The sequence below is a fragment of the Streptomyces sp. NBC_00316 genome, assembly GCF_036158715.1.
In the GTDB taxonomy this organism is placed as follows: Bacteria; Actinomycetota; Actinomycetes; order Streptomycetales; family Streptomycetaceae; genus Streptomyces.
Window position 1 is genome coordinate 4,873,888 of record NZ_CP108023.1, and the last position, 115,343, is coordinate 4,989,230.

General features: G+C 69.3%; 99 protein-coding genes, 2 tRNA genes and 9 pseudogenes (2 of these 110 only partly in view). 80 read left to right on the top strand and 30 right to left on the bottom strand.

From position 1 onward, the window contains the following. The 3 genes in view from OG878_RS21650 to ygfZ are tightly spaced (at most 46 nt apart) and all read left to right on the top strand, a layout consistent with a single transcriptional unit that may run on beyond the window. Window positions 1-287, top strand: the 3' portion of a protein-coding gene (locus tag OG878_RS21650; protein ID WP_328888310.1) for an FABP family protein. Its footprint begins 286 nt before the window's first position; the window shows 287 of its 573 coding nt (coding positions 287-573); the start codon falls outside the window, past its left edge; its stop codon occupies window positions 285-287. Between the two features lie 46 nt (window positions 288-333). Further along, entirely contained in the window at window positions 334-795 is a 462-nt protein-coding gene (locus OG878_RS21655; protein ID WP_328888311.1) for a Fur family transcriptional regulator, read from the top strand. Window positions 796-816: 21 nt separating this feature from the next. After that, window positions 817-1,782 (top strand): CAF17-like 4Fe-4S cluster assembly/insertion protein YgfZ, encoded by a 966-nt coding sequence (gene ygfZ / locus OG878_RS21660; protein WP_328888312.1) that lies wholly within the window; start codon window positions 817-819, stop codon window positions 1,780-1,782. Window positions 1,783-1,809: 27 nt separating this feature from the next. On the opposite strand, the gene dtd is transcribed toward ygfZ, so the two are convergent. Continuing rightward, the gene (gene dtd, locus OG878_RS21665; RefSeq protein WP_328888313.1) at window positions 1,810-2,259 is read right to left on the bottom strand and encodes a D-aminoacyl-tRNA deacylase; all 450 of its coding nucleotides are present in this window, start codon (window positions 2,257-2,259) and stop codon (window positions 1,810-1,812) included. A gap of 116 nt (window positions 2,260-2,375) precedes the next feature. Between dtd and OG878_RS21670 the strand changes: the two genes are divergently transcribed. From OG878_RS21670 to OG878_RS21700, 7 genes are all read left to right on the top strand, one after another. Beyond that, window positions 2,376-3,011, top strand: coding sequence for an RsiG family protein (locus OG878_RS21670; protein ID WP_328888314.1), 636 nt, complete (start codon window positions 2,376-2,378; stop codon window positions 3,009-3,011). 47 nt (window positions 3,012-3,058) lie between these two features. After that, complete coding sequence (locus tag OG878_RS21675) at window positions 3,059-4,051, top strand: asparaginase (protein ID WP_328888315.1); 993 nt, start codon at window positions 3,059-3,061, stop codon at window positions 4,049-4,051. Between the two features lie 101 nt (window positions 4,052-4,152). Next, on the top strand, window positions 4,153-5,403 hold the full coding sequence (locus OG878_RS21680) for a GNAT family N-acetyltransferase (protein ID WP_328888316.1): 1,251 nt from the start codon (window positions 4,153-4,155) through the stop codon (window positions 5,401-5,403). 62 nt (window positions 5,404-5,465) lie between these two features. After that, the gene (locus OG878_RS21685; protein ID WP_328888317.1) at window positions 5,466-6,416 is read left to right on the top strand and encodes a winged helix-turn-helix domain-containing protein; all 951 of its coding nucleotides are present in this window, start codon (window positions 5,466-5,468) and stop codon (window positions 6,414-6,416) included. Between the two features lie 102 nt (window positions 6,417-6,518). Beyond that, window positions 6,519-8,966 carry an AAA family ATPase gene (locus OG878_RS21690; protein WP_443049140.1) on the top strand — a complete coding sequence of 816 codons (2,448 nt, stop codon included), beginning with the start codon at window positions 6,519-6,521 and terminating at the stop codon, window positions 8,964-8,966. Window positions 8,967-9,031: 65 nt separating this feature from the next. Next, window positions 9,032-10,051: an aminoglycoside phosphotransferase family protein gene (locus OG878_RS21695; protein ID WP_328888319.1), complete on the top strand. Its 1,020-nt coding sequence runs from the start codon at window positions 9,032-9,034 to the stop codon at window positions 10,049-10,051. Between the two features lie 165 nt (window positions 10,052-10,216). Beyond that, the gene (locus OG878_RS21700; RefSeq protein WP_328888320.1) at window positions 10,217-10,450 is read left to right on the top strand and encodes a hypothetical protein; all 234 of its coding nucleotides are present in this window, start codon (window positions 10,217-10,219) and stop codon (window positions 10,448-10,450) included. Between the two features lie 58 nt (window positions 10,451-10,508). Here OG878_RS21700 and OG878_RS21705 read toward each other — a convergent pair whose 3' ends face one another. Further along, a complete protein-coding gene (locus OG878_RS21705) occupies window positions 10,509-11,492 on the bottom strand; it encodes a zinc-binding dehydrogenase (RefSeq protein WP_328888321.1) in 984 nt (327 codons plus the stop codon). Window positions 11,493-11,591: 99 nt separating this feature from the next. Here OG878_RS21705 and OG878_RS21710 point away from each other — a divergent pair, with 99 nt between their 5' ends. The 6 genes and pseudogenes from OG878_RS21710 to OG878_RS21735 all read left to right on the top strand — a co-directional run. Further along, complete coding sequence (locus OG878_RS21710) at window positions 11,592-12,248, top strand: TetR/AcrR family transcriptional regulator (RefSeq protein WP_328888322.1); 657 nt, start codon at window positions 11,592-11,594, stop codon at window positions 12,246-12,248. Between the two features lie 246 nt (window positions 12,249-12,494). Further along, the gene (locus OG878_RS21715) at window positions 12,495-13,175 is read left to right on the top strand and encodes a DUF899 family protein (RefSeq protein WP_328888323.1); all 681 of its coding nucleotides are present in this window, start codon (window positions 12,495-12,497) and stop codon (window positions 13,173-13,175) included. Window positions 13,176-13,463: 288 nt separating this feature from the next. Then, window positions 13,464-13,874 (top strand): GntR family transcriptional regulator, encoded by a 411-nt coding sequence (locus OG878_RS21720; RefSeq protein ID WP_328888324.1) that lies wholly within the window; start codon window positions 13,464-13,466, stop codon window positions 13,872-13,874. Further along, entirely contained in the window at window positions 13,861-14,742 is an 882-nt protein-coding gene (locus OG878_RS21725; protein WP_328888325.1) for an ABC transporter ATP-binding protein, read from the top strand. Before OG878_RS21720 ends, OG878_RS21725 begins: the two co-directional genes overlap by 14 nt. Then, window positions 14,739-15,677 (top strand): hypothetical protein, encoded by a 939-nt coding sequence (locus tag OG878_RS21730; protein ID WP_328888326.1) that lies wholly within the window; start codon window positions 14,739-14,741, stop codon window positions 15,675-15,677. The genes OG878_RS21725 and OG878_RS21730 overlap by 4 nt, the downstream gene beginning before the upstream one ends. A gap of 35 nt (window positions 15,678-15,712) precedes the next feature. After that, a pseudogene (locus OG878_RS21735) lies at window positions 15,713-16,264 on the top strand (LacI family transcriptional regulator); the annotation flags it as partial. A gap of 142 nt (window positions 16,265-16,406) precedes the next feature. Here the strand turns inward: OG878_RS21735 and OG878_RS21740 are convergent. After that, a pseudogene (locus OG878_RS21740) lies at window positions 16,407-16,535 on the bottom strand (IS5/IS1182 family transposase); the annotation flags it as partial. 204 nt (window positions 16,536-16,739) lie between these two features. Between OG878_RS21740 and OG878_RS21745 the strand changes: the two are divergent. After that, window positions 16,740-18,332, top strand: a complete 1,593-nt coding sequence (locus OG878_RS21745) for an FAD-binding oxidoreductase (protein ID WP_328888327.1) — start codon at window positions 16,740-16,742, stop codon at window positions 18,330-18,332. A 283-nt stretch (window positions 18,333-18,615) separates the two neighbouring features. Here OG878_RS21745 and OG878_RS21750 read toward each other — a convergent pair. Then, window positions 18,616-18,960: pseudogene (locus tag OG878_RS21750) on the bottom strand (YdcF family protein); the annotation flags it as partial. Between the two features lie 66 nt (window positions 18,961-19,026). Between OG878_RS21750 and OG878_RS21755 the strand changes: the two are divergent. After that, complete coding sequence (locus OG878_RS21755) at window positions 19,027-19,338, top strand: transposase (protein WP_390838786.1); 312 nt, start codon at window positions 19,027-19,029, stop codon at window positions 19,336-19,338. Continuing rightward, window positions 19,335-20,207, top strand: coding sequence for an IS3 family transposase (locus OG878_RS21760; RefSeq protein ID WP_328888328.1), 873 nt, complete (start codon window positions 19,335-19,337; stop codon window positions 20,205-20,207). Before OG878_RS21755 ends, OG878_RS21760 begins: the two co-directional genes overlap by 4 nt. A 40-nt stretch (window positions 20,208-20,247) precedes the next feature. On the opposite strand, the pseudogene OG878_RS21765 reads toward OG878_RS21760, so the two are convergent. Together OG878_RS21765 and OG878_RS21770 are read right to left on the bottom strand one after the other, a co-directional pair. Further along, a pseudogene (locus tag OG878_RS21765) lies at window positions 20,248-20,556 on the bottom strand (YdcF family protein); the annotation flags it as partial. Continuing rightward, window positions 20,553-21,125 (bottom strand): annotated as a pseudogene (locus OG878_RS21770) (UTRA domain-containing protein); the annotation flags it as partial. The pseudogenes OG878_RS21770 and OG878_RS21765, both read right to left, overlap by 4 nt. Between OG878_RS21770 and OG878_RS21775 the strand changes: the two are divergent. The 4 genes and pseudogenes from OG878_RS21775 to OG878_RS21790 all read left to right on the top strand — a co-directional run. After that, window positions 21,123-22,128 (top strand): annotated as a pseudogene (locus tag OG878_RS21775) (LacI family DNA-binding transcriptional regulator); the annotation flags it as partial. The pseudogenes OG878_RS21770 and OG878_RS21775 overlap by 3 nt on opposite strands. A 694-nt stretch (window positions 22,129-22,822) precedes the next feature. After that, complete coding sequence (locus OG878_RS21780; protein ID WP_328888329.1) at window positions 22,823-26,227, top strand: helicase-related protein; 3,405 nt, start codon at window positions 22,823-22,825, stop codon at window positions 26,225-26,227. A gap of 80 nt (window positions 26,228-26,307) precedes the next feature. Then, window positions 26,308-29,163 carry a DUF1156 domain-containing protein gene (locus OG878_RS21785; protein ID WP_328888330.1) on the top strand — a complete coding sequence of 952 codons (2,856 nt, stop codon included), beginning with the start codon at window positions 26,308-26,310 and terminating at the stop codon, window positions 29,161-29,163. Then, window positions 29,163-32,576 carry a Swt1 family HEPN domain-containing protein gene (locus tag OG878_RS21790; RefSeq protein ID WP_328888331.1) on the top strand — a complete coding sequence of 1,138 codons (3,414 nt, stop codon included), beginning with the start codon at window positions 29,163-29,165 and terminating at the stop codon, window positions 32,574-32,576. The genes OG878_RS21785 and OG878_RS21790 overlap by 1 nt, the downstream gene beginning before the upstream one ends. Before the next feature lie 232 nt (window positions 32,577-32,808). On the opposite strand, the gene mobF is transcribed toward OG878_RS21790, so the two are convergent. Continuing rightward, complete coding sequence (mobF, locus tag OG878_RS21795; RefSeq protein WP_328888332.1) at window positions 32,809-34,386, bottom strand: MobF family relaxase; 1,578 nt, start codon at window positions 34,384-34,386, stop codon at window positions 32,809-32,811. A gap of 244 nt (window positions 34,387-34,630) precedes the next feature. Here mobF and OG878_RS21800 point away from each other — a divergent pair, with 244 nt between their 5' ends. The 4 genes from OG878_RS21800 to OG878_RS21815 all read left to right on the top strand — a co-directional run bounded on the left by OG878_RS21800 (window position 34,631) and on the right by OG878_RS21815 (window position 36,644). Beyond that, on the top strand, window positions 34,631-34,945 hold the full coding sequence (locus OG878_RS21800; RefSeq protein ID WP_328888333.1) for a hypothetical protein: 315 nt from the start codon (window positions 34,631-34,633) through the stop codon (window positions 34,943-34,945). Next, on the top strand, window positions 34,942-35,139 hold the full coding sequence (locus tag OG878_RS21805; RefSeq protein WP_328888334.1) for a hypothetical protein: 198 nt from the start codon (window positions 34,942-34,944) through the stop codon (window positions 35,137-35,139). The genes OG878_RS21800 and OG878_RS21805 overlap by 4 nt, the downstream gene beginning before the upstream one ends. A 153-nt stretch (window positions 35,140-35,292) precedes the next feature. Next, window positions 35,293-35,745 (top strand): GntR family transcriptional regulator, encoded by a 453-nt coding sequence (locus OG878_RS21810; protein ID WP_328891325.1) that lies wholly within the window; start codon window positions 35,293-35,295, stop codon window positions 35,743-35,745. Further along, a complete protein-coding gene (locus OG878_RS21815) occupies window positions 35,742-36,644 on the top strand; it encodes a phosphotransferase enzyme family protein (protein ID WP_328888335.1) in 903 nt (300 codons plus the stop codon). The genes OG878_RS21810 and OG878_RS21815 overlap by 4 nt, the downstream gene beginning before the upstream one ends. Here OG878_RS21815 and OG878_RS21820 read toward each other — a convergent pair. Then, entirely contained in the window at window positions 36,641-38,023 is a 1,383-nt protein-coding gene (locus OG878_RS21820; protein WP_328888336.1) for a hypothetical protein, read from the bottom strand. The genes OG878_RS21815 and OG878_RS21820 overlap by 4 nt on opposite strands. A 677-nt stretch (window positions 38,024-38,700) precedes the next feature. Here OG878_RS21820 and OG878_RS21825 point away from each other — a divergent pair. The 17 genes from OG878_RS21825 to OG878_RS21905 all read left to right on the top strand — a co-directional run bounded on the left by OG878_RS21825 (window position 38,701) and on the right by OG878_RS21905 (window position 51,963). Next, complete coding sequence (locus tag OG878_RS21825) at window positions 38,701-39,072, top strand: hypothetical protein (RefSeq protein WP_328888337.1); 372 nt, start codon at window positions 38,701-38,703, stop codon at window positions 39,070-39,072. A 97-nt stretch (window positions 39,073-39,169) separates the two neighbouring features. Then, window positions 39,170-39,469, top strand: coding sequence for a hypothetical protein (locus tag OG878_RS21830; RefSeq protein ID WP_328888338.1), 300 nt, complete (start codon window positions 39,170-39,172; stop codon window positions 39,467-39,469). A gap of 68 nt (window positions 39,470-39,537) precedes the next feature. Then, the gene (locus OG878_RS21835) at window positions 39,538-40,122 is read left to right on the top strand and encodes a GGDEF domain-containing protein (RefSeq protein WP_328888339.1); all 585 of its coding nucleotides are present in this window, start codon (window positions 39,538-39,540) and stop codon (window positions 40,120-40,122) included. Further along, window positions 40,119-41,153, top strand: a complete 1,035-nt coding sequence (locus OG878_RS21840; protein WP_443049141.1) for a DUF2637 domain-containing protein — start codon at window positions 40,119-40,121, stop codon at window positions 41,151-41,153. The genes OG878_RS21835 and OG878_RS21840 overlap by 4 nt, the downstream gene beginning before the upstream one ends. After that, a complete protein-coding gene (locus OG878_RS21845) occupies window positions 41,150-41,494 on the top strand; it encodes a hypothetical protein (RefSeq protein WP_328888340.1) in 345 nt (114 codons plus the stop codon). The genes OG878_RS21840 and OG878_RS21845 overlap by 4 nt, the downstream gene beginning before the upstream one ends. Then, window positions 41,491-41,661 (top strand): hypothetical protein, encoded by a 171-nt coding sequence (locus OG878_RS21850; RefSeq protein WP_328888341.1) that lies wholly within the window; start codon window positions 41,491-41,493, stop codon window positions 41,659-41,661. Before OG878_RS21845 ends, OG878_RS21850 begins: the two co-directional genes overlap by 4 nt. 244 nt (window positions 41,662-41,905) lie before the next feature. Continuing rightward, entirely contained in the window at window positions 41,906-44,158 is a 2,253-nt protein-coding gene (locus OG878_RS21855; protein WP_328888342.1) for a cell division protein FtsK, read from the top strand. A gap of 141 nt (window positions 44,159-44,299) precedes the next feature. Beyond that, on the top strand, window positions 44,300-44,551 hold the full coding sequence (locus OG878_RS21860) for a hypothetical protein (protein ID WP_328888343.1): 252 nt from the start codon (window positions 44,300-44,302) through the stop codon (window positions 44,549-44,551). Between the two features lie 25 nt (window positions 44,552-44,576). Continuing rightward, complete coding sequence (locus tag OG878_RS21865) at window positions 44,577-44,765, top strand: hypothetical protein (protein ID WP_328888344.1); 189 nt, start codon at window positions 44,577-44,579, stop codon at window positions 44,763-44,765. A 10-nt stretch (window positions 44,766-44,775) separates the two neighbouring features. Beyond that, complete coding sequence (locus OG878_RS21870) at window positions 44,776-45,384, top strand: hypothetical protein (RefSeq protein WP_328888345.1); 609 nt, start codon at window positions 44,776-44,778, stop codon at window positions 45,382-45,384. Window positions 45,385-45,749: 365 nt separating this feature from the next. After that, entirely contained in the window at window positions 45,750-45,923 is a 174-nt protein-coding gene (locus tag OG878_RS21875) for a hypothetical protein (protein WP_328888346.1), read from the top strand. Between the two features lie 271 nt (window positions 45,924-46,194). Further along, the gene (locus OG878_RS21880) at window positions 46,195-46,473 is read left to right on the top strand and encodes a hypothetical protein (RefSeq protein ID WP_328888347.1); all 279 of its coding nucleotides are present in this window, start codon (window positions 46,195-46,197) and stop codon (window positions 46,471-46,473) included. A gap of 109 nt (window positions 46,474-46,582) precedes the next feature. Then, window positions 46,583-47,056: a single-stranded DNA-binding protein gene (locus OG878_RS21885; RefSeq protein WP_328888348.1), complete on the top strand. Its 474-nt coding sequence runs from the start codon at window positions 46,583-46,585 to the stop codon at window positions 47,054-47,056. Window positions 47,057-47,152: 96 nt separating this feature from the next. Further along, window positions 47,153-48,052, top strand: coding sequence for a bifunctional DNA primase/polymerase (locus OG878_RS21890; protein WP_328888349.1), 900 nt, complete (start codon window positions 47,153-47,155; stop codon window positions 48,050-48,052). A 126-nt stretch (window positions 48,053-48,178) separates the two neighbouring features. Further along, entirely contained in the window at window positions 48,179-49,717 is a 1,539-nt protein-coding gene (locus OG878_RS21895; RefSeq protein WP_328888350.1) for a YfjI family protein, read from the top strand. Window positions 49,718-50,069: 352 nt separating this feature from the next. Continuing rightward, a complete protein-coding gene (locus tag OG878_RS21900; RefSeq protein ID WP_328888351.1) occupies window positions 50,070-50,429 on the top strand; it encodes a helix-turn-helix domain-containing protein in 360 nt (119 codons plus the stop codon). A 22-nt stretch (window positions 50,430-50,451) separates the two neighbouring features. Then, window positions 50,452-51,963 carry a LacI family DNA-binding transcriptional regulator gene (locus OG878_RS21905; protein WP_328888352.1) on the top strand — a complete coding sequence of 504 codons (1,512 nt, stop codon included), beginning with the start codon at window positions 50,452-50,454 and terminating at the stop codon, window positions 51,961-51,963. A gap of 297 nt (window positions 51,964-52,260) precedes the next feature. Here the strand turns inward: OG878_RS21905 and OG878_RS21910 are convergent, their stop codons facing one another. Both OG878_RS21910 and OG878_RS21915 read right to left on the bottom strand, forming a co-directional pair. Next, the gene (locus OG878_RS21910) at window positions 52,261-53,550 is read right to left on the bottom strand and encodes a hypothetical protein (RefSeq protein ID WP_328888353.1); all 1,290 of its coding nucleotides are present in this window, start codon (window positions 53,548-53,550) and stop codon (window positions 52,261-52,263) included. Window positions 53,551-53,808: 258 nt separating this feature from the next. Then, window positions 53,809-54,015: a hypothetical protein gene (locus OG878_RS21915; RefSeq protein ID WP_328891539.1), complete on the bottom strand. Its 207-nt coding sequence runs from the start codon at window positions 54,013-54,015 to the stop codon at window positions 53,809-53,811. 84 nt (window positions 54,016-54,099) lie between these two features. On the opposite strand from OG878_RS21915, the pseudogene OG878_RS21920 reads away from it, so the two are divergent. Further along, window positions 54,100-54,258 (top strand): annotated as a pseudogene (locus OG878_RS21920) (LLM class flavin-dependent oxidoreductase); the annotation flags it as partial. Window positions 54,259-54,335: 77 nt separating this feature from the next. Here the strand turns inward: OG878_RS21920 and OG878_RS21925 are convergent. Next, window positions 54,336-54,728 (bottom strand): SCO5389 family protein, encoded by a 393-nt coding sequence (locus OG878_RS21925; protein WP_030971516.1) that lies wholly within the window; start codon window positions 54,726-54,728, stop codon window positions 54,336-54,338. Window positions 54,729-54,996: 268 nt separating this feature from the next. Here OG878_RS21925 and nucS point away from each other — a divergent pair. Then, a pseudogene (gene nucS / locus OG878_RS21930) lies at window positions 54,997-55,545 on the top strand (endonuclease NucS); the annotation flags it as partial. A gap of 263 nt (window positions 55,546-55,808) precedes the next feature. Further along, entirely contained in the window at window positions 55,809-56,039 is a 231-nt protein-coding gene (locus OG878_RS21935) for a bifunctional DNA primase/polymerase (protein WP_328888354.1), read from the top strand. A gap of 223 nt (window positions 56,040-56,262) precedes the next feature. On the opposite strand, the gene OG878_RS21940 is transcribed toward OG878_RS21935, so the two are convergent. After that, window positions 56,263-56,336 (bottom strand) — tRNA-Pro (locus OG878_RS21940). 110 nt (window positions 56,337-56,446) lie between these two features. Then, window positions 56,447-57,385, bottom strand: coding sequence for a metallophosphoesterase (locus OG878_RS21945; protein ID WP_328888355.1), 939 nt, complete (start codon window positions 57,383-57,385; stop codon window positions 56,447-56,449). Between the two features lie 79 nt (window positions 57,386-57,464). On the opposite strand from OG878_RS21945, the gene OG878_RS21950 reads away from it, so the two are divergent. Continuing rightward, window positions 57,465-57,929, top strand: coding sequence for a GatB/YqeY domain-containing protein (locus tag OG878_RS21950; RefSeq protein ID WP_328888356.1), 465 nt, complete (start codon window positions 57,465-57,467; stop codon window positions 57,927-57,929). A gap of 95 nt (window positions 57,930-58,024) precedes the next feature. On the opposite strand, the gene OG878_RS21955 is transcribed toward OG878_RS21950, so the two are convergent. Further along, window positions 58,025-60,268, bottom strand: a complete 2,244-nt coding sequence (locus tag OG878_RS21955; protein WP_328888357.1) for a transglycosylase domain-containing protein — start codon at window positions 60,266-60,268, stop codon at window positions 58,025-58,027. Window positions 60,269-60,665: 397 nt separating this feature from the next. Here OG878_RS21955 and OG878_RS21960 point away from each other — a divergent pair, with 397 nt between their 5' ends. Beyond that, the gene (locus OG878_RS21960) at window positions 60,666-61,016 is read left to right on the top strand and encodes a WhiB family transcriptional regulator (RefSeq protein ID WP_030925100.1); all 351 of its coding nucleotides are present in this window, start codon (window positions 60,666-60,668) and stop codon (window positions 61,014-61,016) included. Between the two features lie 30 nt (window positions 61,017-61,046). On the opposite strand, the gene OG878_RS21965 is transcribed toward OG878_RS21960, so the two are convergent. Next, the gene (locus tag OG878_RS21965; RefSeq protein WP_328888358.1) at window positions 61,047-62,510 is read right to left on the bottom strand and encodes an ArsA family ATPase; all 1,464 of its coding nucleotides are present in this window, start codon (window positions 62,508-62,510) and stop codon (window positions 61,047-61,049) included. Further along, window positions 62,507-63,493 (bottom strand): ArsA family ATPase, encoded by a 987-nt coding sequence (locus OG878_RS21970; RefSeq protein WP_328888359.1) that lies wholly within the window; start codon window positions 63,491-63,493, stop codon window positions 62,507-62,509. The genes OG878_RS21965 and OG878_RS21970 overlap by 4 nt, the downstream gene beginning before the upstream one ends. A gap of 71 nt (window positions 63,494-63,564) precedes the next feature. Between OG878_RS21970 and OG878_RS21975 the strand changes: the two genes are divergently transcribed. From OG878_RS21975 to OG878_RS21990, 4 genes are all read left to right on the top strand, one after another. Then, complete coding sequence (locus OG878_RS21975) at window positions 63,565-63,723, top strand: DUF4177 domain-containing protein (protein ID WP_003967454.1); 159 nt, start codon at window positions 63,565-63,567, stop codon at window positions 63,721-63,723. Then, window positions 63,723-64,193, top strand: coding sequence for a RidA family protein (locus tag OG878_RS21980; RefSeq protein ID WP_328888360.1), 471 nt, complete (start codon window positions 63,723-63,725; stop codon window positions 64,191-64,193). Before OG878_RS21975 ends, OG878_RS21980 begins: the two co-directional genes overlap by 1 nt. A gap of 178 nt (window positions 64,194-64,371) precedes the next feature. Continuing rightward, window positions 64,372-65,262 carry an NUDIX hydrolase gene (locus OG878_RS21985; RefSeq protein ID WP_328888361.1) on the top strand — a complete coding sequence of 297 codons (891 nt, stop codon included), beginning with the start codon at window positions 64,372-64,374 and terminating at the stop codon, window positions 65,260-65,262. Next, a complete protein-coding gene (locus OG878_RS21990) occupies window positions 65,259-66,089 on the top strand; it encodes an MBL fold metallo-hydrolase (RefSeq protein WP_328888362.1) in 831 nt (276 codons plus the stop codon). Before OG878_RS21985 ends, OG878_RS21990 begins: the two co-directional genes overlap by 4 nt. Before the next feature lie 107 nt (window positions 66,090-66,196). Here OG878_RS21990 and OG878_RS21995 read toward each other — a convergent pair whose 3' ends face one another. Continuing rightward, the gene (locus OG878_RS21995) at window positions 66,197-66,871 is read right to left on the bottom strand and encodes a Crp/Fnr family transcriptional regulator (RefSeq protein WP_030972192.1); all 675 of its coding nucleotides are present in this window, start codon (window positions 66,869-66,871) and stop codon (window positions 66,197-66,199) included. 304 nt (window positions 66,872-67,175) lie between these two features. On the opposite strand from OG878_RS21995, the gene nth reads away from it, so the two are divergent. From nth to OG878_RS22010, 3 genes are all read left to right on the top strand, one after another. Then, window positions 67,176-68,009, top strand: coding sequence for an endonuclease III (gene nth, locus OG878_RS22000; RefSeq protein ID WP_443049142.1), 834 nt, complete (start codon window positions 67,176-67,178; stop codon window positions 68,007-68,009). Between the two features lie 216 nt (window positions 68,010-68,225). Continuing rightward, window positions 68,226-69,038 carry an NUDIX hydrolase gene (locus tag OG878_RS22005; RefSeq protein WP_443049264.1) on the top strand — a complete coding sequence of 271 codons (813 nt, stop codon included), beginning with the start codon at window positions 68,226-68,228 and terminating at the stop codon, window positions 69,036-69,038. Window positions 69,039-69,129: 91 nt separating this feature from the next. Next, a complete protein-coding gene (locus OG878_RS22010; protein WP_328888365.1) occupies window positions 69,130-70,335 on the top strand; it encodes a MarP family serine protease in 1,206 nt (401 codons plus the stop codon). 75 nt (window positions 70,336-70,410) lie between these two features. On the opposite strand, the gene OG878_RS22015 is transcribed toward OG878_RS22010, so the two are convergent. From OG878_RS22015 to OG878_RS22045, 7 genes are all read right to left on the bottom strand, one after another. Beyond that, entirely contained in the window at window positions 70,411-70,611 is a 201-nt protein-coding gene (locus OG878_RS22015; RefSeq protein ID WP_328888366.1) for a hypothetical protein, read from the bottom strand. Window positions 70,612-70,785: 174 nt separating this feature from the next. Continuing rightward, complete coding sequence (locus tag OG878_RS22020; RefSeq protein ID WP_328888367.1) at window positions 70,786-71,760, bottom strand: alpha/beta fold hydrolase; 975 nt, start codon at window positions 71,758-71,760, stop codon at window positions 70,786-70,788. Further along, a complete protein-coding gene (locus tag OG878_RS22025) occupies window positions 71,757-72,296 on the bottom strand; it encodes a phage holin family protein (protein WP_328888368.1) in 540 nt (179 codons plus the stop codon). Before OG878_RS22025 ends, OG878_RS22020 begins: the two co-directional genes overlap by 4 nt. A gap of 45 nt (window positions 72,297-72,341) precedes the next feature. Further along, complete coding sequence (gene nhaA / locus OG878_RS22030) at window positions 72,342-73,748, bottom strand: Na+/H+ antiporter NhaA (protein WP_328888369.1); 1,407 nt, start codon at window positions 73,746-73,748, stop codon at window positions 72,342-72,344. Between the two features lie 271 nt (window positions 73,749-74,019). After that, complete coding sequence (acs, locus tag OG878_RS22035) at window positions 74,020-76,017, bottom strand: acetate--CoA ligase (protein WP_328888370.1); 1,998 nt, start codon at window positions 76,015-76,017, stop codon at window positions 74,020-74,022. 113 nt (window positions 76,018-76,130) lie between these two features. Next, window positions 76,131-78,917 carry a SulP family inorganic anion transporter gene (locus OG878_RS22040; protein ID WP_328888371.1) on the bottom strand — a complete coding sequence of 929 codons (2,787 nt, stop codon included), beginning with the start codon at window positions 78,915-78,917 and terminating at the stop codon, window positions 76,131-76,133. 896 nt (window positions 78,918-79,813) lie between these two features. Further along, a complete protein-coding gene (locus OG878_RS22045) occupies window positions 79,814-80,809 on the bottom strand; it encodes an ATP-binding protein (RefSeq protein ID WP_328888372.1) in 996 nt (331 codons plus the stop codon). A gap of 102 nt (window positions 80,810-80,911) precedes the next feature. Here OG878_RS22045 and OG878_RS22050 point away from each other — a divergent pair, with 102 nt between their 5' ends. After that, a complete protein-coding gene (locus OG878_RS22050) occupies window positions 80,912-81,736 on the top strand; it encodes an oxidoreductase (RefSeq protein ID WP_328888373.1) in 825 nt (274 codons plus the stop codon). Window positions 81,737-82,363: 627 nt separating this feature from the next. Here the strand turns inward: OG878_RS22050 and OG878_RS22055 are convergent. Beyond that, complete coding sequence (locus tag OG878_RS22055) at window positions 82,364-83,203, bottom strand: HAD family hydrolase (RefSeq protein WP_328888374.1); 840 nt, start codon at window positions 83,201-83,203, stop codon at window positions 82,364-82,366. Window positions 83,204-83,704: 501 nt separating this feature from the next. Between OG878_RS22055 and ssd the strand changes: the two genes are divergently transcribed. The 7 genes from ssd (at window position 83,705) to OG878_RS22090 (ending at window position 88,778) form a co-directional block, all read left to right on the top strand. Further along, a complete protein-coding gene (ssd, locus tag OG878_RS22060) occupies window positions 83,705-84,820 on the top strand; it encodes a septum site-determining protein Ssd (RefSeq protein WP_328888375.1) in 1,116 nt (371 codons plus the stop codon). Next, on the top strand, window positions 84,817-85,965 hold the full coding sequence (locus OG878_RS22065) for a TadA family conjugal transfer-associated ATPase (protein ID WP_328888376.1): 1,149 nt from the start codon (window positions 84,817-84,819) through the stop codon (window positions 85,963-85,965). The genes ssd and OG878_RS22065 overlap by 4 nt, the downstream gene beginning before the upstream one ends. Next, a complete protein-coding gene (locus OG878_RS22070) occupies window positions 85,962-86,855 on the top strand; it encodes a type II secretion system F family protein (RefSeq protein ID WP_328888377.1) in 894 nt (297 codons plus the stop codon). Before OG878_RS22065 ends, OG878_RS22070 begins: the two co-directional genes overlap by 4 nt. After that, window positions 86,852-87,655 carry a type II secretion system F family protein gene (locus tag OG878_RS22075; protein ID WP_328888378.1) on the top strand — a complete coding sequence of 268 codons (804 nt, stop codon included), beginning with the start codon at window positions 86,852-86,854 and terminating at the stop codon, window positions 87,653-87,655. The genes OG878_RS22070 and OG878_RS22075 overlap by 4 nt, the downstream gene beginning before the upstream one ends. 58 nt (window positions 87,656-87,713) lie before the next feature. Then, window positions 87,714-87,914 carry a DUF4244 domain-containing protein gene (locus OG878_RS22080; RefSeq protein ID WP_328888379.1) on the top strand — a complete coding sequence of 67 codons (201 nt, stop codon included), beginning with the start codon at window positions 87,714-87,716 and terminating at the stop codon, window positions 87,912-87,914. After that, window positions 87,901-88,347 (top strand): TadE family type IV pilus minor pilin, encoded by a 447-nt coding sequence (locus OG878_RS22085; protein ID WP_443049143.1) that lies wholly within the window; start codon window positions 87,901-87,903, stop codon window positions 88,345-88,347. Before OG878_RS22080 ends, OG878_RS22085 begins: the two co-directional genes overlap by 14 nt. Before the next feature lie 98 nt (window positions 88,348-88,445). Continuing rightward, window positions 88,446-88,778 (top strand): Rv3654c family TadE-like protein, encoded by a 333-nt coding sequence (locus OG878_RS22090; protein ID WP_443049144.1) that lies wholly within the window; start codon window positions 88,446-88,448, stop codon window positions 88,776-88,778. Here OG878_RS22090 and OG878_RS22095 read toward each other — a convergent pair. After that, window positions 88,729-91,269 carry a DEAD/DEAH box helicase gene (locus OG878_RS22095; RefSeq protein ID WP_328888380.1) on the bottom strand — a complete coding sequence of 847 codons (2,541 nt, stop codon included), beginning with the start codon at window positions 91,267-91,269 and terminating at the stop codon, window positions 88,729-88,731. The genes OG878_RS22090 and OG878_RS22095 overlap by 50 nt on opposite strands. 78 nt (window positions 91,270-91,347) lie before the next feature. Here OG878_RS22095 and OG878_RS22100 point away from each other — a divergent pair, with 78 nt between their 5' ends. The 13 genes from OG878_RS22100 (at window position 91,348) to OG878_RS22160 (ending at window position 111,490) form a co-directional block, all read left to right on the top strand. Further along, window positions 91,348-91,701: an STAS domain-containing protein gene (locus OG878_RS22100; protein ID WP_003967428.1), complete on the top strand. Its 354-nt coding sequence runs from the start codon at window positions 91,348-91,350 to the stop codon at window positions 91,699-91,701. Window positions 91,702-92,022: 321 nt separating this feature from the next. Beyond that, on the top strand, window positions 92,023-92,496 hold the full coding sequence (locus tag OG878_RS22105; protein ID WP_328888381.1) for an ATP-binding protein: 474 nt from the start codon (window positions 92,023-92,025) through the stop codon (window positions 92,494-92,496). A gap of 285 nt (window positions 92,497-92,781) precedes the next feature. Next, window positions 92,782-95,226: a sodium-translocating pyrophosphatase gene (locus OG878_RS22110; protein WP_328888382.1), complete on the top strand. Its 2,445-nt coding sequence runs from the start codon at window positions 92,782-92,784 to the stop codon at window positions 95,224-95,226. 312 nt (window positions 95,227-95,538) lie between these two features. Further along, window positions 95,539-96,168 (top strand): small secreted protein, encoded by a 630-nt coding sequence (locus OG878_RS22115; RefSeq protein WP_328888383.1) that lies wholly within the window; start codon window positions 95,539-95,541, stop codon window positions 96,166-96,168. Between the two features lie 83 nt (window positions 96,169-96,251). Continuing rightward, on the top strand, window positions 96,252-97,760 hold the full coding sequence (locus tag OG878_RS22120) for a class I SAM-dependent methyltransferase (protein WP_328888384.1): 1,509 nt from the start codon (window positions 96,252-96,254) through the stop codon (window positions 97,758-97,760). Between the two features lie 966 nt (window positions 97,761-98,726). Further along, window positions 98,727-98,924 (top strand): hypothetical protein, encoded by a 198-nt coding sequence (locus tag OG878_RS22125; protein ID WP_328888385.1) that lies wholly within the window; start codon window positions 98,727-98,729, stop codon window positions 98,922-98,924. A gap of 323 nt (window positions 98,925-99,247) precedes the next feature. Beyond that, window positions 99,248-102,112, top strand: a complete 2,865-nt coding sequence (gene topA, locus OG878_RS22130) for a type I DNA topoisomerase (RefSeq protein WP_328888386.1) — start codon at window positions 99,248-99,250, stop codon at window positions 102,110-102,112. A gap of 269 nt (window positions 102,113-102,381) precedes the next feature. Continuing rightward, the gene (tmk, locus tag OG878_RS22135) at window positions 102,382-105,552 is read left to right on the top strand and encodes a dTMP kinase (protein ID WP_328888387.1); all 3,171 of its coding nucleotides are present in this window, start codon (window positions 102,382-102,384) and stop codon (window positions 105,550-105,552) included. Window positions 105,553-105,763: 211 nt separating this feature from the next. Continuing rightward, window positions 105,764-106,969, top strand: coding sequence for a DNA polymerase III subunit delta' (locus OG878_RS22140; protein ID WP_328888388.1), 1,206 nt, complete (start codon window positions 105,764-105,766; stop codon window positions 106,967-106,969). Window positions 106,970-107,087: 118 nt separating this feature from the next. Continuing rightward, a complete protein-coding gene (locus tag OG878_RS22145; RefSeq protein WP_328888389.1) occupies window positions 107,088-108,617 on the top strand; it encodes an alpha/beta hydrolase in 1,530 nt (509 codons plus the stop codon). 126 nt (window positions 108,618-108,743) lie between these two features. Then, window positions 108,744-108,817 (top strand) — tRNA-Thr (locus OG878_RS22150). Window positions 108,818-109,687: 870 nt separating this feature from the next. Beyond that, a complete protein-coding gene (locus OG878_RS22155; protein ID WP_328888390.1) occupies window positions 109,688-110,197 on the top strand; it encodes a SigE family RNA polymerase sigma factor in 510 nt (169 codons plus the stop codon). 51 nt (window positions 110,198-110,248) lie between these two features. After that, window positions 110,249-111,490: a hypothetical protein gene (locus OG878_RS22160; RefSeq protein ID WP_328888391.1), complete on the top strand. Its 1,242-nt coding sequence runs from the start codon at window positions 110,249-110,251 to the stop codon at window positions 111,488-111,490. A gap of 173 nt (window positions 111,491-111,663) precedes the next feature. Here the strand turns inward: OG878_RS22160 and OG878_RS22165 are convergent, their stop codons facing one another. The 3 genes from OG878_RS22165 to OG878_RS22175 form a co-directional block, all read right to left on the bottom strand. Continuing rightward, window positions 111,664-112,095, bottom strand: coding sequence for a PPOX class F420-dependent oxidoreductase (locus OG878_RS22165; protein WP_328888392.1), 432 nt, complete (start codon window positions 112,093-112,095; stop codon window positions 111,664-111,666). A gap of 194 nt (window positions 112,096-112,289) precedes the next feature. Then, window positions 112,290-112,784 (bottom strand): nucleotidyltransferase domain-containing protein, encoded by a 495-nt coding sequence (locus OG878_RS22170; protein WP_328888393.1) that lies wholly within the window; start codon window positions 112,782-112,784, stop codon window positions 112,290-112,292. 152 nt (window positions 112,785-112,936) lie between these two features. Next, on the bottom strand, window positions 112,937-113,617 hold the full coding sequence (locus OG878_RS22175; protein WP_328888394.1) for a phosphotransferase: 681 nt from the start codon (window positions 113,615-113,617) through the stop codon (window positions 112,937-112,939). Here OG878_RS22175 and OG878_RS22180 point away from each other — a divergent pair. From OG878_RS22180 to OG878_RS22190, 3 genes and pseudogenes are all read left to right on the top strand, one after another. Continuing rightward, window positions 113,616-113,774: pseudogene (locus OG878_RS22180) on the top strand (hypothetical protein); the annotation flags it as partial. The gene OG878_RS22175 and the pseudogene OG878_RS22180 sit on opposite strands and share 2 nt — an antisense overlap. A 191-nt stretch (window positions 113,775-113,965) precedes the next feature. Next, the gene (locus tag OG878_RS42325; RefSeq protein ID WP_443049294.1) at window positions 113,966-114,109 is read left to right on the top strand and encodes a hypothetical protein; all 144 of its coding nucleotides are present in this window, start codon (window positions 113,966-113,968) and stop codon (window positions 114,107-114,109) included. A gap of 281 nt (window positions 114,110-114,390) precedes the next feature. Continuing rightward, window positions 114,391-114,687 (top strand): hypothetical protein, encoded by a 297-nt coding sequence (locus tag OG878_RS22190; RefSeq protein ID WP_328888395.1) that lies wholly within the window; start codon window positions 114,391-114,393, stop codon window positions 114,685-114,687. 6 nt (window positions 114,688-114,693) lie between these two features. Here the strand turns inward: OG878_RS22190 and OG878_RS22195 are convergent, their stop codons facing one another. Then, window positions 114,694-115,343 carry the final stretch of a bifunctional 3'-5' exonuclease/DNA polymerase gene (locus OG878_RS22195; protein ID WP_328888396.1) on the bottom strand. 1,045 nt of this gene lie beyond the right edge of the window, so 650 of the gene's 1,695 nt are visible here — the last part of the coding sequence; the start codon falls outside the window, past its right edge — the gene reads right to left on this strand; the stop codon is at window positions 114,694-114,696.

The window sequence follows — 115,343 nt, forward strand, 5'->3', positions numbered from 1 at the left end:
TCATCGAGATCTGGTACGGCGAGCTCGCCCACCAGAAGCCGCAGATCGACCTGGTCACCGACGCGGTGGCCCGGACGGCGGCCTCCGGCCCCTACAACGGCGGCAAGCGGCTCTACGGCTATGTGAACAGCGACCTGATGTGGGTCGGCGAGAAGGCCACCCCCGAGGTGGAGCTGCGCCCCTACATGTCGGCGCATCTGAAGAAGGTCGTCACCCCCGAAGAGGTCGAGGCGATGGCGAAGAGCCTCGGCGACCTGCCGGACGACGGCATCGCGTTCTTCAAATAGACGCGCGACCCCCGGGCGGGTGCTCGTCCGGTCCTACACTGGGCCTGTGGTGAGCACCGACTGGAAGAGCGACCTTCGGCAGCGCGGCTACCGGCTGACGCCGCAGCGGCAGCTTGTCCTCGAAGCGGTCGACAAGCTGGAACACGCGACACCGGACGACATCCTGTGCGAGGTCCGCAGGACGGCGTCCGGGGTGAACATCTCCACCGTCTACCGGACCCTGGAGCTCCTGGAGGAGCTGGAGCTGGTCAGCCACGCCCATCTGGGACACGGTGCACCGACGTACCACCTGGCCGACCGCCACCACCACATCCATCTGGTCTGCCGGGACTGCACGAACGTCATCGAGGCCGATGTCGCTGTCGTCGACGAGTTCACCACGAAGCTGCGGGACACGTTCGGGTTCGAGACCGACATGAAGCACTTCGCGATCTTCGGCCGCTGCGCCGACTGCACGGCGAAGGCGGCCGCGGCCGGGGCGGGGCGGACTCCCGGTTCCGAGCAGTAAATCGAGTCGTACGCTGGTCGCATGAAGAGCCCTCTGCTGTCCCTGCCCGGCGCCGTCCCCGCCGAAGGCCGCGACGAAGGCGTCGCCGCGCACTACGGCGACCTGTTCCGCGAGCAGCGCGCCCTCGCCGACGGCACCGGCCTCGTCGACCTCTCGCACCGCGGCGTCATCACCGTCACCGGAAGCGACCGGCTGGCCTGGCTGCACCTGCTGCTCACCCAGCACGTCAGTGAACTCGCCCCCGGACAGGCCACCGAGGCGCTGATCCTCTCCGCGCACGGGCACATCGAACACGCCCTCTATCTCGTCGACGACGGCGAGACGGTGTGGGCGCACGTCGAGCCGGGCACCCAGGGCGAACTGATCGCCTATCTGGAGTCGATGAAGTTCTTCTACCGGGTCGAAGTCGCCGACCGGACCGAGGACTTCGCCGTCGTGCACCTGCCGGCCGGCTCCATCGAGGAGGTGCCGGAAGGCGTCACCGTGCTGGAGGCGCCGCACGGCCGGGACCTGTTCCTGCCGCGCGCCGATCTGGAGAAGTTCGCCGCCGAGCACGGCCCGGTGGCCGGCGTTCTGGCGTACGAGGCGCTGCGCGTCGAGGCGCACCGTCCGCGGCTCGGCTTCGAGACCGACCACCGCACCATCCCGCACGAGCTGGGCTGGATCGGCACCGCCGTCCATCTCCACAAGGGCTGCTACCGCGGTCAGGAGACCGTCGCCCGGGTGCAGAACCTGGGGAAGCCGCCGCGCCGGCTGGTCTTCCTGCACCTGGACGGCAGCGATGTGCTGCTGCCCGGGCACGGCACGCCGGTGCGGCTCGCCTCGGACGGGGCGGAGGGCCGGCAGCTCGGCTTCATCACCACGTCCGCCCGCCACCACGAGCTGGGCCCGATCGCACTGGCCCTGGTCAAGCGGAACGTGGCGGTGGACGCGGAACTGCTCGCGGGTGACACGGCGGCGGCCCAGGAGACGGTCGTCGAGCCGTAGGCCCTGCCGTCGAGCCGCCGGTCCGGCTCAGACCTCGACGAGCACGGTGAACGGGCCATGGTTCGTGAGCGAGACCCGCATGTCCGCTCCGAACCGGCCCGTCTCCACATGCGCCCCCAGCGCCCGCAGCTGCGCCACCACCTCGTCGACCAGCGGTTCGGCGATCTCGCCGGGCGCTGCCGCGTTCCAGGTGGGCCTGCGGCCCTTCCGGGCGTCCCCGTAGAGAGTGAACTGCGAAATCACCAGAAGCGGGGCATTCACGTCGGAGCAGGACTTCTCGCCCTCGAGGATGCGGACCGACCAGAGCTTGCGGGCGAGCTGAGCCGCTTTCTCCACGGTGTCCCCATGGGTGACTCCGACCAGCACACACAATCCCTCGCCGACGATTTCGCCCACCACCGCGGGCCCGCTCCCGTCGCCCGCGCCGTCGGCCACCGTGACGCTCGCGCCGTCCACCCGCTGTATCACTGCACGCATACAGACCAACCTATCTTGGGCTGAACGGGTACAGAGCACCTGCGTAGTCACCGTGCGGAGTGGCACCATGCACGGAGGCGGTGTGCCGACGCACCGGTCGAGGGGATGGACTGAGCATGAGTACATATGGAGCCGGGCAGCCACCCGGCACTGTACCGATCACGCTGGTCACCACCAGTACCAGCACCAGTACCACCAGTACCGGCGCCGTCACCATGCGCCCACCCGTGCAGCGGACCGGACCGGGCCTCGACGACGGACTGCCGGGGCAGCCGCCGCCCGACCTCGGCACCCTGCGGCTGCCCGAGCTGCGCACCCTGCGCCGCGACTCGCAGCGCGACGAGGCCGACCTCAGCTACGTGCGCCGCCTGGTGCAGGGCCGCGTCGACATCCTGCGCGCCGAGCTGGCCCGCCGCCGTGACCCCGAGACGCCGGTCGTCGACCGGCTCTCGGAGATCCTCGCCGACACCCCGTCCCGGCATCGCTCCTCCGCCCGGCATGTCACGCTCACCACACCGCGGAGCGACGAATTCCGCCGGCTGGCGGCCGAGACGCTCGCCGAGGTCGAGCTCTCGGACCTCGACGCCCGCACGGACGAGGAGCTGCACGCCGCGATGGGGCGGTTCGTCCGCTACGAACAGCAGGTGTCCCGCCGCCGTCACCAGCTGCAACGGACCGCTGACGATTGCAGCGCCGAGATCGCCCGCAGGTACCGTGATGGGGAAGCACAAGTAGACGACCTGCTCACCTGAAGCGATCCTTCCGGGGCGGGTCCCGCCCCGCCCCGGAAGGCCGCGCCATGACCTCCACACCCCTCATATCCCCGGCGTCTCCTGCCCGCCCGGCTCTTCCGGATCTCCCCGTTCTGGCCGAGGTCGTGCGGTCCGGCTTCGTGGAGGGCCACCACCGCGGCTCGCTGGTCGTGCTGGCCGCCGACGGCAGCGTGGAGCTGGCCATGGGAGACCCGGCCGCGCCGGTCTTCCCGCGTTCCTCCAACAAGCCCATGCAGGCCGCCGCCGTGCTGCGGGCCGGGCTCGACCTCTTTGGGGAGCGGCTGGCGCTGGCGGCCGCGAGCCACTCGGGCGAGGTGTTCCATCTCGATCTCGTACGCAAGATGCTCGCCGAGCACGGACTGACGCCCGACGATCTGCAGACCCCGGCCGATCTGCCGCTGGACCCGGCGGAGGCGGAGACGTATCTCGCCGCGGGCCAGGTCCGTGAGCGGATCACCATGAACTGCTCCGGCAAGCACGCCGCCATGCTCGCGGTGTGCGCACTCAACGGCTGGGACCGGGCGAGCTACCTGGACCCGGCGCACCCGCTCCAGCAGCTGGTCCACCAGGTGGTCGAGGAGGCGGCGGGCGAACCCGTCGCGGCGGTCGGTACGGACGGCTGCGGGGCTCCGCTGATGGCGATCAGCCTGGTGGGTCTGGCGCGGGCGTTCCGCTCGTTCGTGCTGGCCGAGGAGGGCACCGCGGAGCGCCGGGTGGCGGACGCGATGCGTGCCCACCCCGAGTACGTCGCGGGCACCCGGCGGCCCGACACCTGGCTGATGCGCGAAGTGCCGGGCGCGCTGTCCAAGATGGGCGCGGAGGCGGTCCAGGCGGTGGCGCTGCCGGACGGCCGGGCACTGGCGTTCAAGATCGCCGACGGTGGGGGACGGGCGCTCGGGCCGGTGCTGGCCAGGGCGCTGGGGCTGCTCGGTGTCGACGCCCCGGTGGCGGACCGGATCGGACGGGCGCCCCTGCTGGGCGGCAGCGCGGAGGTGGGCGGGATCAGGGCGGCGTTCTGACCGGACCGTTCGGTCCGTCCGGCTGCTGCCCACGGGGAGCGCACCGTCCAGCCCCCATATTCGGGCGACATTCTCCGCGCCGTGTGCCTAGCGTGGGGCGCATGACCCTTGAGATCCGTACCGTCACCGCGTCGGAATTCCCCGACTGGCTGCGCGCCGTGAACACCGGTTTCCTGCGCCCGCCGACGGTGACGGACACCGAGGTGGCGAGCCGTCTCCCGCACAACGACCTGTCCCGGGTGCAGGGGGTGTTCGACGACGGCCGGTGCGTGGCGTCGTTCCGGTCGTTCGCGCAGGAGCTGACGGTCGTCGGCGGTGCCACGGTGCCGTCCGACGCGGTCACCAACGTCACGGTGTCGCCCACGCACCGCCGCCGTGGGCTGCTCGGCCGGATGATGGCCACGGACCTGGCGGCGGCGAAGGAGCGCGGCGACGTGGTGGCCACGCTGATCGCCGCCGAGTACCCGATCTACGGGCGGTACGGGTTCGGCCCGGCCGCCTGGACCACCGAGTGGGAGATCGACGTCCCCCGGGCCGGCCTGGACCTTCACCGGCCGAGCCCGTCCACGGCGGACGGCGGCCGCATCGACCTGGTGGACGTGGCGGAGGTTCGCAAGACCGGCCCTGCCCTGCACGAGCGGCTGCGGGCCCGGCAGCACGGGGTGGTCAGCCGCAACGACCGCTGGTGGCAGCTGAGCACCGGCGCGGACGTGCCCGTACCGGGCTCCTGGACCGAACCGTTCCACGCGGTGTACCGCACCGCGGACGGCGAGGTGGACGGCCTGCTCGTCTACCGTGCCGACGACAACTGGGGCGACGCGAAACAGCCGTTGAACCGGGCGACCGTCCTCGGCCTGATCGCCGAGACCCCGGCGGCCGAACGGGCGCTGTGGCACTTCGTCTGCTCGATCGACTGGATCACCACGGTCCGCTCCGGCCACCGTGCCCCCGACGACCTGCTCCCCCTTCTCCTCCCGGACCCCCGGGCGGCCCGCATCGTGACGCAGGCGGACTGGTTGTGGGTGCGTGTCCTGGACGTCGTACGAGCCCTGGAGGCCCGCACCTACGCGGTCCCGGCCACCCTGACCCTGGACATCCACGACCCGGCAGGTCTCGCCGGCGGCCGCTTCCGCCTGGACGTCTCCCCGACGGGCGCCTCGTGCACCCCGACGACGCAGAGCGCGGATCTCGCTCTGGACATAAGGGAGTTGGGAACGCTGTACCTCGGCGACGAATCGGTGCTGCGGCTGACGGCCCTGGGCCGCATCGAGGAGCGCACACCGGGCGCGGCGGCGGTGGCGGACGGGGTGTTCCGGGCGGCGCGGCGGGCGTGGTGCCCGGATGTGTTCTGAGACGGCGGCTGACCTCTAGGCTCCATCTCCCGTCGCCTGCAAGGAAATTGTATGGTCCAGAAGTGACGAGTCATGGACCTGTATCGGGTGGCGGCGCGCATCAGTACAAGCGGATCGCAGATTGGTTATTGAAAGGGATCAACAGCGAGGAGTGGCGGCCCGGTGACCGGTTGCCGACGCATGAGCAGCTGGCCGACCGTTTCGATGTCTCGCGTGCGACGGTCAAGGAAGCGCTCAAGCTGCTCAGCAGCAAGGGGCTGATCGTCACCTGGCAGGGCAGCGGGACGTTCGTCAGTGAAGGGTCGACGTCGGGTGTCGTCCCGCAGCAGAACAGCCCCGTCATCGAGAGCGGGGACGATGACGGCGACGACGTGTGGGCGGTCGTCTCGGAGCACGTCCCTCCGGTGCTGCTGAAGCCCTACCTGGAAGAGGCGTTCGAGGCCACGCAGGTGACGCTCGATGTCTTCTCGATGACCACGGAGTCGCTGGCGGCCCGGGTGTCGGACCAGAAGAACCGCATCATGACCGGGGAGATCAAGCCACCCCGCAGTATTACGGCCCGGCTGATGCTCCCCGACTGCGACTTCCCGCACCTTGCCATCCCCCGGCGGATCGACGGATCGGACGATCCGCAGGTGCGGCGGCGGCTGAAGGGAATCCTGCAGAGCCACGCGACGATGCTCCGCGAGGCCCTGTTCGAGCTCCGCTACCAGGGGTTCGTGCCCGAGGTCGATGTCGAGGTGCGGTTGGTGCCGTTCGCGCCGCAGATGAAGCTGTACGTTCTGAACCGCCGGCTGGCGCTGCAGGGCTTCTACGTGACCGAAGAAGGCACCATCCCGCTCCCTCCAGACCGTGAGGAAGTCGCGATCTACGACGTCTACGGCACGGGGGCCACCCTGTTTCCGTATCGCGCCTCGGCCGAATCCACACCCGATCAAGCCGGCATTGTGCGCACGCTTCAGGCATTTTTTGACTCGGCGTGGAACACTCTGGCGACGCGCGCCGACTTCTGAACGATTGAACAGCGGAGACAAGGTCACCTCCCGCGGCGGATGTTTAATCCCGCTGCGGGTATGACGAGTTCGGGTTGATGAGTCGGATCGCGGGGGGATGGAATGCCGGTGCCACGAGGGGTTCGTATCGCAGGCGGACGTCGGCCGTTCGTCAATCGGACGGATCTCCTGGACAGGTTCCGTCGCGAATTGATGCGCTCGTCGGAGGAGCCGCGTCTGCTCAACGTGCACGGACTCCCTGGGGTGGGCAAGTCGCGCCTGCTGAAGGAGTGGAAGCGTGAGGCGGATGCGCGTGGAAGAACGGCCTTGCTGGATCTGCGCCTGCCAGGGAGCCATCAAGTCGAGTCGGCGCTGGCGCAGTTGCGCGCCGAGTTCGGATCGCAGGGAGTGAAGTTCGACAGGTTTGACATCGCGTACACCGCGTTCTGGCAGAAGATCCATCCACATCAGGTGCTGCGCCGCTCAGGGGACCTCTTCGGCCCCCATGGCGACGCGGCAACGCGGATCCTCGAAGGTGCGTCCGGCGCCAGTGTCATCGGTGCGATTGCCGCCGGTATTCGCTTGTCCTTTCAGGGCTTCGCGGCGATCAAGAAGAACAAGCTGGTCAAGGCGGACCCCGACCTGGGATCCTTGGAGGACATGCTCACGGCCGACCTGCTTGACACGGTCACACGAATGTTCGTGCAGGACCTGGCCGACGCCAGCACGGCAGAGCCGTACGTCCTCTTCGTCGACAGCTACGACGTGCTGAGCGTGGTGCACGGAGAAGCGGGCAGTACCTTCCAGGATGCCTGGCTGCGCGACCTCCTCGAACAATTGAGGCGCGGCCTGGTCGTTCTGGCCGGTCGGGAACCGGTCCGGTGGCAGGAATGGGCCGGGCAGATGGACTACTGCGTAGTGCACCCTCTGGAGAGCAGGTATTGCGAGGAGTTGTTGTCTAACGCCGGCGTGCAGGACACAGTGCGCCAGGCAATCATCACTCGGGCCAGTCGGGGCATTCCCTTCTATCTTGAACTCGCGGTCGATACCCCCGAGCGGGCAGCTGGTGAGCGGGAAGTTGCGCAGGACCGGATCAAGGACCGGTTCCTCGACCATGTCCCAGTGGACCAGCGGAGGATTCTTCAGCACCTCGGGCTGGCCAGGCTCTTCAACCGCTCCATGTTCATGAGATTCGTGAAGGACGACACTCTCTGGGACGAGCTGACCGAGTACTCTTTCGTGCAGTGCATCTCAGGGGACTGGTATCAGCTGCACCAATTGATGGTGGACGCGTTGCAGGCCCAATGGAAGCTCGAACGGCAGAGGCCCGCCCACGAGGTGCTCCAGCGCTTCTGGGAGGACTACGCGGAGTCCCCGGACATACGGCATCGGGCCGATACGGTCATCGGCGTCGCTCCGTTGCAGGAAGCCGTCTACCACGGTCTGCGGGCGGGCCAGATGAGTGCAGCGATGGCTCTGAGCCATGCGGACCGCACGAAAGCGGCGTTCGGCAGCCAGTCGGTGAACGGCATCATCACCGACATCAGGGCATATCTTGACCAAGTGGCTATCGGTTCCGGTCATGACCCTGAGCTCGAAAGCGTTGCCCGATGCCTTGCTGCCGAGGACCACGTACTGCGTGGCAGGGGACGTGAGGCGCAACGGGAACTCGTAGGCCAGAATCCCGACCTCACCGCTCCGTTGGGAGCGCGGCTCGGTCTCGCCGCGGCGCACGCACACAGACTGATGGGTGAGAGTCTGGCGGCCCGTGACACGTTTGAACAGCTGTGGACCGGGCCCGAGGAGGCTGTCAGAGGGCTGGCGGGCTTTGCGCTCGCGGACATCACCATGTGCGCTGGCGATTTCCCCGGGGCCTTCGCGTTGGCCGGAGAGGTGTCGGAGCGCTCGGGGCCCGGTGAGGGGGTGCGGCGCGCTGAACTCAAGCGGCTGATGCATCTCGCCCACCGTTTCCTTCTGGACTTTCCCTCGGCGTGGGCACTGCTGGACGAGGCGAAAGCCCTCTTTCTGGAGAGTGGCTCCATTCACGGTCTGGCAGACATTCAGACCAACAGGGCGGAGCTGCTTGCACTCACCGATCCCGCGGCTGCGGTGGCTGCCGCTGACGCCGCGCTGGAGACGCAACGGAGGCTGGGCGCCGGGCACGAGGTCGGTAAGGCCCTGACCGCGAGGGCCATCGCTGAGACCCGTCTGGGGCATCTCCGCGAGGCCGCCGAATCATTCACCGCTGCCGCACAGACTCTGGAAACGGTCGGATACCGGTCCGGCAGGGCGCGAGCGGAATTGTTCCATGCCTTCCTCCACCTGCGGACGGGCGACCAGGATCGGGCTGTCCGGAGCCTGCGCCAGGCAGCGGAGAAACTTGAGACGGCCGGCGTCTACCCCTTTCTCTCAGTCATTGCCCACAAAGTCACCGAGCGTATCGGTCGTCCCGATGAGTTCTTGGCGGCGATTCGCCTACGGGCGAGGCGTTTGGTCGTACCGCTGGATTCGGTGGAAAGGTACGAACGTCGGATGGACGAACTGATTGACAGTCTGCTGCCGCCCGAATGACGGCGGAGCACGCCTTCGTGCCCCTGGTTCGGGGGCCAGGGTATCGACCGGCTTGAGGAGTTCGCATGGACCGCAACACTCCGGACTTCATGGCATTTTTCGACGCCGCTATGCGTCCAGGATCCGATGCCCGGGGTTTCTATCATCGGAATGTGCGAGTGACGGTAGGACCAGATTCCTTCATGGTGCGGGTGCCCATGGAGGAGTCAGAAGTCATGGACCTGTCCATCTGGGCCGAGCACGACATTCTTTCGGTGCTGCACCCGCATCTGACACATGCGCCACGACTGCTGCATGTGCACCATGACCCGTACTTCCAGGTTCAGGAATTCATCGAAGGTGAGCGGGTCGAAGACCTACACCCGTATGGTGCAAGTATTCCGGCGAGAATCATCGACGATATCGTGGTGCTCTTCTCGGAGTTGCTGTCATTCCCGGAGAGCAGGATTCCGGCTCTTCCTGCGGACTGGCCGGCCGACGGCGACTCGGAGGGTTTCGGTGCCGTCCTCCTTCGGCTCGGTCGGTCCCTGCGGGAGGACCACGGGAAGGAAGCGCCCCGCTTGTTCGAGACGCTGGGGATTCCGGAGGACCCGTTTCTCCCGCTGGAGGACGGCCTGAAGGACCTCACCTCCAGGCCGTTCCGGCTGCTGCATGGAGACATTCACCGTGGAAACCTGATCAGGGGGGCTCAAGAGACGTTCTTCCTGGACTGGCAGCTCGCTCTATGGGGTGATCCTGTCTATGACCTGGCCGATCACGTGCACAAGATGGGCTACACCCCCGACAGCGAACAGCGGTGCATCAGAGGCTGGTTGAGCGTGGCTCCCGGAGAATGTCGGAGACGCTGGAGCGAAGATCTGAAGTTCTATCTTGCCTACGAGCGAGTGAAGTCGTCCGTCGTCGACACGGTGCGCTGGGCGCGTCGTATTGCGCAGGCACCCACCGGGTCTCCGGCTCGGCACACGGCCGTTCAGGAGCTCACCGCAAAGATCAACCGGGCCAGGCCCTACTGGTCGCAGGGGGACTCCGGCGTGCTGGCCGCGGATCGGGTGGCTTCGGCTGTGACGGAGTTCCATCAGGCATAGGGGTGGCTGCGGAGGCCCCCTGGGATCCGTACGACAGTGGTCCTGTCCGGCCCCTGCGCGTAACTGCGTAAGTGGTACTGGGATGGGTTCCAAGAGCGAAACGCCGTACGAGCGATGAGGTCTCCGTAATTCTCCTGGTCAGCGGTTCGTACGGAATGCGGCGCGATGGGCGATCTCGCCGCCGTCGTGGCGGCTCGTGGCGTCCCGGCGCAGGAGGTGATGGACGAATATGCCCGCACTCTGGACCGGCTCGTCGACCCGGTACGGCATCCGTCGCTCTGCTGGCTCCGGGAGTCCGGGCGGCTGGGGACGCCGGACGAGCCCGACCATGACTTCAGGTTCGGGCTCGAACGGGTACTGGACGGGGTCGAGGCCCTGGCGCGGGGGGCGTCGGCCTGAGGGGACGCCTGCCGCCGTCCGGGCCGGACGGCAAGGGGCGGCGTGGGGAGGCCCGTCGTCAGACTTCCGTGCTCAGCAGCACCTTGCCCAGCAGCCCGCGTTCCTCGATCGCCGTGTGCGCGTCGGCCGCCTGTGACAGTGGGTAGACGTGGCCGATCACCGGACGCAGCCGGCCGGCCGCCGCCTCGGCCAGCGTGTGAGCGGCCAGGCGTACGTACTCCGCGTCCGTCAGCTGTACGTCCCCGATGCCGCGCAGCGTGATGCCGCGCCGCGCCGCCTCCTGCGGGTCGACCGGGGCGAAGCCGCCCGTCGGCGCCCCGTGGGCGGAGAAGCGGCCGCCGTCGGAGGTCAGGGCGAAGGCGGCCGCGCCCATTGCGCCGCCCACGCCGTCCAGGACCACGTCGGCCGGACCGCCCGCCGCTGCCAGGGCCGTGCGGGCCCGCTCCACCCACTCCGCGTCCGAGCCGTCGATCACGTCGTCGGCGCCCAGTTCCCGTACGAGCGCCGTCTTCCGTTCGCCGCGTGCCACGGCGACGACATGTGCGCCGGCCGCGTGCATCAGCTGGACGAGGAGGGTGCCCATGCCGCCGGAGGCGCCGAGGAGCAGTACGCGTTCGCCGGGTCCGGGGGCGGTCGCCTCCATCAGCGCGGCGGCCGTCACCCCGTCGTGGGCCAGGGCGGCGGCCTCGCGCAGCCCGAGTCCGTCCGGTACCGGTACCAGGTGGTCGACGGAGGTCACCGCCCGCTCGGCGTAGCCGCCGGTGAAGCCGACGGAGGCGATGACCCGGCGGCCGGCCCATCCCGCGTCGACGCCCTCACCCGCCGTATGCACCGTTCCGGCGACCCCGCCGCCCGGCACGTACGGGGGCCGGACCGGGAAGTAGGCACTGAACGCACCCGACCGGATCTGGGTCTCCACGAAGAGCGTGTCAACGTGACTCACGTCGATCACCACCTCGCCGGGGCCCGCGACCGGATCGGGCAGCTCGGCCGGAACCAGTACCTCCGGACCGCCCAGCTCCCTGACCAGCGCCACACGCATGCGGATCACACTCCTCCGTCAGTGGGCGGCCGACCCGTCCGGCGCCCCTGCGGCCACCCTCGGACGTCAAGTCCGGTTGAGGTCAAGGGCGTACCCTTCATGGTCATGAGCGGAGAGAAGACCGGTCCCGGGACGGTGACGCGGCAGCCGATCAGCCTGCGTGAGCGGAAGAAGCAGCTGACGTACGAGGCGGTCTCCGATGCCGCGATCGCGATGTTCCTGGAGCGGGGCTTCGACAAGGTCTCGGTGGCGGAGGTGGCGGCCGCCGCCGACATCTCCAAGCCGACGCTGTTCCGGTACTTCCCGTCCAAGGAGGACCTGGCGCTGCACCGGTTCGCCGACCACGAGGACGAGGCCGCCCGGGTGGTCGCGGCCCGCGCGGAGGGCGAATCACCACTCGATGCCCTGCGCCGCCATTTCCTGGACGGCCTGGAGCGCCGCGACCCGGTGACCGGGCTCTGTGATCATCCGCAGGTGCTGGCGTTCCACCGGATGCTGTACGGGACACCGTCCCTGGTGGCCCGCCTGTACGGGTACCAGAGCCGCTCGGAGGCCGCGCTCGCCCGCGCACTGGGGGACGGGGTACGGGAGCGGCTGGCGGCCGGCCAGATCATTGCGGTGCAGCGGATCCTGGCGATGGAGAACTGGCGGCGCATCGATGCCGGGGCGAGCGCGGACCAGGTGTACGAGGGCGCGGTGCGGGCGGCCGAACTCGCGTTCGTCCAGATGAGGTCGGGGCTGGAAAGAGAACAGTAGGAACGGTGGCCGCCCGGCTCGGGCGGGGCCGTCGCCACCGGGACGCAGCGCCTCTTCGGCGGCCTTCCGCACCCGGTGCCGGGTGATGCCTCTGCGTCGGCTGTGCCACCGCGCGAGGGCGGTCCGGGGGCTCCAGCTCGATGCGCGGGCGCCGCCTGGCGGGCTCTCGTACGTCAGCAGACAATGATGGCGGGAGATGGTGGCCACCAGGCAGCGGCTACGCCGGTCGTCGTCCGGGAGGTAGCGATGCGTCAGACCAATCTCACCGGGGAGCCGGCCGATTACGTCAGCGCCCGCGAGGAGCTGCGCCAGGCCGAGGTCGAGCTGATGCGCCACCGCGAACGCGTCGCCGACCTGCGTCGACGGCTGCCGCCGGGCCCCGTCGTCGACGACTACGTGTTCGAGGAGGGACCTGCCGACCTTCAGGCCGGTGACGCGCCGGTGAAGACCGTGCGACTGAGTGAACTGTTCACCGGGCCCGGCCGTGACCTGGTCGTCTACCACTTCATGTACGGCAAGCAGCAGACCGATCCGTGCCCCATGTGCACGATGTGGATCGACGGGTTCAACGGCATCGCCCACCACGTCGTGCGGAACGTCGACCTCGCAGTCGTCGCCGCGGCCGACCTGCCCGTACTCCGTGCGCACGCCCGGATCCGGCAGTGGCCGAACCTGCGCCTGCTCAGCGCCGGGTCCAACACCTTCAAATACGACCTCGGCAGCGAGGACGCCGAGGGCAACCAGGACTCGACGGTGTCGGTGTTCACCCGCGACGACGACGGGTCGGTGCGCCACTTCTACTCGGCGCACCCCCGGATGGCCGACGACATCGACCAGCGGGGCATCGACCTGCTCAGCCCGGTGTGGCACATCCTCGACCTCACACCCCGAGGCCGGGGCGACTGGTTCCCCGCACTCGGTTACTGACTCGGCCTTCGCGTCCGGCGCAGCGTTCGACGCCGGACGCGAAGACCGAACCGAAACACCTCCGCCCCCATCGCTGCCCACCCGTGCCGACGGCCGGCCCGCTCACCCCACAGCTGCACCGATCGGCTCGGCCCGCTTCCCGGCGGGGCTGTCCAGGGTCCGGTCGACACACCCGGGCGCAGCGGCGTACCCGACAGTCGCACGCCGGTGACCTGCGCGGGATTGACCCGTACAAGAGCCGTCGTGCATCATTCCATTACTTGAGTGATGGAATGAGGGGCGGGCGCGGTGGCGGAGTTCGCCTTCCGGATCGACCGGCGCAGCGGCGTGGCCAGTTACCTGCAGATCGTGCAGCAGGTGCAGCAGGCGTTGCGGCTGGGCCTGCTGGCGCAGGGCGACCGGCTGCCCACGGCGCAGGCCGTCGTCGAGGCGACCGCGCTCAACCCCAACACCGTCCTCAAGGCCTACCGCGAACTGGAGTCCCAGGGCCTGGTCGAGTCCCGGCGCAGGCACGGGACGTTCGTGACCGGCACCCTCGGCTCGCCCGCGGTCGCCGACTCGCCCTGGCGGGACGAGCTGGCCGCGACGGCCGCCCGTGCCCGCGGCGACGGACTCGAACGCGACGACCTGGCAGCCCTGTTCACGGCCGTGCTTGACGATCTCTACCCCAGTGAGGACCCGACCGATGCCCAGCAGTGACACACCCGCGATAGCCGCCCGCGGCCTCGGCAAGCGGTACCGCCGCCGCGGCCCGGAGGCGCTCGGCGACTGCACCTTCGAGATCCCCGCAGGCAGCGTCTGCGCCCTGGTCGGCGCGAACGGCGCGGGCAAGTCGACGCTGCTGGAGCTGACAGCCGGGATCGAACAGCCCGCCTGCGGCGCGGTCGAGGTCTTCGGTGAGCCCGCGTACGGCGGCAACCCCCGCATCGCCTACCTCGCCCAGGACCGCCCGCTCAACCGCTACAGCACCGTCGGCGGGGTGCTGCACTTCGGCGCGCGCACCAACCCCGGCAGCTGGGACGCCGAACTCGCCGAGCGCGCCGTCGACCTGGGCCGCATCCGCCCGGACGACCACATCCGCGACCTGTCCGGCGGCCAGCGCACCCGCGTCGCCCTTGCCCTGGCCCTGGGCAAGGGGGCCGACCTGCTGCTGCTCGACGAGCCCATGGCCGACCTGGATGTGCTGGCCCGTCAGGAACTGATGGGCCTGCTCATGTCCCACACCGCCGCCACCGGCTGCACCGTGGTCATGTCCTCGCACATCATCTCGGAGCTGGCCGACGCCTGCGACCACCTGCTGCTGCTGGACCGCGGCCAGGTCCAGCTCTGCGGGGACATCGACGAGCTGACCGCCGCCCACGCGGTGGTCACCCTGTCCGGCGGCCCGGAGCAGCTGGCCGCGCACGCCGTGGTCGAGACCCGCCCGGCCGGGCGCGGTACCAGCGCGCTGATCCGCCCGTCCGGACCACTGCCCGCCGCCTGGGACGTCCGCGAGCCGTCCCTGGAGGAACTGGTCCTCGCGCACCTCGCCACCCGCGCACGTCACCACCAGGAGCACGCAGCATGAGCACCACCGCCGTCAACCTCGTCAAGCGGACCCCCTCGTACCGCCGGCCGGCGGGCCGCCGGCCGATCGCCCGGCTGGCGGCGCGGCAGCTGCGGTGGCTCGCACTGGTGCTGCTCCTGCCGGTCGGGGAGGTCGCCGCGACCCTGCTCCACCGCTACAGCGAGTGGAGCGAAGCCGAGGCGGTGCGCGCCCGCCTCGGCAACACCGCCTACCACTTCACCGACGTGCCCTACAACGCGCACACCCTGACCGAGCGCCTGTTCGCCGACGGCCAGTCCGTGGCCTTCGTCCCGGCGCTGTGCGCGGCGGCGCTCACCGCGATCCTCACCGCGCGCGAATGGGAGTCCCGCCGGGTGGCGGTGACGCTCACCCAGTCCGTCTCCCCGGTGCGCTGGTTCGGCATCCACTGGGGCGTCCAGGCGGCCCTGACCCTCGTGCTGACGATGCCGCTGGTCGTGCTCTATTACCTCAACGCGGCCCACGCCTACCACAAGGACCTGTTGGTGCACGGCGCGTACCAGGCCACTCTGTACTTCACCATCGGCCCGGTCACCCTGGCCTATGTCCTGCTCGGCGTCGCCGCCGGAGCCTTCGTCGGTACGGCCATGCGCCGCACCCTGCCCGCGCTGCTGGCGGCCCCGGCCCTGCTCTGGCTGCTGGTGGCGCTCCTGGTCCGCAGTCGCCTGGCCGCCCTCCTCGACTACCCGGTCTTCTCCGAGACCCACGGCTACCACCCCGGCGGCGTCCTCGGCCTGCAGTTCTTCCACCTTCTCCCACAGGACATCTACCTGGTGAACTCGCTCACCCCCGGCGACTACTGGCCCTACCAACTCGCCCAGACCGCCGTGGTCCTGGCTCTGACCGCGGCGCTCGCCTACGGCGCACTGCGGATCGTGCGCCGACGCACCGGGCGTGCCGGAGCCCGTATCCGGTAGTGCTCCGCCCCGTCTCCGGGCATCCGCTCGCGGGTGGTTCGGCTCGGGGCGCCGGTGAAAACGATGAGCGGCATCAAGCCGCGCCGGTACAGGTCGGCCGTTCGACGGGCACAGCGTCCGACGTCCTCGACCGGCCCGACGTCGTGGCCGAGGCGACCGAGACCCGCGTCCGGGAGGCCATCGACGCTCTCGGCTTCGCGTGCGGCGGGGGCGCTGTCGACCGGGCTGCGCACTGGCGGAGGAACGGGTTCGCCACGTGGCTGTTCACACCGGCCGCTTCGGGCCGGTACCCGAAGAAGGCACCGCAGGAGGCACGACCTGTGCCGCTCCTGGGCGAGCCCTGACCAGGCGTTCCGGCGCGGGGGAGAGGCGTCGCAGGCCGGACGGATGCGGGCTGGATGCCGATCGCGAAGGGGCCGACTCCTCATGGACTGCGGCACACGCACACAACGCGCATGGAGGAGCTGCGCACCCCACCGAAGCCGATGGGCGAGCGCGTGGGCCACATGGAGGGATCGGTCCGGGCCCGCTACATCACTCGGCAGATGCGCGATGGCCTGATGGCCGGGCTCACCGCGGAGTGGCAATAGCTGGGCCTCATCATGCACCTGACGACCGCAGCGGCCCTCCGCGAGTACCGCCGGGTGACGATCCGCGCTCGGATAGCGGGCTTCGCCCGCGGTGGCCGCGCCACACCGCCTCCCATGGCAGACGTGACCGGTGGGTGCTCGGCCTGCGCCGCCGCCGGCCGCGGCGGGACCGGATCGGCGGTATGCCTTGCCCCAGCGGGATCAAAGCCTGGCTGTCGTGCAGGTTGGCGCCGGAGAGCCCGACGGACAGGGGCAGACCGTTCCGCTCTGTGATCAAGGGGATGTTCGGCCTTGATGGGCGGGCAACGGCCCTGGGTGTGTGTCTGAGCTGTTTGGCAGTGCGTCCCTCGTCCTTTCGTGTGGTGGGTCTGGCGAGTGGGCGGTCGACGGGGATGGCACCGGTCGACGAGCAGTGAACTGGCCGATGGGATCGCAGGAGGAACCTGCGACAGCTGCGTGAGGGTAGGTCACTGTGATCGACAGGCGGGACGTGCTGCGGGCAGGTGTGCTGGGCAGCGTGGGTGGGGCGCTGGGGCTGCAGGCACCGGAGAGTGCGGCTGCGGCAGCTGAGGCAGCAGGACCAGTTGGCGCTCGGGACTGGAAGCGGTTGGCTGCTGCGCTGTCCCCTGGGGCTACCCTCTACCGGCCGCATGGCTCCGTATACCCGTCGCTGGCCTTGCCGTACAACCACAGGTACGCCGGAATTCGGCCTGCCGGCATCGTTGTCTGCGCAACTACCGAGGACGTGTCTGAAGCGATCCGCTGGGCTCGCGCGGTAGGGCTGCCCGCCGTACCGCGCTCTGGGCTGGGACACAACTACGCCGGGTATTCGACCACCACGGGCCTGCTGCTGAATATGGCCCGCATGAAGAGCATCGTCTCCACTCCGAAGCCGGGCGGTGCCCACCCTCGGGTCTACGGGCCGATGAAGGTTGTGCACGACGCCGGTACCGTCACCGTAGGGGCCGGCGTCACCAATGGCGACCTGCATCCGCTGTTGGAGGACCATGGCATGTTCGTGCCGACCGGTCGTTGCCCCAGCGTCGGGGTCGCAGGGCTGGTGCTTGGCGGCGGTATCGGCTTCAGCGACAAGATGTTCGGCCTGACCTGCGACCGGCTCGTTGCCACGACCGTCGTGCTCGCCGACGGACGCACGGTCAAGGCCAGCAAGGATGCGCACCCCGACTTGTTCTGGGGCTGCCGCGGCGGAGCCGGCAACAACTTCGGTGTCAACACTTCGTTCACCTTCCAGTACGAGCAGTTCGAGGGCACCGTGGGCTTCTACCAGCTCCGCTGGAGCCTGGACTCCGTACTGCCGGTGATCGCCGCCGCGCAGCACATTGCCCAGGACACCGTGGGCGACAGGCGGTTCCATCTGCGTCTGGGCATCGGTACCAACGGGATGACCAGGACACAGATCCATGCGAACGCCAACGTCAACGCCATCGGCCAGTACTACGGCACTGTCCAGGAACTGCGTGCCATCCTCGACCCGCTACTCGAGATCGGCACGACCGAGGAACGCGCCCGCAACAGCGCGTCCGTTCGTCAGGTCACGCCCGGTGAGGCGAGCGTACTGCTGAGCGCCACCACACCGATCGAACGCTTTGCCACCAAATCGGCGATCCTGGACTCCCGCACTCTCTTGACCGATCAGCAGGTCAGCGCGGCAGCCGAGCGCCTGCTGGACTGGCCTGGCAGCGGCAACGAGGACGGAGCCGGGTTCGCCATGTTCGCCCTCGGCGGTGAGATCAACCAGGTACCGCCGAACGCGACCGCGTTCGTACACCGAAACGACCTCTTCGTCTTCGCCGCCGAGACCTCGTGGGCCGACTACGACCACCCCGGCGTCGCCGAAGCCAACCTCCACTGGCTCACGCAGTTCTACGACGACATCTTCCCCGACAAGTCGCCCGAAGGCGCGTACCAGAACTTCCCCGACCCGACACTGAAGAACTGGCGGCAGGCCTACTACGGCACGAACTACCCCCGTCTGGTCAACGTGAAGCGGAAATACGACCCGGCCGGCTTCTTCAACTACCCGCAAGCGATCGGCACGCGTTGAGCCCGATCGGCGGGGTTTCCTATCAGATGGGGTCGTCCGGCCGTCGGCAAGCCGCTCGACGCTGCGAACGTCCGCCGTGCCTTGGGCCACCTGAACGCTGACTTGTGGATGGGGGCCGGTGTCGGCATCGCAGCGGCACACGCCCCCTACGAGCGGTGGTACTACCGGCGGAAGACGCGCCGTTGAGGCGGCGCGCGCCAGCGCCGTGCGCGGGTCTTGATGATGCCGAGTAACTCTCACCGAACCGTGTCATTTACTGCGTGCGTGGTGGCCGCGAGTTCAGTCACGAGGTCGGTACGAGACGGCTCGTGAATCCCTCACTGCAAAGGCGGTCGTAGGCCGCGGCCACAGGCTCAGGAATCTCCTGACGGATCATGAACCCTTGCTCCGGGTAAATGAGCAGGCGCTGCTGGGCCCCGACGAGCATGTCCAGGACGAGTCGCGGGTCCTGAATAGAGTCCACGTACTCTGCGAGCGTCATCGGAGCGGACGCGCTGACGATCTCGACTTCCGGCCAGAGCTTGCGCGCGGTCGCGTGGGCCCTCCGTTCCTCGTACGGCTTACTGACGAGCAGGACGGACGAGACGTCGACCCCGCGTTCCACAAGCAGCGAGCGCGAAAAGCGGATGGTTGGGCTTGATCCGCTTTGACGGACATTCGAGATCAGGGGTTCAGCCCCGGGAGGATGTCCATCATGGAGAGCATGGGGAAGAAGAAGCCTCGCCGCCCTCGTCGTTCGTTTACGCCGGAGTTCAAGGCCGAGATCGTCGGGCTGTGCCGACGGGGTGACCGCTCGGTCGGGCAGGTCGCCAAGGACTTCGAGCTGACCGAGACCGCGGTGCGGGACTGGGTCAAGCAGGCCGAGGTCGATGCGGGCGAGCGCAACGGGCTGACCAGCAGTGAGCGCGAGGAACTGGCCGCGTTGCGGCGGGAGAACCGTCGGCTGCGCGAGGATGTCGACGTACTCAAGCGGGCCACAGCTTTCTTCGCGAAGGAGACCCGGTGACGGTGCACCCGTTCATCGAGGCGGAGAAGCAGGCAGGTCACAGCGTCGAACGGGCGTGTGAGCTGATGAAGGTCTCCCGGACCGCCTTCTATGCCCGTCGCTCCGGCCTGCCTGGCCCCCGTGCAGTGCGGGATGCCGAGCTGACCAAGCAGATTGTCGAGGTCCATGCGAAATCGCGCGGAACCTATGGGGCCCCGCGCGTGCACGCCGTGCTCATGCGCGAGGGTGCCCGGTGCGGTCGCCGTCGTGTCGCACGACTGATGCAGGCCGCAGGACTGCAGGGCCGGCACCGCAGACGACGGCATTTGACCACGATCCCTGATCCCAGGGCTGCCTTCCGTCCCGACCTCATCGTCCGGGACTTCCAGCCCGACCGCACCGGGCTCGATGCCCGCTGGTGCGGCGACATCACGTATGTCCCGACCGAGGAGGGCTGGCTCTATCTGGCCACGGTCATCGACATCGCCTCCCGGCGCGTGGTCGGCTGGGCAACCGCCGATCACCTGCGAACCGAGCTGGTGGCCGACGCGCTGACAGACGCCTGCCGGCAGCGTCGCCCCACCCATCCCGTGATCTTCCATTCGGATCGCGGCTGCCAGTACACCAGTCAGCAATTCGCCTCGCTGGCAAGCGAGTTCGGGATTCGACTGTCGGTCGGCCGCACCGGTCAGTGCTGGGACAACGCGCTCGCCGAGTCGTTCTTCTCGACCATCAAACGCGAACTGCTCGGCACCTCCGCCTGGCCCAGCCGGGCCGCCGCCCGCACCGCGATCTTCGATTTCATCGAGGGCTGGTACAACTTGCACCGATTGCACAGCAGCCTCGGCTACCTCAGCCCCGCCGAGTACGAGACCGCACTCGCAGCCTGACCACCACACCAATGGTGTCCGTCAAAGCGGAGGAAGCTCAGTTCTCGCCGGTGTTCCGCGCGTTCGGTTCGACGAGTACGGCGTCTGTCGGTACGCCCAGCTCAAGTGCCCGCTCCCGGTAGTGCTCTGCCTCGCCCCGGGGCATTCGCTCACACGTGGTGCGACTCGTGGCGCCCGTGAAGACGATGAGCGGCATCATTCCGCGCCAGTACAGGTCGACCGTCACATCAGCCACACCCAAGTCGTGGCTGCCTAGTCCGATGCCCACTGAGCAGGGCCGCGGCTCGTGGTGCATCTGCTGGAAATCCCAGAGCCGTTGAGCATCGGACCACGCTTGTGCCGAGATCACTGGGCCGCCTCACGCGACGAGTCGGGGACCTTGAAGTCGTACGCCCACGCGAAGCGGCTTGCCGCATGGACACCGACGGCGAACTCAACGACCGTGCCATCGGCGGTGTACGTGGTGCGATGAAGTTCCACGACCCACTCCCCTGACGACAGCTGGAGCAATGCCGCCTCCTCGGGCGACGCGACCCTCGTGAACAACTCCTCGCGCATGTGGTCGATCTCGTACCCCGCGTCATACAGCACACGGAAGCCACCGCCCCGGCCGGCAGGCCCTGGCGCTGGGTCGACGATCCGCGTCCCCTCGACATGCTCGGGCCGGTAGTAGCTCGTAAGGGTGCGGGTCGGCTGATCCCCCTCCTTCACGAGCCGAGCCCGCGCGTGCACATCGGAGCCCTCTGGTAGTCCGTGAGCCGCCGCGACCAGGGGCGTCGCCGTTACACGGCTGACGCTTTGTGTCTGCTCGCCACGCTTGTACGCCCGCCCCGACGCGACGCGGTCGGCGATGAACGCAACCTCACCGCTGTCCCGCCACTTCGCCTTGTCGTACCGGGCGATACCGATCCGCTCGACCGCGGCCCGGAGAAAGTGGTTACGGACCCACTCGGCATCCTTCTCGTCGCTGAGCGTGCCTCGCTTCTGTCCGGTCGCGATGACGAGTTCGTGGCTGGAATCACTAAGGGCTACACCGGCATGCGCTGGGGCGAACTAGTGGGGCTGGAGACCGAGTTCCTCCGGCCGGCCGCTCTGCGCGTGGAGTGGCAGCTCTACGAGCTCGACTCGGGACAGTTCGAGCGCTGTCCTCCCAAGGACGACAGCTATCGCACCATTGATCTCCCGCCCTGGCTTGCTCGCCTGTTGTCCGGGCATGTCGCTCGTACACGACCAATCGCCTGCCCCTGCCATGGCAAGACACATGTCTTCAGAGGGCAGGGAATCTCCCGCACCGGAGAGACGGGAGCCAAGGTGGTGGATGTGGCCCGGCGGGCCGGCGTCTCCACGGGCACAGCGTCCGACGTCCTCGACCGGCCCGACGCCGTGGCCGAGGCGACCGAGACCCGCGTCCGGGAGGCCATCGACGCTCTCGGCTTCGCGTGCGGCGGGGGTGCCGTCGGCCGGGCTGCGCACTGGCGGAGGAACGGGTTCGCCACGTGGCTGTTCACACCGGCCGCTTCGGGCCGGTACCCGAAGAAGGCACCGCAGGAGGCACGACCTGTGCCGCTCCTGGGCGAGCCCTGACCAGGCGTTCCGGCGCGGGGGAGAGGCGCCGCAGGCCGGACGGATGCGGGCTGGATGCCGATCGCGAAGGGGCCGACTCCTCATGGACTGCGGCACACGCACACAACGCGCATGGAGGAGCTGCGCACCCCACCGAAGCCGATGGGCGAGCGCATGGGCCACATGGGACGGATCGGTCCGGGCCCGCTACATCACTCGGCAGATGCGCGACTGCCTGAAGATGGGACTGACTGCGGAGCGGGAGGGGGCGCTCGACGCTCGGCTCGCGATGTGCCCCACGTCCTCGGTGAATGCGCTCAACGATCTTCTGCAGGAACGTCTGAAAACGCGGCGGTAGGCGCCGCCCGGGAGAGAAATCCCAAGATCTTCTCCCGGAGTTCTCCCGGAACGGCCCCATAACAGATCAGGGCCACCTACTCGCAAGAGTAAGTGGCCCTGACCTGGTGTTTCAGCTGTCGGGGTGGCGGGATTTGAACCCACGACCTCTTCGTCCCGAATAACGTGCGGAAAGATCGTTGACCAGGATCGTTTGGTGCCTGTGCAGGTCAGAGCGTTGGTGTGCGTTGGTTTCCGGGGGAGCCATACGGCAGGGTTTTCTTGATCCACTCCCCGTTCACTCCCCGGGGCAGAGGCCCGTGCCGCGCCCGGCCCGCTCCGGAGTTCGTTCACTGAGGTCTCCATGAGGCAGGAGCGGCTGTGTCTCCTCCGCGTGGGCCTTGGGTGGCGGCCATGCGTCTGAGTTGGCCTGGGGGTGGCTGTCAGTCCGCGGCACTGGCTTCCGGATCCTGATCATCGTCAGGATGTGAAATTTCTATGGAGAAAATGGTTGAATGCTACGTGTAACCTGCCTGACACTGTTCGTCAGTGATGCTGGACACGCGTGACTGCGTCCTCGAGGAAGCGCCGACTTCCAAGGCGGTCGGCGTCGAGGTCTCTCGGCGTCTGGTTGTGGGGGGAAGGATCCTATGCGCGCCGATGAGGTCCAGCCTGGGGTTCGTCTGACTGGTCTGGTCTCGGGGGCGGTTACTGTTGTGGCTGCCACGCCGATCGGTGACGCTCTGCAAGTCACGATCCGCGACGACCTCGGCCAGTTGTCTGATCAGGTCTTCTTTCCCGACGACATCGCCACACTCCGCTCTGAGGCCCCGAAGTCGCGGTGGTCGTTCGATGCCGACCCCGGCCAGTTCCGTCTGGCCTCGGAGGCGCTGCGTATGCAACACGCAGGACTATCGGACCCGATGCTGGCGGTGGAGACCAGTGACATCGACCCGCTGCCCCACCAAATCCGCGCCGTCTACGGCTCCATGCTGGCCCAGACCGGCTCCCTGCGCTTTCTGCTCGCGGACGATCCGGGCGCCGGTAAGACGATCATGGCTGGCCTGTACCTCAAGGAGCTGCTGCTGCGCGGCGACGTGCAGCGTTGTCTGATCGTTGCCCCGGGCGGGCTGGTCGAGCAGTGGCAGGCCGAACTCGCGGAGAAGTTCGGGATCGAGATGGCGATCTTGACACGCGACCTCGCTGAGGCGGACCGTGACGGCGACCCGTTCCGGCACAACCCGATGCTGATCGCGCGCATGGACCAGCTAGCCCGCAACGAGGAGTGGCAGTCCATACTCGCCGAGTCGGAATGGGACCTCATCGTCGTGGACGAGGCCCACCGCATGAGCGCCTCCTGGTTCGGAAACGAACTCAAGCGCACCCGCCGCTACGAACTGGGCCAGCTGCTCGGCAAAATCACCCGTCACTTCCTGCTCATGACCGCGACACCGCACTCCGGGTCGGAAGCCAACTTTCAGACCTTCCTCGCCCTGCTGGACCCCGACCGGTACGACGGCCAGTACCGCCAGGGCGTGCACTCCACCGACACCACCGGACTGATGCGCCGGATGATCAAAGAGGACCTGCTTACCTTCGAGGGCAAGCCGCTCTTCCCCGAGCGGGTGGCTGAGACCGTCGAGTACACCCTCTCCCCGCAGGAGATGCTCCTGTACGAAGAGGTCACCGAGTACGTACGCACGGAGATGAACAGGGCCGAGCAGGCCGACGGCAAGCGGCGCACGGTCGGCTTCGCGCTCACGGTCATGCAGCGGCGTCTCGCATCCAGTCCTGAGGCGATCTACCAGTCGATCCGGCGCCGCATCGCCCGGCTGCGCACCCACCGAGAGCAGACGCTGGCGGGCCCGTTCATTCCCTCGTCCGAGACGCTGTCGTTCGACCCAGACGACTTCGAATCCGACGAGCTGGGAGCCGCAGAGCTGGAGCAGCTGGAGAGCGAGGTCCTGGACGCCGCTACCGCCGCGCGCACCGCAGCCGAGCTGGACGCCGAGCTCGCGGTCCTGGCACGTCTGGAGGAGATCGCCCAGCAGGTGCGTGCCGCGGGTGAGGACCGCAAGTGGCAGGAGTTGCGTTCCCTCGTCCTCAAGGCCCGCGAGGATGGCCTGAGCGGCGCCCACCACACCCCGCGCAAGATCATCATCTTCACCGAGCACCGCGACACCCTCGACTACCTCGCAGGCCGCATCACCACCCTGCTGGGCGGCGATGGGGATGCCGTGCGCACGATCCACGGCGGCACCGCGCGCCAGGCGCGTCGGGAGGTCCGCACCAAGTTCACCAACGACCCGCGCTGCCACGTCCTGATCGCCACCGATGCCGCCGGCGAAGGACTGAACCTTCAGGCCGCGCACCTGATGGTCAACTACGACCTCCCCTGGAACCCCAACCGGATCGAGCAGCGCTTCGGGCGTATTCACCGCATCGGCCAGCGCGAGGTCTGCCGACTGTGGAACCTCGTGGCCTCCCAGACCAGAGAAGGTCAGGTCTTCCAGCGCCTGCTGACCAAGATCGAGCAGCAGCGCCGCGCCTACGGCGGCAAGGTCTTCGACGTTCTGGGGGAGAACGCTTTCGCGGACGAGCCGCTGCGCGACCTGCTCATGCGAGCCATCCGCTACGGCGAGCAGCCCGAGGTCCGGGCCTACCTGGACCAGGTCATCGACAAGTCTGTGGCCGTCGGGCTGCAGGAGCTGATCAAGGAACGTGCCCTGGCCACCCCGGACATCGGGCTGGAAGAGCTGGCCGAGCTGCGTCGGCAGATGGACGAGGCCCGCGCCCGGCGCATGCAGCCCCACTTCGTGCAGGCGTTCGTCATGGAGTCCCTGCGTGCCCTGGGCGGGCGGGCATCCAAGCGGGAGAAGGACCGGTTCGAGCTGACCCAAGTGCCCGCTGTCCTGCGCGAAGGTCGGCGCACAGTCAGTCCGCGCTACGCACGCATCACCTTCGAGCCCTCGGCCGTGGTGATACCCGGCCGACCGGACGCCGAGCTCGTAGCGCCCGGTCATCCGCTGATGGACGCGATCATCACCGAGATCCTGAACAGGTATGGCGACGCCCTGACCCGCGGAGCCACCTTCCTGGATCGGAGCATCACCACCCCCCAGCTCGTGTTCGCCCTCCTGGAGGAGCTCTCGGACGGGCGGGGCACCGCGATCAGCAAGAGGTTCGAGTACGTCTCCGTGTTGCCGGACGGAACCGCACAGCCGGCAGGCCCCGCCCCGTACCTCGACCTGTCCCTGCCCGCAGGTCTGAACCTTGAGCAGCACACCGCACTGGCCCTTGCCGTCAACTCCGAGCTCTCCACCGCTTGGCTAGCCGAAGGCGTGGAGAAGATCGCCCAGAACTGGGCGATCCAGCACGGTCTCCCCGAGCACCGCGCCGACGTTGCCTCTCGCGTCGTCCCGGCCGTCGAGCGCACACGCAAACTTGTACGTCAGCGGCTGCTGGCGCAGATGAACTACTGGGACGGCGAGTCGATCAAGCTCACCGAGGCGCAAGCGGCCGGCAAGAAGATCCGCCTGTCGCCGGCCACCGCACGTGACCGCGCCCGATCACTGGAGGCCCGGCTCGATTACCGTCAAGGCGAGCTCGACCTCGAAACCCAGGTCAACGTGCACCCGCCACAGATCATCAGCGCCGCCCTCGTCCTGCCCGCCACGGTCATCCCGGGGGCCGTCGGCGAACAGCCGACACCTGGCAGCTTCGCTCTGGACACCACCGTCACCGAGCGTCGGGCCGTCGATGCCGTACTGGCTGCCGAACGCCGGCTCGGTCGGGAACCTGAGGAGATGGCGCACTCCAACAAGGGCTTCGATATCCGTTCCCTCAAGCCCGACGGCCACCTGGTCTTCATCGAGGTGAAGGGGCGAGTGCTGGGCGCTGACAACTTCACCGTCACCACCAGCGAGGTCGGCTACGCCAAGAACGCCGAGCCCGACTACCGGCTCGCCCTGGTCGCCGTCGACCCTGACACCCCCGACGGCTCCAACGACCAGGTCCGCTACGTGCTCAACCCCTTCGCTGACCTCGTCCTAGACAAGTACGTCGACGACCTGCGCCGCAGGTGGAAGGCCGAGTGGGAGCGCGGTGTAGAGCCTCTCTGACGCACAAGATCCACACGCTTTCATCCGCTCGACTGCCACCCGAGGCACGGTTCGAGCGCCTCGGAATCTAAATTGAGTAGGTGAACACCGCAGTGCAGCCCGGAACGCCGTCAGGTTCTGTCCCTCGACGCAAGCTCATCGAGGTCTCCCTCCCGCTGGAGGACATCAACGCCGAGTCGGCCCGCGAGAAGTCGATCCGACACGGACATCCCTCCACGCTGCACCTGTGGTGGGCCCGCCGCCCCCTGGCAGCGGCGCGGGCAGTGCTGTTCGCCCAGCTCGTCGACGACCCGTCTTCGCATCCCGAGCTGTTCCCCACAGAGGAGGAACAGAAGAAGGAGCGCGAGCGCCTGCACGGGATCATCCGACGGCTGGTGGCCTGGGAGAACATCAACGACGAGGGCCTGTATCGAGAAGCCCGCGAGGAAATCCTCAAGAGCACGGGAGGGAATCCGCCAGCAATCCTGGACCCATTCGCGGGTGGCGGAACAATCCCATTGGAGGCCCAGCGCCTGGGCTTGGAGGCTCACGCCAGCGACCTCAACCCGGTGCCTGTACTGATCAACAAGGCCCTCATCGAGATCCCGCCGAAGTTCGCGGGGCAGCCACCCGTCTTCCCGGGGGCTGCGGAGAGTCGGTTGGGGCCTTGGCCCCGCGCCACAGGCCTGGCGGAGGACGTTCGTCGGTACGGTGCGTGGATGCGCGACCGCGCTCAGGAGCGTATTGGCCACCTTTACCCACAGGCAACTGTTCCCGTCATCGGGCTCGACGGGCAACCAACGGGGAGATCGGTAAAGGCCACCGCAATCGCATGGGTTTGGGCGCGTACCGTCATTTGCCCGAACCCTGCGTGCGGTATTCGGATGCCCTTGATGGGTTCATGGTGGCTCGGCAAGAAGAAAGGCATGGAGGCCTATGCGGTCCCTGTTTTGACCGATGATTACGCCTCACCCGGAGGTCGACGTGTCGATTTCCGGATCGAACACGACGTTGCGATTGCCCCCGGCAACACGGATAGTGGGACGGTTGGCCGCAAGGGTGCACACTGCGTAGGGTGCGGCAGTGCTGTTGAACTCAAGTACATTCGATCCGAGGGGCGCGCAAAGCGCATTGGTCAGCAGCTGGTTGCTGTAGTCGCAGAAAAGGATCGGCGTCGCATCTACGTCCAGCCTGATGCTGTTCATATTGATGCGGCAAGAATAGAACGCCCGGAGGAGATTCCGCATGGGGAGTTGGGGCACTATCCGCGCGACATCAAGGCCCCGATCTATGGAATGACGGATTTTGCAGACCTTTTCACCAATCGGCAACTTGTCGCGCTTACCACATTTGGCGACCTCATCCGTGAAGCTCGAGAGCGGCTTATCTCCGACGGTGTTGCGTCTGGGGGTAGTCGCGGAGTCCCGCTTAGTGATGGCGGCACGGGCGTTGAAGCCTATGCAGATGCGGTGGCCACGTATCTCGCTTTCGCCCTTAGTAAGCTTGCCGCGCGTAATAACACCATGTGCACTTGGGAAGCTCGAATGAATCGGCTTCGTGGATCGTTCCAGCGGCAGGCAATCCCGATGACTTGGGATTTCGCCGAAGCGCCGCCACTTGAAGAATACGGCGGCGGATTCACTGCCGTACTCGCCTCCGAAGCCGAGGTTCTTGACGGCATGTCTGCCGTGCGAGTCGCTGGGGCGGCGCGGCAGGCGGATGCCGCTAGTCGTGCGTACGACAACCTCCTTATCTCAACCGACCCTCCGTATTACGACAACATTGGATACTCGGATCTTTCCGACTTCTTCTACGTCTGGCTCCGACGGTCTCTCCGGAGTGTTCATTCAAACCTCTTCGGGACGATGCTCGTTCCTAAGGCGGAGGAGCTCGTAGCCAATCCGTACCGGCATGGAGGGAAGGAGGAAGCGGAGGCCTTTTTCGAGAAGGGGTTCGAGCACGTCTTCTCGCGTGCGCGCCAGTCGGCATCTCATGAATACCCCATCTCCGTCTTCTATGCGTTTAAGCAGGCGGAGCTAGAAAAGGAGGGGGTTGCGAGCACAGGGTGGTCTACGTTCCTGGATGGCATGATTCGCTCCGGTTGGACCATCACTGCAACTTGGCCCGTGCGATCCGAACTTCCAAACCGCATGATGTCCGTCGGTATGAATGCACTTGCTTCATCTATTGTGCTGGCTTTGAGACCCCGAGAGCAGGAAGCGTCTGCGACCGATCGCACCGGTTTCCTTATCGCTCTACATGATGAGCTGGAAGCTGCCCTTCCTAAGATTCGCGAGGGTGCGATCGCTCCGGCGGACCTACGGCAGACGATCCTGGGGCCGGGGATGGCGGTGTTCTCTCGTTTCTCCCGCGTGCTGGAGGACGACGGTTCCGCGATGTCCGTGAAGACCGCGCTAGCACTGATCAATCAGACCTTCGACTCCCTGCAGAACGAGCACGACGCCGAGCTCGACGCCGACACCCGGTTCTGTCTGGACTGGTTCCGTTCATATGGCTGGGACACACGCCCCTACGGTGACGCCGAGTCGCTGGCCGTGCCGTTGGGCCTGTCTGTGGACGGGATCGCCCGAGGTGGAACCCTCACTTCCGGCGCTGGCAAGGTCGCGCTGATCAAGCCGCAGGACCTCGACCCCCGGTGGCATCCGGCTCACGACGACCGGCTGTCGCTGTGGGAGGTCACCTGCCACCTGGCGCGTGCGTACGCGACCGAGGGGCGCGAGGAGGCCGCCAGGCTCATGGCCGAGATCAAGGGGAGGGTGGAACTGGACGAGGTCAACCGCCTGGCCACGCGCTTGTACGAGCTGATGGAGTCTCAGGACTCCTCGACCGCCGGCCTGTTCAATGGGCTCGGTGGTGCGTGGGCCGATGTCTCCGCGACGTCGACCACGATTCGCCCGGCCGCTGTGGCCGAGATGCTCTTTGGGGAGGAGATCTGATGGCGCTGGCGAACAATGAGAAGGTACTGCGCAGCTTCGACCAGCTACTGGAGGGCATGCGGCCGTGGGTCGACATGCGTATGTCCGCCCAGGCTCCGGCCGGCAAGGACTGGATCGAACTGATCGCCGCTGAGGACGTGGCGAAGTTCGGCACAGCCAAGACGTACTCGCGGGACGACGTACGGTTCCTGCTGCGCATCGTTACGGAGAGATGGAAGGTCTTCGAGAAGGACCTTTCGCGCCCGCAGTCCGCGTTGGCCTCGGAGCTGCGGGAGACTGCGAACGCGGCTCACCACGGGCAGAAGTTCTCCTCGGACGATACCTACCGCGCTCTGGACACGATCGAGCGCCTGCTGACGGTGATCGGTGCCGGCGACGAGGCCGACGCTGTCGCGAAGATGCGCATGGAGCACCAGCGGGAGGTCTTCGAGAAGCAGACCCGCAACCGGCTGATGCGTGAGGCGCAGGCGGTGAAGGTGGCCGGGATGCAGGCTGGTACTGCGATCAAGCCGTGGCGTGAGGTCATCCGGCCGCACGCTGACGTGATCCGTGGGCAGTTCTCCGCCGCGGAGTTCGCTGCCGATCTGTACGCCGTGGCCCATGGGCACACCGCGGCGCCAGAGTATCTGAACCCGGCTGAGTTCTTCTCTCGTACCTATCTCACCAGCGGTCTGTCCGACCTGCTGACCCGTGCGCTCAAGCGTCTCTCCGGGGACGCCGGGGCGAGCCCGGTGATAAATCTGCAGACCCAGTTCGGTGGCGGTAAGACGCACTCGATGCTCGCTCTGTATCACCTGTTCTCCGAGGGGCTGGCCACAAGCGCGCTGTCGCAGGCCGTGCAGGACGTTGTGCATGCCTCCTTCCCCACGGCCGAGGGCGACCCGCTGAGGTCGTTGGACGTGAAGCGGGTCACGTTGGTGGGCACGAAGCTCTCCCCGAGCCAGCCGATCGTCAAGGACGACGGCACGCAGGTGCGCACGATTTGGGGGGAGCTGGCTTGGCAGCTCGGAGGTCGCAAGGCGTTCGACCGTGTCTCGATGGCGGATTTGACCGGTACTGATCCCGGCGACGCGCTGGACGCCGTCGTGCGCGACGTCGTCGCCGGCGGCAAGAGCGTGCTGGTCCTGATCGACGAGTGGGTGGCCTACGCCCGCCAGCTCGTGGGGCGCGACGACCTGCCCGGCGGATCCTTCGCCACGCAGCAAACCTTCGCCCAGCACCTGACCGAGATGGCCAAGTCCATCCCGGGCGTCATGCTCGTGGTCTCTATCCCCGCCTCCGATTCTCTCGACAACGGAGGCGGCGGCTCGGCGCTGGAGGTGGGTGGCCCCAACGGGCACGTCGCTCTGGAGACCCTGCAGCACACCATCGGCCGCAATGCCGACGACTGGCGGCCAGCCAACAACATCGAGTCCTTCGAGATTGTGCGCCGGCGCCTGTTCGAAGAACCCGATGCCGTGGCCCTGGCGGACATCTCCGCCGTGGCCAAGCAATACGTGAAGTACTACCAGGAGAACACCGGGTTCTTCCCGCGTGAGACGACCACCGGCGAGTACGAGCAGCGCATCCGGGCGGCGTACCCGATCCATCCCGAGCTGTTCGACCGGCTCTACGAGGACTGGTCGACGCTGCCGAAGTTCCAGCGGACCCGCGGTGTGCTGCGTCTGATGAGCGTGGTCATCAACTCGTTGTGGGCCGCTGGTGACACCACGCCGCTCATCACTCCCGGCGCGGTGCCCGTCCACGACACCCAGGTCTTCAGCGAGATCACCAAGTATCTCGATGACAACTGGAAGCCGGTGGTGGACAAGGACGTCGACGGCGAGGGGGCCACCCCGGTTCAGATTGACCGTGAGCGTCCGTCGTTCGGGCAGCGAGCGCTCACCAGGCGTGTCGCCCGGTCGGTGTTCATCGCGACCGTCCCGACATTGCGCTCGGCGCACAAGGGCGTGGACATCCAGCAACTCCGCCTGGGCACTGCGGTTCCCGGCGACGTCATCAATCACATCGGTGACGCCCGTGCCCTGCTGGGCCAGCGTGCCACGTACTTCTACGAAGACGGCGACCGTTCCTGGTACGACCTGGCGGCTTCGGTCTCCCGAGTGGCAGCCGACCGGGCAGCCGGCTACAGCGAGGCCGACGTGCACGCCACGATCGTCGAACGCCTCAGGGCCACAGGGAAGGCGCCCAAGGCGTCCTTCGGTGCTGTGCATGCTGCGCCTCTCGACACCGGGGACATCCCCGATTCCGAGGTTCTCAAGCTCGTGGTTATGCACCCGAGGTTTACCTGGGGCAAGGATGCCTCCACCGCCACGGACTTCGCCGAGCGTCTCCTGCGGGAGGCCGGTACCGGGCAGAGGCAGCGGCGCAACATGCTGGTCATGGTCGCCGCCGATCGCGAAACCTACCCCGAGCTCGACGGAGTGGTACGCGAGTACCGAGCCTGGCAGTCCATCGCCGACGAGGCCGAGGAGCTCGAGCTCAGCGCCCAGCAGCGCAAGCAGTCCGTCACCCGCGCCCGCCAGCTGGACGCGGCCGTCGACGACCGCGTCCGCGCCGCCTTCACCGCAGCGCTGATCCCGACCGAGCAGCCCGGCCAGAAGCCGACCATCTCCTTCACCCGTGTCGCCAAGGACGGTGGTTCCCTCGCCGAGCGCGTCACCGCGGCGCTCAAGGCCAAGGGCTGGATCACCCCGGTGCTCGGGGCCACGCTCGTGCGCATGGCTCTCGAAGGCGCCCTGGCCAACGCCTGGGGCAAGGGGCACGTGAGGTTCGGCGACCTGTGGTCCTGGTACACGCAGTACCCCTACCTCAAGCGCCTGCCCAACCGGCAGGTACTCGAACAGGCCGTGCTCGGCGCCGCCGACGTCCTCCTCTGGCAACAGGACGCCTTCGCCCTCGCCGATGGCTACGACGAGGCCACCGACGAGTACCAGAACATCTGGATTCACGGTGACAAGCCCGATCCCGGTTTCGTGACCGACGGCACGCTCCTCGTCCAGCCGGCACGAGCGGTCGCCCAGCGCGCACGCGTCGTCGCCACCCCGCCGAGCGAACCGGTCTCCCTGTCGGACGGCAGCAACAGCGGTGAAGCGGTCGTCCCGTCCTCCGGACCCCGCCCCGCCACACCTCCCCCGGGAGTCGGCCCCCAGCCTCCGACGCCGCCGGCCAAGCAGGCCACCCGCAGGTTCTGGGGCGTCAAGTCCCTCAACCCCAACCGCCCCGCCGCCGACTTCGCCAACATCCAGCAGGAAGTCCTCGCGCACCTCGAGGCCGCCGACGGCGTCCAGCTCGAGGTCCGCATCGAAATCACCGCAACCACGACCGAAGGATTCACTGAACAGCAGGTACGCACCGTCCGAGAGAACGCCGCCCAGCTGAAGTTCGAAGACAGCGGCTTCGAAGACAACTGAGCCTGCTCCGACGATCCGCGCTACACATCGTTCTCCTCAGAGTCGTGACGGTGAGTCTGGGAGGCGGTGAAGAGTTGTCGATAGCCTGCCGCCCTCGACATCATCGATGAGCCTGACAGGCTGACGCTACGTACTGGTGTGGGGAGGCCCATGGGTCTCCCCACAGCTTTGGGTCCGAAGCACAGGGCGAGTTCCGGCCAGTCGTGCCGCATCCGACCTGCTCTGGCATCTGTCACGACGGCCGCAGACTTCGCGTCGGCGATTCAGGTTCACTGTGTCGTGGGCGGGCGCTCGGCGGAGCGGGCTGGAGCACCATGTCACCTATGCGGGCTCTGTGGAGGTCAGCCTGCCGCAGCTCAGCTTGCCGCTCAAGGCCAGCGATCCGTACGCGTTGCTCCTTGGTGAGTCGGGATACCTGGACCGCCGCTGAGCCTGGCGGCGTCGGATCCCATGTCCCGGTGTACGTCACGTAATCGGTGACTCGCGGGGCTTTGCCGTCGCCCCCGTGCTGGTTGATGTCGCGGCAGTACGTGTGCACGGCCTGGTGCGCGATGCGTTCGGCCATGTCCGGCTCGGTGCGCTCCCCAAGCGATGTCTGGGCGACGTGCCGGCGGGCCTCGGCGAGCAGGTGCCGGTACCGGAACACTCCGTGGTGCACGTAGACCGTCTTGGCGACGTCGCGGGCCGCGCAGCTGACATCGAGCACAGCTCGGATCCGGGCCCGGATCATGGAGGCGGCCCGGCGGGCCAGCTCCAAGAGCCAGTCGATGACGTCGGCCCCGAAGAGCGCCAGTGCTTCGGTCCGCCACCGTGCCCGGAGGACCGGCAGGGGAACGATCTCCTTCTTTGGTGGCCTCTCCTCTTGCGCGGCCCGAGCCATGAGCCGGGAGCGAAGCCGCGGGCCCGGCTCACGGCCGGTCCTGGCCCGGTGGGCGTCCACGAGCTTCCCGAGGCGCCGCATCGTGGCCTCGTTGCGGGTCGACGTCCAGTCGATGAGCTCATCCGGCACTCCCGCGATCTCCATCACGGGCCGCTTGCCCGGGGTCGCGATACGCGGGCGAGTAGCCAGCCCCAGCGCGGCGCAGACCTCTTCGAGTACGAGCTGGTTGTACAGCGCCCCCGCCGCTACCGCGTTCTCCAACAGCACCCGGCCATGCAGATGCGCCCACTTGCCGTCCTCGCGCTGCACCTTGACCGAGATCACGACGTGGTCATGGAGCAACGGCTTCTGATCCCGGCTGTCGAAGTGCCGGAACCTCGCGGCGACCACCCCCGGCCTTGCGGGCTTGCGGACCTTGCTCCCGGCCCCGGAGCGCACGATCAGGGCGTGGCCCTCCAACCACTCCACCGTCTTGGTCAGAGCCACGACGTGCGCTCGGTCGATGATGCCGGGGACCGCCCCGGTGCCGAACGCCCACAGCAGCGTCACCGAGGCCGGGGGACGGAAGACGCAGTCCCAGGCGACGACCGACCCACCCTTGCCCGTCTTCGAGCGCAGCGAGTACCCGAGCTTCACCGCACGCAGCACCTCGGCAGGGCCCGCGCCGACGGCGCTCAGCTCGGCCGCGATCCTGTCCGCTTCAGGGTGGAGGCCCTCCCCGAAGAGGCTCCGCATCTGCGCTTCAGTCACCGCTCCGGCGACGCCGAGGGCGGGCAAGGCCCTCCCTATCCACTCGCCTGCGGGTACTCCTACTTCGTCCTGGGTGTCACTCAGGGACTTGTTCCGCCCCTTCCGCTGGCCGTCACCGACCACCACCTGACGGAGGTAGTAGCGGTACGCCGACCCCGGGCTGATTCGCTTGATCGTCATCATGCGATCCAGCTCAGCAGGCTCCCACCTGCGGAGATAGAGGAAACCTCGCCGCCTCCCGCCGGGCGGTAAACAATCTTGCTGAGTTCCCGCACGGTGGGAGAACAACCCGCCGAACACAGTCCTGCGGCAGGAGAGGCAAAGCTCCGGTACCCAGCACCGCCACCCACGACAACCCATGACACGAGGACAGGGAGCGCAATACCGTGGAGCAGGAACAGACCGCTCAGCCTCGGAGGGCACGATGAGCACCCAGCCGTGGACGATCGACAGCATCGCGCACGCCCTGCCGCACCCCGAGCTGCGCCAGAACTTCCTCCGTGAGGTCCACCTCACCCCCCGCACCGACCTCGAAGCGGTCTTGGACCGCTGGGAGCGCTTCGTGACCCGCTGGACGGAGGACGAGGCCCCGAAGGTCGAGCGGATCCGCTCGTACTACCGCGAGCACGGGACCCTGCCGCCCGAGTACGACACCCCTCGGGCCGAGGAAGCCCAACAGTCCTTCGAGGACTGGCGCACCCGCATGCGTGCCAAGCAGTCCGGAAGCGACGCGGCGTGAGCTGGTCCTGGCGCATCGGACCCCACGACTTCGACACCATCGCAGCCCTTCCGCTAGAGGCTCACGGACCGCTCCGCGAGGCGCTCGATGCGCTGGAGCTGGACCCGTACGGCGCCTCCGAGCCGTACGGGGTGGACGACGGCGTGACCCGGGAGGCTCGCTTCGGCGCCGTCGGCATCCTGGCCTTCTGGTGAACTCCAAAGAGCTGCGGCTGACGCCCCTGCGTCACGTGGGCTGGCTAGAGCTCAAGGCCCTCTACCCGTCCGCCCGGGTATGACCACCATGCGAAGCTGGGACGGAATCCCCAGCGATTCGTCACGCACTGACCGATGAAGGGAAGGGCCCCGGTGCCGCAGGCCAGTCCGCGAGACACGTACTTGCAGGTCTCCGAGTCTCTGCGCGAGAAGATCAGGAAGGGCGAGATCACGGAACGGCTGCCGTCCCAGGCCAAGCTCATCATGGAGTACTCGGTGAGCCGCAGCACGATCGAGCGCGCACTGGGTGCCCTCAAGGCCGCGGGCGTGGTCGAGTCAGTGCAGGGCGCGGGCTGGTACGTGGCCGGCACAGGGGACCGCCGCCCTCTGGTAGAGCAGGTGACCGACCTTCTGCGCCTCAAGGACGTCAAGGTCGGCGACCGCTTCCCCACCGAGAAGGAGCTGTGCGGACAGTTTGGCGCCTCACGCTCAGCGGTTCGTTCCGCCATCGCGGAATTGGAAGGCAAGGGCCTCATCGGCAAGGTGGCGCCCCGAGGCCGCGAGGTGCGTGCGCTGCCCTCGGTCAAGGAAGGTGCGGACGCGTGACGACCAGCGAGCGCACCATATTCGACGCCGCGTCCGCTGAGGGCATCCTGCGCGAGGCCTGTTCCATCGCTGATGTGACGCCGGGCCACATCGAGATGCTGCGGTTCGGTGATCACGCGGTCTTCCGAGTTGACGGCGGGCAGATCGTGGCCCGAGTCGGTCGAAGCCCGGATCGGCTGCCGTCCGTACAGCGTGAGGTAGCCGTGGCCAAGTGGTTGGCTGGCGAGCAATACCCTGCGGCTCGACTGGCCACGAACGCGGAACAACCCGTGGTCGTCGAAGGTCACCCAGTGACTTTCTGGCAGGGCCTGGCCAATGGCGACACGTATGCCAGCACCCGCGAGATGGGCGAACTTCTGCGGAGGCTCCATGACTTGGAGCCTCCGTCCTTCTCTCTCCCCGAGCTCCGCCCCTTCGACAGGGTTGAGAAACGATTGGCTCGCGCCGAGATCTCCACAGAATCGCAGACGTACCTGTCTTCCCGGGCCCGCGAGCTGCAAGCCGAATTCGCGGACCTGCGGTTCGTGCTGCCGCCGGGGCATGTACACGGAGACTTCAACGTCGGCAACGTGCTCCGCGATGGTTTCTCACGGCCGAAGGTCATCGACCTCGACGGCTTCATGGTCGGACCGCGCGAGTGGGACCTGATGCAGACGGCGATGTACTACGACAGCTTTGGCTGGCACACGGAGAGCGAGTACCAGGACTTTGCGGACGGATACGGCTTCGATGTCCGCAAGTGGTCCGGCTATCCGGTTCTTCGCAGCGTGCGCGAGCTGTTGATGGTCACGTGGCTGTCGCAGAACGCGGCCACGAATCCTGATGCCGCACGTGAGGTCGAGAAGCGCGTGGAGAGTTTGCGCTCAGGTGGTTCCCGGCGGGGCTGGGCGCCCTTCTAGGCCGCCGCGCCCACCTGGCGCCAGAGACGAAGGCCGCGGGCCTGTTCCGTGAAGTCACGGAACTCTGCCGCTTGCTTCATGCCGTCTGTGACGCGCCCCTGGAACTCCCGTACGTACTGCAAGCAGCGGGCCGACTTCAGTCCCTCGCCGAGTTTGAGTGCACCAAGGGCGATCTCGAATCCACGTCCTATCTCGCCTTGGTTGATGTACGACTCGGCCTGCACCATCGTGGCGAAGAAGTCGCTCCTGTTGTTCAGGCCATCGTTGAAGATGGAGCCGGCGCCCCGTTCGGTCGCTTGCACCGAGCGTCCAAGGTCGCGGAAGCAGTGCCCGAACTCTGCCGCCAACTCCACCTCGTCGAAGTACGCGATGTAGGCCGGATCGCTGTCGGCCGTCCGAAGACTCAACTGCCGTTCGGCTTCAACAAGGGCCGTATCGCATCCCTGGGCATCGCCGAGGCGGGCGAGGGCCCGGGCTTCCATCGCGCGGAACTGCGCTGCCAGAGTCGGTGTGAGGCTGGCAGCCGGACCGGTGTACGCGGCCCGCGCGAGCGTCGCCGCCTCCCGAAATCGGCCGACGAACGTGGCCTGATGGCTCATCGCGGACAGGATGCTCCCGCCAAGCAGCCGGTCGCCGGCCGCTTGGGTCATGCGCAGGCCCTGAATGAAGTACCGCTGAGCAATGCCGTGCAACCCGCTGTCGTACGACATCCAACCGGCGAGGAGAAGCGCCTCGGCCACCGTCGAGTGGAGCGCCTTGCCCACCGCGTCCGAGTAGCGACCGTTCAGCATGGGGCGGACGTCCGTGTGCAGGTACTGGATCAGGGCCTTCCTGGCATGCCCTCCGCCGAACTTTCCGTCAAGCACGCTGAACGCGTCAGCGGTTGAGCGGACCATGTCCACGTCGACGGCCCCCACTGCCCGTGCGCCCTTTCGTGAGAGCTCACCATCTGATGGGGCGACAAGCCATCGGAGTGACGCCGCGTTCCACGCGTCGGAGTCTGGAAGAGCTCGTACGAGGGGCTCGGCTTCGGCGAGGTCTGCGCGCCAGAGGTCCGTCACCGTCGTTGTGACGATCTCGGGGCGGTCTGCGAAATCAAGGCCGAGATCGGGCTGTATCGCGGACACGGCGGCAGAGCCCATGCCGATGTCGTCGATGGTCAGACGCCTGCCGAGCTTGCGGCCGATGGCATCAGCAATGAACTTCGGCCTCTCCCCTCGCGGGATCGAGCCGTCGAGCCACCTCGTCACGTAGGTGTGATCGCAGGTCACGGTCTCGCCGAAGCGGGACGCCGAGGCAATCACCGCGCGCGCCAGCGACTTGCGAGTGAAACCGGCCTCTTCAATGAGCGCGGCCAGTCTGGCGTTCCGGTCTGCCATCGCTCCCCCAGGGAACAGCCGAAGTTCCAGTTTGACTCACCGTCACTCTACGCAGGTCAGGCCTGGTGTGCAGGGGGTTCACACAGTGGAGTGCACGACTGCACCCCCAAGTGCACGCTCCTGAAGTCCGTTCCCCTTGGCGATAGTTGAGTCATCGCCACACGGCAGGTCGCCGGTTCCGAGTTCGAAATCCAGAGCGGTTGACGACGCGGAATCGATCTGCCAACTTGAGTGGTAGGTCATACACACCACGCACTTTGTGTATGCCGCTCCATGCAGAAGGCGGGGACGCTGCAATCCCGCTGAAGGCCAGGGGACAGGGCTTCGGCCCGACTGGCGAGGTGGCCCGGTGACCGCGAGCAACGGCCGGAGAGTGGGGACTAGGTCCCCCTTGCAGTGCAAAACACCTGTTCGGCGATCTAAGGGAGTGGCAGTGAAGCAACGACAGCGATGGGCGCGGCCGTGATCGACCGGCACGGCGGCGCCGCACCTTTCCCGGCCCGTGAGCGCGACAGCGCTCGGCGGGCGACCGGTCACCTCTCACGGCATCGCGGCGGCTAACGCCGCGGCCGGTTGCCTCCTCCGTCCGTCCGGGAGCCCTTTGGGGCGTCGCGTACGGGCGGGGTTGAGGGGAGCCGGAGCCCCGGTATCCAACGACTCTTCGAGGGGGAACTTCCGTGCTGCTCACCATTGGTGACGTCGTCCGCATCCGCGCCGACAAGGAGCTCGGCAGCGTGGCCGGTGTCGCCGCGCACCGGGCCGCCGGCAGCGTCGTCGACGTCCAGATGAACGGACGCGTGCTGCGCACCGTTCGGCCACAGGAGTTTGAGTCGTCGCCCCGCGGCTTCCGGCCCATGATCAAGGCCCGGGCGCTCATCAGGCTGCTGTTCATCGGGCTCGGCTTCGGTGCCGCAGTCATGAACGGCATGTATGTCCACGGCCTCGGCGCGAGCTTGGCCGTGACCGTGTTCGTCACCGTCACGTCGGTGACCACGGTCAGCGGCGGTCTGATCAACCTCTTCAACCGGCCCCGCCGGTTCCGCGTCTGACCCTCGTTTCTTCCCCGGGGCGGCGGCCCTCCCGTGCAAAGGACATCGCCGCCGCTCCGGGTCTCCCCGTCCCGCTTGAGATCAGGAGAGCGCTCCCATGAAGTCTTTCATCGCAGGTCACCAGGTCGTCACCCTCGACGACTTCCTTGAACTGGCCCTGGGCACCCCGCTGGAGCTGTGGCTCGGGGTGGAGGGCGAGAGCGAGATGGAGTGCGCGGCCCGTTTGGACGCGGCCCGCGACATCCTCGCCGACGACCCGAGCCTGTTCGACACCGTGACCCGCCTTGCCGTGGAGACGATCGAGGTCCAGGCCCCGGCGCTGCTGAACGTCATCCCGCTCACGCCGCCGCCCGCCCGTCGCCGTCGCGGCTCGCGCCCGTCGGGGGTGGCGGCATGAGCCACACCCTGACAGCGCTGGCCGCAGCGCTTCCGCTCACCGCCGGTTGGTCTGTGCACAGCCTGTGGATGCGCCGCCGGATCGAGGCTGCCCGCTGGGATCCGCTGACCGGTCTGCTGACCCGCGACAGCTTCACTGAGCGCGCCGGCCGTGCCGTGGCCCGGGGGCAGAGCGCGGTTTACCTGGTCGACCTGGACAGGTTCAAGCAGATCAATGACACCCACGGCCATGCCGCCGGGGATGCGGTCCTGACCGTGACGTCCGAGCGGCTGAGGAGCTGGGGCCTGGTCAACAACCGGATCGTGGGCCGGTTCGGCGGAGATGAGTTCGTTGCCGCAACCCGGGTCCGCGACCGCGCGGAGCTGGAGCGGCTGTGCGACGGGCTGGTCCGGTCGCTGACGCGGCCCGTCCCGTTCGAAGGCCGCCTGTTGCAGGTGGGCGCCTCGGTCGGCGCGGTCGCGGTCTATGCCAGTGAAGCGCCGGATCTGTCGGCGCTGCTGCGCCGGGCTGATGAGGCGATGTACGTCGCCAAGGAGGCGGGCGGCGGCCACTTCGTCACCGAAGGCATCACCCCGATCCGGGCGACGGTCAACGGCCGTCGCGCCGGCCGACGCGGCACGCACGGCGCCGGACCGGAAGGGAGCACCGTGTGAACACGGTCGATGGGGCCCCGCCGCTGAAGCGGGGCGAGATGGGCTTGATGGGTGTCGGCGCGCTGGCCGCCGCCGGGGTCGGTGCGCTGGGTCTGGCGTCGTCGTTCGACGCGGTGTCGTCGGCGGCTGAACGGTGGGGCTTTGGTCAGCCGTGGATGCTGCCGGTCGGCATCGATGCGGCGATTCCCGCGTTCACCGTGGCCAACCTGCTGCTGATCCGGATGAACATGCCGCTCGCCTGGGCGCGGTTCGTCCCGTGGATTCTCACGGGCGTGACGTGCTGGCTGAACGTCGCGGCTGGGCACAGTCTGTCGGCGAAGCTCGCGCACGGCACGATGCCGCTGCTGTGGGTGGTGTTCTCCGAGATCGCCGCGCACATCTACGCGGTGCGGATCGGCGCCGCCACGGGCACGCGGATGGAGAAGATCCGTCGCTCGCGGTGGCTGCTTGCTCCGGTGTCGACGTTCGCGCTGTGGCGTCGGATGACGCTGTGGGAGATCACCTCCTACAGCGAGGCACTACAGCGGGAACAGCAGCGGCAGTTGGCCCGCGCGGAGCTCCGCGAGGAGCACGGCCGCCAGTGGCGCCGCCGCACCCCGCACCGCACCCGCGTGCTGCTGAAGATGGGCGACCTCACCCCCGGCGCGCCGCGACCCGAGGCCAAAGCGCAGCCGGAACCGGAGACGGAGCCCGTTCCGACGCCCGAGGAGCCGCAGCCGTCCACGGGGCGGGAGCGCAAGCCGCGGGCCCCGCGCAAGAACGTGAAGCCGAAGCCGTCGCGCAGCCCGGAGGAACTGCTCGCCGAGGCCCGCACGGTCACGGACGACTGGACAGATGCGGAGCTGACTGCGGACGCGATCCGCCGCGACGTGCACACGTCCCAGGCCAACGCCCGGATGCTGCGCGACGCGCTGAAGGCGGAGCGCTCCGCGGCAGCCCGCTTCCGCCCCGAACCGTCCACCGACGACCAGCACGACAGCAACGACGCCGCCCAGTCCGAGAGCGACAAGGAAGAGGGAGAAGCAGCATGAGCGCCGAGAGCCTGCACCGACTGGAGCCCGCCCTTCGCATCCTCGCTCAGATGGCCGGACCGTTCGGCTCTCTGCCCACCACGGACGTTGCGGTCCACACCACGTACCGCCCTGATGAGTTCGGCGCCGTGATCGTGATCAGCCTCCACGACGGGCTGACCGACTTCGAGGCGTGGCGCGAAGCCCTGGAGATCGCCCCCGACGACGTGGCGCTTTCCCTGCTGCCCACGGCCGCATCGCTGCGTGCGGAGACGGAGTGGGGCGGAGTGTGGATCGAGGTCCACGGCTACGGGCCGCTTCCCGAGACCGCACCCGAATCCGCCAAGACGGTTGCCGCATGACGTCCGAACCGCTCGTTGCGACGGGACTGTTCCGCGGGGTGATGGCTGCGGCCGGCGGGCGCTGCCAGTGCGAGGGCGAGTGCGGCCAGCCACATGCCAAGAGCGACGGGCGCTGCCCGCGCGAGCACGACCACTACGCGGCAAACACGGCGGCCCGGTCCGGCTGATGGCCGCCGCGGCCGACCCGCTGACCCCCGACCGCGGGGCGGCGGCTCTCCCCGCGAGCGACCTGCGGGCGTGGTGCCCCCAGTGCTTCACGGCAGCCCGCCGTGTAGCCCAGCACCGCGAAGCGTCTCCGACGGCTGATCAGTGCGGTCTGTTCGACCTGTAGCAGAGCGGGGCCCGGTCACGACCGGCCAAGGACAGCGGCCGGGCCCCACCGAATCTCCCAATTTCTGGAAGGAAGCGTCAGTGAATCACGACGACGAGAACGACTTCTTCAACCGACTGGAAGCCGACATGTCCGCCGACTCAGGCGGAGAGGTAGTCGACCTCGACAAGGCACGGTCGGCCCGCAGCGAGTCGGCCGACTCGACTCGCGCCGAGTCGGGCGACCGGTCGACCGACCCGACCGCGAACGGGTCGGGTAGCGAGTCGGGCGGTCCCATCCCGACTCGGTCGGGTAGTGGGTCGGGTCCGGTGATGGTCGACGGTCCGGCCCCGGCGGGGCTCGGATTCAGGGACCGGGTCAAGGGCGCCAAGCGCCGCCCCATCGTGCCGATGTGGCTGAAGTCCACGGAGGAACTCAAGACCGCCACCGGCTGGGTGGCCGGGCACTACGGCCACAAGGCCGGATACCACGCCCTGCGGTCCCCGGTCTACGTCGCGCGGCTCGCGCTGCTGTCGCCGCGCGGGGCCGTGAAGTTCGTCGGCGACACGATGCGCTGGGTCGCCGACAAGGAGGGCGAACCGGTCCGACTCTCGGCAGTTCGACGCGAGGACGCTGCCGAGTACCTCAAGCTCTCCCGACAGCGCGACGGTCGGGTCCGGCTGCGGACCCTGGTCACCGTCGTCGCCTCCATCATCGGCACGGGTGCCGCGCTGGCCCTGTATGTGCTGGCCCCCGGGTGGCTTCAGGCGGTGTCGGTCGGCACTCTGCTACTGGCGCTCGGGCACCTGGGTCGGCCCGAGGATGAGCCGGTCATCACCCGCGCGGTGGACCTGCCGCAGGTGCAGCGCCTGACCTCCGACATCGTGGCCCGCGCGTTCGCCGCACTGGGCATCGCGGAGATCAACAAGCAGGCGGCCAAGGGCAAGCCCGGCATCGAGTTCAAGGCCCCGATCCAGCGCGACGGCAAGGGCTGGCGCGCCGACCTCGATCTCCCCTACGGAGTAACCGTCTCGGATGTGCTGGACCGCCGCGAACGTCTCGCCTCGGGTCTGCGTAAGTCGCTGGGCTGCGTGTGGCCCGAACCGGTACCGGGCGAGCACCCCGGGCGCGTGATGCTGTGGGTCGGGGATCAGGACATGGCCCGCGCCCCGCAGCCGTCGTGGCCGCTACTCAAGGCCGGGACCACGTCGCTGTTCAAGCCCGTCCCGTACGGCACCGACCCGCGCGGCCGGCAGGTCGGCTTCAACCTGATGTACGCGAACTTCCTGACCGGCGCCATGCCCGGGCGGGGCAAGACGTTCGCGCTGCGCATCCTGCTGCTCGCCGCCGCAATGGACCCCACCTGTGAGCTGCACACCTGGGAGTTCAAGGGAACCGGCGACTTCTCCTCCTTCCAGCCCATCTCCCACTCCTACGGCTCCGGCCCCGGTGATGACGCCACGGTGGAGGGCTGCGTGGACGCGATGGAGTACGTCTATGGCGAACTCGACCGCCGGGCACGGGTGATCAACGGGCTGCCCAAGGACATCTGCCCGGAGAACAAGGTCACCCCGGCGCTCGCGGCGAAGAAGTCGCTGGGCCTGCACCCGCTGGTGATGTCCATCGATGAGTGCCAGGAAGTCTTCACGCACGAGCGGCTGGGCAAGAAGGCCGCTGAACTGGCCACCGCGATCATCAAGCGGGGCCGCGCGCTCGGGGTGATCCTGCTGCTCGGTACCCAGCGCCCGGACGCCGACAGCCTGCCGAAGGCGATCAGCGCCAACGTCGGTATCCGCTTCTGCCTCCAGGTCATGGGCCAGCCCGAGAACGACATGGTGCTGGGCACGTCGATGTACAAGAACGGGATCCGCGCGACCTCGTTCACCGCCGATGACCTGGGCATCGGCTACCTGGTCGGGGCGGGGCCCAACCCGCAGATCGTCCGCTCGTACTACATCGACAACGCCAACGCCGAAGTGATCTGCCAGAAGGCCAAGGCCGCACGCGCGGCGGCCGGCACCCTGCCCAACCCGGATGCGCCGAAGAAGGAGAAGGCAGCGGACACCCTGCTGGCGGACATCCTCGCGGTCATCCCCGCCGATGAGGCCAAGGTCTGGAACGAAACCATCGTGGAACGCCTCGCGGAGCTGCGGCCCGAGCGCTACGGCGACTGGGCCCGCATGAGCGGCGAGGAGCAGACCGCGCACCTGACCGCAGCGCTCAAGCCCTACGGCATCGCCGCCGGGCAGGTCGGGCGCCGGATCGACGGCAAGTTCGTCAACAAGCGCGGCATCAAGCGCTACGACATCACCACCACGGTCGCGGAGCGTAACCGAAACCGGGACGCGAGTTGACCCTCCGGGGCTGCTAACGATAGCGCGCGAGCCCGCTATCGATAGCAGCCCCGATAGCAGCCCATCTGGGCCCTGATCAGGTCGCTAGCGCATAGCGGCCCACCTGCGAGAACCCCTGAAAACCCGCACTGGAGGCCCTTCATGCCCCCTGCCCTGCTCACTATCACTCTCCTATTGCTCGTCACGTTCTGTTACGCATCTTTGTGCGCGGCCAGCCCGTTCGGCAACTGCCGCAAGTGCAAGGGCTTCGGCTACGCGCTCAAGAAGGACCGGCGCGGACGCCTCAAGCCCGGCAAGACCTGCCGCCGCTGCCGAGGCGACCGCAAGCGCATACGCGTCGGCCGCCACCTGTTCAACGTCGCAATGCGCATCCACCGCGACGGCACCCGCTGACCCACCACTCCGAAGGAGGCCCGCCGTGGCCGTCACCGTCTCGCTCGTCGCCCTGTTCGGACTCGTTCTGTTCTTCCTTCTCCGTTCCAAGTCGCTGGGCTACGGCTCCGCGTTCATCGCCGCCGGTTTCGGCTTCTTCCTCGCCTCCACCGGAGCCTCCGGCCCCATCAACCAGCTCGCCACCGCCGTCATCGACGCAATGGGCAACCTGTAGGGAGCCTGCGATGAACGAACCGATCGTCGCCCGCAGCACTCTCGCCCACATCGCCCCCAAGGCCGCCCCGGCGCTCGCCACATCGACCCTGCTCATCCTCGGGCGGATCTGGAACGCGAACGGCGCCGAACACTCCACCGGCAACGCCGCGCTGATGGTCGTACTCGCCACCGGAGCAGCGGCGGCCGGCGCGTTCGCCTCAGCCGGTCGCTCCGGTGACGGGGTGCTCGCCGGAACGTGTTTCGCCGCCTCCGGCGGTCTCGCGCTCGCCGGGGTTGCCGGATACGCCGACGGCATTTCGCTGCCGCTGCTGCTGTGGGCGCTCGCGACCGCCGTCGCGTACGGGCTCGCTGCCCGCCACTGGCGCACCGACCGCCGTGGCAGCGTCGCGCACGAGCGGCACCTGACCGTTCGGCGCGAGGAGCACGCACACGCCGAACGCGTGGAAGCGCTGCGCGCAGGAGCACAGATCGAGGTCGCCCGCGAGGGTGCCGCCTACGCCGCTGCGCTCGCCCAGGCCCTCACCGCCCGCGCGGTCCTGCCGGGCTTCGACCCGCTGGAGGTCACCCGCGCCGGACTGCCCAAACTCCCCGCCATCGACACCACCAAGGAGCACTGACATGGACTTCGACCCCGAAGAGATCGTGACCATCGAACTCGACAGCGAAGGATGGTCCGCCCCCTACGCCCGCGACGTCACGCGCCGCCAGCTCGGCGGCCGTCAGATCGGCCCCCGCCGGGGCTGCTCACCCCGCTCCTGGCCGAGGACTCCTTCATCGTCACACTGCGCCGCAACGCGACGGCCCGACCGGTCGCCGAGCAGGTCGACACGGTTACCGGGCAGGGGCGGCATCACTGGCTCGTCATCCCGTACCGCAATGCGGCCAACCACACGACCGGTGAGCCGCTGCACACTCTCTCGGCACTAAGGACTCCGCCGCGCTGCGGGAAGCGGCCCCGCTCTCGGAGGAGTGCCACTACCGGATGATCCAGCCCCGCGAGCAGCTCCTCGCGCAGCGTTTCCCCGGGGAGTGCATCGTCCACGGCACCAAGGGGGAGCAGACCATGCAGGCCGGGAACGCCGTCTCCTGCAACGTCGCCCAGTGGATCGGCGAACGCGTCGCCGGCGTGCTCTCCCGCACTGCCGCAGTGGGCTGACAAGCCTTCAGTTTCCCGTCAGGCGGGCGGTAATTCGGACCCGATCGAGATTCTTGCCCGTGTGGCGGGAAGCTCAGGAGTTCGGCCTATCGCCGCAGGTGAAAGCGGTGTTGGACTGTCCCGCATGACACCGATCCGCACCAATGCAAACCGACTGAAACTCATCCTCGCCCGCTCCGAGAACGCCGAGCGGTGGCGCTCATGCAAGAGGGCGCACTGTCACCCTCAACCCCTCGCCGGATCCCGCGCATCGCGTGATGGAGAGCCGAGCGTGAAGGCATGGCCGTTTCGAGCCCAACCCATCGAAGTTCAAGCGTGGTTGGCGAAGGAGAGTGCGAAGCGCGCGGCGAACAAGACCCGGCGAAGGCACAAGGCCGTCGCCCGGCTCCACGCCGCTGTCATCCTTGCCGATCGAGTTCGCGCTGACATGGCGCAGCAACTCGAAGCGAGCGGCTATCCCCGTGAGGAAGCCCGGGCGATCGTGGCCGAGATCAACGCCATGATCCGGCGCTTGGACGACTACTACGACCGCTGGATGGCCGGGGCCTGACCTCGCTCCTCCAAAAGCCCGAGGCGGCGGCTCTCCCGTGCAAGGACAACACCGCCGCCCTCGACAACCCCCACCCAAATCCCGTCCCAACCCGATCAGGAGATCCGTCATGTCCGTGGGAGACACCACGATCACCGTCGTCGGCAACCTCGCCGCAGACCCCGAACTCCGCTTCACCACCAACGGTGACGCGCTCGCCAAGTTCTCGGTCGCCTCTACCCCGCGCAGCTACGACAAGAACAGCGGCCAGTGGAAGGACGGCACCGCGATGTTCCTGCGCTGCGCTGCCTGGCGCGACCTCGCACAGCACATCGCCGAGACCCTCACCAAGGGCACCCGCGTCGTGGTCACGGGTCGTCTGCGTCAGCACGACTGGCAGACGCCCGAGGGCGAGAAGCGTTCAACGCTCGCCCTTGAAGTCGACGACATCGGTCCCTCGCTGCGCTTCGCCACGGCCAAGGTCGAACGCATCGCCCAGACCGTCGGCGCTCCGGCGCCGAGCGCGGATCCGTGGAACACCGCAGGCGCCCCTTCGGTTCCTGCCACGGCGTCGGGCGGGATGAACAACGAGGCGCCCTTCTAGATACGCCCGGGGGCGGTGGCACTCCCGTGCAAGGACACACCGCCGCCCCCGGCTCTCCCCGGCCCATCCCGAAGGACAGAACAGGAGACCCCCAGAATGCCGGAACAGAGTCCCGCTGCACAGCTCAGGGCAGCGCTTGACGCAGCGGCCCGAGGCTGGCCCGTCTTCCCGCTCCGCCCTGGCGACAAGCGCCCCGCCCTGCACAGTGAATCCCGGTGCCCCCGCATCGGCGAGTGCGTGAACGGGCACCAGGTGCCCGAACAGCGAGCCTCCACCGACCCGGACCGGATCCGGGCCACATGGGCAACCGGCCGGTTCAACGTCGGCATCGCCACAGGCCCGGCCGGGCTGCTCGTGGTCGATCTGGACCTGCCCAAGCCCGGCGACAGCCCCGGCACCCTTGACGGGCAGACCGAGCTGACGGAGCTGGGCGTACGCGCCGGACACGACGTCCCCTCCACCTACACCGTATGCACGCCCTCTGGCGGGTGGCACCTGTACTTCTCCGTTCCCGCCGGGCTGGGTCTGTCCAGCACCAAAGGCATGTTGGCCAAGAAGATCGACACCCGTGCGTGGGGCGGCTACGTGGTCGCCCCGGGCAGCATCGTCGGCGGCAGGGCGTATGAGGTCGCCCATCGGGCGCATGTCGCGGACGCGCCCGCGTGGCTACTGCTCGCACTCAAGCCCGCCCCCAAGCCCGCCGCGCCTGAGATCGCCGTTCCCCGCGACGCCAGCCGGCGCGCACAGGTCGCGCTGGAGCGAGAGCGTGCCGCGATCGAAGCGGCGGTGGAAGGCGAGCGGGAGGCCACCCTCTTCAGGGCCGCGCGCTCCATGGGGCGTTTCGTGGCGTGGGGCGATATCCCGCGGCACGTGGTCGAAGAGGCTTTTCAGGGGGCGGGGGAAGCGGTTGGCCTGAAGTCGTACGAGTGCCGCTCGACGCTGCGCAGTGCCCTGGACTGGTCCATCCGCACGGCTCGACCGGCGGGCGCGGCATGACCCTCTGCCCCCCACTGAAAAGCAGCTCCGAGCCCGGCGTACAGCTCGCCACGCAGTCCGGCGCACGCCCCCATCCAGCACAGCGCGCAGTCCCCCGATCCGGGGTGCTGAGCACCGGAGGGCCTCATGACCGCATTCACCGATGAAGAACTCCAGAACACCCTCGCCCCCGACGAAGCGCGCGAACGCCCGATGTGGGAGGAGCCGATTCCGCTCACCGGGCGCCGCGACCTCCCTGCCTTCCCCGTGCACGTCTTCCCCACTTGGCTGGGCCAGTTCGTGACGGCGGTCGCAGAGGAGACGCAGACACCCATCGACCTGCCCGGCTCCATCGCCCTGTCCGTCCTGGCGGCGGCGGCCGGCGGACGCGCGGTCGTCCACGTGCGGGGCAACTGGCGTGAGCCCACCAACCTCTACGTGGTCTGCGCGCTGCCCCCGGCCAACCGCAAGTCCGCCGTCTTCGCCCTTCTCACCGACCCGCTGTACGAGGCCGAGAAGCAGCTCAAGACGGCCATGGCCCCGGCCATCGTGGAGGCCGCGATGACCGCACGCTTGGCCAAGGAAGCCGCCGACAAGGCCGCGACCAAGGCGGCCAGTGCCGATGCCGACAGGCGCGAGGAACTCGTGGCCGAGGCCATCGGACTGGCGCAGACCGCCGAGTCGTTGGCCGTGCCGGTCGAACCACTCTTGATGGCGGACGACTCCACGTCCGAGACGGTCACCTCGCTCATCGCCGAGCAGGGAGGACGTCTCGCCGTGATGTCGGCCGAGGGCGGCATCTTCGACATCATCGCCGGACGCTATTCCGGGGCGCCGAACATGGAGGTGTTCCTCAAAGGTCACGCGGGGGACCGGTTGCGCGTCAACCGGCAGACGCGGCGCGAGTACATCGACCACCCCGCGCTCACCATCGGCCTGGCCGTCCAGCCCGACGTGCTGCGCGACATTGCCAAGGTCAAAGGGTTCGACGGGCGCGGGCTGCTGGCCCGTTTCCTGTACTCGCTGCCCAAGTCCCTGGTCGGGGAACGGGAGATCATCACCGAGCCCATCCCCGACGACGTCCGGGCCACCTACGAGAGCAACGTCATCGCGCTCACGCTGGCCCTGGCGGAGTGGACCGACCCGGCGGTTATCCAGCTCAGCCCCGATGCGGACAAGGCCCTCATCGCCTATCAGGAGCGTGTAGAGCCCCAACTGAAGGTCCGTGGCGGGGCGTTGGGTCACATCTCGACTTGGGCGGGCAAACTCGCCGGGGCCGTGGCCCGCATGGCCGCGCTCCTGCACCTGGCGCAGCACCTCGACACCGGCCACACCAAGCCGGTCACCGAAGCCACCATGCGCGCGGCGATCGAGCTGGGGGAGTGCTTCACCGCGCACGCCCTCGCCGTGTTCGATGTCATGGGCGCCGACCCCACCGTGGGCCGCGCCCGTGCCGTCCTGGAGGTGCTGCGCGCTGAGGGCTGGCAGGAGGTCAGCCGCCGGGACCTGTTCACCAAGCTGTCGCGCAGCGAGTTCCCTAACGTCGCCGACCTTGAACCGGCCACAACGCTGCTCGAAGAGCACGGGTACCTGCGCAGCTACCAGCCCGAGCGCTCCGGGGCCCGCGGACGCCCCCCGGCACCCCGCTATCGGGTTCACCCCGTCCTACGGGAGGTGGACGCGTGACACCCACCGCAGGCCCGACCTCCGCCGCAAAAACCGCAAAAAAGCAAAAACACCAGGCACCCGCCGCTGACCAGTGGAAACACCCCCTGCCGACCCCCGGCAGGGTCCCGCCGCACAAATACCCGGTAATTCCGCAAAAAAGCTGCGCCCCTTACAGTCCCCGGCGGGCACCCTGCCGGGCCGCCGAATATTGCGGATTTCCGCGGATTTTTGCGGGGCGCCCCTCCGCACAAAACCTGCACCCCATCACCGCAGCTCAGCACCCCAGCGCAGCGGGCCGCGATGTTTTTGCGGTTTGTGCGGCGCCTTTCCACCCCGAGCACGACCACCCGACCGGCAAGGAGGCCACCTCATGACGACCCCTCGCGCCCGTCGCGGCGTTACCGCGTCTCCCCTGACGCCCCTGTATCGCCCGGCTGAAATCGCTGAGGCCCTCGGATGCTCTGAGTGGTGGGTGAAGGAGCAGGCCCGCAAGGGGCGTATCCCGTTCACACGGACTGGCGGGAGCTACCGCTTCACCGCGGAGCACTACCAGGAGATCATCCGCGTCTTCGAGGAGCGACCGACCCGGGTTTCGGAGCCGAACACCGAGGAGGGGGCGCCGGGGCGCTCGCGTCGTTCGGGGGCGACCCCGTCCGCAGCGGCTGCGACTCTCCGGCCCAAGCGCCCGCGCCGAGTGAACCGCGCCGAGTCGACCCGCACTGCCGCGTGAAGAGCCAGAAAGGAGCGAGGCTTTGGGATACGGCGAGAAGCGCGCCGACTACTACAGAGGTCGGTACTGGATCGCACCCGGCGTCCTCCGCACCGTGGTGGATGCCAACGGTGCCACGATCCGATTCGCCACCAAGCGCGAGGCCGCGAAGGCAGCGAACGATGCGGAGGCCAAGGTCAGAGAGGTCGGCTATCGCGACCCGAACGCCGGGAAGGAAACCTTCGGCGAGTACGTGAACCGCTGGTACGCGGCCCAGGAGTTGGCGGCGTCCACCATGCAGAACTACAAGCGGCACATCGAGGAGCACCTCCTCCCCGAGTTCGAGGAGAAGGCCATCGCCGACATCCAACCCACGGACGTCGGTGCCTGGGAGAAGAAGGAGCGGAAGCTCTACGCCGCGTCCAGCGTGAAGACCTGGCACGGCACGCTGCACCTCATCCTTGCCGATGCCGTGGACGAAGGGCTTCGCGACTCCAACCCGGCCACCAAGCGGCGCGGCCGGGGTAAGCGCGCCGGCCGTTCCCGGAACCGGGGCCCCGAGAAGGTGGTGACCGATGCCCTCGGCATCCTCCTGACAGCGGAGCGGGCCTCGCTGCTGTCCGGCCGGGACGACGAATTCGTGGCCGTGGTCCTGAAGGGCTACACCGGCATGCGGTGGGGCGAAATCGTCGGTCTGGAGCGTAAGTTCGTACGCCCCGCCTCGGTACGGGTGGAGTGGCAGCTCTACGAACTCGACTCGGGAGAGTTCGAGCGCTGCCCGCCCAAGGACGACTCCTACCGGACCATCGACACCCCCAAGTGGCTGTCCGGCTTGGTTGCGAGCCATATCGCCCGGACCGAGTCGGCACCCTGCCCGTGCCACGAGCACGCCTACGTGTTCCGTGGCCACGGTCCTGCCAACGGTGCAGCCCGCCATGTCGGCGCGAAGCTGGTCGACGTCGCCCGCCGCGCCGACGTCTCCGTGGCAACGGTCTCGAACGTGTTGAACCGGCCGGACATGGTCGCGGAGCGGACGCGGATCAGGGTGGAGACGGCCATCGCGGAACTCGGTTACGTCCGCGCTGGCCAGTCGGGGGAGACGGCGGCGCACTGGCGGCGGACCGGATTCGCGACCTGGCTGTTCCAGCCGGCCACGACGGGGTGGTACCCGAAGAAGGCTCCACAGGAGGCACGCCCTGTACCCGTGATGGCCGACCCATGGCCGGGTGTGCCGGCGCGGGGCCGGAATGCCTCTGGCCGTGCGGACGCGTGTTGGCTGCCGATCGCACGGGGCCTCACTCCGCATGGGCTCAGGCACTCCCACAAGACGGTCATGGAGGAGCTCGGGATCCCGTCCAAGCTCATGGATCAGCGCCTGGGGCACGAGGACGGGTCGGTGCAGGCGCGCTACTCGCACATCACCGCGCGGATGAGGAATCGGCTCATGGACGAACTGACCGAACAGTGGGAGGAGGGGTTGGAGGCACGGTTGGCCATGCATCCGCGGTCCCCGGTACGTGCGCTCGATGCCTTGCTGAGAGCGCGTCTGGGGTGACGGCTGGGGAGTGGATTTCCATGATCCATTCCCCAGCCGTCCGAGAGGCCCCAGAACGTCAGTCAGGGCCGGTTTCCCTTGAAGGGAAACCGGCCCTGACCTGGTGCTTCAGCTGTCGGGGTGGCGGGATTTGAACCCACGGCCTCTTCGTCCCGAAGCAGCTGGGGCGCGCGCTTGACCTTGGGTCGCGATGCCTCTCACCTGCTGCAATGGTCCGCAAGCGTCCGCGCTTGTTCGCCGCCGTTCGTCGACGTCGTCACGCAGTTGGACACTCAGCAGTGCCGTCGGTGAGCTTAGTTATCGATTGTCCACGATGACCTCGATAGCCAGGAGCCGCACAAGTTCAATGTCGGGGTGGAGCCTCAACGCTTCGTGGCTGAGCGGTAGCAGCACCTTGGACTCGGCGTAGCGCGCGTCATCCTTCGCATGCACAATTCTATTTCTGAGCATGTAGATCCTTTTAGCTACCTGGGAAGCCAAGGACTCTCCACTCTTCGGGTGGATGGCGGGAACTCCCGATATTGGGCCGTTCTTGCCGAAGTGGCCACCGTGGTCGAGTGAAAGAAATTCTTGGAGTCTGCTTTCCGAAACGCATTCCTCGATGAGGGTTCGCAGTTGCTCTCCCTCGCTGGCCCCATGTGAGCGTTCCACAGAATTAAGGATTTTCAGCACGGATGAGTCTTTTTCTTCATCGAAATCAAGCGATCGCAATACCCTGCGCACCTTTCTCACCGTCTCCCGTTTATGAACCGCGGGCAGATAGTGTTCCAGGATTTGATAATAAGAGAGATAGAACAGGGTGCGATTGCCGCGCATTGCGAAATCGCTGGGGATGGAGAACAGGGATGCAATGTTGTCAGGTATCGGGGTCTTCGGAAATCTGACCGTATAGTCTATTGCCGTGTCGTGGCGCCGTTGGGAAGGGCCTTCCACTCTGGGGCGCAAAGAATAGGGGCATCTGTGGCGGACATTGAGCTCGAAGAGGAAAGAATTTGCCAGCTCGCGGGATCTGCGCACAAGGTCCGCTTTTTCGGTGGTCCCGGAGAGGTGAACTTTCAGTGTGGTCTGGGTGCGGGTGTGCCCCCTGTCCTCCGTGTCCACGGGCATGAGGGGAAGGCAGAGGGCAGAGTTCGGTGATATTTCGATGCAGGTTGAGCCGTCATTTGAAGTGACGCGAATTACCGTAGAAACATGGTTGCCGTCTTCGTCATACATGAACGGCGGATCACTTACGTGCGCATGAGCGCACGGGTGGAGCTCAAATGTGAACTTATCGATGGTGGCACTTCTGAAGGCAGTGAGCCCTTGCTGTCTGACCTCGAATTCGGCAAGCCCCCTTTGAGGATCGATCCATCCTTCATACTCTTCCATCCTCTCGGCTCCACGGTCAATCGCTTCAAGAATTTCGGAGGCCACGTCAAGGGGTATGGCCGCTTCCCGCTGGCGCGCTCCATTCCTTTCTTGAGAGTCGAAGATTAGAAAACCTTCGCCTGTGCCAATGTGCCTCAGGTTGAAAGACCGTTCAATTCTGGCAATATCGTCGGACTGGAGAGGCGTCGAGTGGTTTTCCTCTGTCGCTTCCGGCATAATATTCCCCCTTCGCTGCTTTGGCGTTCAGTGTCACGCCGTGCTGTGCAGCCTAAGGGAGTATCCGGCTGCGTAAGACGAACTTGCGTAGGTTGGTGGAACGACTTTGGGTTGGAGCCGCTTTGGGGCGAGTGATCATGGCGCCTTAAGCTTCCGGCGAGTCGGGCAGTCTGTGGACCTGCCCGGTTAAGCACAACGTTGGGCCATGATCTTAGAGGCTCGCCCCAAAGTGGCTGCCTAAAGCCCAAGGCCGTGAAGTTACGGTCCGGGATCCGACGTCAAGATGTCGATGCTGATGGTGGCCTTGTAGGTGTGGCGGTCGACCTTGATGCTCTTGTAGGCGTATCGGGACAAGGGCCGTTTGACCGCGCGGGGGCCGAGGCGCATTCGCCGGGCGGGCATGAGGGTGCCCAGGACGGCGTGCCCGATCGCGCCGACGAGGTCGATGACGGTGTCGGCGATCACGCCCTGGCCTGGACGATCTGGTCGCGGGCGGTGTTCAGGGCGATGGAGAAGCTGCAGCGGTCGGGATCGGTGCCGGATGCCTGGGTGGGCCCGCCCCGGTTCGCGGCCGACCGGCTCGCCGCCACTGCCGAGCGGACGGGCATCACCAGGTTCGCGCTCCTGGCGGAGGGTTCGGGAGATCTCGCGGCCACGGAGGAGAACGTAGCGCGGCTGGGCACCGAGGTACTGCCACTCCTGACATGAACACCCGTATGAGTACGGGGAGCTGCCGCCCCGGAGCCAGTTGCACCTCCCGCGGCCCGGAGCGGCAGCAGAAGCGTTCAGCAGTCCCGTAGTTCGGGCGACTGGTTCAGCAACTGACCTCTCACCGAGGTGAATCGGGCCAACCGCTCGTCGACCGAGGCGTCCAGCGGGAACACCGCGACGCGGTGGCAGTTCTGGAATGCCAGGCGCACCCCGAAGTGCCGCTGCAGCGCACCGCGTATCGCATCACTCGCGAGCGCACGCAACAGCTGACCACGTGCCTGCTCGTCCGGCGGCGGCGTCTGGTTGTCGGCGAACTCTCCGCCGTCGACCTTCAACTGGGCCACCAGAGAGCTGATCATCTCCCATGCGTAGGGCAGGGAGGTCCGGACGCAGTCGACGAAGTCGGCTTCGTCGACCTCGCCTCGCTCGGCCTGTTCCAACAGCGCCGGTGAGACGTCGAGCGACATGGGTTCTCCTCTCGCGACCCCGGCGGACGGCCGGGGCCTTACGGGCAGGGAAGGAGGACGACGACGCAGCGTGCACACACGGCGACCTCCTGCTTCCACCGTAAGGGCGCAGTCCGGGCCGCACCAGGAGATTGGGAACACAACCGGCCAATAACGAAGGTGCGCAAAGAGGGGCAAGCCCGCGGGCGGGAAGCGCTGTGACAGGCGGTGGTGGTGGGTTGCCGGAGGGAGAGTCGCCTGGAGTACCCGTCGTCGAGTAGCGTTGCCGATGCGTCTCGTCATCGCCCGCTGCTCCGTGGACTACGCGGGCAGGCTCACGGCCCACCTGCCCTCCGCTCCCCGTCTCATCCTGGTCAGCGTCTCGATCCACGCCGACGACAGGGCGTACAAACCCCTCAACTGGATGTCACCGCCCTGCACACTGAAGGAGGGCGCCGACGACACCGAAGGCGTCTGGACCGTGGTGAACAAAGCGGGCGAGAAACTGATCATCACGATGGAGGAGATCCTCCACGACTCGTCGCACGAGCTGGGCGTCGATCCCGGCCTCATCAAGGACGGCGTGGAAGCGCACCTGCAGGAGCTGCTCGCCGACCGGATCGAAATCCTCGGTGAGGGCTACACCCTGATCCGCCGCGAGTACCCCACCGCCATCGGCCCGGTCGACATCCTGTGCCGGGACGCCGACGGGAAGACCGTTGCCGTCGAGCTCAAGCGCCGTGGTGACATCGACGGTGTGGAGCAGCTGACCCGCTATCTGGAGCTGCTCAACCGCGATCCCCATCTCGCCCCGGTGAAGGGCATCTTCGCGGCGCAGGCCTAAAGCCGTGGAGCCGACCGCCCCAGCCACAGAGGGTGTGTCCCCCTTCATGCCCACAGCTCGCCAGCGCGCCGCCGGACGGGGCCGCCGCTGGCGAAGACAGGGCGGCGGCCTTGCCGACAAGGCGGCGCGCCCGCGCCGTGCGCGGGCCTTGAACCCGTAGAGAAGATTTCTACTCACGTGCGCGCAGTGACAGCGTTCCGGGTCAGCGTGTTCAGGTCCCAGGAGTCCGGGTCGCCGATGCACACGTCCAGCGTCGGGTGCTCCGGCGTTCCGCTCACGTCAACGTCGGCATCGCCACAGGCCCGGCCGGGCTGCTCGTGGTCGATCTGGACCTGCCCAAGTCCGGCGACAGCCCAGGCGCCCTCGTCGGGCAGACCGAGCTCACGGAGCTCGGCGTACGCGCCGGACACGACGTCCCCTCCACCGACACCGTATGCACGCCCTCTGGCGGGTGGCGCCTGTACTTCTCCGTTCCCGCCGGCTCATAGACGAACTGACCGAACAGTGGGAGGAGGGGGTGGAGGCACGGTTGGCCATGCATCCACGGTCCCCGGTACGTGTGCTCGATGCCTTGCTGGGAGCGCGTCTGGGGTGACGGTGGGGAGTGGATTTCCATGATCCACTCCCCAGCCACTCCCGAGAGACCCCGGAACGTCAGTCAGGGCCGGTTTCCCTTGAAGGGAAACCGGCCCTGACCTGGTGCTTCAGCTGTCGGGGTGGCGGGATTTGAACCCACGACCTCTTCGTCCCGAACGAAGCGCGCTGCCAAGCTGCGCTACACCCCGATCGCCGCCGTTGTCCTGGCGACATCGATTACTTTAGCCCACCCGCGGCCGGAGGCGAAATCCGGTTTCGGTCCCGGCGCCGGCGGGGCCCGGGCAGGCGGTGCGGGGGATCAGTCGCGGGGGGTCAGCGTCAGCAGGGTCGCCTCGGGCGGGCAGGCGAAGCGGACCGGGGTGTAGCGGTTGGTGCCGCAGCCTGCCGATACGTGGAGGTAGGCGCGCCGGTCGCCGACCGTGTGGCTGGAGAGGCCCTTGACCCGGTCGGTGTCCAGGTCGCAGTTGGTGACCAGGGCGCCGTAGAAGGGGATGCAGAGCTGGCCACCGTGCGTGTGGCCCGCGAGGATCAGGGGGTAGCCGTCGGCGGTGAAGGCGTCGAGGGAGCGCAGGTACGGGGCGTGCACCACGCCGATCGAGAGGTCGGCGCCCGTTTCCGGGCCGCCCGCGACCTCCGCGTACCTGTCCCGCTTGATGTGCGGGTCGTCGAGACCGGTGAAGGCGATCTCGAGGCCGTCGACCTTGAGGCGGCCGCGGGTGTTGCTCAGGTTCAGCCAGCCCGCCTCGTCGAACGCGTCGCGCATCGGCTCCCAGGGGTTGTGGATGACGCCGACCGCCGGGGCGTTCCCGTTGAGACCGTGCTTGCCCCGGGCCTTCTCGAGGAGGTAGCGGGCCGGGTTGCGGAGCTTGGGGCCGTAGTAGTCGTTGGAGCCGAAGACGTACACACCGGGGACGTCCATCAGCGGGCCGAGAGCGTCCAGCAGCTCGGGCACGGCCTGGGGGTCGGAGAGGTTGTCGCCGGTGTTCACGACGAAGTCCGGGCGCAGCCCGGCCAGCGACTGGAGCCAGTCGCGCTTCTTGCGCTGGCCGCTCACCATGTGGATGTCGGAGACCTGCAGCACGCGCAACGGGCGTGCCCCGTGCGGGAGTACCGGGATCGTGACCCGTCGGAGCCGGAACGAGCGGGCCTCGAATCCTGCCGCGTAGGCGAGACCGGCGGCGCCGACCGCAGCGCCGACTGCCGTGACTTTCAGGGGTACTCCGTAGCGTGCGCGCATGCGCCCATCGTTGCAGACACCGTGCGGCCCGCGGAAAACCGGCGGGCGGTCCGCACCCCGCACCTGCCACAATCAGCTCATGACCACGCTCAAGTCCAAGCTCAAGGAAGACCTCACGACGGCCATGAAGGCGCGCGACGAGCTGACCTCGTCCACGCTCCGGCTGACCCTCACCGCGATCACCAAGGAGGAGGTCAGCGGCAAGACGGCCCGTGAGCTCTCCGACGACGAGGTGCAGAAGGTGATCGCCAGGGAGGCGAAGAAGCGCCGCGAGGCGGCCGAGGCCTTCGCGCAGGGCGGCCGGAGCGAGCAGGCCGAGCGCGAGCGGGCGGAGGGCGAGCTGCTCGACGCCTACCTGCCGAAGCAGCTGAGCGACGACGAACTGCGCGCGATCGTGGCGGCGGCCGTCGACGAGGCGAAGGGCGCCGGCGCCGAGGGGCCGCGGGCCATGGGCGCCGTCATGAAGATCGTGAACCCGAAGGTCGCGGGACGCGCGGACGGCGGCCGGGTGGCGGCCGCGGTGAAGAAGCTCCTCGCGGGGTGAGGCGGCGGTAGTTCCGTACCTGCGCGAAAGGTGGGGTGGACCGGATGTTCCGGTCCACCCCACCTCTCTGTGGCGGCTGTGTGCGACGGGGCCGGTCAGGGACCGGTCGTGCCGCCGTTGTTCTGGCCGGGCTTGGCCCCGTTGTTCCCGCCGCGCATGTCCGGCGGGAGGCTGATACCGGGGAACGGGCTGTCGCCGGGCTTGTTGCTGTCGTCGCCGCGGTCGCGCCTGTCCCGGCCCCTGCCCCGGTCCCTGTCCTCGTCGTCCTTCGGTGCGTCCGGAATGTCGACGGTGACGAAGGACGGAGCGGGCCGGTCGCTGAGGGCGCTCGTCATGGCGTCACGCCAGATCGGTCCGGGGACCTCACCGCCGTACACCTTGTCCCGGTACACGCCACCGATGGTGATGTTCTCCATCTCGACCTTCTGGGACGGGCTGCCGACCCAGACGGCGCCCGACATGTTCGGCGTGTAGCCGACGAACCAGGCGTTCTTGCGGGCGTCGGTCGTACCCGTCTTGCCCGCGTTGTCACGGTTCTGGAGACCGGCCTCACGGCCCGTACCGGAGTCGATCACGCCGCGCAGCAGGGTGTTGATGGTGTCGGCCGTCGTCTGCGACATCGCCTGCGTGCAGGTGGTCTTCGGTACGGAGAGCGAGTCGCCGTTCGCCGTCTTCACCGACTCGATGGCGATCGGCGTGCAGTAGGTGCCGCGGTTGGCGAACGCGGCGTACGCGCTGGCCATCGTCAGCGGCGAGAGACCATTGGAGCCGAGGGTGAGCGTGGACGGGTTCTGCGGCAGCTTGGTGCCGTCGCCCTGCACCACACCCAGCTTGTCGGTCATGTTCGAGACCGGGCACATGCCGATGTCCTGGAGCATCTGCACGAAGTAGGTGTTGACCGACTTCGCCATGGCGTCCTTCAGCGCGTACGGGCCCTCCTCGCTCTCGCTCTCGTTCTCCAGGTGATACTTCGGTACCGCGTTGTTGACCCACGGCTTCCCGCAGGTCTGGACCGTGTCCGGGTAGTCCATCTCGTACGGGGCCGAGTACATCTGCGTGGGCGGCTTACCGCCTTCTATGGCTGCCGCGGCAAGGAACGGCTTGAACGTCGACCCGGTGGGGAAGCCGTAGTTCGAACCGCCCATGGCCTTGTTGACCGAGTAGTTGTACTGGGTCTCGTTCGGCCCGAGCCCGTACGGCTTGGACTGGCCCATGCCCATGATCTTGCCGGTGCCCGGCTGGACCAGGGTCACGGCAGTGGCGACCTTGTCCGTCTTGTAGACGTGACTCTTGATCGAGTCCTGCACCCCCTGCTGCGACTGCGGGTCGAGCGTGGTGCGGATCGTGAGACCGCCCTGGTTCCAGATCTGGGCCCGGTCCTCCTTGGTCTTGCCGAAGGCCGGGTCGGTGAGGAAGACCTGACGTACGTAGTCACAGAACAGACCGGCGCCCTTGACGGCGGTGATGCAGCCGTTCTTCGGCTTGCTGACCTTCAGCTTGATCGGCGTCGCCTGCGCCTTGTCCGCCATGGCCTGCGTGATGTCCCCGACATCCGCCATCCGCTGGAGCACGGTGTTGCGACGCTTGGTCGCCTCCTCCGCGTCGTTGACCGGGTCGTAGCGGCTGGGCGACTGGACGAGGCCGGCCAGCAGCGCGGACTCCTCCAGATTCAGGTCCTTCGCCGGCTTGGAGAAGTAGCGGTGCGAGGCGGCCTCGATGCCGTACGCCTGCTGACCGAAGAAGGTGATGTTGAGGTAGTTCTCCAGGATCTTCTTCTTGCCGAGCTCCTCCTCGATCTGGATCGCGTACTTCAACTCCTGGACCTTGCGGCCCACCGTCTGCTGGGTGGCCTGCGCGACCTTGGTCGGGTCGTCGCCCGCCTCCTCGACGAAGACGTTCTTCACGTACTGCTGGGTGAGGGTCGACGCACCCTGTGCGGTCCCACCGACCTGCACGTTGCGGTTCATCGCGCGCAGGATGCCCTTGAGGTCGACCGCCCCGTGCTCGTAGAAGCGCGCATCCTCGATCGCGACGATCGCCTTCTGCATGGACGGGGAGATGTCCTTCAGCGGGACGACGGTGCGGTCGCGCGAGTAGACCGTGGCGATCGCGCCGCCCTGGCTGTCCAGGATCGTGGTGCGCTGGCTCAGCGGCGGAGTCTTGAGATTGGCCGGGATTTCGTCGAATCCCTCGACCGTTCCCTTGGCGGCGAGCCCCAGAACTCCGGCGGCCGGCAGTGCGAGGCCTGCGAGCACGACTCCGGAGAGCGCGGCGACACCGAGGAACTTGGCGGCCTGCTGGGTCGCGGTGAGACCCCCGCCCGAGCGGTTCTTTGGCATGAGGGCAGCCTACGTTCTCATTCGCCGGACAGGCGTATATGCGTTGGCCTAAGCTGCTCCCAACTGTCACAGCAGTCCGGTTCTGTATCAACCCCCATGCGCGACCCGGCCTTGACCCGGCCGTGACCCGAGGAGCTCCCGAAATCGCCTCGTGTGTCATCGAACGTCCGTTGTGACCCAGGCGAACTGTCCCGATTTAGCCGGGATAGTTACGGATGTCGCCACCTCACTCCCCTGGGTGATCTGCCGCGTACGCATAGTCCGTTCGGGCCATTCAAGATTGGGCCCGAAGGGGGTGTTGTGCTGTCGCCGCCTTCCGTAACGTCCTCAACTGGCAGCGGTGAATATGCCGCTACCGCCGTGGGGGAGCCTCGATTCGGGAGAGGACGGCGCCGTGATGGGCTGGGTAACCGACTGGAGTGCGCAGGCAGCCTGCCGCACTACCGATCCGGATGAACTGTTCGTACAAGGGGCAGCGCAGAACAGGGCCAAGGCGGTGTGCACCGGATGCCCGGTGCGGACCGAGTGCCTGGCCGATGCGCTGGACAATCGCGTCGAGTTCGGCGTGTGGGGCGGAATGACCGAGCGGGAGCGGCGCGCACTGCTGCGCAGGCGACCCACCGTCACGTCCTGGCGCCGGCTGCTGGAGACCGCTCGCAGTGAGTACGAGCGGTCCACGGGCATCCTGCCGGTGGCGATCGGTCTGGACGACGACGAGCTGCACGAGACGTACGCCGCTGTGGGATAGGCCTCGCGGGCCGCTCGGCCTTTCAGGTGGTCAGGCAGCTCCGGCCGGCGCAGAACTGGTCGCGAGCCGGTCCCCGACGGCCCGCAGCCCTGCGAGGTCATGCACATCACCCGGCAGTGCGGCGACTTCGGTCACGGCCACTTCGGGGTGCAGTGCGGTGAAGCGGGCGCGGGTGTGCTGCTCGCGCGCGACGACCTGCATGCGTTCGGCATGCAGGCGCAACAGACCTGCGGTCAGCTGTTCTACGGAGACAGCTTCGGAGGAGGGTTCGATTCCGAGGGCCTCTGGTTCCGTTCGGTGAGCCGCGGGCCCGGTTTCGCGAGCCTCGCGTTCGGCCAGGTGTGTGTCGCTGTCGGTCTCAGGGTCTTCGGTGTGCTCGGAACGGGCGGGAGAGGGCGGCGGCTCGGCGGCCTCGGGGGCTTCGGGAGAGGCGACTGCAGAGCCGGCCGGGTCACGAAGTCCAGCCTTCCCGGCCGCCTGATCCACAATGCCGATGTCGTCAAGATTTTCTGCGGCCGCCAAGGCGCGCTCGGCGGAGAGCCGGGCGGCGCCGCTGCCGTGCACCCGGTTGAGGACCAGACCCGCCAGCGGCATGTCCTCCGCGGCCAGCCGTTCCACGAAGTACGCGGCCTCGCGCAGCGCATCGCGCTCCGGTGTCGCGACGACGAGGAACGCCGTACCGGGGGCCTGCAGCAGTTTGTACGTGGCGTCTGCCCGGGTCCGGAAGCCGCCGAACATGGTGTCCATCGCCGCGACGAACGTCTGTACGTCACGAAGGAACTGACCGCCGAGGAGTTTGCCGAGGGTCCCGGTCATCATCGACATGCCGACGTTGAGGAACTTCATCCCGGCCCGGCCGCCCATTTTCGCCGGTGCCATCAGCAGTTTGATGAACTTCCCGTCCAGGAACGATCCCAGCCGCTTGGGCGCATCCAGGAAATCCAGCGCGGAACGCGACGGCGGGGTGTCGACGATGATCAGGTCCCACTCGTTGCGCGCCCGCAGCTGCCCGAGCTTCTCCATCGCCATGTACTCCTGCGTGCCCGCGAAACCGGCCGACAGGGACTGGTAGAAGGGGTTCTCCAGGATCGCGCGGGCCCGCTCGCCGTCCGCGTGCGCCTCGACGATCTCGTCGAAGGTCCGCTTCATGTCGAGCATCATGGCGTGCAGTTCCCCAGCACCTTCGCCGTCGATGCCCGGAACCCGGCGAGGGATGTTGTCCAGCGAGTCGATGCCCATGGACTGGGCGAGCCTGCGGGCCGGGTCGATGGTGAGGACGACGACCTTCCGGCCGCGCTCGGCCGCCCGTACTCCCAGCGCCGCGGCGGTCGTGGTCTTGCCGACACCGCCCGAACCGCAGCAGACGATGATCCGGATGTCCGGGTCGCCGAGCAGCGCGTCGGCGTCCAGGGCCGGGGCGGTGTCCAGGAGGGCGTCCTGGGCGGGATCCTCTGCGGTCTCCGGGGCCGCGCCCGTCCTCGTACGCGCTGTCATGAACCCACCCCTTGTCCCGCCCCTTCGCCCACGCCCTGCTTGCGGAGTTCGATCGCCAGGTCGTACAGCCCGGGGAGGTCCACACCTTCACCGATCAGCGGGAGTTCGCCGGTCGGCAGGTCCAGCCCGGCGAGGACCGCGCGCTGCTCGCGCTCCAGCTCGACCCGCTGGGCATGCTCGGCGGCCTGCTCGACCAAGGGCCGTACGAGCGCCGCGGAGCCGGTCACACCGGCCCGGGTCAGCGCCTTGGCGATCTCCCTGCGCCGGTTGCCCGACGCGGTGCGCAGCGCGTCCTCGTCCAGCAGATGCGGCCGCACCATGTTCACGATGACCCTGCCCACCGGCAGTTCGGCCGCCTGCAGCTCCGCGATGCCGTCCACGGTCTCCTGGACCGGCATCTCCTCCAGCAGCGTCACCAGATGGACCGCCGTCTCGGGGGACTTCAGCACCCGCATCACGGCCTGCGCCTGATTGTGTATCGGGCCGATCCGGGCCAGCCCCGCCACCTCGTCGTTCACGTTGAGGAAGCGCGTGATGCGCCCGGTGGGCGGCGCATCCATGATCACGTAGTCGTAGCTGTACCGGCCTTGCTTGTCCTTGCGGCGTACGGCTTCGCAGGCCTTGCCGGTCAGCAGCACGTCCCGTACGCCGGGCGCGATGGTGGTGGCGAAGTCGATCGCGCCGAGCTTCTTGAGCGCCCGGCCCGCGCTGCCGAGTTTGTAGAACATCTGGAGGTAGTCGAGGAGCGCGCGCTCCGCGTCGATCGCGAGGGCGTACACCTCGCCGCCGCCCGGCGCGACGGCGATCTTGCGCTCCTCGTACGGAAGGGACTCCGCCTCGAAGAGCTGGGCGATGCCCTGCCTGCCCTCGACCTCGACGAGGAGGGTGCGCCTGCCCTCGGTCGCGAGGGCGAGCGCGAGGGCGGCGGCGACCGTGGTCTTACCGGTACCACCCTTGCCGCTGACGACCTGGAACCTGCTCACGTATTCGAGCCTAACCAGTCGGGCCGCGGGCTACGCACGAGGCCGTACGTGCCAGGCATTACAGTCGGCCCATGACCAAGTGGGAATACGCGACCGTGCCGCTTCTCGTGCACGCGACCAAGCAGATTCTGGACACCTGGGGCGAGGACGGCTGGGAGCTGGTCCAGGTCGTTCCCGGCCCGAACAACCCCGAGCAGCTCGTGGCCTACCTGAAGCGGGAGAAGGCGTAGTGGCGGGCACCGTCGAGGCGAAGCTCGCCGAGCTCGGGCTGACGCTGCCGGACGTCGTGCCGCCGCTGGCCTCGTACCAGCCGGCCGTCCAGTCCGGCGTATATGTGTACACATCGGGCCAGCTGCCCATGGTGGAGGGCAAGCTCTCGGTCACCGGCAAGGTCGGTGCCGAGGTCACGCCGGACGAGGCCAAGGAGTTGGCGAAGACCTGCGCGCTCAACGCGCTGGCCGCCGTGAAATCGGTCGCCGGTGACCTGGACCGGATCAAGCGGGTCGTGAAGGTCGTGGGCTTCGTCGCCTCGGCCGCCGACTTCACCGGACAGCCCGCCGTGATCAACGGTGCGAGCGAACTGCTGGGCGCGGTGCTCGGCGACAAGGGCGTGCACGCGCGCAGCGCGGTGGGCGTCGCGGTGCTGCCGCTGGACGCACCGGTCGAGGTCGAGGTCCAGGTCGAGCTGACCGGGGCCTGAGCCGCCGCCTCAGCGGTGGGACGAGTGTCTCCGCGATCCCGTCCGGTCGATGCGACCGGGCGGGATCGCGCGTTCGCGGGCGGGCCGTGGAGGGGCGACCGGGCGGCATCATCAGGGATCGCGGGTGGCGCGACCGGCACCCCTCGAACATCGACGCGGTTCCGGATAGCCTCCGGCCATGTCCAATGGTCAGTGGTACCCACCGGAATGGCCCGACCGGATCCGGGCGCTCGCCGCGGGCGAGCTGACGGCCGCGACTCCCCGGCGCGCCGCCACCGTGATGCTGCTCCGGGACCCCGCTGACGCCGGCGGCCTGCCCACCGTCCACATGCTGCGCCGCCGCGCCTCCATGGCTTTTGCCGGAGGTGCGTACGCCTATCCGGGTGGCGGGGTCGATCCGCGCGACGACGACCGCCTCGTCGGCTGGGCCGGCCCCGCGCTGGAGAGCTGGGCCGAGCGGCTCGGTGTCGGTACGGCGGCCGAGGCGCAGGCAGTCGTCTGTGCGGCGGTCCGCGAGACGTACGAGGAGGCGGGCGTCCTCCTCGCCGGGCCGACCGCCGACACGGTCGTCGGCGACACCACGGGTGCCGAATGGGAGGCCGACCGGGAGGCGCTGATCGCCCGTGAGCTGTCCTTCGCCGAGTTCCTGGACCGGCGCGGCCTGGTCCTGCGCTCCGATCTGCTCGGGGCGTGGGCGCGCTGGATCACGCCCGAGTTCGAGCCGCGCCGCTACGACACCTGGTTCTTCGTCGCCGCGCTCCCCGAGGGCCAGCGCACCCGCAACGCCTCCACGGAGGCCGACCGTACGGTGTGGATCGCCCCCGCGGACGCCGCCGACGGGTACGACAGGGGGGAGCTGCTGATGATGCCGCCGACCGTGTCGACGCTGCGGCAGCTGCGGCCGTACACCACCGCGGCCGAGGCCCTGAAGGCCGCGTCCTCGCAGGACCTCACCCCGGTGCTCGCACAGGCCCGGCTCGACGGCGACGAGTTGGTACTGAGCTGGCCGGGCCACGACGAGTTCACCAAACACATTCCGGCCGGCGGCGCGGGCGGTGAGGTCCGGTGAGCGAGGCAGCGGTTCTTCCCGGACAGCCGCGCAGCGGAGTCCTTTCCGGTCCTGCCACCACTCGTACGGTCAACGTCCTCGCGCCCAACGCCTCGGCGATGACCCTCGACGGCACCAACACCTGGATCGTCGCCGAACCGGACTCCGACCTCGCGGTCGTCATCGACCCGGGCCCGTTGGACGACGGCCATCTGCAGGCCGTCATCGACACCGCCGAGCGCGCGGGACGGCGGATCGCGCTCACCCTCCTCACCCACGGGCACCCCGACCACGCGGAGGGCGCTGCGCGCTTCGCCGAGCTGACCCGAACGAAAGTGCGGGCGCTGGACCCGGCGCTGCGCCTCGGTGACGAGGGCCTGTCCCCGGGCGACGTCATCACGGCCGGCGGTCTGGAGATGCACGTCGTCCCGACCCCGGGGCACACCGCGGACTCGCTCTCCTTCCATCTGCCCGCCGACCGGGCGGTGCTGACGGGGGACACCGTCCTGGGGCGCGGCACGACGGTCGTCGCGCACCCGGACGGGCGGCTCGGCGACTACCTCGACTCGCTGCGCCGGCTGCGCTCGCTGACGGTCGACGACGGGGTGCACACGGTGCTGCCGGGGCACGGACCGGTGCTGGACGACGCCCAGGGCGCGGTCGAGTTCTACCTCGCACACCGCGCGCACCGGCTGGCGCAGGTGGAGACGGCGGTGGAGGCCGGGCACCGTACGGCGTCCGAGGTGGTGGCCCAGGTGTATGCCGATGTGGACCGCTCGCTCTGGCCGGCGGCGCAGCTCTCCGTGCTGGCCCAGCTGGAGTATCTGGGCGAGCACGGGCTGATCTGACGCGAGGCGACGCGTGGACGCCCGCAGGCGTGGTCACGGGCGGATACAGGTGGAGGGTCCCGCCGGACGGCGGGACCCTCCACGTCGCTACGAGGCGGCGTCCGCGGTCAGCGCGAACGCTTCGCCAGGCGCTCCACGTCCAGCAGGATCACGGCACGCGCCTCCAAGCGCAGCCAGCCGCGGCCCGCGAAGTCCGCGAGCGCCTTGTTGACCGTCTCGCGGGAGGCGCCGACCAGCTGGGCCAGCTCTTCCTGGGTCAGGTCGTGGACGACGTGGATGCCTTCCTCCGACTGGACGCCGAACCGGCGCGACAGGTCGAGGAGGGCGCGGGCGACACGGCCCGGTACGTCGGAGAAGACCAGGTCGGACATCTGGTCGTTGGTCTTGCGCAGGCGGCGGGCGACGGCACGCAGCAGCGCCGTGGCGACCTCGGGGCGGACGTTCAGCCAGGGCTGCAGGTCGCCGTGACCGAGGCCGAGGAGCTTGACCTCGGTGAGCGCCGTCGCGGTGGCGGTGCGCGGGCCCGGGTCGAAGAGCGACAGCTCACCGATCAGCTCACCGGGGCCGAGGACCGCGAGCATGTTCTCGCGTCCGTCGGGGGACGTGCGGTGGAGCTTCACCTTGCCCTCGGTGACCACGTACAGGCGGTCGCCCTGGTCGCCCTCGTGGAAGAGCGCGTCGCCGCGTGCGAGGGTCACCTCACTCATCGAGGCGCGGAGCTCCGCGGCCTGTTCGTCATCGAGCGCCGCGAAAAGCGGGGCGCGCCGCAGAACGTCGTCCACGAGTTCTCTCCTTGTCGGCCTGTTCAGGGAACCGTGGTCCCCATCATGCCGGACGGTAAAACAGTGCGATCAATCACAAACCAGTTTGACGCACGGGCGTGGCCCTCCGTGCGGCAGGGGGCCGATTGGGGGCGGATCCGCGGTGACCGGGGCGGATGTCAGTGCCGGGCTCTAGGCTGGCCGGGTGTCCAAATCGCCGGTGAGAGCGCAGGCCAAGGGGGCTGATGGGGTGCCGGAAGGCCGTAATTCCGCTGTGGGCGAACAGGGTGCGAATCACCCGGCAGAGGCGACAAAACGCCCAACGGTGAAGCGGGGGGAGCGGACGGTGGCGGGGAGTGCGAAGAAGCCGGTGAAGGACGCGAAGCCCGGAAAGCCGGAATCCCACCTCGCGATGGTCCGCCGTGCCCGCCGGATCAACCGCGAGCTCGCCGAGGTCTACCCGTACGCCCACCCGGAGCTGGACTTCAGGAATCCCTTCGAGCTCCTCGTCGCCACGGTCCTGTCCGCCCAGACCACCGACCTGAGGGTCAACCAGACCACCCCCGCGCTCTTCGCCGCCTACCCCACCCCCGAGGACATGGCGGCGGCCGTCCCGGAGGAGCTGGAGGAGATCATCCGGCCGACCGGCTTCTTCCGCGCCAAGGCCAGGTCGCTGATAGGGCTCTCCGCATCGCTCAGGGACAACTTCGGCGGCGAGGTACCGGGCCGGCTGGCGGACCTGGTCACACTGCCGGGTGTGGGCCGCAAGACCGCCAATGTCGTCCTGGGCAATGCCTTCGGCGTCCCCGGCATCACGGTCGACACCCACTTCGGGCGGCTGGTCCGTCGCTGGAAGTGGACGGAACAGGAGGACCCGGAGAAGGTCGAGGCGGAGATCGCCGCGATCTTCCCCAAGAGCGAGTGGACGATGCTCTCGCACCGCGTCGTCTTCCACGGCCGCCGTATCTGTCACGCCCGCAAGCCCGCGTGCGGTGCCTGTCCGATCGCCCCGCTCTGCCCCTCGTACGGCGAGGGCGAGACCGACCCGGAGAAGGCCCGCAAGCTCCTGAAGTACGAGATGGGCGGGCAGCCCGGCCAGCGGCTCAGCCCGCCGCCGGACTACCCCGGGAAGCCCGCGCCGGCGCTGGGAGCCGGGTGACGCCGGCGGCAGCCGATGGACGAGGGCGCCCGCTCAGGAACGAAATGCGCGGCGACAGGCGTTGTGAGACGACGAGGGGTGCCTATGAAGACGCATGAACAGAGCCACGACCGCAGTCACGTCCAAGGCCGCCCGGAGGGCCGTGCGGAGGGCCGCGCAGAGACCTCCGGGGCACCGCACGACCAGAGCTCGGCGCAGGGGCACGCAGAGGGCCGTCTGCAGCCTTACGAGCAGGGCCACGAGCAGCGACGCGCAGACGGACAGGTACGGACCCGTGAGCAGGCGCCCGAGCGCCGCGACGCCCAGAGGTGCGAACCGGACCGCGCCGGTGCCACCGACACCACGGACGCGGGTCGTGACGCGGCAGTCGTCGTCACGACCGAGGGGCTGCCCGGCTGGCTCGAGCCCGTCGCCCGCGCCGCACGGACCATCGAGCCCCTGCAGCTCAGCCGATTCCTGCCGCCCGAGAGCGGTGCGGGACGGCAGTCCGCGGTCCTCATCCTGTTCGGCGAGGGTGAGCGCGGCCCCGAGCTGCTCCTGATGGAGCGCTCCGGGTCCCTGCGTTCCCACGCGGGGCAGCCCTCGTTCCCCGGCGGCGCCCTGGACCCGGAGGACGGCGACCAGGCGACCACGGGGCCGCTCAGGGCCGCTCTGCGGGAGGCCGAGGAGGAGACCGGCCTCGATCCCCGCGGCGTCCAGCTCTTCGGCGTGCTGCCCCGGCTCTACATCCCCGTGAGCAGCTTCGTGGTGACGCCGGTCCTCGGGTGGTGGCGGGCGCCGAGTCCGGTCGGAGTCGTCGATCCGGCGGAGACGGCCCGGGTCTTCACGGTTCCCGTGGCGGATCTCACGGATCCGGCCAATCGGGTGACGACCCGGCATCCCAGCGGTCACCGAGGCCCGGCATTTCTGGTCGAATCCGCACTGGTCTGGGGTTTCACGGCCGGGGTGATCGACCGCATTCTGCACTTCGCCGGCTGGGAGCGCCCATGGGACAGGGCCAGACAGGTGCCGCTCGACTGGCGCGCATGACAGGCTGACTCCCGTGCCGGGCCCACCCGGGCCTGCCCGGTCCCAGCGGAACGAAACGGGTCCGGTGACGAATCTGCGAGGGCAATAGACGGTGAACGTGCTGGACATCCTGCTGCTGGCCGGCGCCGTGTGGTTCGCAGTGATCGGCTACCGCCAGGGCTTCGTCGTCGGCATCCTGTCGGTGATCGGCTTTCTCGGCGGCGGCCTCGTGGCCGTCTATCTGCTCCCGGTCCTGTGGGACCAGCTGACCGACGGCTCCGAGGTTTCCTCGACGGCGGCCGTCGTCGCGGTCGTCATCGTGATCGTGTGCGCTTCGGTCGGCCAGGCCTTCACCACGCACCTCGGCAACAAACTCCGCCGCTACATCACGTGGTCACCCGCTCGCGCACTCGACGCGACCGGCGGCGCGCTGGTCAACGTGGTCGCGATGCTGCTGGTGGCGTGGCTGATCGGCTCCGCCCTCGCCGGTACGTCACTGCCGACGCTGGGCAAGGAGGTCCGCAGCTCCTCGGTGCTGCTCGGCATCTCCCGGGTGATGCCGTCCCAGGCCTCCACCTGGTTCACGGACTTCTCCTCGGTCCTCGCGCAGAACGGCTTCCCGCAGGTCTTCAGCCCCTTCGCCAACGAGCCGATCACCGAGGTCCAGGCCCCGGACCCGGCGTTGGTCAGCAGCCCCGTCGCGGCACGCGCCAAGCAGGCCATCGTCAAGGTCGTCGGTACGGCCCCGAGCTGCGGCAAGGTCCTCGAAGGCACCGGCTTCGTCTTCTCCGACCGCCGGGTGATGACCAACGCGCACGTCGTCGGCGGCGTCGACGAGCCGACCGTCCAGATCGGCGGCCAGGGGCGGCTGTACGACGCGAAGGTCGTCCTCTACGACTGGCAGCGCGACATCGCCGTACTCGACGTCCCGGACCTCGACGTGGCGCCGCTGAAGTTCACCGGCACCGACCACGACGCGCGGACGGGGAACAGCGCCATAGTCGCGGGCTTCCCGGAGAACGGCTCGTACGACGTGCGTGCCGCACGTGTCCGCGGCCGCATCGCGGCCAACGGCCCGGACATCTACCACCGGGGCACGGTCCGCCGCGATGTGTACTCGCTCTACGCGACCATCCGCCAGGGCAACTCCGGCGGCCCGCTGCTCACGCCCGACGGCAAGGTGTACGGGGTCGTGTTCGCCAAGTCGCTGGACGACGCCCGCACGGGTTATGCCCTCACGGCCGACGAGATCCGCCAGGACATCACCGCCGGCCGCACCGCCAACCAGCAGGTCGACAGCCAGGGGTGCGCGCTGTAGGAGGCGGGAGGACGAGAGAGTGCGGGGCAGCCGCCCCGCATTCAGCCCCCACCGTGTGATCGGGTCAGGGGCGGGTCATCCACGGGGATGCCGCAGTCGCGCCGAGACCCAGCGGGCCCGGCGGCGGAGGATGCGGGGAATGCCCAGCCGGGGATCGTGCAGATGCGCACGGTGCACCCGGCCCTGGAGGCCGTCCCCCTCATGAGTGCCCGGATCCGCCGTGGCGGTCGAGCGACGATTGCGTGCTGCGTCACCGAAGTCGTGCGTCCAGCCCATACCCCGACGTCTGCCCGTGCCTCATGGTCGGTAATCGCCGATGCCTCAGCCAATTGGCCTATGCGCCGGGCAATTGGCTGTTCGTCGGACAACTGTGCTCTTCCAGCCACCGGTTGGTTCCGCCGAGTGACCGTCCCGGCCGTCCCGGAAGCCCGTCGCGCGCGGCTGCCCGGGCTACCGGTCCGGCTCAGGGTCCTTGAGCCAGTTGATGAGTTCGGTCGAGAACCCGTCCGGATCCTCCTCGTGCGGGAAGTGCCCCAGACCGTCGAAAAGTCGCCAACGGTAGGGTGCTTCGACGTACTCGCCGGACCCCGCCGAACTCCGCGTACGGACGGCCGGATCGAGCGATCCGTGCAGATGCAGCGTGGGCACCCGCACCGGGCGCTTCATCCTCCGGTTGAACTGGATGCCGTCCGGACGTGCCATGGACCGCACCATCCAGCGGTACGGCTCGATCGAGCAGTGCGCCGTCGACGGGATGCACATCGCGCGCCGGTATACGTCCACCACCGCGTCGTCGGGGAACTCCGTCGCGTGCGGTCCCGACCAGTCCCGGATCAGCCGGCCCACCAACGCCGCGTCGTCCGCGACGAGCTGACGCTCCGGAACCCATGGCCGCTGGAAGCCCCAGACGTGCGAGCCCGCCCGGGACTGCGCGAAGTCGGAGAGCATGGAGGACCGCCAGCGGCGCGGGTGCGGCATCGAGGAGACCACCAGCCGGCGCACCAGCTTCGGCCGCATCACCGCGGCCGTCCAGGCGAGGTAGCCGCCCATGTCGTGGCCGACCAGAGCCGCGTCCGGCTCACCGAGCGAACGGATCACGCCGGTGATGTCGAGGGCCAGGTTGGCGGGGTCGTAACCCCGCGGCGTGCGGTCGCTGCCGCCCACTCCGCGCAGATCCATCGCGACGGCTCGGAATCCGGCGCCGGCGAGCGCGGTCAGCTGATGGCGCCAGGTCCACCAGAACTGCGGGAAGCCGTGGAGCAGCAGCACCAGCGGCCCGTCACCCAGCTCGGCGATGTGGAAGCGCGCACCGTTGGCCGCCACGTCGCGGTGGGTCCAGGGACCGTCGAGGCGTACGGGTCCGGCCGAGCCGGAACCGGAGCCGGGGCCTGTCGGGCCGAATGCGCTGAAATCGGGGACGGTCATGTGGACGAGCGTGCCACAGCGGATGCCTCGTCCTGGACCGAAGCCTTCGCCACGACCTTGCCCGACGGCGTGCTGCCCGAGGTGGTGACGGCCGGCAGGCTCGCGCCCGCCGTGACGGCGGGCCGCGGATGCGGCTTGACGCCCTGCAGCACGGCCGCCGTCTGCTTGGCCGACGCGATGGACTTCTCCGGCGGCTTGACCTTCTTGAACTTGGCGATGGCGAACAGGGCGAGCAGCGCTCCCAGCAGGATGAAGGCGACGCCCACGATCAGGAACGACCAGGCGAGCCCGAGCCCCAGGTTGTGGATTCCGTACGCCGCCGCAAAGCTCAGCACCGGCACCGCGAAGAGGACCAGCACACCCGCGATGATGAACGCCACACTGCCGGTCGCACCCCGCTTGACGTCCTGCCGCACCTCGGCCTTGGCCAGGGCGATCTCGTCGTGCACGAGTGCGGACACCTCGGCCGTCGCCGAGGCGACCAGCTGTCCGAGACTGCGGTCGGCGCTGCCCGCGTAGTTGCCGGGGTCGCTCATCCCTGACTCCCTCTTCTGCTCCAGCTCAACACATCTGGTGTCAGATCATGCCGGACCGTCCGGCTTGCTGCTCGCTGCCCCCGCCAGTTCGGCAAGGCGGCGGTGCTCCGCGGCCTTCTTCTCGTAGAGCGCAGCCATCCGAAGGTGGTACTCCGGATTCTCCTGTTCGTAGATGTCGGGCACGCCGTCCTGGTCCTCGTCGAGTTCCTCCGCCTCGTACAGCGCCCGGTATCTGCGTACCCGGAGTTTGAGCATTGCACCGGCGATCACGGCCGAGATCAGGGAACCCATCAGCACCGCGGCCTTGATCTCGTTGGTGAGGCCGGCGTTCCCTTCGAACGCCAGCTCGCCGATGAGCAGCGAGACGGTGAAGCCGATCCCGGCGAGCGAGGCGACCGCGAGGACGTCCGCCCAGGCCAGGTCCTCGTTCAGCTCCGCCCTGGTGAAGCGGGCGGCCAGCCATGTACCGCCGAAGATGCCCACCGTCTTGCCGACGACGAGCCCCAGTACGACACCGAGCGTCTCGGGCCGGGCGAAGACCTGCGTCAGCGCGTCACCGGAGAGTGAGACCCCCGCCGAGAAGAGCGCGAACAGGGGCACGGCGAGACCGGCCGACAACGGGCGTATCAGGTGTTCGATGTATTCGCCGGGGGAGTGATCCTCGCCCTCACGACGGGTGCAGCGCAGCATCAGGCCCATGGCGACCCCGGCGATGGTGGCGTGGACGCCGCTGTTGTACATCAGGCCCCAGATGATCAGGGCGAGCGGTACGTAGACGTACCAGCCGCGCACGTTCTTGTGCAGCAGCAGATAGAAGACGGCTAGGCCGACGACGGCGCCGATGAGCGCCAGGAAGTTGATGTCCGCGGTGAAGAAGACGGCGATGATCAGGATTGCGCAGAGGTCGTCGACGACGGCGAGCGTGAGCAGGAAGGCGCGGAGCGCGGACGGCAGCGAGGTGCCGATGACCGCGAGGACGGCCAGTGCGAAGGCGATGTCGGTGGCGGTGGGGACCGCCCAGCCGCCCGTGTCACCGCCGCCGAACACGTTCACCAGTGTGTAGACGACGGCCGGCACAGCCATTCCGCACAGCGCGGCGATGACCGGGAGGGCGGCCGCCTTGCGGTCACGGAGTTCGCCCGCGACAAGTTCCCGCTTGAGTTCGACGCCCGCGACGAAGAAGAAGATCGCGAGCAGCCCGTCGGCCGCCCAGTGCTCCACGGAGAGGTTCAGCCCCAGGGCGTGCGGCCCGAGGTGGAAGTCGCTGATGGTCCCGTAACTGGAGCCGAAGGTGTTTGCCCAGACCAGCGAGGCGATGGCGGCGACCAGCAGGATGACCCCGCCGACGGTCTCGGTGCGAAGGGCATCCGCGAGGTAGTTCCGCTCGGGAAGGGACAGGCGCCCGAGGAAAGTCCGGCGGGGGGAGCGGGGTGCGGGGGTGGGCGCGGCCACGGGTGAAGACCTCCGGGTCGGTACGGCAGCAATGGCATGGCTGATGCACTTGCCGACCAGACTTCCCGGCACACCCTGTGGAAATTTCTTGATGCGTTGTTGATGCAGCTGCCACTGTACCTGGGGCGTGCGGGGCCGTATCCAGTGTTTTTCACCCTAAATGCCCGAGGGGCACCCGGCGCGTCGCCGGATGCCCCTCGGGGTCGTACCTCTCGGTCCCGCGGCTCTCCCCGCGCAGGACGATGTCCCGGTCCGCGGAGGACGCCGCGTCTCAGTCCTCGGAGGACGACGACGGCAGCTGTGTCTGGATGAGGTCCATCACCGAGGAGTCGGTGAGCGTGGTGACATCGCCCAGCTCGCGGTTCTCCGCGACATCGCGCAGCAGACGCCGCATGATCTTGCCGGATCGGGTCTTCGGCAGCTCGGCGACCGGCAGGATCCGCTTCGGCTTGGCGATCGGGCCGAGCGTGGCACCGACGTGGTTGCGCAGATCGGCGACGAGGCTGTCGGAGGCGGACGCCGTGCCACGCAGTATCACGAACGCGACGATGGCCTGGCCGGTCGTCTCGTCGGCCGCGCCGACCACGGCGGCCTCGGCGACCGACGGGTGCGACACGAGCGCTGACTCGACCTCGGTGGTCGAGATGTTGTGCCCGGACACGAGCATCACGTCGTCGACCCGGCCGAGCAGCCAGATGTCGCCGTCCTCGTCCTTCTTGGCGCCGTCGCCCGCGAAGTACTTGCCCGCGAAGCGCGACCAGTAGGTGTCGATGAAGCGCTGGTCGTCGCCCCAGATGGTGCGGAGCATCGACGGCCACGGCTCGGTGAGGACGAGGTAGCCGCCCCCGCCGTTCGGAACCTCGTTGGCCTCGTCGTCGACGACGGTGGCGGAGATACCGGGCAGCGCCCGCTGTGCCGAACCCGGCTTGGTCTCCGTGACACCGGGAAGCGGCGAGATCATCATCGCGCCGGTCTCGGTCTGCCACCAGGTGTCCACGATCGGGCACGTGTCGGCGCCGATGTGCTTGCGGTACCAGATCCACGCCTCGGGGTTGATCGGCTCACCGACCGAACCGAGGATCCGCAGCGACGACAGGTCGAACTTGGCGGGGATGTCGTCTCCCCACTTCATGAACGTACGGATCGCGGTCGGTGCGGTGTAGAGGATCGTCACGCCGTACTTCTGGACGATCTCCCAGAAGCGCCCCTGGTGGGGGGTGTCGGGCGTGCCCTCGTACATCACCTGCGTCGCGCCGTTGGCCAGCGGTCCGTACACGATGTACGAGTGGCCGGTCACCCAGCCGATGTCGGCGGTGCACCAGTAGACGTCGGTCTCCGGCTTGAGGTCGAAGACCGCGTGGTGCGTGTACGCAGCCTGTGTGAGGTATCCGCCGGACGTGTGCAGGATGCCCTTCGGCTTACCCGTCGTGCCCGACGTGTAGAGGATGAAGAGCGGCTGCTCCGCGTCGAACGCCTCCGGGGTGTGCTCGGCGGACTGGCGGTCGGTGATCTCGTGCCACCAGACGTCGCGGCCCTCGGTCCACGGGGTGTCCTGGCCGGTGCGCCGCACCACGAGGACGTGCTCGACGGCGTCGATGCGGGAGACGGCGTCGTCCACGGCGGGCTTCAGCGCGGACGGCTTGCCGCGGCGGTAGCCACCGTCGGCCGTGATGACGACCTTGGCGTCCGCGTCCTGGATACGGGCGGCGATGGCGTCGGCGGAGAAGCCGCCGAAGACCACCGAGTGCGCGGCGCCGATGCGGGCGCAGGCCAGCATCGCGACGGCGGCCTCGGGGATCATCGGCAGATAGACGGCGACCCGGTCGCCCTTGCCGACACCGAGCTCGGTGAGGGCGTTGGCTGCGCGGGAGACCTCGTCCTTCAGCTCCGCGTAGGTGATCGCACGGCTGTCGCCCGGCTCACCCTCGAAGTGGATGGCGACCCGGTCGCCGTGGCCCGCCTCGACGTGGCGGTCCACGCAGTTGTACGCGACGTTCAGCTTGCCGTCGGCGAACCACTTCGCAAAGGGCGGGTTGCTCCAGTCGAGCGTCTCGGTCGGCTCCGTGGCCCAGGTCAGGCGCCGGGCCTGCTCGGCCCAGAAGCCCAGCCGGTCCGCCTCTGCCTGCGCGTACGCCTCGGCTGTGACGTTGGCGTCGGCGGCCAGATCGGCGGGGGGTGCGAACCGACGATCTTCCCGAAGCAGATTGGCCAAGCTCTCGTTGCTCACGACATCTCCCATTCCCAGGGTGTCCGTTGTGTCCCAGGGCATAGCTCATCAGGCCAGGAGCCGGGTGACAAGTGCCTGCCGGGAATTGGTTTAGACCTGTGCTCTCGTGTATGAGGAATGATCACAAGGTCTCACGGACCCGAGGCGTATGTGGTTCAGGCGCTCGTACGTTCCAACTCGTCGGAACCGGACGGGTCGACCGGATCGGTGCTGTCCCCGCGGGCGACGAACTCGCCGAGCCTGTCGTGGCCGGTGGGGTCTGTGATGGTGTCGTACGGGCCGACGTGGCTGTACGGGTCACCGGGGCCCACCCGGTCGAAGACCTCGTCCATCCCCGTACCGGCGCTCGCGTCCTCGGTCAGCAGGTACGCCTGTGCCTCGCCGACGTGGAAGTACATCCCGTGCAACTGGAGCGTGCCTTCGGCGAGTCGCCGCGCCACCGCCTCATGGGCCCGCAGATGGTCCAGCTGCTGGACGACATTGGTGAGGCAGAGCTGCTCCACCGCATCGGCGGGGAGCCGCCCGGAGATCCGCGCCCACGCCTGATGCCGGGAGGCCATCCGCTCCAGACTCGGCAGACCGTGCCGCAGCCAGCGCCACAGGGACGTCTGCGGGGTGTCCGGCTTCGCGCCCGTCAACGCCTGCATCGCGCCGCAGCCGGAGTGACCGCAGACGGTGATGGACTCGACCTTCAGTACGTCCACCGCGTACTCGATCGCGGCGCCCACCGAGTCGTCACCGGCCTCCGCCCCAGGCGGGGGGACCAGATTGCCTACGTTCCGCACGGTGAACAGATCACCCGGGCCACTGGCCGTGATCATGCTGGTGACCAGGCGGGAGTCCGCGCAGGTGATGAAGAGCTGGGAGGGGCGCTGACCCTCGCGGGCCAGCCGGGCGAGCTCGTCGCGCACCAACGGAGCCGTATTGCGCTGGAACGAACTGAGCCCGCTGACCAGCCGGTGCGTCCCGGTCAGGCGGGGAGCGGCGGCTCTCCCGAAGGGGTCTTCGGGCCGGCCGGTGGGGTCGGTGAGGGGGGTGGCGTCGGTGGCACGGGGCGCCGGAGTGATGTCGGCGCGGGACTCGGCGGCCACCGAGTCTGTGCCTGTGGCTGCGTCTGCGCCTTGGCCGGAGCCGTCGGCGAGGTGCTTGCCGGGGTCGAAGGCGGCCCCGGTGGCGGCGGTCCGGAGGGCGCCGGCCGTGGTGCCGGCGGCGCGCTGCCCGGGCCGGTCGTGGCAGTGGTGGTTGCGCCACGGCGTCCAGGGGCGGCAGCAGGAGTGGGCCGCCGAGGCGGGTTCGGCGATCCGGCCGCCTGATCTGCCGGTGAAGACGATCCGGGCGCCCTGGGCGGTCTGGGCGTTGCTCCAGTCCTGAATCGTCTCGTACGCCGCATGGTCCATGAAGAAGCCGTCCAACTCGACCACTGCGTCCCCGCCCTGCGGCAGCTGGCTGAGGGCCCGGCTGAGCCGTGGCACTGCCAGGAACGTCAACTGCCCGCGCACGATGACCAGATGCTGACCGTTCTGATCGGTCACCGTGATCCTGGTGCGGGCCAGCCGGCGGAGCGCGACGGCCACGGCCACGGCGACCCCGATGGCCACGCCCTTCAGTACGCCGAAGAGCACCACGCCGGTGATCGTCGCCGCGTATGCCGGGAATTCGCGGTGCCTGTGGACGTTGCGGATGTGGGCGAAACTCACCATCTGGAATCCGACCATCATCACCAGGGCGGCGAGCGCCGCCAGCGGGATCCACTCCAGGGCCGTGACCAGCAGCCCGGCGGCCAGAAGCACCCAGACACCGTGCAGCACGGTGGCCGCGCGGCCTGTGGCCCCGGCCCGTACATTCGCCGAACTCCGCACCGCGCCTCCTGACACCGGCAAACCGCCGAGCAGCCCGGACAGCACGTTGGCGATGCCCTGGCCGCGCAATTCCCGGTCGAGGTCGGAGCGCTGGACCGGCGGGGTGGTAGCGGTACTCATGGCGGGTGCGGCCGTGGTGGCGGGCGGGATCTCGGGGGCGCGAGGAGCCGAGTCGGTGGTGACCGCGCCGGCGCGGTCGGCGGTCAGCTTGTCCACGGCCACCGCGGCGAGCAACGACTCGAGACTGGCCACCAGCAGCACTGTGAGCACAGCGGTGGCCAGGGCCGCCATGGGCCCCTGCGGCAGTTCGGGCAGGGCGTGCGAACGCCAGGAGGGCAGATCGACCCGGGCGATCCCGGGCGCCGCGACCGCGGCCACCGCCGTCGCGAGCACCACCGAGACGAGGGCCGCAGGAATCCGCCGTACCCGTTTCCCGATGCGCCCGGGGAGCCGCGGCCACACCACCAGTACGGCGATGGTCAGCGCACCGATCAAGGGCGCCGCGGGGCTCAGCCGTTCCAATCGGTCCGGCAACGACAGGACGTTGGCGACGGCCGAACTCTGCGGTGAGCCGCCGAGCACGATATGCAGTTGGGCGAGTGCGATGGCCACGCCGATGCCGGCGAGGGTGCCGTGCACGATGGCGGGGCTGACGGCGAGAGCGCTGCGCGCCGCTCGCAACGAGCCCAGCAGGATCTGCAGGAGCCCGGCGCCGATGGTGATCGCGCAGGTGGTGCGCCAGCCGTAGATCTGGATCAACTCGGCTGTGACCACCGTCAGTCCGGCGGACGGACCGCTGACCTGGAGGGGCGTGCCGCCGACCAGCCCGGCGACGATGCCGCCGACCGCGGCGGAGATGAGTCCGGCCTCCAGCGGGGCGTCCATGGCGACGGCCAGGCCGAGCGACATCGGGACGGCGATGAGGAAGACAGTGATCGATGCGGAAAGGTCGGCGCCCGTGATGCGGAACCGTCCGCGGGGGCGCGGTGGTGGCGGGCTGTGAGGTCGCTTGATTCCCGAGGCGCGGGAAGGCAGCGAACTGCGGGATGTGCGGTCATGACGAGTGGGGACGCAGGCAGACATGTTCCCGTCTCCTCCGGGGCAGCGCGGTCGCGGAATGTGGGGGACGCGGCCGTGGGTCACGGCGTGCAGCGGCGGGATTTCTCAACGCTCAGTAAATGAATCGTAATGGAGAGTAAAGATTTGTGTCCATGATTCAGGTCAAATGGTCCATTCGATCACCCATTCAAGTGAATAAGGTGCTTTGCATATGAATTGTCGCCCTGATCCGCCGAGGGCCGCGTGATCTTGGTCGCGCCGTGTCGGTATTTTCCACGCAAACTACCTGAAGAGGGAGATGGCGGGCCGATGGTGGCTGCCACGAAGAGGATCACCCAGGGCGTCACGGCGTCACGGTCGTGGCTTGACGATGGGAGCGGCCGGCTGCTCGGGTTCCGGCTCGTCCTCTGCTTCGGGCGGGTTCGGTTCGGCTGTCGGCGCGGGCCGCGGTTCGGCCGCTGCTTCGGGTGGTACAGGGGTGGGCGCCGGGAGAGGGGCTGCCGGGCCGAGGCGGAACGCTCCCGGAGGTGCCGTCGAGAACGCTTTCCGGCTCCCGGCGATGGTTCCACCGCCGTCACCGGGAGCCGGCCCGAGCAGTCGCGGCCGAAGCGCCTGGCGCATGGTCAGAAGTCGCCGCAGTGCGTGGTGTTCTCCTGGGGCGGTGCGGGCGAGGACGGCTGGAAACCGTTCTCGCGCCTCCGTGGGGTCGGCAGGAAGTACCACGCGCACATGACGCACCGGGCGGCCTGCCTTCGACGGTCCTCCGGAACGGCCCACGCGCCCGGCGCGGCCGACGGGATGCCTGCGGAGCGCCGAGCCTTGCCGCCCGGCCGGTCGCCGAACTGAGGGCGACCGGCTGTCGGGGAGCAGGGGCGGGGTGGTCAAGCGGCAGGGGCGAGCGGTGAGGTGTTGCGACCCCCTCAGGCGGGCTGGGCGGCGCCGGAATGAGCGACCCGCTCGTCGAGCACGAAGGCGGGGTCGACCTGGGCAGCCAGATCGGTGCCCGTCTTTTCGTTGCCCCAGCTCGCGGCGTTCTTCAGATGGAAGTGGACCATCTGCCGCGTGTATCGCTCCCAGTCGCGCTGTTCGTACGAATCCTCTGCCGCGTTCTGCAGGGCCTGCAGAGCCATCCGGTTGTCCGCCTCCAGCAGCTCGAAGCGAGCCGGCCGGCCCTTCTCCATCGCCCGCACCCAGTCGGAGTGGCCGACGCTCACCAGCAGGTCGTCGCCGACCTCGGCCCGCAGGAAGTCCAGATCGTCCTGGCCCTGCACCTTGTTTCCGACGACCTTCAGGGCGACCCCGAAGTCCCGTGCGTACTCCTTGTACTGGCGGTAGACCGAGACGCCCTTGCGGGTCGGCTCGGCGACCAGGAACGTCATGTCGAAGCGGGTGAACATCCCGGACGCGAAGGAGTCCGAGCCCGCCGTCATGTCGACGACCACATACTCGTCGGGGCCGTCGACGAGATGGTTGAGGCAGAGCTCGACCGCGCCGACCTTGGAGTGGTAGCACGCCACCCCCAGATCCGATTCGGTGAACGGCCCGGTGGCCATCAATCGGATGTCCCCGTCGTCCAGGGCGACCGTGCGGGCACAGGCGTCGTAGACCGGGTTGTCCTCACGGACGCGCAGCAGCCGCGAGCCCTCGCCGGGCGGAGTCGTCTTGATCATCGTTTCGGTGGAGGCGATGCGGGGGTTGCTGCCCCGCAGGTAGTCCTTGATCAGGGGGAGGTGCGCACCCATGGCAGGCAGCACCGCCGCCTCCTCCTCGTCGAGGCCGAGCGCGGCCCCCAGGTGCTGGTTGATGTCGGCGTCCACCGCGACGACGTGGGCTTCATTGGCGGCAAGGTGGCGGATGAAGAGCGAGGACAGCGTGGTCTTGCCGCTGCCGCCCTTCCCCACGAAAGCGATCTTCATGTTCACCTAGGGTAGCCGCCCAACTGCGTTCCGCTGTCGAACTTCGTGAAGAAGGCCACTCCGGGGCGGTATGGGTGTAGGGGGCGCGTAGCCTCGCTACTTATGAGTACGCCTGCCCCAGATCCGCTTGCCACCCTGGGCGCCCTGCCGGGGGTCGCCGATGCGGTGGACTCCGTACGCAAGGCCGTCGACCGGGTCTACGGTCACCGCGTCATGCGGCGCCGCAGCAACGAGGTCACCGCGGAGGCGGCGCTGCGCGGCGCCCGCGGCTCCGCCGCACTCTCCGGCGCCGACTGGAATCTGGAGGAGGTGCGCCGACGTACCGACTTCAGTGGTGACAGTGAGTCGCAGGTGATCGGAGCGGCCCTCCGGCTCACCGCCGAAGCGGGCCAACTGCTCTCCATCTGGCGGCAGTCACCGCTGCGGGTTCTCGCCCGGCTGCATCTCGTGGCGGCCGGCGGAGCCGCGCCCGAGGACGCGGTCGGCCGCCCGCGACTGGCGGGCGAGCCGGTGGACGAGCCGCTGATCGAAGCGCCGCTGCCGGACGCGGACGAGGTCGCCGGGAGGCTGGAAGGTCTCTCCGGGCTGATCCTTGCGGGGAGCACGGCGCCCGCGCTGGTGACGGCTGCGGTCGTGCACGGCGAACTGCTCGCGCTGCGACCCTTCGGCTCGTGCAACGGGCTGGTCGCGCGGACCGCCGAGCGGATCGTGCTGATCGGGAGCGGGCTCGACCCGAAGTCGATCTGCCCCGCCGAGGTCGGCCATGCCGAGCAGGGGCGGGCGGCCTACCTCGCGGCGTTCGAGGGTTATGTGTCAGGGACGCCGCACGGCATGGCTGCCTGGATTGCGCACTGCGGGCGATCGGTGGAGCTGGGGGTCAGGGAGTCGACGGCGGTCTGTGAGGCGCTCCAGCGCGGCGCGGCCTAGCTGCCGTCGGGCGCGTTGCGCGTCAACTCTCGGGCTCGGCTGCCGATTTCACGCCTGATGAAAGGGTTGCGGCGGTACCGTCCTCGGTACCGCCGCTGGCACGTCCACCCAGTTACCATGCGTCCTCGATAATTGCCCATCAGGTCGGGAACTCAGCCCGTTCCCTGGTGCGGCTGGCCCGTAATCGACGGGTCGACGTCGCGTGGGTGCTCGGTTTTCATGCTTCGGTCCGTGGGGCCTTCTCTGCGTTACAGGTAATCCTTTCGGATGTCCTTGGTCTCGCGGGCCGTTGAGTCCTTTGTACTCCAGAGCCGGGGCAAGCGGTAGTGCTGGCCATATTCTTTACTTTTAGGTTCAAGTAGGGCAGGTCGGACAGGTTGGCCGGCCGCTGGGATCCGGTGGGCGGTGCAGCCGATCGACGCTCTGCGGGCCGCTGTCCGGGCCGCTGTCCGGGCCGCTGTCCGGAGGTGGGCTCCGGACAGCGGCCATGCACGGCGGGGCTCAGTGGGTGGGACCCCAGGGGCGAGTTCCGGAGGCGGAGTCCGGTATGTGCCGAGCCGTGGGTCCGGCGTTGCAAGGCTCGCAGGGCGCTGGTGTGGGTAGGCGTGTGGCTGCAGACGCGGGGTGTCAGGCGGGTGTTGCGGTCGCGCGTCGGCGCGATGTGTACCAGACCAGTCCCGCGGTGATGGCTGCCGCACCCACCGCTGCCGCGGCGACGAGCATCGGCCGGGGAGGGATGGAGAACGTGGGAAGCCGCTGCTTGAGTCGGACCGGTCGGTCGAAGACGAGAATCGGCCAATCCCGGAGCGTCGCTTCACGTCGCAGCGCACGGTCCGGGTTCACTGCGTGCGGGTGGCCGACGGACTCGAGCATCGGCACGTCGGTCGCGGAATCGCTGTAGGCGTAACAGCGTGAGAGGTCGTATCCCTCCGACAGGGCGAGCGTCCTGACGGCTTCGGCCTTCGTCGGCCCGTATGCGTAGTACTCCACCTCGCCGGTGAAACAGCCGTCGTCACCGACGACCATTCGGGTGGCGACGACCCGGTCGGCGCCCAGGAGCTCGCCGATCGGTTCGACGACCTCGGCGCCCGAGGTGGAAACGATGACCACATCGCGTCCGGCGGTGTGGTGCTCCTCGATGAGGGTCGCCGCCTCGTCGTAGATGATCGGGTCGATCAGGTCGTGCAGGGTCTCGGCGACGATCTCCTTCACCTGCTGGACGTTCCAGCCCTTGCAGAGTGCGGAGAGATATTCGCGCATCCGCTCCATCTGGTCGTGATCGGCGCCCCCGGCGAGGAACACGAACTGTGCGTACGCGGTGCGCAGTACGGCACGGCGGTTGATCAGTCCGCCTTGGTAGAAGGACTTGCTGAAGGTCAGAGTCGAAGACTTCGCAATGACCGTCTTGTCCAGGTCAAAGAAGGCTGCTGTGCGCGGCAAGGAGTGGTTTTCCACAAGGCAGAGCATAGGGGCCCACCATTCGGCGTAAACTCTGGCGCGTGGGTTTGCCTGAGAAGGCTCTCGGGTACACCATGGAAGTCACGGATCGTTCGCGACCGTGCTAACCCGGTCCGACTCCTCCCCCCCCGAGTCGGCCGTGGGGACGACCCCCGCTCTCCCCCCCGGCGGGGGTCGTCGCATGTCCGGATGCCTTTCTTGGGCTCGGAATCAAGCATTCTGCCTCCTTCTCGGCCGTGACGGCCCATTTTTCTGCGCTCTCGAACCACCGTGACTCGTCACAGTGTGTAACGGAAGGGCTGCTCTCCGGAAGTCGCTGGTTTGGGTGACGGAGATATTCACAACGGTGGAGTTGTCCACAGTTTTTGAGCAAGATCCACACGATTTTCCGAGGCGTTGCACGGTGATTCCACCCGCGAAGTCCGCGGGTTCCGGATATCGCCGATCTCGGAACGCTCCGAGATCACTGCGAAACCGTGGTGAAGGTGCAGTGAGAAGGGGGCGGAGACCGTGGCCGAATCCATCGCACGGGATCGTCTGCCGGCCGCCGAAGAGCGGCGCGGCGGACCGCTGATCGTGACCGAGGACGTGGAACTGCTCGACGATCTGCTGCGGCTGTGCGCGGCCGCCGGAGCGGAGCCGGAGGTCCACCACGCGCTGCCCGAGGGCAGAAGCGGCTGGGAGCAGGCCCCGATGGTCCTGGTCGGAGACGACGCGGCTGCGCGATGCCGTGGCGCCGCGCGCAGACCGGGCGTGATGCTCGTAGGACACGACCAGGACGCCCCGGACGTCTGGCGGCAGGCCGTGGAGATCGGGGCGGAATATGTGCTGCGGCTGCCCGATGCGGAGAGCTGGCTCGTCGATCAGATCGCCAATGCCGCGGAAGGCGTGGGCCGGCCCGCGCTCACCGTCGGGGTGATCGGCGGGCGGGGCGGCGCGGGAGCGTCGACGCTGGCCTGCGCGCTGGCCGTGACCGCGGCCAGAAGTGGGCGGCGGACCATGCTGATCGACGGCGATCCGCTGGGCGGCGGCATCGATGTGCTGCTCGGCGGCGAGCGGGCCGAGGGTATGAGGTGGCCGGATTTCGCCCATTCCAAAGGGCGGGTGGGCGGTGGCGCCCTGGAGGAGTCACTGCCCGCGCTGCACGGGCTGCGGGTGCTCAGCTGGGGCCGCGACGACTGGGTGGTCGTTCCGCCCCCGGCCATGGAGGCGGTGCTGGCGGCCGCGCGCAGGCTCGGTGGGGTGGTGGTCGTCGATCTGCCGCGCCGGGTCGACGAGTCGGTGGCCGAGGTGCTTGCCCAGCTGGACCTCGGACTGCTGGTGGTCCCCGGCGATCTGCGTGCGGTCGCCGCGGCGAAACGGGTGGCGTCGATGACCGCGATGGTCCTGGGCGACCTGCGGGTGGTGGCGCGCGGACCCTATGCGGCAGGGCTGGACGAGCACTGGGTGGCCCGTGCGCTGGGGCTGCCGCTCGCCGGTGAACTCCCGCTGGAGCCGGGGCTGCTGGCCGCCCAGGACGGTGGCCGGCCGCCCGGCGGCAGCGCCCGCGGCCCGCTGGCCCGATTCTGTACGGCGTTCTGGGAGCAGGCGCTCGCCGGAGGCGTCGCCGGGGGAGGTGCGTCATGACCGACGCGCTGCTCGACGCCGTGCGGCAGCGGCTGGCGCAGAGCGGCGCCGCTCCGACCCCGGCCGGGGTGGCGGCCGCGCTGCGCGCCCAGGGCAGGCTGCTCGGCGATGCCGAAGTGCTCGGCGCCGCAGAGGAGTTGCGTGGCGAGCTGGTCGGCACCGGGGTGCTGGAACCACTGCTCGCCGATCCCGCGGTGACGGACGTGCTGGTGTCCGCGCCGGATCGGGTGTGGGTGGACCGGGGCGGCGGGCTCGAACTCACCGGGGTGACCTTTCGGGATGCTCCGGCCGTGCGCAGGCTGGCGCAGCGGCTCGCGGCGGTGGCAGGCCGGCGGCTGGACGATGCCCGTCCCTGGGTGGACGCACGGCTGCCGGACGGGACCCGGATGCATGCGGTGCTGCCGCCGGTGTCCGTCGGCTCCACGTGTCTGTCGCTGCGGGTGGTGCGTCCCAGGGCCTTCTCGCTGGCTGAGCTGGTTGCGGCGGGAACCGTGCCGCCGGGTGGGGACCGGGTGCTGCGGGCGCTGGTGGAGGCCCGCGTCTCGTATCTGATCAGCGGCGGCACGGGTGCCGGGAAGACCACGTTGCTGTCGAGCCTGCTGGGCGCTGTCGGGGAGCGGGAGCGGATCGTCCTGGCCGAGGACTCGGCGGAGCTGCGGCCGGACCACCCGCATGTGGTGCGCCTGGAATCGCGCCCCGCCAACCAGGAGGGGGCGGGGCGGGTGACCCTGCAGGATCTGGTGCGCCAGGCGTTGCGGATGCGGCCGGACCGGCTGGTGGTGGGGGAGGTGCGCGGTTCCGAGGTGACGGTGCTGCTGGCCGCCCTGAACACGGGCCATGAGGGCGGCTGCGGCACGGTCCATGCGAACGCCGCCGAGCATGTCCCGGCCCGTCTTGAGGCACTCGGGACGGCGGCCGGTCTCGATCGGGTGGCGCTGCACAGCCAGTTGGCGGCCGCGCTGTCGGTGGTGGTCCATCTCGTACGCGACCGGGCCGGGCGGCGAAGAATCGCCGAGATGCATGTGCTGGAGCGGGATGCGGCCGGGCTCGTGGTGACGGTGCCGGCGCTGCGCTGGGGCACCGGCGGTTTCGTCCGGGAGCGGGGCTGGGATCGGCTGCGGTCGTTGATCGGAGGTGCACTGTGACCGGCGGGACGGCGGCGGGGGCGGCGGCCGGGGCACCGGGGTACGCGACGTATGCGCTGGCTGTGTGTGCGGGGGTGGCTGCCTGGTTGGCGGTGGGGCAGGACCAAGGGCTGCGGCGGGCCAGGGTGTTGTTCGTCGACGGGGTGGGTGAGCGGTCTTCGCGGAGCATCCGGGAGCGGGCCCTGGTGTGGTTCCGGGCGATGTTCCGGGGGCGGCGGGAGTGGTGCTGTCTGCCGGTGGCGCTCGTGGTCGCCGTGCTGGGGGAGTCGGTGCTGCCGGTGGTCGCGGGGGCGGTGGCGGTGCCGTTGGTACGGCGGTGGCTGCGTAAGCGGGCCGGCCGACGGGAACGGGAGCACCGGGCCGACGCGGTGGTGGCGCTGTGCGGTGCGGTGGTGGGTGAGCTGCGGGCCGGCCACGAGCCGGGGCAGGCGCTGCTGGTCGCTGTGCGCGGCACCGGAGTGTTGGGCGCCGCGGAGGCTGCGGTGTCGGCTGCCGCGCGGTTCGGTGGCGATGTACCGGCGGCGCTCGGGCAGGCGGCGCTTGAGCCTGGTCTGGAGGGGCTCGCCGGGGTGGCCGCGTGCTGGCGGGTGGCGGTGGACGGAGGGGCGGGGCTGGCGACCGGTCTGGACCGCTTGGAGGGAGCGTTGCGGGCCGAGCGGCGCCGGCGGGAGGAGCTCAGGGCGCAGTTGGCGGGGGCCTGGTCGACGGTGGCTGTGCTGGCGCTGCTGCCGGTGCTGGGTCTGGGGCTGGGGGCAGCGCTCGGCGCCGATCCGTTGCGGGTGCTCCTGCATGGTCCGGCCGGGCTGGCCTGTCTGGTGGTGGGCGGCTTGCTGGAGACGGCAGGTCTCCTGTGGGCCGGCCGCATCGTAGGGGCGGGGGAGGCGCCATGAGCGGGGTCACCGGCGATGTGGTGGACCTTGTCCACCGGATGGGGCTGCTGGGGGTGGGGTTGGGCGCGGCCGCAATTCCGGCTCTCGCCCTGGCCGGGCGGAGGCGGGAGGGGGCGGTGCGCCGTCGGGGTGCGTTGCTGCTGGCGGTCGGCCCCGGGAGGTCGCGGTTCAGGCGGCCGGTGTCCGGGGGCCGGGCCGGGGAGCTGGCGGCGCCGCTGGGCGCTGTGGTGGCCGGCTGGATTCTCGTCGGCGGTCCGTGGGGGTGCGCTGCCGGACTGGCTGCGGCGTACGGCACGTGGCGGTGGCAGCGGACGAGGCGTGGGCGCCGGCTCGCCGTGCCCACCGCGGAAGTGGCGGGGACCGTACGGCAGCTCCCCCTGGCAGCCGACCTGCTGGCGGCCTGCATCTCGGCCGGGGCCGGGCCGCGCGAGGCGGCGGAAGCGGTGGGGGAGTCGCTCGGCGGTCCGGTCGGCGAGCGGCTGGCGCGGACGGCGGCGGAGATCCGGCTGGGCGGTGAACCAGCCGTGTCCTGGGGGAGGTTCGGCGACATACCGGGCGCCTGCGCGCTGGCCCGCTGCCTGGAACGGGCGGGCTCGACCGGGGCTCCGGCAGCGGAACCGGTCTCCCGCCTGGCAGAGGCGATGCGGGCGGAACGGTCGACTGCGGCTGTGACGCGCGCACAGCGGGCCGGCGTGCTGATCACGGCACCGGTGGGGCTCTGCTTTCTGCCCGCCTTCCTGGCGGTCGGGGTGGCGCCCGTGGTCATCGGTCTGGCGACCGGATTGCTGCACACGGGGTGAGACAAAAGCTGCCGTAAATGTTTATTCGGTTCAAACAGAACAATTCTCGGGGGTTGAAATGGCACAGCGAATCAGGGGCTGGATGCGGGGCATGGCGCGCCGAACCCGCTCGGACCGTGGGATGACGACGTCCGAATATGCGGTGGGGACGATCGCGGCCTGCGCATTCGCGGCGGTGCTCTACAAAGTGGTCACCAGTGCGCCCGTGATGACGGCGCTGCAGTCCCTTCTCAAGGACGCGCTCGATGCGAAGTTCTGAGAGGCGGCGCTCCGGGAGCCGGGGCGGGACCGGTACGGGCAAGGACGGCGCGGGCAAGGACGGCGTGGGCAAGGACGGCGTGGAAGGCCGTGACCGGGGGTCGGTGACGGCGGAGGCGGCCATGGTGATTCCCGTGCTGCTGTTGTTCGCCCTGGCCCTGGTCTGGGCGCTGATGGCCGCCGCCGCGCAGATCCGGTGTGTGGATGCGGCGAGAACCGGGGCACGGGCGGCGGCCCGCTCCGAACCGGAGGCGCAGGTACTGGCAGTCGCCCGTTCGGCGGCGCCGGACCGGGCGCGGGTGGATCTGGAACGGGCCGGGGAGCTCTGGCGGGTACGGGTCGACGCACAGGCGCCGGGACTCGGCCCACTCACCCTGACGCTGAGCGCGCAGGCGGCAGCGCTGGCCGAGGACACGGTGGGGGTGGAGCCGTGACGCGGAAAGGGGCCGGTGCGGAGCCGGCGGCTCCGCGGCGTGCCTGGCGGATGTGGTGCGTGCGGCGGCACCGTCGGTGCGGGGAACGGGACCGTGGTGTGGCGACTGTCTGGGTGGCGATGACCACGGCGACGCTGTGTGCGGTCTTCGCGGTCGTACTCGCGCTCGGACAGGCGGTGGCCGCCCGGCATCGGGCCGGCGGGGCGGCCGACCTGGCGGCCCTGGCAGCGGCCGACCGGGCGTTGCAGGGGATGGCAGCGGCGTGCCGGGCGGCCGAGGAGGTGGCCACGGCGCAGGGGGCGGTGGTGGTGCGGTGCGCTGTGCAGGGGGAGATCGCCGATGTGACGGCCCGGGCGAGGTTCGGGCCCTACGCGCCGGTGGTCAGGTCCCGGGCGGGCCCTCCGGGGGCCGCTGCGCTGCCGGGCCCGTAGGGGATCGCTGCGGTTCCGTCGGGTTCGCCGGCTCCCCCGGGTCCGGCGGGGCGGAGCGGAGGAGTTCGCCGAGGAGGCGTACGGCTCCTCGTTTGTGCAGTGGATCGTTGCCGTTGCCGCACTTGGGGGACTGGATGCAGGACGGGCAGCCCGCCTCGCACTCGCAGGACGCGATGGCCTGGCGGGTGGCGGTGAGCCAGCCTCGGGCGGTGCGGAAGGCACGCTCGGCGAATCCGGCTCCGCCGGGATGGCCGTCGTACACGAAGACCGTGGGCAGCAGGGTGTCCGGATGGAGAGGCACGGAGACGCCGCCGATGTCCCAGCGGTCGCAGGTGGCGAAGAGCGGCAGCATCCCGATGGATGCGTGCTCGGCGGCATGGAGGGCGCCGCCCAGGATCTCCGGGTTGATGCGGGCGGCGTCCAGCTGGTCCTGGGTGACCGTCCACCACACGGCGCGGGTGCGCAGCGTACGGGGCGGCAGGTCCAGTTTGGTCTCGCCCAGGACTTCGCCGGTGATCAGTTTGCGACGCAGGAAGGAGACGACCTGGTTGGTGACTTCCACGGAGCCGTAGCAGAGCCGCCCGTCACCCCACGGGATCTCCGTGTCCGTCTCCAGAACGGCGATGGAGGTGGTGTCGCGGGCGGTCGTCGAGTACGGCGGGTCGGCCTGCTCGACCAGGGCCACCGAGTCCTCCAGGTCCAGTTTCCGGACCAGATAGGACAGGCCCTGGTGGAGGTGGACGGCTCCGTCGTGGACGGCGGTGTGCGCGGCCGATTCGTCGACGGTGCCCAGCAGCCGGCCGGTTCCCTCCTCGACGATCTGGACCGGGCGGCCTCCCTCGCCTCGGATGTCGGTGAGGTCGGCGGCCCGCTCGCGGCGGGTCCAGTGCCAGCCGGACGCCCGCTTGCGCAGCAGCTTCGCGGCCTCCAGCTGCGGCAGCAGCTCGGCCACGGCGGGCCCGAACAGCTCCAGATCGGTCTCGGTGAGCGGAAGCTCCTCGGCGGCCGCGCACAGATGGGGGGCGAGAACGTACGGGTTGTCCGGGTCGAGGACGGTCGACTCCACAGGTTGCTGGAACAGTGCCTCGGGGTGGTGGACGAGGAAGGTGTCCAGCGGGTCGTCGCGGGCCACCAGGATGGCCAGGGCACCCTGCCCGGCGCGTCCGGCCCGGCCGGCCTGCTGCCACAGGGAGGCCCTGGTGCCGGGGTAGCCGGCGATGACGACGGCATCCAGGCCCGAGACGTCGATGCCGAGCTCGAGGGCGGTGGTGGCGGCCAGGCCCAGCAGCCGGCCGGAGTGCAGGGCGCGCTCCAGGGCGCGGCGTTCCTCGGGGAGGTATCCCCCGCGGTAGGCGGCGACCCGGGCGGGCAGCGAGCGGTCCACCTCGGCGAGACGTTCCTTGGCGATCACGGAGACGAGCTCGGCGCCGCGCCGGGAGCGCACGAAGGCGACGGAGCGGACGCCCTGGACGGTCAGATCGGTGAGCAGGTCGGCGGTCTCTGCGGTGGCGGTACGGCGTACGGGGGCGCCCTTCTCGCCGTGCAGTTCGGTCAGCGGCGGCTCCCACAGGGCGAAGACCATCTCGCCGCGGGGGGAGGCGTCGTCGGCGACCTCCCTGACCGGCAGGCCGGTGAGCCGGCCCGCGGCGACCGAGGGCTGCGCCGCGGTGGCCGAGGCGAGCAGGAAGACCGGATCGGCCCCGTAGCGGGCGCACAGGCGGCGCAGCCGACGTACCACCTGGGCGACATGGGAGCCGAACACGCCGCGATAGGTGTGGCACTCGTCGATGACGACGAAGCGCAGGGCGCGCAGGAAGGAGGACCAGCGGGGGTGGGACGGGAGGATCCCTCGGTGCAGCATGTCTGGGTTGGTCAGGACGTAGTTGGCGTACTGGCGTACCCACTCGCGTTCCTCGACCGGGGTGTCGCCGTCGTAGACCGCGGGCCTGATCCCGTTGGCGAGCGGTGCCGCGAGCTCCTTCACCGAACGACGCTGATCGGCGGCGAGGGCCTTGGTGGGGGCGAGATACAGGGCGGTCGTGCCACGGCCGTTGGGGGCCTCCGAGCCGTCGAGCAGGACGCTGAGGACCGGGGCCAGGTAGGCGAGCGACTTGCCGGAGGCGGTTCCGGTGGCGATCACGACGGACTCGCCGTCCATTGCGTGCTCTGCGGCGGCCGCCTGGTGCGCCCACGGGTGGTCGATTCCGGCTTTCCGGATGGCTGCGATCACTTCTGGCCGGATGCGATCCGGCCAGATGGCATGGGTTCCCGTGCGCGGGGGCAAGTGCTCCGTATGAGTGATGCGCGCGGACCGGCTTGCGCCTGCGGCGAGCCGGTGGAGGACCATGGCGGGAGAGGGGCGGGAGTCCCCGCTCTCGGGTGGTCGACTGGGGCGGTGATTCTTGGCCATCGGCAACGAGTGTGTCACCGCCGTGACGGACAATGGTCCCAAGGCGTCGTGCATGGCTGCTGGTAAGTGATTGAATGCCATCGCGGCTGGCGATCCGTCCCCTGGCTCCGTCGGGGAGACCGAGGGGCGACCGCTCGATAGCAAGGTGCTGGAGGATCCGTGGACCTGTCCTTGTCGACTCGCAATGTGTCCGGCCCTGGTGGCGACCGTACGGTCGTCGAGGTCGGTGGCGAGATTGATGTGTATACCGCGCCCAAGCTGCGCGAGCAGTTGGTCGAGTTGGTGAATGACGGCAGCTACCACTTGGTTGTCGACATGGAAGGTGTCGACTTTCTCGACTCCACCGGCCTCGGCGTGCTCGTGGGCGGCCTGAAGCGTGTCCGAGCCCATGAGGGCTCGCTGCGCCTGGTCTGCAACCAGGAGCGCATTCTCAAGATCTTCCGGATCACCGGTCTGACCAAGGTGTTCCCGATTCACACCACGGTCGACGAGGCTGTCGCGGCCACCGACTGAGGTCGGTCCGCGGCCGGATCGGTCGAAGGCCGGTCCGGCAGGCAGCCCGTTCGGCAGTCAGGCAGCCCGTTCGGCGGACAGCCGGACAGAAAGTCTGTTCGGTGGTCAACCGGTTCGGTGGAACGTCGGTTCGTTGAATCGTCGGTTCGCCGGGCCGGGCCATCGGCTCCCGGCGGCCGGACCGGACGGACGGTCGGCTGCACGCTGCCGACTGCCGGAGCCGGAGGGGCGGTACTCCACCGGCTTCCGGAGGAAGAGCAGGGTACCGGGCGGCACGCCCGGGCCCCTGAGATGCACGCCCGTATGTCTGAGGGGGATCGCATGGCCACCGTTGAACTCCGCTTCAGCGCCCAGCCCGAGCACGTCAGGACGGCCCGCCTCGTGGCAGCCGCCGTGGCACGCCGGGCCGGGGTCGACGAAGCAGTGCTCGACGAGGTCCGACTCGCCGTCGGTGAGGCCTGCAGCCGTGCCGTGGGGCTGCACCGCAGTCATGGGATCACCGCTCCGATCCGGGTCGTCCTGACCGAGGAGGAGAAGTCCTTCTCCATCGAGGTCGGCGACGAGGTGCCCGGCCCGGGGGGCGGAGCAGGATCCGATGCGGAGCCCGGGACACGCGGCGCCACGCCCGGCGGTGGGCGCGACGAGCCGGAATCCGAGGCGGACGCGGACGGCGAGGACGAGATGGGCCTCGCGGTCATCAGCGGTCTCGTCGATGATGTGGAAGTCAGATCGGCGGCCGATGGCGGAGTGATCCGGATGAGCTGGCCGAAGACGCCCACACCTGCGGTTTCCTGAGGCGCCACAGGCGCGACGGGGTATCGGACCGTACCGGCCCGCCCGGCCCCGATCACCTGATCCATTCTTTGAGGCCCTGCTGAGCAGGGCCTTTTTCATTTCTGCTTGATCAATGATCTACGGATAATGCGCCTGGCCCCTTACTGCATTCGGCTGAATCCGAGAACGCGATCATTTGCCGATCGGGCGGTGAAGGTCAATTACCTTTTGCTGCGCACTGTTTTGATCAGGTTCTGCTCCCTACAATCCGTCCACGTCTTGAGCGCTGAGCGTCGAGGAGGACGTATGGCGGGGTTCTTCAACACACCACTGGCAGAACTGCCCGAAGTTTCCGCACTTTCCGACCGGCCCACCACACTCGCGGCTGCGGTGCTCACCGATGACAACCGCGTCATCGTGATCGCCGTGGCCGTCGTGGCCGTCGCCGCACTGATCGTCGCCAGGCTGCTGGTACGTCAGGTGCTGGCGGCCGGTGAGGGCACCGACCGTATGAAGGAGATCGCGGCAGCGGTCCAAGAGGGCGCGAATGCCTATCTGGCCCGGCAGTTGCGCACCGTAGGCATTTTTGCCGTCGTGGTCTTCTTCCTGCTTCTGCTGCTGCCTGCCGACAACTGGTCGCAGCGTGCGGGACGTTCCGTGTTCTTCCTGGTGGGTGCCCTGTTCTCGGCAGCCACCGGATACATCGGCATGCGTCTCGCCGTACGCAGCAATGTGCGGGTGGCTGCCGCTGCCCGCGAAGCGACTCCGGCGCCGGGCGAACCGGAAAAGGATCTCACCGCCGTATCGCACCGGGCGATGAAGATTGCTTTCCGCACGGGCGGCGTGGTCGGCATGATCACAGTGGGGCTCGGGCTGCTCGGCGCCTCCTGCGTGGTGCTCGTCTATGCAGCCGACGCGCCCAAGGTGCTGGAGGGTTTCGGGCTCGGTGCCGCGCTGATCGCCATGTTCATGAGGGTCGGGGGTGGCATCTTCACCAAGGCCGCGGACGTCGGCGCCGACCTCGTGGGCAAGGTCGAGCAGGGCATCCCGGAGGACGATCCGCGCAACGCCGCCACGATCGCCGACAACGTGGGCGACAACGTCGGCGACTGCGCGGGCATGGCGGCCGACCTCTTCGAGTCGTACGCCGTGACGCTCGTCGCCGCGCTCATCCTCGGCAAGGCCGCCTTCGGCGACGCCGGACTGGCCTTCCCGCTGATCGTGCCGGCGATCGGCGTGGTCACCGCGATGATCGGGATCTTCGCGGTCGCCCCGCGGCGCGCCGACCGCAGCGGGATGACCGCCATCAACCGCGGCTTCTTCATCTCCGCGGTGATCTCGCTCGTCCTGGTGGCGGTGGGCGTCTTCGTCTATCTGCCGTCCTCGTACGCCGATCTGGACGGCGTCACCGACGGCGCCATCACCTCGCACGCCGGCGACCCGCGGATCTTCGCCCTGGTCGCCGTCGCCATCGGCATCGTGCTGGCCGCGCTGATCCAGCAGCTCACCGGCTACTTCACCGAGACGAACCGGCGTCCCGTCCGGGACATCGGCAAGTCCTCGCTGACCGGCCCGGCGACCGTCGTGCTCGCCGGGATCTCCATCGGTCTGGAGTCCGCCGTCTACACCGCGCTGCTGATCGGCCTCGGCGTCTACGGGGCGTTCCTGCTCGGCGGTACGTCGATCATGCTGGCGCTCTTCGCGGTGGCGCTCGCCGGGACCGGACTGCTCACCACCGTCGGGGTCATCGTGGCCATGGACACCTTCGGTCCGGTCTCCGACAACGCCCAGGGCATCGCCGAGATGTCCGGTGATGTCACCGGCGCCGGCGCCCAGGTCCTCACCGATCTGGACGCCGTCGGCAACACCACCAAGGCGATCACCAAGGGCATCGCCATCGCCACCGCCGTTCTCGCGGCGTCGGCGCTCTTCGGTTCGTACCGCGACGCGATCGCCACGGCGGTCGACGACGTCGGGGCCGGGGCCGGGGAGCTCGGACTGAGCCTCGACATCTCCCAGCCCAACAACCTGGTGGGGCTGATCCTCGGCGCCGCGGTCGTCTTCCTCTTCTCCGGTCTGGCCATCAACGCGGTGTCCCGGTCCGCCGGGGCCGTCGTCTACGAGGTGCGGCGGCAGTTCAGCGAGCACCCCGGGATCATGAACTACACCGAGAAACCGGAGTACGGACGCGTAGTCGACATCTGCACCAAGGACGCACTGCGCGAGCTCGCCACGCCCGGACTGCTCGCGGTGCTCGCGCCGATCGCGGTCGGCTTCACCCTCGGAGTCGGGGCGCTCGGTTCGTATCTCGCGGGCGCGATCGGTACCGGCACGCTGATGGCGGTCTTCCTCGCCAACTCCGGAGGCGCCTGGGACAACGCCAAGAAGCTTGTCGAGGACGGGCATTACGGCGGCAAGGGAAGTGATGCCCACGCCGCGACCGTGATCGGCGACACGGTCGGCGATCCGTTCAAGGACACGGCCGGACCGGCGATCAACCCGCTGCTCAAGGTGATGAACCTGGTGGCGCTGCTCATTGCCCCCGCAGTGGTGCAGTTCAGCTACGGGGCGGACGCGAGCGCGGGTGTGCGGGCGGTCGTGGCGGTGCTCGCCATTGCGGTCATCGTCGGCGCGGTCTATGTCTCCAAGCGGCGTGGGATCGCCGTGGGCGACGAAGACGCTTCCGACGACGAGGACGACGAGGACGGCGACAGGCCTGCCAAGTCGACCGATCCGGCGCCGGTTTCGTGAGTCGGGCGCCGGGAGCCGCACAGCTGCGTGCAGACAGTGGCTGACCGGACCCGGGCAGCGGCCGGTCGGTTCCCCGGCAGCTGCTGATCAAAGAGTGGGCGGACGGCGCATCCTGATGCGCCGTCCGCCCCTTTGCCTCTTCGGTGCATGCATCGGGCCGGTGCATTCACCCGTTCGCGCAGGAGTGGCATCTCCCTCATTTCCCTTGGTGCAAATGGCTGCAAAAGGTCATTCTCCGGACGACCGACACCCGGACGGAGGTCTTCCGGCGTGTAAGTTCCGGGGCCGAGAGCCTTGGAAGGGACCGATCCGGTGAACAAGAAGCTTGCGGCCGCACTGTCCGGCGGTGCGGTACTCGTGCTCGCGCTGTCGGGCTGCAGCGACGACAGCAGTGACAACCAGGTGAACGACTGGGCCAAGAAGGTATGTGACCAGGTCAAGCCCCAGTTGCAGAAGATCGCGAACGCCAACGCCGCCATCCAGCAGCAGACCGCGGACAACAGCAAGCCCGCCGATGTCCAGAAGACCGACTCGGCCGCCTTCCAGCAGATCTCGCAGGCGTACAAGGCGCTGGGCGCTGCTGTGGACTCGGCGGGCGCACCGCCGGTCGACGACGGTGAGACCACGCAGAAGGAGGCCGTGAAGGAGCTCAACGCCTCCTCGGCCGCGTACGCGGAGCTGCAGAAGAAGGTCGACGAGCTCAACACGAAGGACCAGGCGAAGTTCGCCGACGGCCTGAAGGGCATCGCCGACGAGCTGAACAAGATCAGTACCAGCGGCGACGAGGCGCTGAAGAAGCTTCAGTCCGGCGAGGTGGGCGAGGCGATGGCCAAGCAGCCGGGCTGCCAGAAGCCGAAGGCTTCCGTCGCGCCGAGCATCGCGCCTTCGAAGGCGCCCGAGAAGTCGGCTTCCCCGTCCGCCTCGCCCAGCAAGAAGTCGTAACCGGCAGCCGCACGATCCGTCCCGGCGGCTCAGGTGGCGGCCGGGACGGTGCCGTTGTCAGCGGGAGCGGACACAATGGGCGGGTGAGTACGACCAGTCTCCCCGCGCCCGACCGTTCGCCCCGGCTCCGCGAAGCCCTGCTTGCCGCCGCTTTCACCGCCGACGGGCTCCTCGACCTGCTCGGTGCGCCCGCCTACGCCGCACTCGCCCGCAGCGAGACGGTTCCGGCGCTCCGCGCCACCCGGGGGGACTCCCCGCTCGACACGCTGGTGCGCCTCTTTCTCCTCCAGCGTCCCGTTGCGTACGAGTCGGCCCGTGCCGCGCTCCCACTGGCCGAGTGCATCGAGGACGGCTGGGTCGTCCAGGAGGGCGACGAGGTACGGGCCACCGTCGACGTGCGGCCGTACGGCGGCCCCGAGGGACAGGACTGGTTCATCGTCTCCGACCTGGGCTGCGCGGTCGGCGGCGCGAGCGGTATCGGCTCGCACGAGGAGGGGGTGGTCCTCGGCGTCGGCGGTGCGTCGACCACACTCGCCGGCATCACCGTGCGTACACCGGTCGCCTCCGCGCTCGACCTCGGAACGGGCTCCGGCATCCAGGCGCTGCACGCCTCGCAGCACGCCACCCGGGTCACGGCCACGGACCTCAATCCCCGTGCCCTCGTCTTCACCCGGCTGACCCTCGCCCTGTCCGGTGCCGCCCCGGCCGATCTGCGCGAGGGCTCGCTCTTCGAGCCGGTCGACGCCGAGACCTACGACCTGATCGTCTCCAACCCGCCGTTCGTCATCTCGCCGGGCGCCCGCCTCACCTACCGCGACGGCGGCATGGGCGGCGACGACCTGTGCCGGACGCTGGTGCAGCAGGCCGGCGACCGGCTGAACGACGGCGGGTATGCGCACTTCCTCGCCAACTGGCAGCACGTCGAGGGCGAGGAGTGGCAGGACCGCTTGCGTTCCTGGGTGCCGCGCGGCTGCGACGCCTGGATCGTCCAGCGTGAGGTGCAGGACATCACGCAGTACGCGGAGCTGTGGCTGCGCGACAGCGGCGACCACCGCACGGAGCCCGCGCAGTACGCCGCGCGCTACGACGCCTGGCTGGACGAGTTCGAGGCCCGCAAGACGAAGGGGGTCGGGTTCGGCTGGATCACGCTGCGGAAGGCGGAATCGGCCGTGGAGAATCCGTCGGTCGTGATCGAGGAATGGCCTCATCCGGTGGAGCAGCCGCTCGGAGCGGCCGTGGTGGCCCACTTCGCCCGCCAGGACTATCTGCGGACCCACGACGACGCGGCGCTGCTCGCCGACCGCTTCACGCTGGCCGCGGAGGTGATGCAGGAGCAGGTCGGGCTGCCCGGCGCGGAGGACCCCGAGCATGTGGTGCTCCGTCAGAACCGCGGTATGCGGCGTGCGACGAAGGTCGATGCGGTCGGCGCGGGTTTCGCGGGCGTCTGTGACGGGTCACTGCCCGCGGGTCGGATCCTGGACGCGATCGCCCAGTTGATGAACGAGGACCCGGTGCTCCTGCGCGACCGCACCCCGCAGGCGATCCGGCTGCTGGTGGAAGAGGGGTTCCTGGAGCCGGCGGGGCAGGCTTGACGTGACGTCCCGCCCCCTCCGGGGGCGGGGCATCCTCCGTCGGGGCCGGACACCGTCCGGACCACGCCGCCCGGCGTCGTACGGGCCGGGGCCGGGGAGCGCTGTCCGGAGCGGGCGGACCATCCGCACTTCTGCTCGTATCTCGACGGCCCCGAAGCGGCCTGCGCCGCACTCGCGGACGTGTACGCCGCGTACGGGGAGGGCGCGCTGGAACCGCACTGACCGGCCATGCGGCGCCTCGTCGAGGACGAAGTCCTCATCTGCGCCCGGACGTTCGCGACCGAAGACATCGACGCGCTTCCCCGGGCTCCGCTCCGGTCCGGGCGCACACTGCCGTATGTGCTGAACGGCGTCCTCACCAGCCCCTTCATGCTCGCCGCCGCCTGCCTTCGGCTGGGGTTGCGGGTTCCGGTTGGCTCGGTGCGGTGCTCGCCGCCGCTGCGGCCGGCTGCTTCCCCCTCGGGCTTGCGCCGGGGTGCTCGGCCTGTGTCTGCGTGATGTGTTCCCGGCGTCCGACGTGGTGAGTTCCGTACCCTTCTGCTCGCCGGGGCGAATGTGCCGCGCGAGGCACTGCCGGAGTGGATGCGGGCCGTCGGGGATGTCCTGCCGCTGACCCATGCTGCCGAGGCCGCACGGCAGTTGTCCGCGGGAGGCGGTCGCGACACGGGGCGGCTCGGCACCCAACCGTCGGCAGGGCCGGATCAGGGGTGCCCGCCGTGGCCCCGCCGGTGGTCTTCGAACACGGCGGCCGCCGGCGCGCGGCGCTCGGCGTGATGTGAATCCAGTCATGGTGGTGGCCGCTTGCGGCGGCTGCCGCCTCCGGCTGCCGGCGCCGCGGACCGCAGGGCTGGAGTTCACCCGGGGTTCGTGTCGGCGATGCCCGTGCGTGGCAGCCTCCCCCTGAAGCGAGGCGGCGCGACGCGGGCATCGGCCCGGCGCCGGGCGGGGACAGAGAGGCGTACGGACATGGAGAGCGGACCTGCGATCTTCGCCGGGACGGCGTTCGCGCTGTTCGGGGCCGCGCTGCTGGTATGGACGGGGGCGCGCGTCGTACACCGTGCGCCGGTCGCACACGGAGTGAGCCCCGTCGTCTCCGCCGCACTCGCCACTCTGTTCGGCGTACTTTTCCTCGTCCTCGGCGTGTGGTGCTTCGCTCGTATCTGATCCACTCCCCGCCCGCCGTCCCGGCGCGGCCACCGCGCCGGGACCCGCGAACACGCCCGGCCGCCCCGCTTCTCTCCCTCGGCGGCCGCAGCACGGCCACCGCGCTGCGAAACCCGCAGGCAGCGGCCGTACGCACTGCGTAACGGGCACTCCGGGCGGCAGGAATGGCGGAAGTCGGGTTACCGTTCGAGTGGCCGTTGCGGGCTTTTGCCGTTTGACACGGGGGCGGGTTGTACCGTCACACTCCGCAGCGACAGCACCGTCGGCAGCGCCATCGCGCTGCCCGGATGCCCACTGAGTGTCGACCGGAGAGAAGAGCGAAGTTGTCCCCGACCAGCGAGACCGCACACGGCGGCCGCCGACTCGTCATCGTCGAGTCGCCTGCCAAGGCGAAGACGATCAAGGGGTACCTCGGCCCCGGATACGTCGTCGAGGCGAGCGTCGGGCACATCCGCGACCTGCCGAACGGCGCCGCAGAAGTCCCCGACGAGTACACCGGCGAGGTCCGTCGGCTCGGCGTCGACGTCGAGCATGACTTCCAGCCCATCTATGTCGTCAACGCGGACAAGAAGGCGCAGGTCAGGAAGCTCAAGCAGCTGCTGGCCGAGTCCGACGAACTGTTCCTCGCCACCGATGAGGACCGCGAGGGCGAAGCCATCGCGTGGCACCTGCAGGAAGTGCTCAAGCCGAAGGTCCCGGTCCACCGGATGGTCTTCCACGAGATCACCAAGGACGCGATCCGGGAGGCGGTGGCCAACCCGCGCGAGCTCAATCAGCGCATGGTCGACGCCCAGGAGACCCGCCGCATCCTCGACCGGCTCTACGGATACGAGGTCTCGCCGGTCCTGTGGAAGAAGGTCATGCCGCGGCTGTCGGCCGGCCGCGTCCAGTCCGTCGCCACCCGCCTCGTCGTCGAGCGGGAGCGCGAGCGCATCGCCTTCCGTTCCGCCGAGTACTGGGACCTGACCGGCACGTTCGGCACCGGCCGTACCGGTGACGCGTCCGACCCGTCGACGCTGACCGCCCGCCTCAGCGCGGTCGACGGCCGGCGGATCGCCCAGGGCCGCGACTTCGGTCCGGACGGGCAGCTGAAGGCCGGCTCCGGCCAGGTGCTGCACCTGGACGAGGCGAACGCCCGGGCCCTGGCCGCCGCGCTCGCCGACTCCGCGTTCGCCGTGCGGTCCGTCGAGTCGAAGCCGTACCGCCGCTCCCCGTACGCCCCGTTCCGTACGACGACCCTCCAGCAGGAGGCGAGCCGCAAGCTGGGCTTCGGGGCCAAGGCCACCATGCAGGTCGCGCAGAAGCTGTACGAGAACGGCTTCATCACCTACATGCGTACCGACTCCACGACCCTTTCCGACACCGCGGTCTCCGCGGCAAGGGCGCAGGTCACGCAGTTGTACGGGGCCGACTACCTGCCGGACAAGCCGCGTACGTACGCCGGGAAGGTCAAGAACGCGCAGGAGGCGCACGAGGCGATCCGCCCCTCCGGCGACCGCTTCCGCACGCCCGCCGAGACCGGACTGACCGGCGACCAGTTCCGGCTCTACGAGCTGATCTGGAAGCGGACCGTCGCCTCACAGATGAAGGACGCGGTCGGTAACTCCGTCACCGTGAAGATCGGCGGCCGGTCGAGCGACGGCCGGGACGCCGAGTTCTCCGCGTCCGGCAAGACGATCACGTTCCACGGCTTCATGAAGGCGTACGTCGAAGGCGCCGACGACCCGAACGCCGAGCTCGACGACCGTGAGCGGCGGCTGCCGCAGGTCGCCCAGGGCGACGCGCTGTCCGCCGACGAGATCTCCGCCGACGGCCACGCCACCAAGCCGCCGGCCCGCTACACCGAGGCCTCGCTGGTCAAGGAGCTGGAAGAGCGCGAGATCGGCCGCCCGTCGACGTACGCCTCGATCATCGGCACCATCCTCGACCGCGGCTATGTCTTCAAGAAGGGCACGGCGCTCGTCCCGTCGTTCCTCTCCTTTGCCGTGGTCAACCTGCTGGAGAAGCACTTCGGCAGGCTCGTCGACTACGACTTCACCGCGCGGATGGAGGACGACCTCGACCGCATCGCGCGGGGCGAGGCCCAGTCCGTGCCGTGGCTGAGGCGCTTCTACTTCGGCGAGGGCGACGACACCGTCAGCGGCGCGGCCTCCGCCGCGGGCAACGGTGACGGCGACCACCTCGGCGGTCTGAAGGAGCTCGTCACCGATCTCGGCGCGATCGACGCCCGGGAGATCTCCTCCTTCCCGGTCGGCAACGACATCACGCTCCGCGTCGGGCGGTACGGCCCGTACATCGAGCGCGGGGAGAAGGACGCCGAGGGCCACCAGCGCGCGGACGTGCCGGAGGACCTGGCGCCCGACGAGCTGTCCGTCGAGTACGCGGAGGAGCTGCTCGCCAAGCCGAGCGGTGACTACGAGCTCGGTGCGGACCCGGTCAGCGGGAACCAGATCATCGCGAAGGACGGCCGCTACGGTCCGTACGTCACCGAGGTGCTGCCCGAGGGCACGCCGAAGACCGGCAAGAACGCGGTGAAGCCGCGGACCGCGTCGCTCTTCAAGTCGATGTCGCTGGACACCGTGACGCTGGCCGACGCGCTCAAGCTGATGTCGCTGCCGCGGGTCGTCGGTGAGGACGCCGAAGGTGTCGAGATCACCGCGCAGAACGGCCGCTACGGCCCGTACCTGAAGAAGGGCACGGACTCGCGTTCGCTCACCTCCGAGGAGCAGCTCTTCGACATCACGCTCGAAGAGGCCCTCGCGATCTACGCCCAGCCGAAGCAGCGCGGGCGGGCCGCCGCCAAGCCGCCGCTGAAGGAGCTGGGCACGGACCCGGTGAGCGGTGCCCCGGTCGTCGTCAAGGACGGACGCTTCGGCGCGTACGTCACCGACGGCGAGACGAACGCGACGCTGCGCACCGATGACAGCGTCGAGGACATCACGCCGGAGCGCGGCTACGAGCTCCTCGCCGAGAAGCGCGCCAAGGGACCCGCCAAGAAGAAGACGGCGAAGAAGGCCCCGGCGAAGAAGGCGACGACCACGAAGAAGACGGCCGCCAAGAAGACGACGGCGACCGCCAAGAAGACCGCGGCGAAGAAGACGACGGCCGCGAAGAAGACGGCGGCGTCGGCGACGGCGAAGAAGGCCGTGGCCAGGAAGGCGACTGCGGCGTCCCCCACCGAGGACTGACGCACGCGCAAGCGCTCGGGCCCGGCACCTGTCCAGGTGCCGGGCCCTTCGTGCGTCAATGCGGTTGCGCGGCATCGTCATCCCCTCGGGCGTTCGAGGAGCGGGGAGCCGGGGGCGGAGCCCCGCCACCCGGCGGGCCGCACACCGGGTGCAGGGGGGCAAGGGACGGGCGGGGAAACAGGCGGCCGCGGGCGCCCCGCCCCGCTCCCGGCGCCCGTTTGTTCGGACGGGGCCACCGGTGACCGCGCCGCTCCGGATAGGCTGGGCGGATGACGCGAGCCGAGCAGCCAACGGTCGTGAGCCCCACCTCCGACACACTTGCCGCAGACTCACGCGAGCGCGCCGTACGAGCCTTGTTGCGTGTTCCCCCGCTGAAGCGGTTGTGGAGCGCCCAGCTCGTCGGCGGTATCGGCGATGCACTCGCCCTTCTCGTGCTGGTGCTGCTGTCGCTGCAAGCGGCGGTCCTGGAGGGCTCATTCGGATCCGGATACCGCGGGGCGGCCTTTGCCGTCGCCGCCGTCTTCGGCGCCCGAATCCTTGCCACGCTCCTCTTCGGAGCCGTACTCCTGGGGCCTTTGACGACGCTCACCGCGCCCGGCGGACCGCTGGACCGGCGATGGCTGATGATCGGGGCGGACGGGCTGCGGCTCGCACTGCTCGTCGTCGCACCGCTGTGGATCGACTGGATGCCCGACAAGGCGCTCATGATGATCCTCGTCACGGTCTTCGTCACCGGCGCCGGCGAACGGCTGTGGACCATCGCCAAGGAGGGCGCCGCGCCCGCGCTGCTGCCCGCCCCGCCTGCCGAGGGCGCCGCCGTGCGCCCCCTGCCGGACCACCTCGACGCACTGCGGCGGCTCTCTCTCCGTACGGACTTCGCCGCCGTCCCCGCCGCCGCGACCGTCCTGCTGATCGCCACGCTCGTCGGCAATCTCCTGGGCTCGGGGCTGGAGTGGTTCTCCCTCCACCAGGCGGCCCTCGGCTCGTACGTCGCGGCCGGACTGTTCTCGGCCTCGATCTCCACCCTGTACTTCCTCGAACTGCCCGGCTCGCCGACGCCCCGCCCCCGCTCGCCCCTGGAGGGCCTGCGCCGGCCGTCCACGGCCGGTGTCCCGGACCGGGGCCGCACCGGCGCCGTCGCGATCACCGTCGCCACGTGCGCCGCGGTCGCCGGGGCGATCGCGGCCGCGGCCGCCGTGGCCGTGCTGCACGCGGCCGACCTCGGCGGCGGCCCCGTCACCTTCGCCCTGCTGATCCTCGCCCTGACCGGAGCCACGGGGGTCGGCATCCGCACCGCGGAGAAGGTGCTGCCCGCGCTGTCGCGCCGGCGGCTGCTCGCCCTCGCCACCGCCGTCACCGGGGTCGCGCTCCTCGCGATGGGCCTGGTGCCGGACACCGCGACCGTGGTGTTCATCGCGGTCCTCGCCGGTTACGCGGCAGGTGTGGCCGCCCGCACCGGACACACGCTGGTCGACCAGGAGACCGAGGAGCCCCGCCGGGCCAGGACCACCGAGCACCTCCAGGCCGTCGTCCGGGTCCTGATCGCGCTCGGCGCGGTCGGAGGCCCGCTGCTGGCCGCCGCCATCGGCAGGCACCGGCTGACCGCCGACGACTTCGTCTTCGCGCACGGCGGCGCCGCCTTCGCCCTGATGCTCATCGGCGCCCTGCTGCTGCCGGTCGCGGCGATCGTCCTCGCCAGGACGGACGACCGGTCCGGAGTGCCGCTGCGCCGCGATCTGCGCGAGGCCCTGCGGGGCGGCGAACCGGCCGTCGCACCCGCGGCGACCGGCTTCTTCCTCGCTCTGGAGGGCGGCGACGGGGCCGGCAAGTCCACCCAGGTGGAGGCGCTCGCCGAGTGGATCCGCGCCAAGGGCCACGAGGTCGTCGTCACCCGTGAGCCGGGCGCGACACCGGTCGGCAAGCGGCTGCGGTCGATCCTGCTCGACGTGTCGTCGGCCGGTCTGTCGAACCGGGCCGAGGCCCTGCTGTACGCCGCCGACCGTGCCGAGCACGTCGACTCGGTGGTCCGTCCGGCGCTCGAGCGGGGCGCGATCGTCATCTCCGACCGTTACATCGACTCGTCCGTCGCCTACCAGGGCGCCGGCCGTGACCTGTCGCCGACCGAGATCGCCCGGATCTCGCGGTGGGCGACGAGCGGCCTCGTGCCGCATCTGACGGTGCTGCTCGATGTCGCTCCGGAGACCGCGCGGGAACGGTTCACCGAGGCGCCCGACCGGCTGGAGTCCGAGCCGCCCGAGTTCCACGCCCGGGTACGGAGCGGCTTCCTGACGCTGGCCGCCGCCGACCCGACCCGCTACCTGGTGGTGGACGCCGGCCAGGAACCGGAATCGATCACCACCGTCGTACGCCACCGGCTCGACCAGCTCCTGCCGCTCTCCGAGGCCGAGCTCAAGGCCCAGGAGGAGGCCCGGAAGGCGGCCGAGGAGGAGGCCCGGCGCAAGGCCGAGGAAGAGGCGGCCCGCAAGGCGGAGGAGGACCGGCTGGAGCGCGAGCGCCAGGAACAGCTCGCCAAGCTCCGCGCCGAGGAGGAGGAGCGTCAGCGCCGCGAGCTGGAGGAGGCGCGGCAGCGCGAGGCCGAACGGCAGGCGGAAGAGGCGCGGCAGCGCGCCGAGGAGGCCCGCAGGGTCGCCGAGGAGGAGCGGGTCAGGCGCGAGGCCGAGGAGCAGGCGCGCGAGGTCGAGCAGGCGCGGCTGCGCAGGCAGGCCGAGGAGGAGGCCAGGCTCCGCAAGGAGGCCGAGGCGCGGCGCCTGGAGAAGCAGCGCAAGGCCGAGGAGTCGCTGCTGCGGGCCGAAGCGGCCCGGCGGCAGGCGGAGGCCGAGGCGGCTGCGGCCGCGGAGGCTGCGCGTGTGCAGTCCGCGTCGCATGCAGAGGCTGCGCGTGCGGGGTCGGCGTCCGTTCCGGACAACGAGCTGACGGTGCCGACGCCGATGGTCGGCCCGAACGAGATCACCCAGCCGGTGCCGTCGCCCGTCGCCCCGCCGTCGCCCGAGGCCGAGACGGCGATGCTTCCGAAGATCTCCGAGCGCTCCGGCCGGTCCGAGCACGGCGACCGGTCCGAGCGTCCTTCGGCGCGCGACGCCGCGGGTGCCGCGGACGAGACGACGGTTCTCCCGGCGGTACGCGACGAGCACCCGGCGGACCGGGTTCCGCGCGGCATCTTCCGCGACGAGCACCCGGGCGACGCGGCACCGGAGAGCGAGAACGAGCGCACCCGGGAGCTGCCCCAGTTCCACGATCCGCACGCCGCGCCGCCGGCTGCCGAGGAACGCCGGCCACGTGGCCGGCGCCCTCGTCCGGACTGGGCCGAGGAGACTCCGCTGGACGATCTGCCGACGCTGGCGGACGAGCTGCTCGGTGACCGCGACAGCGACGACGAGGACCCCGGCACTTCCGGACGCGGCCGCCGCCCGCGCCGCTGACCGGGGTCGGCCGACGGGCTCCCGGCAGATGTCCGGGGGGCCGCCGACCGTCGGCCTCGAAGCCGGCGTGCGGGGGCCCCGTCGGCCCGTGGCAGGGAGCCTGCCGCGCGGTGACCGGAGGTCCGGGGACGGACCGGATCGCCGGGATTGTCAGACCCTTCCGCCACAATGGGAAGCCGGACGTACACGACCACCGGAAGGGCAGTGACCCATGACCGTATGGGACGACCTGGTCGGCCAGGACCGAGTGCAGGAGCAGCTCGGCGCCGCCGCCCGGGACGCCGATGCGCTGGTCACCGCAGTCTCCGGCGGGGAGCAGGTGCCGCCCGGGTCGAAGATGACCCACGCCTGGCTGTTCACCGGACCGCCGGGTTCCGGGCGGTCCACCGCCGCCCGGGCCTTCGCCGCCGCCCTCCAGTGCACCAGCCCGGACCGCGCCCTGGGCGGCGCGCCGGGCTGCGGATTCTGCGACGGCTGTCACACGAGCCTCGTGGGTACGCATGCCGATGTCGAGGTGGTCCGCACGGACCTGCTCTCCATCGGTGTGAAGGAGACCCGTGAGCTGGTCCGCCGCGCCCAGCTCTCCCCGGCCGTGGGCCGCTGGCAGGTGATCATCCTGGAGGACGCCGACCGGCTCACCGAAGGCGCGGGGAATGTGCTCCTGAAGGCGGTCGAGGAGCCCGCACCCCGTACGGTGTGGCTGCTCTGCGCCCCGTCCCTCGAGGACGTGCTGCCCACGATCCGGTCCCGCTGCCGTCACCTCACGCTGCGCACCCCGCCGGTCGACGCCGTCGCCGACGTGCTGATCCGGCGCGACGGCATCGACCCGGAGCGGGCCGCGTCCGCCGCGCGCGCCACGCAGGGGCACATCGGCCGGGCCCGCCGGCTCGCCACCGACGAGAAGGCCCGCGCGCGCCGCGCGGCCGTCCTCAAGCTCCCGCTCAGGGTCGAGGACGTCGGCGGCTGTCTGAAGGCGGCCCAGGAGCTCATCGACACCGCCACCGAGGATGCGAAGCAGGTCTCCGAAGAGGTCGACGTCAAGGAGACGGAGGACATGAAGGCCGCCCTCGGCGCGGTCGCCGGAGGCCGGATGCCACGGGGCACGGCGGGGGTGATGAAGGAGCTGGAGGACAAGCAGAAGCGCCGCAAGACCCGCACCCAGCGCGACAGCCTGGATCTGGCACTCACCGATCTGACCGGCTTCTACCGCGACGTGCTGGCGCTCCAGCTGGGCTCGCAGATCGCGCTCGCCAATGTCGATGTACGGGACGCGCTCGACCGGATCGCCGGATCCTCGACACCCGAGCGCACCCTGCGCCGGATAGAGGCGGTGATCGCCTGCCGCCGGGCGCTGGACCGCAATGTGGCGCCGCTGCTCGCGGTGGAGGCCATGACGATGGCACTACGCGCAGGCTGACCCTGCCTCGCGACAAGGGCGGACCTGCGGGGACAGGGGCTCCCGCGTGCCACGACGCCGCTTCACCCGATGGGGTAATGAATCGGGTGAATCACCCCCTTGCGGCTACGCTCCGAGGATGGACACCAGGCGCCTGCTCCGCACCTTTGCCACCACGCTCGGCACTGCCGGCCTTCTCATCTCCGGCTGCAGCAGCGGCAGTTCGACGACGAGCACGTCGGGTTCCATGCGCGCCGTACCTGCAGCGCTCAAGCCGTACTACGCACAGCACCTGAACTGGCGGGACTGCGGCGTCTCCGGATTCCAGTGCGCCACGATGAAGGCGCCGCTCGACTACGCGAAGCCGGACGGCGGTGACATCAAGCTGGCCGTCTCCCGCAAGAAGGCCACCGGTCCGGGGAAGCGGATCGGCTCCCTCCTGGTGAACCCGGGCGGCCCCGGCGGCTCGGCCATCGGCTACCTCCAGGGCTACGCCGGCATCGGGTACCCCGCGCAGGTCCGCGCCCGCTACGACATGGTTGCCGTCGACCCGCGTGGCGTCGCCCGCAGCGAACCCGTCACATGTCTCACCGGTCCGCAGATGGACGCGTACACCCAGGTGGACCAGACCCCCGACGACAACGCCGAGGTCACAAAGCTGAGCGGTTCCTTCGCGAAGTTCGCGAGCGGCTGCGAGCAGCACTCCGCCAAGATCCTTCCGCACGTCTCCACCGTCGAGGCGGCCCGCGACATGGATGTCCTGCGAGCCCTGCTCGGCGACGAGAAGCTGACGTACTTCGGCGCGTCGTACGGCACCTACCTCGGTGCCACGTACGCCGAACTCTTCCCCGACCGGACCGGCCGCCTCGTCCTCGACGGCGCGATGGACCCGTCGCTCACGTCGATCGACATGAACCGTGAGCAGACCGAGGGGTTCGAGACCGCGTTCCAGTCCTTCGCCGCGGACTGTGTGAAGAAGGCGGACTGTCCCCTCGGCACCACGTCCACCGCCGACGCGGCGACCCGCCTCAAGCGGCTCTTCGCCGACCTCGACGCCAAGCCCGTCTCCACCGGTGCGAGCCGGCGGCTCGGCGAGTCCCTGGCCACCACCGGCGTCATCGCCGCCATGTACGACGAATCGAGCTGGCCCCAGCTTCGCGAGGCACTGACCGGGGCGCAGGCGGGCGACGGTTCCGGTCTGCTTGCCCTCTCCGACAGCTACTACGAGCGTGAGCCGAACGGCTCGTACGCGAACCTGATGTTCGCGAACGCCGCTGTGAACTGTCTGGACGCGCCTCCGGCCTTCGCCGCCCCGAGCGCCGTCGACCAGGCCCTTCCCAGCTTCGAGAAGGCCTCCCCGGTCTTCGGCAAGGCCTTCGCCTGGGCCGCCCTGAACTGCGGCCACTGGCCCGTCGGCCCCACCGGTACCCCGCACCAGATCCACGCGAAGGGCGCGCCCCCGATCGTCGTGGTCGGCACCACCCGCGACCCGGCCACCCCGTACAAGTGGGCCCGGTCCCTGGCCGGCCAGCTCTCCTCGGGCAGGCTCCTCACGTACGACGGCGACGGTCACACGGCGTACGGCCGCGGCAGCCACTGCATCGACACGGCGATCAACACGTACCTCCTGGACGGAACCCCGCCCGCCGACGGCACCAGGTGCTCGTGACCCCCTGATCCGCCGCCCTCCCCTCTGACCTGCGGATACGGCTCCGGGTGAGGGCGGTACGGAGCACACCCGGAAACTGTGTAGACTTGGCGACGCCGCTGATCGCACCATGGTGCGACAGGGCGCGCCGCCTTAGCTCAGTTGGCCAGAGCAACGCACTCGTAATGCGTAGGTCTCGGGTTCGAATCCCGAAGGCGGCTCTGTAGAAGCCTCAGGACTCACTCGCCGTGACCTGGGGCTTTTGCTTTTGGCGGATGCGGCGCGGGCAGTGCGGCGGCCGGTGGTCTCGGTTGTGGTCTCGGACACAGGCTCCGGAGCGGTTTCCGGCGAGGGCAGGACGTCGTCTCCCGCCCGGCACAACCGTGATCGACCCGTCCGGCGGCGGATGTCTGCTCGACAGCGAGGCTCCGCCGACGGCCGGGCCTCGGGCCAGGTGGGTGACCCATGCGCACGCCCCGACGGTCGCCAGTGCCGCGCCCGGGAGATTGCCGTCGTCCATTCCGTACTCCCGGTAGCTGCTCATCCGGCCGGTGGCGGTTTCGGCCACCCGCCAGGAGGTGGGGCCGACGTTGGGTACCGCTCCGGCGAGGGGGACGACTGCGGTCGGTGATCTGCCTGCCCCGAGCATCGCCTCGATGGCCGGGGCCGGCTCGTGTCGAGCAGTGACGGTTTCAGGTCGGTCTTGAGGGACGGGGGATGGAGTGTCCGTTTGCCGCCGGTGACCAGATGACGGTGCGGCCGGCGGTCAGGCCGGCGGGTATCTCCTGGCCGTGGTGGCGGCGCTCTGTGCCTGGGCTTGCGACTGTGCCTGCGCGTGGGCCGTGGGCGGCGACCATGACGGCGAGGGCCGTTGTGGCGACCCAACTGCCTTGGTATGCCTCACCCCTGTGCTCCTCCCGCCGGATGCGGGCCGCGCCCGGTCCTGGAGGTGTTTCGGCCTCTGCGCGAGCAAGCGGGAGAGCTGGGTGCGTATATGGTCAAGGACTTTTTTTTGGGGGTGTGTGAAACATTCCGCCCTGGCTGCCGCATCAGACAGGTGTAAGGCTGCACAGGGGGAGGGCAGGAAGCGCATGAGGCGACAGTCCCGTTCGGAGGACTTCCGTGAGTTCGCGGCTGAGCGGGCCGGCCATCTCTACCGCTCCGCCTGCCTGCTCACGTGCGGCGACACCCACCTCGCCGAGGACCTCGTGCAGGAGACGCTGGGCCGGATGTACACGCTCTGGGGCCGGATCACGCGGATCGACAATCCTGCGGGCTACGCCCAGACCGTTCTCGTACGGACCTTCCTCGCCCACCGGCGGCGCCGCTCGGCCACGGAACGCCCGGTCGGGGTGGTGCCCGAGGGGGCGGCGGCCGGAGACGACCCGGCGCTGCGGGTGGCGCTGCTCGACGCGCTGGCGCGCCTCGCGCCGAAGGACCGGGCGGTCGTCGTGCTGCGGTACTGGGAGGACCGCTCCATCGGGGAGACCGCCGACGTGCTGAACGTCAGCTCGGCCGCCGTACGGACCAGGGCGGTACGGGCGCTGGCGAAGCTGCGCGAGCAACTGGGCGGAAGTCTCGCCGAGTTCGCCTCTCTCTAGAACGCTCCAGGACGCTTTCATTTCGTATCGACGCGAACGGGTAGGTTTGCCATGCCATTTGAGGACCAGCTGGGCGATTCGCTGCGTCGCACCGGCGACAGCTTCCACCTCGACGACCGCCCCGCCCTGATCGCGGGCGGTCTGCGCCGCGGCCGCCGCACGGTCCGTCGCCGGCGCACGGCAGCGGTCACCGGCAGCGTGGTGGCGCTTGCGCTGGTGGGGTTGGGCGGGGCGTACGCGGACGGGCTGCTCGGCGGGGGCGGCGCGCAGGAGGCCTCGGTGGCGGCACCGGCCAAGCCGACGCCGCTCGCGGGGAAGGACCAGGACGGGGAGTTTACCGCCGACCAGATGGTCACCATCCTCAAGTCCCTCCTCCCGGGCGGGAAGCTCACCAGGACGGAGGGGCGCGGCACGGGCGGGCACATCCCGCCGCTGGCCTACGGGGTGTACGACGACGGCAAGGGCGAGGGAGCGATCTCGCTCGTCGTGGACCGGATCGACCCCTCGATGGTGCCGGAGCTCAAGAAGAGCCAGGGCTGCGCGAGCGGGGCGCAGGGCGGGCAGGACTCCTGCACGACCGAGACGCTGCACGACGGCTCCTGGCTGAAGATCTACAAGGGGTACGAGTACCCCGACCACCGGGCCGAGACCAAGGACTGGACCGCCTCGCTGATCACGCCGCAGGGCTACCGGGTCGACGTCAGCGAGTGGAACGCCGCCGCGGAGAAGGACGCTCCGATAAGCCGTGACGAACCGCCGCTCTCCTCGGCCCGGTTGAAGGCTCTGGTCACGGCAAAGGAGTGGAAGCCGGTGCTCGCCGCCCTCGAGCCCGCGGGCAAGCCGGCCTCCGAGGGCACCCCCGAAAAGGGCACGGCGGATCCGTCCGCCGCGTCTGTCCAGAAGACGCTGCTCCTGTCGCTGCCCGCGAACCTCAAGGTGTTGGACCGCGGCAGCCAGGACGGTTACGCCTTCGCCGTGGTCGACGACGGAAGGGGGCGGAGCCTCGTCCAGATCAATGTCCAGCGGAACATGTCCGACGTCTCGCCCAGGGGAGACACCACGACGCTCCCCGACGGCACCGTGCTGGGGCTGAGCAAGCAGGCGGGCGAGAAAGGCGGTGCGGGCGTGGTGCAGTGGACGGCGGACGCGGTGGCCCCCGACGGGTTCCGTGTGGTGATCTCCGCGTTCAACAGCGGGGACCAGGCCTCCGCGTCGACCCGCGCGGAACCGGCCCTTGCGCCGGCCGCGCTGAAGTCGATCGCGCTGGACGCGAAGTGGCGCAAGCTGAAGTAGTGGGCCCGGGTTCCGGGGTGCCTACGGCGCGGTGCCCCTACCCGCCTCTTCCCGAAATCGGGGGTCCGTGGGGCGGAGCCCCCGGTTCGGGAGGGGATTTCGGGACCCCCCGTCCTCGATCGCCGGTTGGGCCTGATTTTGCCGCGGAGCCGGCTGCCCGGGCGGGCGGTGGCTCAGGTGGTCGGTCCGGGAGTTGCCCAGGGGCCGACGCCGGAGATGCGGTCCGGGGAGTAACGGACGAGGTAGCCGGGGGCGTCCGCGGGGGCCGGGAACGAGAATCCAGGGGCGACGTAGACGGAAGCCAGACGGGTGAGGAGGGCGTGGGCGCCGCCCTCCTCGACGACGGCCGTACCGCGCAGGACGGCATGCTCCGCGAGGAAGACGCCGGGGGTGCGGGGCGCTTCGAAGGACAGCGCGAAGCGCGGATCCCGCCGGAGATTGCGCAGTTTCAGGTGGAGGTCCATGTGACCGCTGACGATGTCGTCTCCGTCCAGGCCGATCCAGATGACGGACACCTGGGGACTGCCGTCCTGGTTCACGGTGACGAGGTGCCCCAAGGGGCCTGTGGCGATCAGGTCGCGCAGCACGGGCGGAAGAGTGGTCACTGAATCAGCCTTCGTGAGGAGCGGAGGAGTGGTGGTGCACGGCCGGCCGGGCCCCCCGGGGCCACGTTCGCGGGAGCGGTGTACCGACGCTGGTCGGTGATCCACCGTGAAGCTACGCGGCGAGGTGGATGCCGGGGGCGGATTCGGCGGTTCATGGCTCGATCGGGTGGATCGGGTCGTGCTGACGTCATCGGTCAGAACTGCGTGGAGATGCCGAACTTCTGACGGAGCCGGGCCATGTCGTGACGGTCGTGATCGGCTGGTTCGTAGCCTTGATGGAAGTAGACCTGCTGCTCGGCCGAGATGCAGGGAACCGTTGTGCCGTCGATCCTGCCGGTGACGAAGCACCGGGCGGGATAGACGAACGGCCGCCCGGGGTCCGGTGAGGCCTGGGCGGCGGAGCCGTCCGGTGCGAAGACCAGGGGATGGAGATCCACTTCCTGGCCGGCCGGATGGGTGACCACGAATCGCACCGGACGCAGGTCGAGGGTCTCGACGAAGCCGGCTCCGGCGAGGGCTGCGACGACCAGCGGCTCCTGGTCGAGCCGGTGCATGAGATCCAGATCGCGATGCAGGCGGGTCTGTACGCCCACAAGCGCATCGATGCCCCAGCCGCCGCCGACCCAGACGTCGAGGCCGGCGTCACGCAGCCCCGCAAGGACGGACAACACGTCGTCGGCGGCCATCATGGGGCGGACCTTAGTGGTGATGTCCCGTGCAGGCGACTGAATTGACCGCTGACGAGCGGAAGGCGGCGTGCCCGGTCCGCGGGGCCCGGTGCGAGTCGTGCGGCACATCGACGTCGGCGTGGCTCGTCGCCGATCCGCCTGCGGGCCGGACCTCATCCGGAGAGTTCCCCGATCAGGGCGGCGGCCTCGTCGATGAGGGCTACCTCGCGCGGGCTCAGGTTCGAGTCCGCGCTCCGGCGGTGCCTGGCCCGGTCGAGGTGAGGGGCGGGGACGCCGCCCTGGGCGTCGAGGCGCGGGAGCAGGGCGGCGAGCAGCGAGCGGGCGCCCGTTGCCGCCGGGGATGCGGGGTCCACCGCCACTTGGGCCAGGATCAGCGACGACATGGCGCGGTCCAGGGCGGGCGGCCCCTCCGCTGCTGTACGCCAGTCGATCACCACCGGGCCGTCGGCCGTCAGCATCACGTTGTCCGGGTGCAGATCAAGGTGGAGGATCCGGTCCTCCGGGTCCAGGGAGAGCCTGGCCGGGATCGTGTGCAGATCGGTGAGGAGGCTCGCGAGTATCGCGGCACCCTCGTCGTACGAGAGAGCGCCGGAGAGCAGCGATTTCAGCATCGTGGGGCCGGTCAGGCGTTGCAGCACCATGTCGGAGGGGGTGGCGGTGGCCGGGCTCGGGCCGAGGCGGGGGACCGGGTAGCCGCACGCCGAGAGGTAGGACAGCACGGCGAGTTCCGGTGTGGCGTCGCTGCTGTCGCGGTACCGGCGCAGGACCCATGCGTCGTCGATCGCGTAGACGTCGGCGGATCGTCCGGTACCCAGCAGCTGTCCTATTCGCATGAGGGGGAACCTACTGGTGCGGCACTCGGCCGGGGAGATCGCCTGCGCGCCGGGACGCCCTGCGGTGCGCGGCGCGGTCGGTCACCGGTGGCCGCAGCGGCGGCTGAGGGTCCGATACGCCGATGTGCGTACCAACCGGGTGGTCGTCGAAGCCGCCCGTACCTCCTCAGCCGACATGTTCCTCGCCGCGGCCGGTGTGGCGCGTGACGCGGTGACTTTTCGTCGGTCGGCCGGGGAGCTGTGGACGTTCGCGGATCTGCGGAGCGGCGACGCGTACAGCGTCGCCTCCGGGGGGTCGGGCAACTTCAGCCAGGTGGTGCGACGTGCTTCCAGCCGGTCAGTCCGGCGTTGCAGGCGTACGGGCTCACCCTCGTCACCCCGACCGAACCGCCCGCCGACCCGGCGGGCCCGCCGACCTGTCCGGGCGGCACCTGGGCGGCCGGGGCGACGTACGCCGCGGGCGATGTCGTGACGTACGACTCCGCCTCCTGACGGCGCCAGCAGGGGCGCAGCCCGGATGGACGCCCCCGAACGTGCCCGCAGCCCGGCAGTGGGTGGTCCAGGGGCGGTCGCTGCCGGAGGGGCTGCCGCGAGCGCCGCCCCGCTGCCCGCTGCCCGCTGCCCGTGGTCCGGGCCGTTCTTCCGTAGGGCGGCTGGAGCGGTAGGGGCCGCCCGAGGGGGCCGGGGCGGCCGGAGTAGCCTGTAAATGTCGAGAATGCTCCGTATGTCGGTTCCTCGACTTCCTTCTGTGCGTGCGAAGGGGGCCGTCCCTGATGGACACCTTGATCACCGTGGTGGTCGTCCTGGCGATGATCGCGCTGACCGCGTTCGTCATCCATCTGCTCAACGGACGGCACCGGCATCACCATCTGCGTGCGGTGCATTACGAGCACGGACTGGCGGGATTCGGCGGAACCGGCGGGCCGAGCGCCGGGATGGGGCGTGCGGTCCCGCCCGCGGAGACCGTTCAGCCCACTCAGTCGACGCGAACCATGCGACCCATGCAGTCCAGGAGGGGGAAGGGGCCCGAGGTGGCCGAACGGCCCGGTGGGCCCGGTTCCGGTCAGTGATCCCTCTTACTTGGCGTCGGAGTAGCGCTCCACGATCGCCGTCGTGAAAGGGAAGCGCACCGGCGTCTCGCCGAAGGCGGCCCGTCCGGCTCGTTCACCGGCCGCCCGGATCGCCTCCACCACGGCCTCCGCCTCCTCCTGCGGGCAGTGCACCATCACCTCGTCGTGCTGGAAGAAGACCAGTTCGGCGCGGAGCCCGGCGGCGGTCAGCGACTGGCGCAGTGCGGCGAGGAACAGCAGCGCCCAGTCCGCGGCGCTGCCCTGCACCACGAAGTTGCGGGTGAAGCGGCCGCGCGCGCGGGCGTTCGACGAGGCGTAGCCCGGGGTGAAATCGCCGTCGGCGGACGACTGCTCGTCGCTCTCCTGCGGGATACCCGCCTCGTCGTCGTCCCCGCTTCCGGCGGCGGGCGGGCTGGTCCTGCCCAGCCATGTCCGTACGAGCCGGCCCTCCTCGCCGGCCTTCGCGGCGTCGTCCACATAGGCCACGGCCAGCGGGAAGCGCCGTCGCAGCGCTGCCAGGTTCTTCAGGCCGTCGCCCGATGTCTGGCCGTAGATCGCTCCCAGCAGGGCGATCTTGGCGTGGTCGCGGTCGCCCTGGAAGGCACGGTCCGACAGCGCCGTGTAGAGGTCGCCGTCGTGGCCCGCCACCTCCATCA

Excerpts from the sequence above, each read along its gene's own strand:
- tmk (WP_328888387.1), top strand. The coding sequence starts at position 102,382 with ATGACGCGAGCCGAGCAGCCAACGGTCGTGAGCCCCACCTCCGACACA.
- dtd (WP_328888313.1), bottom strand. The coding sequence starts at position 2,259 with ATGCGTGCAGTGATACAGCGGGTGGACGGCGCGAGCGTCACGGTGGCC.
- OG878_RS21755 (WP_390838786.1), top strand. The coding sequence starts at position 19,027 with ATGGAGAGCATGGGGAAGAAGAAGCCTCGCCGCCCTCGTCGTTCGTTT.
- OG878_RS21975 (WP_003967454.1), top strand. The coding sequence starts at position 63,565 with ATGACCAAGTGGGAATACGCGACCGTGCCGCTTCTCGTGCACGCGACC.
- OG878_RS22040 (WP_328888371.1), bottom strand. The coding sequence starts at position 78,917 with ATGTCTGCCTGCGTCCCCACTCGTCATGACCGCACATCCCGCAGTTCG.
- OG878_RS21725 (WP_328888325.1), top strand. The coding sequence starts at position 13,861 with ATGCCCAGCAGTGACACACCCGCGATAGCCGCCCGCGGCCTCGGCAAG.
- OG878_RS21925 (WP_030971516.1), bottom strand. The coding sequence starts at position 54,728 with ATGTCGCTCGACGTCTCACCGGCGCTGTTGGAACAGGCCGAGCGAGGC.
- OG878_RS21820 (WP_328888336.1), bottom strand. The coding sequence starts at position 38,023 with ATGGCAGACCGGAACGCCAGACTGGCCGCGCTCATTGAAGAGGCCGGT.
- OG878_RS21960 (WP_030925100.1), top strand. The coding sequence starts at position 60,666 with ATGGGCTGGGTAACCGACTGGAGTGCGCAGGCAGCCTGCCGCACTACC.
- OG878_RS21875 (WP_328888346.1), top strand. The coding sequence starts at position 45,750 with ATGATCCAGCCCCGCGAGCAGCTCCTCGCGCAGCGTTTCCCCGGGGAG.
- OG878_RS21835 (WP_328888339.1), top strand. The coding sequence starts at position 39,538 with ATGCGCCGCCGGATCGAGGCTGCCCGCTGGGATCCGCTGACCGGTCTG.
- OG878_RS21705 (WP_328888321.1), bottom strand. The coding sequence starts at position 11,492 with ATGCGTGTGGCGCTGGTCAGGGAGCTGGGCGGTCCGGAGGTACTGGTT.
- OG878_RS22125 (WP_328888385.1), top strand. The coding sequence starts at position 98,727 with ATGGAGAGCGGACCTGCGATCTTCGCCGGGACGGCGTTCGCGCTGTTC.
- OG878_RS21700 (WP_328888320.1), top strand. The coding sequence starts at position 10,217 with ATGGGCGATCTCGCCGCCGTCGTGGCGGCTCGTGGCGTCCCGGCGCAG.
- OG878_RS22160 (WP_328888391.1), top strand. The coding sequence starts at position 110,249 with ATGCCATTTGAGGACCAGCTGGGCGATTCGCTGCGTCGCACCGGCGAC.
- OG878_RS22170 (WP_328888393.1), bottom strand. The coding sequence starts at position 112,784 with ATGATGGCCGCCGACGACGTGTTGTCCGTCCTTGCGGGGCTGCGTGAC.
- ygfZ (WP_328888312.1), top strand. The coding sequence starts at position 817 with ATGAAGAGCCCTCTGCTGTCCCTGCCCGGCGCCGTCCCCGCCGAAGGC.
- OG878_RS22075 (WP_328888378.1), top strand. The coding sequence starts at position 86,852 with ATGAGCGGGGTCACCGGCGATGTGGTGGACCTTGTCCACCGGATGGGG.
- OG878_RS22050 (WP_328888373.1), top strand. The coding sequence starts at position 80,912 with ATGAGTACGCCTGCCCCAGATCCGCTTGCCACCCTGGGCGCCCTGCCG.
- OG878_RS21910 (WP_328888353.1), bottom strand. The coding sequence starts at position 53,550 with ATGCCGGAAGCGACAGAGGAAAACCACTCGACGCCTCTCCAGTCCGAC.
- OG878_RS22015 (WP_328888366.1), bottom strand. The coding sequence starts at position 70,611 with ATGGGCTGGACGCACGACTTCGGTGACGCAGCACGCAATCGTCGCTCG.
- OG878_RS21830 (WP_328888338.1), top strand. The coding sequence starts at position 39,170 with ATGAAGTCTTTCATCGCAGGTCACCAGGTCGTCACCCTCGACGACTTC.
- OG878_RS21890 (WP_328888349.1), top strand. The coding sequence starts at position 47,153 with ATGCCGGAACAGAGTCCCGCTGCACAGCTCAGGGCAGCGCTTGACGCA.
- OG878_RS21675 (WP_328888315.1), top strand. The coding sequence starts at position 3,059 with ATGACCTCCACACCCCTCATATCCCCGGCGTCTCCTGCCCGCCCGGCT.
- OG878_RS22065 (WP_328888376.1), top strand. The coding sequence starts at position 84,817 with ATGACCGACGCGCTGCTCGACGCCGTGCGGCAGCGGCTGGCGCAGAGC.
- OG878_RS22085 (WP_443049143.1), top strand. The coding sequence starts at position 87,901 with ATGCGAAGTTCTGAGAGGCGGCGCTCCGGGAGCCGGGGCGGGACCGGT.
- OG878_RS21715 (WP_328888323.1), top strand. The coding sequence starts at position 12,495 with ATGCGTCAGACCAATCTCACCGGGGAGCCGGCCGATTACGTCAGCGCC.
- OG878_RS22110 (WP_328888382.1), top strand. The coding sequence starts at position 92,782 with ATGGCGGGGTTCTTCAACACACCACTGGCAGAACTGCCCGAAGTTTCC.
- OG878_RS21695 (WP_328888319.1), top strand. The coding sequence starts at position 9,032 with ATGGACCGCAACACTCCGGACTTCATGGCATTTTTCGACGCCGCTATG.
- OG878_RS21900 (WP_328888351.1), top strand. The coding sequence starts at position 50,070 with ATGACGACCCCTCGCGCCCGTCGCGGCGTTACCGCGTCTCCCCTGACG.
- mobF (WP_328888332.1), bottom strand. The coding sequence starts at position 34,386 with ATGACGATCAAGCGAATCAGCCCGGGGTCGGCGTACCGCTACTACCTC.
- OG878_RS22055 (WP_328888374.1), bottom strand. The coding sequence starts at position 83,203 with ATGCTCTGCCTTGTGGAAAACCACTCCTTGCCGCGCACAGCAGCCTTC.
- OG878_RS22145 (WP_328888389.1), top strand. The coding sequence starts at position 107,088 with ATGGACACCAGGCGCCTGCTCCGCACCTTTGCCACCACGCTCGGCACT.
- OG878_RS21845 (WP_328888340.1), top strand. The coding sequence starts at position 41,150 with ATGAGCGCCGAGAGCCTGCACCGACTGGAGCCCGCCCTTCGCATCCTC.
- OG878_RS21690 (WP_443049140.1), top strand. The coding sequence starts at position 6,519 with ATGCCGGTGCCACGAGGGGTTCGTATCGCAGGCGGACGTCGGCCGTTC.
- OG878_RS21985 (WP_328888361.1), top strand. The coding sequence starts at position 64,372 with ATGTCCAATGGTCAGTGGTACCCACCGGAATGGCCCGACCGGATCCGG.
- OG878_RS22175 (WP_328888394.1), bottom strand. The coding sequence starts at position 113,617 with ATGCGAATAGGACAGCTGCTGGGTACCGGACGATCCGCCGACGTCTAC.
- OG878_RS21870 (WP_328888345.1), top strand. The coding sequence starts at position 44,776 with ATGAACGAACCGATCGTCGCCCGCAGCACTCTCGCCCACATCGCCCCC.
- OG878_RS21895 (WP_328888350.1), top strand. The coding sequence starts at position 48,179 with ATGACCGCATTCACCGATGAAGAACTCCAGAACACCCTCGCCCCCGAC.
- OG878_RS21860 (WP_328888343.1), top strand. The coding sequence starts at position 44,300 with ATGCCCCCTGCCCTGCTCACTATCACTCTCCTATTGCTCGTCACGTTC.
- OG878_RS21945 (WP_328888355.1), bottom strand. The coding sequence starts at position 57,385 with ATGCGCGCACGCTACGGAGTACCCCTGAAAGTCACGGCAGTCGGCGCT.
- OG878_RS22140 (WP_328888388.1), top strand. The coding sequence starts at position 105,764 with ATGACCGTATGGGACGACCTGGTCGGCCAGGACCGAGTGCAGGAGCAG.
- OG878_RS21955 (WP_328888357.1), bottom strand. The coding sequence starts at position 60,268 with ATGCCAAAGAACCGCTCGGGCGGGGGTCTCACCGCGACCCAGCAGGCC.
- OG878_RS21730 (WP_328888326.1), top strand. The coding sequence starts at position 14,739 with ATGAGCACCACCGCCGTCAACCTCGTCAAGCGGACCCCCTCGTACCGC.
- OG878_RS22095 (WP_328888380.1), bottom strand. The coding sequence starts at position 91,269 with ATGGCATTCAATCACTTACCAGCAGCCATGCACGACGCCTTGGGACCA.
- OG878_RS21710 (WP_328888322.1), top strand. The coding sequence starts at position 11,592 with ATGGTCATGAGCGGAGAGAAGACCGGTCCCGGGACGGTGACGCGGCAG.
- OG878_RS22190 (WP_328888395.1), top strand. The coding sequence starts at position 114,391 with ATGGACACCTTGATCACCGTGGTGGTCGTCCTGGCGATGATCGCGCTG.
- OG878_RS22080 (WP_328888379.1), top strand. The coding sequence starts at position 87,714 with ATGGCACAGCGAATCAGGGGCTGGATGCGGGGCATGGCGCGCCGAACC.
- OG878_RS22105 (WP_328888381.1), top strand. The coding sequence starts at position 92,023 with ATGGCCACCGTTGAACTCCGCTTCAGCGCCCAGCCCGAGCACGTCAGG.
- acs (WP_328888370.1), bottom strand. The coding sequence starts at position 76,017 with ATGCCCTGGGACACAACGGACACCCTGGGAATGGGAGATGTCGTGAGC.
- OG878_RS22025 (WP_328888368.1), bottom strand. The coding sequence starts at position 72,296 with ATGAGCGACCCCGGCAACTACGCGGGCAGCGCCGACCGCAGTCTCGGA.
- OG878_RS21800 (WP_328888333.1), top strand. The coding sequence starts at position 34,631 with ATGAGCACCCAGCCGTGGACGATCGACAGCATCGCGCACGCCCTGCCG.
- OG878_RS21850 (WP_328888341.1), top strand. The coding sequence starts at position 41,491 with ATGACGTCCGAACCGCTCGTTGCGACGGGACTGTTCCGCGGGGTGATG.
- OG878_RS22155 (WP_328888390.1), top strand. The coding sequence starts at position 109,688 with ATGAGGCGACAGTCCCGTTCGGAGGACTTCCGTGAGTTCGCGGCTGAG.
- OG878_RS22020 (WP_328888367.1), bottom strand. The coding sequence starts at position 71,760 with ATGACCGTCCCCGATTTCAGCGCATTCGGCCCGACAGGCCCCGGCTCC.
- OG878_RS21885 (WP_328888348.1), top strand. The coding sequence starts at position 46,583 with ATGTCCGTGGGAGACACCACGATCACCGTCGTCGGCAACCTCGCCGCA.
- OG878_RS21965 (WP_328888358.1), bottom strand. The coding sequence starts at position 62,510 with ATGACAGCGCGTACGAGGACGGGCGCGGCCCCGGAGACCGCAGAGGAT.
- OG878_RS21680 (WP_328888316.1), top strand. The coding sequence starts at position 4,153 with ATGACCCTTGAGATCCGTACCGTCACCGCGTCGGAATTCCCCGACTGG.
- OG878_RS22045 (WP_328888372.1), bottom strand. The coding sequence starts at position 80,809 with ATGAAGATCGCTTTCGTGGGGAAGGGCGGCAGCGGCAAGACCACGCTG.
- OG878_RS21790 (WP_328888331.1), top strand. The coding sequence starts at position 29,163 with ATGGCGCTGGCGAACAATGAGAAGGTACTGCGCAGCTTCGACCAGCTA.
- OG878_RS21950 (WP_328888356.1), top strand. The coding sequence starts at position 57,465 with ATGACCACGCTCAAGTCCAAGCTCAAGGAAGACCTCACGACGGCCATG.
- OG878_RS21670 (WP_328888314.1), top strand. The coding sequence starts at position 2,376 with ATGAGTACATATGGAGCCGGGCAGCCACCCGGCACTGTACCGATCACG.